General features: G+C 71.4%; 92 protein-coding genes, 2 tRNA genes and 2 pseudogenes (2 of these 96 cut by a window edge). 50 read left to right on the plus strand and 46 right to left on the minus strand.

Annotation, left to right across the window (positions count from 1 at the left end; all coding sequences use genetic code 11):
* The 7 genes in view from AXF14_RS04600 to pknB are tightly spaced (at most 5 nt apart) and all read left to right on the plus strand, a layout consistent with a single transcriptional unit that may run on beyond the window.
* Positions 1–706, plus strand: partial view of an FhaA domain-containing protein gene (locus AXF14_RS04600; protein WP_067941223.1) — the 3' portion only. It extends 2 nt beyond the left edge of the window; only the last 706 of its 708 coding nucleotides appear in the window; only part of the start codon is in view: it crosses the left edge, with 1 base visible at position 1; its stop codon occupies positions 704–706.
* On the plus strand, positions 703–1,179 hold the full coding sequence (locus AXF14_RS04605) for an FHA domain-containing protein FhaB/FipA (protein WP_067941225.1): 477 nt from the start codon (positions 703–705) through the stop codon (positions 1,177–1,179). Before AXF14_RS04600 ends, AXF14_RS04605 begins: the two co-directional genes overlap by 4 nt.
* The gene (locus AXF14_RS04610) at positions 1,176–2,558 is read left to right on the plus strand and encodes a PP2C family protein-serine/threonine phosphatase (RefSeq protein ID WP_067941227.1); all 1,383 of its coding nucleotides are present in this window, start codon (positions 1,176–1,178) and stop codon (positions 2,556–2,558) included. Before AXF14_RS04605 ends, AXF14_RS04610 begins: the two co-directional genes overlap by 4 nt.
* A gap of 5 nt (positions 2,559–2,563) precedes the next feature.
* A complete protein-coding gene (locus tag AXF14_RS04615) occupies positions 2,564–4,123 on the plus strand; it encodes an FtsW/RodA/SpoVE family cell cycle protein (RefSeq protein WP_084355357.1) in 1,560 nt (519 codons plus the stop codon).
* Complete coding sequence (locus AXF14_RS04620; protein ID WP_067941229.1) at positions 4,120–5,613, plus strand: peptidoglycan D,D-transpeptidase FtsI family protein; 1,494 nt, start codon at positions 4,120–4,122, stop codon at positions 5,611–5,613. The genes AXF14_RS04615 and AXF14_RS04620 overlap by 4 nt, the downstream gene beginning before the upstream one ends.
* The gene (locus tag AXF14_RS14390; protein WP_067941231.1) at positions 5,610–7,106 is read left to right on the plus strand and encodes a serine/threonine-protein kinase; all 1,497 of its coding nucleotides are present in this window, start codon (positions 5,610–5,612) and stop codon (positions 7,104–7,106) included. The genes AXF14_RS04620 and AXF14_RS14390 overlap by 4 nt, the downstream gene beginning before the upstream one ends.
* Complete coding sequence (gene pknB, locus AXF14_RS04630; RefSeq protein WP_067941234.1) at positions 7,103–9,115, plus strand: Stk1 family PASTA domain-containing Ser/Thr kinase; 2,013 nt, start codon at positions 7,103–7,105, stop codon at positions 9,113–9,115. Before AXF14_RS14390 ends, pknB begins: the two co-directional genes overlap by 4 nt.
* A gap of 138 nt (positions 9,116–9,253) precedes the next feature.
* On the opposite strand, the gene AXF14_RS13935 is transcribed toward pknB, so the two are convergent.
* Together AXF14_RS13935 and AXF14_RS04635 are read right to left on the minus strand one after the other, a co-directional pair.
* The gene (locus AXF14_RS13935) at positions 9,254–9,409 is read right to left on the minus strand and encodes a hypothetical protein (protein WP_169798251.1); all 156 of its coding nucleotides are present in this window, start codon (positions 9,407–9,409) and stop codon (positions 9,254–9,256) included.
* Position 9,410: 1 nt separating this feature from the next.
* Positions 9,411–10,172 carry a class E sortase gene (locus AXF14_RS04635; RefSeq protein ID WP_067941236.1) on the minus strand — a complete coding sequence of 254 codons (762 nt, stop codon included), beginning with the start codon at positions 10,170–10,172 and terminating at the stop codon, positions 9,411–9,413.
* Between the two features lie 174 nt (positions 10,173–10,346).
* Here AXF14_RS04635 and AXF14_RS04640 point away from each other — a divergent pair, with 174 nt between their 5' ends.
* Positions 10,347–10,721: a cell division protein CrgA gene (locus tag AXF14_RS04640; protein WP_236755985.1), complete on the plus strand. Its 375-nt coding sequence runs from the start codon at positions 10,347–10,349 to the stop codon at positions 10,719–10,721.
* 99 nt (positions 10,722–10,820) lie between these two features.
* On the opposite strand, the gene AXF14_RS04645 is transcribed toward AXF14_RS04640, so the two are convergent.
* On the minus strand, positions 10,821–11,684 hold the full coding sequence (locus AXF14_RS04645; protein WP_067941238.1) for an aldo/keto reductase: 864 nt from the start codon (positions 11,682–11,684) through the stop codon (positions 10,821–10,823).
* A gap of 141 nt (positions 11,685–11,825) precedes the next feature.
* On the minus strand, positions 11,826–12,539 hold the full coding sequence (locus tag AXF14_RS04650; RefSeq protein ID WP_236755986.1) for a YtxH domain-containing protein: 714 nt from the start codon (positions 12,537–12,539) through the stop codon (positions 11,826–11,828).
* Positions 12,540–12,714: 175 nt separating this feature from the next.
* Between AXF14_RS04650 and AXF14_RS04655 the strand changes: the two genes are divergently transcribed.
* Positions 12,715–13,236 (plus strand): peptidylprolyl isomerase, encoded by a 522-nt coding sequence (locus tag AXF14_RS04655; protein ID WP_067941240.1) that lies wholly within the window; start codon positions 12,715–12,717, stop codon positions 13,234–13,236.
* A 120-nt stretch (positions 13,237–13,356) separates the two neighbouring features.
* Positions 13,357–14,202, plus strand: coding sequence for a rhomboid family intramembrane serine protease (locus tag AXF14_RS04660; RefSeq protein ID WP_067941243.1), 846 nt, complete (start codon positions 13,357–13,359; stop codon positions 14,200–14,202).
* A 534-nt stretch (positions 14,203–14,736) separates the two neighbouring features.
* Here AXF14_RS04660 and AXF14_RS04665 read toward each other — a convergent pair.
* The 10 genes from AXF14_RS04665 to dnaA all read right to left on the minus strand — a co-directional run bounded on the left by AXF14_RS04665 (position 14,737) and on the right by dnaA (position 26,228).
* Positions 14,737–14,812 (minus strand) — tRNA-Ala (locus AXF14_RS04665).
* 28 nt (positions 14,813–14,840) lie between these two features.
* Positions 14,841–14,975 (minus strand): hypothetical protein, encoded by a 135-nt coding sequence (locus AXF14_RS14660; protein WP_257721778.1) that lies wholly within the window; start codon positions 14,973–14,975, stop codon positions 14,841–14,843.
* Between the two features lie 31 nt (positions 14,976–15,006).
* Positions 15,007–15,083, minus strand: a tRNA-Ile gene (locus AXF14_RS04670).
* A gap of 50 nt (positions 15,084–15,133) precedes the next feature.
* Positions 15,134–15,658: a DUF3566 domain-containing protein gene (locus tag AXF14_RS04675; RefSeq protein WP_067941245.1), complete on the minus strand. Its 525-nt coding sequence runs from the start codon at positions 15,656–15,658 to the stop codon at positions 15,134–15,136.
* Entirely contained in the window at positions 15,655–18,351 is a 2,697-nt protein-coding gene (gene gyrA, locus AXF14_RS04680) for a DNA gyrase subunit A (RefSeq protein WP_067941247.1), read from the minus strand. The genes AXF14_RS04675 and gyrA overlap by 4 nt, the downstream gene beginning before the upstream one ends.
* A gap of 102 nt (positions 18,352–18,453) precedes the next feature.
* Positions 18,454–20,589: a DNA topoisomerase (ATP-hydrolyzing) subunit B gene (gene gyrB / locus AXF14_RS04685; RefSeq protein WP_084355358.1), complete on the minus strand. Its 2,136-nt coding sequence runs from the start codon at positions 20,587–20,589 to the stop codon at positions 18,454–18,456.
* A 341-nt stretch (positions 20,590–20,930) separates the two neighbouring features.
* Positions 20,931–21,545 carry a DciA family protein gene (locus AXF14_RS04690; RefSeq protein ID WP_236755994.1) on the minus strand — a complete coding sequence of 205 codons (615 nt, stop codon included), beginning with the start codon at positions 21,543–21,545 and terminating at the stop codon, positions 20,931–20,933.
* A complete protein-coding gene (recF, locus tag AXF14_RS04695) occupies positions 21,538–22,755 on the minus strand; it encodes a DNA replication/repair protein RecF (protein WP_067941249.1) in 1,218 nt (405 codons plus the stop codon). The genes AXF14_RS04690 and recF overlap by 8 nt, the downstream gene beginning before the upstream one ends.
* Positions 22,756–22,817: 62 nt before the next feature.
* Positions 22,818–23,954 carry a DNA polymerase III subunit beta gene (dnaN, locus tag AXF14_RS04700; RefSeq protein ID WP_067941251.1) on the minus strand — a complete coding sequence of 379 codons (1,137 nt, stop codon included), beginning with the start codon at positions 23,952–23,954 and terminating at the stop codon, positions 22,818–22,820.
* A gap of 528 nt (positions 23,955–24,482) precedes the next feature.
* Complete coding sequence (gene dnaA / locus AXF14_RS04705) at positions 24,483–26,228, minus strand: chromosomal replication initiator protein DnaA (RefSeq protein WP_067941253.1); 1,746 nt, start codon at positions 26,226–26,228, stop codon at positions 24,483–24,485.
* A gap of 551 nt (positions 26,229–26,779) precedes the next feature.
* On the opposite strand from dnaA, the gene rpmH reads away from it, so the two are divergent.
* The 8 genes from rpmH to AXF14_RS04745 all read left to right on the plus strand — a co-directional run bounded on the left by rpmH (position 26,780) and on the right by AXF14_RS04745 (position 32,650).
* Positions 26,780–26,917 carry a 50S ribosomal protein L34 gene (gene rpmH, locus AXF14_RS04710; RefSeq protein WP_067941256.1) on the plus strand — a complete coding sequence of 46 codons (138 nt, stop codon included), beginning with the start codon at positions 26,780–26,782 and terminating at the stop codon, positions 26,915–26,917.
* Position 26,918: 1 nt separating this feature from the next.
* Positions 26,919–27,287 carry a ribonuclease P protein component gene (gene rnpA, locus AXF14_RS04715; RefSeq protein ID WP_084355359.1) on the plus strand — a complete coding sequence of 123 codons (369 nt, stop codon included), beginning with the start codon at positions 26,919–26,921 and terminating at the stop codon, positions 27,285–27,287.
* A complete protein-coding gene (yidD, locus tag AXF14_RS04720) occupies positions 27,284–27,619 on the plus strand; it encodes a membrane protein insertion efficiency factor YidD (protein ID WP_236756014.1) in 336 nt (111 codons plus the stop codon). The genes rnpA and yidD overlap by 4 nt, the downstream gene beginning before the upstream one ends.
* 75 nt (positions 27,620–27,694) lie before the next feature.
* The gene (yidC, locus tag AXF14_RS04725; protein ID WP_067941258.1) at positions 27,695–28,855 is read left to right on the plus strand and encodes a membrane protein insertase YidC; all 1,161 of its coding nucleotides are present in this window, start codon (positions 27,695–27,697) and stop codon (positions 28,853–28,855) included.
* A 62-nt stretch (positions 28,856–28,917) separates the two neighbouring features.
* Positions 28,918–29,475 (plus strand): Jag family protein, encoded by a 558-nt coding sequence (locus AXF14_RS04730; RefSeq protein ID WP_067941260.1) that lies wholly within the window; start codon positions 28,918–28,920, stop codon positions 29,473–29,475.
* Positions 29,476–29,479: 4 nt separating this feature from the next.
* Positions 29,480–30,145 (plus strand): 16S rRNA (guanine(527)-N(7))-methyltransferase RsmG, encoded by a 666-nt coding sequence (gene rsmG, locus AXF14_RS04735; RefSeq protein WP_067941262.1) that lies wholly within the window; start codon positions 29,480–29,482, stop codon positions 30,143–30,145.
* A gap of 169 nt (positions 30,146–30,314) precedes the next feature.
* Positions 30,315–31,220: a ParA family protein gene (locus tag AXF14_RS04740; RefSeq protein ID WP_067941264.1), complete on the plus strand. Its 906-nt coding sequence runs from the start codon at positions 30,315–30,317 to the stop codon at positions 31,218–31,220.
* Positions 31,221–31,222: 2 nt separating this feature from the next.
* A complete protein-coding gene (locus tag AXF14_RS04745; protein ID WP_067941266.1) occupies positions 31,223–32,650 on the plus strand; it encodes a ParB/RepB/Spo0J family partition protein in 1,428 nt (475 codons plus the stop codon).
* Positions 32,651–33,495: 845 nt separating this feature from the next.
* Here AXF14_RS04745 and AXF14_RS04750 read toward each other — a convergent pair.
* The 3 genes from AXF14_RS04750 to thrC form a co-directional block, all read right to left on the minus strand.
* Positions 33,496–34,467, minus strand: a complete 972-nt coding sequence (locus AXF14_RS04750; protein ID WP_067941269.1) for a D-alanine--D-alanine ligase family protein — start codon at positions 34,465–34,467, stop codon at positions 33,496–33,498.
* A gap of 9 nt (positions 34,468–34,476) precedes the next feature.
* Positions 34,477–35,784, minus strand: a complete 1,308-nt coding sequence (locus tag AXF14_RS04755) for an aminotransferase-like domain-containing protein (protein WP_067941271.1) — start codon at positions 35,782–35,784, stop codon at positions 34,477–34,479.
* Between the two features lie 159 nt (positions 35,785–35,943).
* Positions 35,944–37,374, minus strand: a complete 1,431-nt coding sequence (gene thrC, locus AXF14_RS04760) for a threonine synthase (RefSeq protein ID WP_067944028.1) — start codon at positions 37,372–37,374, stop codon at positions 35,944–35,946.
* Between thrC and AXF14_RS14735 the strand changes: the two genes are divergently transcribed.
* Positions 37,373–38,200: a sugar O-acetyltransferase gene (locus tag AXF14_RS14735; protein WP_335338920.1), complete on the plus strand. Its 828-nt coding sequence runs from the start codon at positions 37,373–37,375 to the stop codon at positions 38,198–38,200. The two genes, thrC and AXF14_RS14735, sit on opposite strands and share 2 nt — an antisense overlap.
* A 214-nt stretch (positions 38,201–38,414) precedes the next feature.
* Here AXF14_RS14735 and trxA read toward each other — a convergent pair whose 3' ends face one another.
* From trxA to AXF14_RS04790, 5 genes are all read right to left on the minus strand, one after another.
* Entirely contained in the window at positions 38,415–38,741 is a 327-nt protein-coding gene (gene trxA, locus AXF14_RS04770; RefSeq protein ID WP_067941275.1) for a thioredoxin, read from the minus strand.
* 40 nt (positions 38,742–38,781) lie between these two features.
* Positions 38,782–39,708: a thioredoxin-disulfide reductase gene (gene trxB / locus AXF14_RS04775; RefSeq protein ID WP_067941277.1), complete on the minus strand. Its 927-nt coding sequence runs from the start codon at positions 39,706–39,708 to the stop codon at positions 38,782–38,784.
* A 109-nt stretch (positions 39,709–39,817) separates the two neighbouring features.
* Positions 39,818–43,705 (minus strand): murein biosynthesis integral membrane protein MurJ, encoded by a 3,888-nt coding sequence (locus AXF14_RS14405; RefSeq protein WP_067941279.1) that lies wholly within the window; start codon positions 43,703–43,705, stop codon positions 39,818–39,820.
* Positions 43,702–46,191: a DUF6049 family protein gene (locus AXF14_RS04785; RefSeq protein ID WP_067941281.1), complete on the minus strand. Its 2,490-nt coding sequence runs from the start codon at positions 46,189–46,191 to the stop codon at positions 43,702–43,704. The genes AXF14_RS14405 and AXF14_RS04785 overlap by 4 nt, the downstream gene beginning before the upstream one ends.
* Positions 46,188–46,697, minus strand: a complete 510-nt coding sequence (locus AXF14_RS04790; RefSeq protein WP_067941283.1) for an NUDIX hydrolase — start codon at positions 46,695–46,697, stop codon at positions 46,188–46,190. The genes AXF14_RS04785 and AXF14_RS04790 overlap by 4 nt, the downstream gene beginning before the upstream one ends.
* A gap of 139 nt (positions 46,698–46,836) precedes the next feature.
* Between AXF14_RS04790 and AXF14_RS04795 the strand changes: the two genes are divergently transcribed.
* The 4 genes from AXF14_RS04795 (at position 46,837) to AXF14_RS04810 (ending at position 52,583) form a co-directional block, all read left to right on the plus strand.
* Positions 46,837–48,402 (plus strand): CCA tRNA nucleotidyltransferase, encoded by a 1,566-nt coding sequence (locus AXF14_RS04795; RefSeq protein ID WP_084355361.1) that lies wholly within the window; start codon positions 46,837–46,839, stop codon positions 48,400–48,402.
* Between the two features lie 380 nt (positions 48,403–48,782).
* Entirely contained in the window at positions 48,783–49,871 is a 1,089-nt protein-coding gene (gene serC / locus AXF14_RS04800) for a 3-phosphoserine/phosphohydroxythreonine transaminase (protein ID WP_067941285.1), read from the plus strand.
* 37 nt (positions 49,872–49,908) lie between these two features.
* Positions 49,909–51,093, plus strand: a complete 1,185-nt coding sequence (locus tag AXF14_RS04805; RefSeq protein WP_067941287.1) for a 3-phosphoglycerate dehydrogenase family protein — start codon at positions 49,909–49,911, stop codon at positions 51,091–51,093.
* Positions 51,094–51,254: 161 nt separating this feature from the next.
* Complete coding sequence (locus tag AXF14_RS04810) at positions 51,255–52,583, plus strand: MFS transporter (RefSeq protein ID WP_067941289.1); 1,329 nt, start codon at positions 51,255–51,257, stop codon at positions 52,581–52,583.
* Between the two features lie 82 nt (positions 52,584–52,665).
* On the opposite strand, the gene AXF14_RS04815 is transcribed toward AXF14_RS04810, so the two are convergent.
* Entirely contained in the window at positions 52,666–53,223 is a 558-nt protein-coding gene (locus AXF14_RS04815) for a GNAT family N-acetyltransferase (protein ID WP_067941292.1), read from the minus strand.
* Between the two features lie 104 nt (positions 53,224–53,327).
* On the opposite strand from AXF14_RS04815, the gene AXF14_RS04820 reads away from it, so the two are divergent.
* A complete protein-coding gene (locus AXF14_RS04820) occupies positions 53,328–54,146 on the plus strand; it encodes a MerR family transcriptional regulator (protein ID WP_067941294.1) in 819 nt (272 codons plus the stop codon).
* A gap of 199 nt (positions 54,147–54,345) precedes the next feature.
* Here the strand turns inward: AXF14_RS04820 and AXF14_RS04825 are convergent, their stop codons facing one another.
* Complete coding sequence (locus tag AXF14_RS04825; RefSeq protein WP_067941296.1) at positions 54,346–57,807, minus strand: PPi-type phosphoenolpyruvate carboxykinase family protein; 3,462 nt, start codon at positions 57,805–57,807, stop codon at positions 54,346–54,348.
* Positions 57,808–58,235: 428 nt separating this feature from the next.
* On the opposite strand from AXF14_RS04825, the gene AXF14_RS04830 reads away from it, so the two are divergent.
* The 5 genes from AXF14_RS04830 to rplI all read left to right on the plus strand — a co-directional run bounded on the left by AXF14_RS04830 (position 58,236) and on the right by rplI (position 62,742).
* Positions 58,236–60,680 carry a transglycosylase domain-containing protein gene (locus AXF14_RS04830; RefSeq protein ID WP_236756016.1) on the plus strand — a complete coding sequence of 815 codons (2,445 nt, stop codon included), beginning with the start codon at positions 58,236–58,238 and terminating at the stop codon, positions 60,678–60,680.
* 326 nt (positions 60,681–61,006) lie between these two features.
* Positions 61,007–61,294, plus strand: a complete 288-nt coding sequence (gene rpsF / locus AXF14_RS04835; RefSeq protein ID WP_067941298.1) for a 30S ribosomal protein S6 — start codon at positions 61,007–61,009, stop codon at positions 61,292–61,294.
* Positions 61,295–61,323: 29 nt separating this feature from the next.
* Positions 61,324–61,893, plus strand: a complete 570-nt coding sequence (locus tag AXF14_RS04840) for a single-stranded DNA-binding protein (protein ID WP_067941300.1) — start codon at positions 61,324–61,326, stop codon at positions 61,891–61,893.
* A gap of 141 nt (positions 61,894–62,034) precedes the next feature.
* On the plus strand, positions 62,035–62,271 hold the full coding sequence (gene rpsR / locus AXF14_RS04845; protein WP_067779689.1) for a 30S ribosomal protein S18: 237 nt from the start codon (positions 62,035–62,037) through the stop codon (positions 62,269–62,271).
* Between the two features lie 15 nt (positions 62,272–62,286).
* A complete protein-coding gene (gene rplI, locus AXF14_RS04850) occupies positions 62,287–62,742 on the plus strand; it encodes a 50S ribosomal protein L9 (protein WP_067941301.1) in 456 nt (151 codons plus the stop codon).
* A 273-nt stretch (positions 62,743–63,015) separates the two neighbouring features.
* Here rplI and AXF14_RS04855 read toward each other — a convergent pair whose 3' ends face one another.
* Complete coding sequence (locus AXF14_RS04855) at positions 63,016–64,569, minus strand: MATE family efflux transporter (protein WP_084355363.1); 1,554 nt, start codon at positions 64,567–64,569, stop codon at positions 63,016–63,018.
* Positions 64,570–64,992: 423 nt separating this feature from the next.
* On the opposite strand from AXF14_RS04855, the gene dnaB reads away from it, so the two are divergent.
* On the plus strand, positions 64,993–66,462 hold the full coding sequence (gene dnaB, locus AXF14_RS04860; protein ID WP_067941303.1) for a replicative DNA helicase: 1,470 nt from the start codon (positions 64,993–64,995) through the stop codon (positions 66,460–66,462).
* A gap of 229 nt (positions 66,463–66,691) precedes the next feature.
* Here dnaB and AXF14_RS04865 read toward each other — a convergent pair whose 3' ends face one another.
* Positions 66,692–67,510: a hydroxymethylpyrimidine/phosphomethylpyrimidine kinase gene (locus AXF14_RS04865; RefSeq protein WP_067941306.1), complete on the minus strand. Its 819-nt coding sequence runs from the start codon at positions 67,508–67,510 to the stop codon at positions 66,692–66,694.
* A gap of 177 nt (positions 67,511–67,687) precedes the next feature.
* Positions 67,688–68,284 carry an NAD(P)-dependent oxidoreductase gene (locus AXF14_RS04870; protein WP_067941308.1) on the minus strand — a complete coding sequence of 199 codons (597 nt, stop codon included), beginning with the start codon at positions 68,282–68,284 and terminating at the stop codon, positions 67,688–67,690.
* 251 nt (positions 68,285–68,535) lie between these two features.
* Between AXF14_RS04870 and AXF14_RS04875 the strand changes: the two genes are divergently transcribed.
* The 4 genes from AXF14_RS04875 (at position 68,536) to AXF14_RS04890 (ending at position 75,580) form a co-directional block, all read left to right on the plus strand.
* The gene (locus AXF14_RS04875) at positions 68,536–70,620 is read left to right on the plus strand and encodes an alpha-amylase family protein (RefSeq protein WP_067941310.1); all 2,085 of its coding nucleotides are present in this window, start codon (positions 68,536–68,538) and stop codon (positions 70,618–70,620) included.
* Positions 70,621–70,843: 223 nt separating this feature from the next.
* Positions 70,844–72,577, plus strand: coding sequence for an L-serine ammonia-lyase (locus AXF14_RS04880; protein ID WP_084355364.1), 1,734 nt, complete (start codon positions 70,844–70,846; stop codon positions 72,575–72,577).
* Between the two features lie 130 nt (positions 72,578–72,707).
* Positions 72,708–74,357 (plus strand): DUF262 domain-containing protein, encoded by a 1,650-nt coding sequence (locus AXF14_RS04885; protein WP_067941312.1) that lies wholly within the window; start codon positions 72,708–72,710, stop codon positions 74,355–74,357.
* A complete protein-coding gene (locus AXF14_RS04890; RefSeq protein WP_067941314.1) occupies positions 74,354–75,580 on the plus strand; it encodes a type II toxin-antitoxin system HipA family toxin in 1,227 nt (408 codons plus the stop codon). The genes AXF14_RS04885 and AXF14_RS04890 overlap by 4 nt, the downstream gene beginning before the upstream one ends.
* Positions 75,581–75,608: 28 nt before the next feature.
* Here the strand turns inward: AXF14_RS04890 and AXF14_RS13585 are convergent, their stop codons facing one another.
* From AXF14_RS13585 to AXF14_RS04910, 3 genes are all read right to left on the minus strand, one after another.
* Complete coding sequence (locus AXF14_RS13585) at positions 75,609–77,822, minus strand: hypothetical protein (RefSeq protein ID WP_150118421.1); 2,214 nt, start codon at positions 77,820–77,822, stop codon at positions 75,609–75,611.
* 651 nt (positions 77,823–78,473) lie between these two features.
* The gene (locus AXF14_RS04905; RefSeq protein ID WP_067941320.1) at positions 78,474–78,734 is read right to left on the minus strand and encodes a Txe/YoeB family addiction module toxin; all 261 of its coding nucleotides are present in this window, start codon (positions 78,732–78,734) and stop codon (positions 78,474–78,476) included.
* 1 nt (position 78,735) lies between these two features.
* On the minus strand, positions 78,736–78,993 hold the full coding sequence (locus tag AXF14_RS04910; RefSeq protein ID WP_067941322.1) for a type II toxin-antitoxin system Phd/YefM family antitoxin: 258 nt from the start codon (positions 78,991–78,993) through the stop codon (positions 78,736–78,738).
* 150 nt (positions 78,994–79,143) lie between these two features.
* Between AXF14_RS04910 and AXF14_RS04915 the strand changes: the two genes are divergently transcribed.
* Complete coding sequence (locus AXF14_RS04915) at positions 79,144–81,048, plus strand: glycoside hydrolase family 13 protein (protein ID WP_150118422.1); 1,905 nt, start codon at positions 79,144–79,146, stop codon at positions 81,046–81,048.
* 141 nt (positions 81,049–81,189) lie between these two features.
* On the opposite strand, the gene AXF14_RS04920 is transcribed toward AXF14_RS04915, so the two are convergent.
* From AXF14_RS04920 to AXF14_RS04935, 4 genes are all read right to left on the minus strand, one after another.
* Positions 81,190–83,022: a carbohydrate-binding domain-containing protein gene (locus AXF14_RS04920; protein ID WP_067941327.1), complete on the minus strand. Its 1,833-nt coding sequence runs from the start codon at positions 83,020–83,022 to the stop codon at positions 81,190–81,192.
* Between the two features lie 199 nt (positions 83,023–83,221).
* Positions 83,222–84,130 (minus strand): polyphosphate polymerase domain-containing protein, encoded by a 909-nt coding sequence (locus AXF14_RS04925; protein ID WP_084355365.1) that lies wholly within the window; start codon positions 84,128–84,130, stop codon positions 83,222–83,224.
* Positions 84,131–84,139: 9 nt separating this feature from the next.
* Positions 84,140–84,856, minus strand: a complete 717-nt coding sequence (locus AXF14_RS04930) for a DUF4956 domain-containing protein (RefSeq protein WP_150118423.1) — start codon at positions 84,854–84,856, stop codon at positions 84,140–84,142.
* 229 nt (positions 84,857–85,085) lie between these two features.
* A complete protein-coding gene (locus tag AXF14_RS04935) occupies positions 85,086–86,231 on the minus strand; it encodes a PTS sugar transporter subunit IIC (RefSeq protein ID WP_084355366.1) in 1,146 nt (381 codons plus the stop codon).
* A 422-nt stretch (positions 86,232–86,653) separates the two neighbouring features.
* Between AXF14_RS04935 and AXF14_RS04940 the strand changes: the two genes are divergently transcribed.
* Positions 86,654–87,910: an IS256 family transposase gene (locus AXF14_RS04940; RefSeq protein ID WP_067941331.1), complete on the plus strand. Its 1,257-nt coding sequence runs from the start codon at positions 86,654–86,656 to the stop codon at positions 87,908–87,910.
* 57 nt (positions 87,911–87,967) lie between these two features.
* Here the strand turns inward: AXF14_RS04940 and AXF14_RS14775 are convergent, their stop codons facing one another.
* The 8 genes from AXF14_RS14775 to AXF14_RS04980 all read right to left on the minus strand — a co-directional run bounded on the left by AXF14_RS14775 (position 87,968) and on the right by AXF14_RS04980 (position 97,316).
* Positions 87,968–89,908: an ABC transporter ATP-binding protein/permease gene (locus AXF14_RS14775; RefSeq protein ID WP_084355367.1), complete on the minus strand. Its 1,941-nt coding sequence runs from the start codon at positions 89,906–89,908 to the stop codon at positions 87,968–87,970.
* The gene (locus AXF14_RS14420; RefSeq protein ID WP_169798252.1) at positions 89,908–90,972 is read right to left on the minus strand and encodes a peptidoglycan-binding domain-containing protein; all 1,065 of its coding nucleotides are present in this window, start codon (positions 90,970–90,972) and stop codon (positions 89,908–89,910) included. Before AXF14_RS14420 ends, AXF14_RS14775 begins: the two co-directional genes overlap by 1 nt.
* 179 nt (positions 90,973–91,151) lie before the next feature.
* A complete protein-coding gene (locus AXF14_RS04955) occupies positions 91,152–91,949 on the minus strand; it encodes a hypothetical protein (RefSeq protein WP_150118424.1) in 798 nt (265 codons plus the stop codon).
* A 206-nt stretch (positions 91,950–92,155) separates the two neighbouring features.
* Positions 92,156–92,584, minus strand: a complete 429-nt coding sequence (locus tag AXF14_RS04960) for a peptidoglycan-binding domain-containing protein (RefSeq protein WP_211260136.1) — start codon at positions 92,582–92,584, stop codon at positions 92,156–92,158.
* A gap of 137 nt (positions 92,585–92,721) precedes the next feature.
* On the minus strand, positions 92,722–93,402 hold the full coding sequence (locus tag AXF14_RS04965) for a response regulator (protein ID WP_084355368.1): 681 nt from the start codon (positions 93,400–93,402) through the stop codon (positions 92,722–92,724).
* Positions 93,399–94,529 carry a sensor histidine kinase gene (locus AXF14_RS04970; RefSeq protein ID WP_067941341.1) on the minus strand — a complete coding sequence of 377 codons (1,131 nt, stop codon included), beginning with the start codon at positions 94,527–94,529 and terminating at the stop codon, positions 93,399–93,401. The genes AXF14_RS04965 and AXF14_RS04970 overlap by 4 nt, the downstream gene beginning before the upstream one ends.
* A gap of 653 nt (positions 94,530–95,182) precedes the next feature.
* Entirely contained in the window at positions 95,183–96,439 is a 1,257-nt protein-coding gene (locus AXF14_RS04975; RefSeq protein ID WP_067941342.1) for an IS256 family transposase, read from the minus strand.
* 367 nt (positions 96,440–96,806) lie between these two features.
* Positions 96,807–97,316: a transcription repressor NadR gene (locus AXF14_RS04980; RefSeq protein ID WP_067941344.1), complete on the minus strand. Its 510-nt coding sequence runs from the start codon at positions 97,314–97,316 to the stop codon at positions 96,807–96,809.
* A 646-nt stretch (positions 97,317–97,962) separates the two neighbouring features.
* Between AXF14_RS04980 and nrdH the strand changes: the two genes are divergently transcribed.
* From nrdH to AXF14_RS05010, 6 genes are all read left to right on the plus strand, one after another.
* Positions 97,963–98,208, plus strand: coding sequence for a glutaredoxin-like protein NrdH (gene nrdH / locus AXF14_RS04985; protein WP_067941348.1), 246 nt, complete (start codon positions 97,963–97,965; stop codon positions 98,206–98,208).
* An 85-nt stretch (positions 98,209–98,293) separates the two neighbouring features.
* Entirely contained in the window at positions 98,294–98,689 is a 396-nt protein-coding gene (nrdI, locus tag AXF14_RS04990; protein WP_067944039.1) for a class Ib ribonucleoside-diphosphate reductase assembly flavoprotein NrdI, read from the plus strand.
* The gene (gene nrdE, locus AXF14_RS04995) at positions 98,674–100,827 is read left to right on the plus strand and encodes a class 1b ribonucleoside-diphosphate reductase subunit alpha (protein WP_067941350.1); all 2,154 of its coding nucleotides are present in this window, start codon (positions 98,674–98,676) and stop codon (positions 100,825–100,827) included. Before nrdI ends, nrdE begins: the two co-directional genes overlap by 16 nt.
* 127 nt (positions 100,828–100,954) lie before the next feature.
* Positions 100,955–101,530 carry a hypothetical protein gene (locus tag AXF14_RS05000; RefSeq protein ID WP_150118425.1) on the plus strand — a complete coding sequence of 192 codons (576 nt, stop codon included), beginning with the start codon at positions 100,955–100,957 and terminating at the stop codon, positions 101,528–101,530.
* 309 nt (positions 101,531–101,839) lie between these two features.
* The gene (locus AXF14_RS05005; RefSeq protein WP_067941355.1) at positions 101,840–102,292 is read left to right on the plus strand and encodes a GNAT family N-acetyltransferase; all 453 of its coding nucleotides are present in this window, start codon (positions 101,840–101,842) and stop codon (positions 102,290–102,292) included.
* Between the two features lie 143 nt (positions 102,293–102,435).
* Positions 102,436–102,897 carry a PaaI family thioesterase gene (locus AXF14_RS05010; protein WP_067941357.1) on the plus strand — a complete coding sequence of 154 codons (462 nt, stop codon included), beginning with the start codon at positions 102,436–102,438 and terminating at the stop codon, positions 102,895–102,897.
* Between the two features lie 63 nt (positions 102,898–102,960).
* Here the strand turns inward: AXF14_RS05010 and budA are convergent, their stop codons facing one another.
* The 3 genes from budA to AXF14_RS05025 form a co-directional block, all read right to left on the minus strand.
* Positions 102,961–103,689 (minus strand): acetolactate decarboxylase, encoded by a 729-nt coding sequence (gene budA / locus AXF14_RS05015; protein ID WP_067941359.1) that lies wholly within the window; start codon positions 103,687–103,689, stop codon positions 102,961–102,963.
* Positions 103,690–103,808: 119 nt separating this feature from the next.
* Positions 103,809–104,492 carry a nucleoside/nucleotide kinase family protein gene (locus AXF14_RS05020; protein WP_067941361.1) on the minus strand — a complete coding sequence of 228 codons (684 nt, stop codon included), beginning with the start codon at positions 104,490–104,492 and terminating at the stop codon, positions 103,809–103,811.
* Between the two features lie 152 nt (positions 104,493–104,644).
* Positions 104,645–105,424: a class I SAM-dependent methyltransferase gene (locus AXF14_RS05025; protein ID WP_067941363.1), complete on the minus strand. Its 780-nt coding sequence runs from the start codon at positions 105,422–105,424 to the stop codon at positions 104,645–104,647.
* A 140-nt stretch (positions 105,425–105,564) separates the two neighbouring features.
* Here AXF14_RS05025 and nrdF point away from each other — a divergent pair, with 140 nt between their 5' ends.
* The 3 genes from nrdF to AXF14_RS05035 all read left to right on the plus strand — a co-directional run bounded on the left by nrdF (position 105,565) and on the right by AXF14_RS05035 (position 108,486).
* Positions 105,565–106,539 carry a class 1b ribonucleoside-diphosphate reductase subunit beta gene (gene nrdF / locus AXF14_RS05030; protein ID WP_067941365.1) on the plus strand — a complete coding sequence of 325 codons (975 nt, stop codon included), beginning with the start codon at positions 105,565–105,567 and terminating at the stop codon, positions 106,537–106,539.
* A 469-nt stretch (positions 106,540–107,008) separates the two neighbouring features.
* Positions 107,009–107,530: a hypothetical protein gene (locus AXF14_RS14780; protein ID WP_335338929.1), complete on the plus strand. Its 522-nt coding sequence runs from the start codon at positions 107,009–107,011 to the stop codon at positions 107,528–107,530.
* Positions 107,440–108,486, plus strand: coding sequence for an LssY C-terminal domain-containing protein (locus AXF14_RS05035; protein WP_335338924.1), 1,047 nt, complete (start codon positions 107,440–107,442; stop codon positions 108,484–108,486). The genes AXF14_RS14780 and AXF14_RS05035 overlap by 91 nt, the downstream gene beginning before the upstream one ends.
* Positions 108,487–108,516: 30 nt before the next feature.
* On the opposite strand, the gene AXF14_RS05040 is transcribed toward AXF14_RS05035, so the two are convergent.
* Complete coding sequence (locus AXF14_RS05040; protein ID WP_169798253.1) at positions 108,517–109,407, minus strand: MurR/RpiR family transcriptional regulator; 891 nt, start codon at positions 109,405–109,407, stop codon at positions 108,517–108,519.
* A 159-nt stretch (positions 109,408–109,566) separates the two neighbouring features.
* Between AXF14_RS05040 and murQ the strand changes: the two genes are divergently transcribed.
* The 5 genes and pseudogenes from murQ to AXF14_RS14880 all read left to right on the plus strand — a co-directional run.
* Positions 109,567–110,562 (plus strand): N-acetylmuramic acid 6-phosphate etherase, encoded by a 996-nt coding sequence (gene murQ, locus AXF14_RS05045; RefSeq protein WP_067941368.1) that lies wholly within the window; start codon positions 109,567–109,569, stop codon positions 110,560–110,562.
* A 57-nt stretch (positions 110,563–110,619) separates the two neighbouring features.
* Positions 110,620–112,188 carry a PTS transporter subunit EIIC gene (locus AXF14_RS05050; RefSeq protein WP_084355371.1) on the plus strand — a complete coding sequence of 523 codons (1,569 nt, stop codon included), beginning with the start codon at positions 110,620–110,622 and terminating at the stop codon, positions 112,186–112,188.
* 154 nt (positions 112,189–112,342) lie between these two features.
* Positions 112,343–113,395 (plus strand): MupG family TIM beta-alpha barrel fold protein, encoded by a 1,053-nt coding sequence (locus tag AXF14_RS05055; RefSeq protein WP_067941370.1) that lies wholly within the window; start codon positions 112,343–112,345, stop codon positions 113,393–113,395.
* Positions 113,396–114,274: 879 nt separating this feature from the next.
* Positions 114,275–115,132 (plus strand): annotated as a pseudogene (locus AXF14_RS14875) (serine hydrolase); the annotation flags it as partial.
* A 76-nt stretch (positions 115,133–115,208) separates the two neighbouring features.
* Positions 115,209–115,343 (plus strand): annotated as a pseudogene (locus AXF14_RS14880) (serine hydrolase) (its annotated part continues 303 nt past the right edge of the window); the annotation flags it as partial.

A 115,343-nucleotide genomic window follows, 5' to 3' on the forward strand; every position in this document is an offset into this window, starting at 1 on the left:
GGGATTCCTGGACAAGTTCGAGAAGGGCGTCGAGAGCGTCGCCAACCGCGCCATGTCGCGCTTCTCCGACGACGTCGAGCCCATCGAGATCGCCTCGAAGCTCCGCGAGACCATGGACAAGCGCGCCGCGTCCTTCGCCCGCGACCGCTCCGTCGTCCCGAACGTCTTCCGCATCCACCTCGCCCCCAGCGACGTCGAGCGCCTGCGCTCCTGGGGCGAGGAGGAGATGGTGACCCAGATGGAGGACGTCGCCACCACCCACGCCGGCGAGCAGGGCTACTCCTTCGTCGGCCCGGTCGAGGTCTCCTTCGTCGAGGACGACGCCCTCACGGCCCCCGCCATCGAGATCGAGTCCTCCACCCGCCGCGGGGCCGCCGCCCCGGCCGCCGCCGCGACCGCCTCGCCGACGCACCCGATCCTCGACATCGACGGCCAGCGCTACCTCCTCACCGGCCCCGTCACGGTCATCGGCCGCGGCTCGGAGGCGGACATCATCGTCGACGACTCCGGCGTCTCGCGCCGCCACCTCGAGATCCGCCTCACCCAGGGCCACGCCATCGCGACGGACCTGGGCTCCACGAACGGCACCTTCGTCGAGGGTCACCGCGTCGACGCCGCCACCCTCCTGGACGGCAACACGCTCACGATCGGCCGCACCCGGATCATGTTCTGGGACGGCAGCCAGGCAGCCGGGGCGAACGGGTGAGCGAGCTCGCCTTCACGCTCGCGCGGCTGGGCTTCCTCGTCCTGCTGTGGGTGTTCGTCGCCCTCGTCGTGCGCGCCCTGCGCCGCGACGCCGTCGACGCCGGCTCGTCCGCGCCCACGGCCCCCCGGCGCCGCTCCGCCCAGGCGGCCGCCTCCGAGGCCCCCGCGAAGGGCCGCCGCAAGGGCGCCTCCCGCCTCGTCATCACCGAGGGCCCCCTCGCCGGCTCCACGGTCCCCCTGTCCCCCACGAGCATCGTCATCGGCCGCTCCCCGGCCTGCACGCTCGTCCTCGACGACTCCTACGCCTCCTCCCGCCACGCCCGCGTCTTCCCCAAGGACGGCGCCTGGTGGCTCGAGGACCTCGGCTCCACCAACGGCACGACGCTGTCCGGCCGGCCCGTCAACGGCGCCGTCGAGCTGCCCGTCGGCGCCCCGGTGCGCATCGGCCAGACCACCCTGGAGCTGCGCCCGTGACCGTCTCGCTGCGCTACGCCGCCCGCTCCGACGTCGGCATGGTCCGCGCCTCCAACCAGGACTCCGCCTACGCCGGCCCGCACCTCGTCGTCCTGTGCGACGGCATGGGCGGCCCCGCCGGCGGCGACATCGCCTCCGCCGTCGCCGTCGAGCACCTCATGCCGCTGGACGCCGACTCCCACCAGGCCGGCGAGCTCCTCGGCCTCCTGCGCGACGCCGTCCAGGACGCGCACGCCGAGCTCATCTCCCGCTCCTCCGAGGACCCGGACCTCGCGGGCCTGGGCACCACGTGCATCGCGATCATGCGCAGCGGGAACAAGCTCGCCATGGTCCACGTCGGCGACTCCCGCGCCTACCTCCTGCGCGACGGCGAGCTCACCCAGGTCACCACCGACCACACCTTCGTCGAGTACCTCGTCGAGACGGGCCGCCTCACCCGCGAGCAGGCCCGCCGCCACCCGCAGCGCTCCGTCCTCCTGCGCGTCCTCGGCGACGCCGAGGGCGACGTCCAGCTCGACGAGTCCATCCGCGAGGCCGTCCCCGGGGACCGCTGGCTCCTGTGCTCCGACGGCCTGTGCGGCCCGGTCTCCGCCGAGACGATCGGCGAGGTCCTCGCCACCGTCGAGGACCCGGGTGAGGCCGCCGACCAGCTCATCGACCTCGCGCTGCGCGCCGGCGGACCCGACAACGTCACCGCCGTCGTCGTCGACGTCGTGGACGACGACCCCCAGCCCCAGACGGACCCGCAGGTGGTCGGCTCCGCGGCCGGCCGCCGCCAGCGCCGCCGCACGGCAGCCTCCGTCGGCTCCCCCGCCGAGCCGGCCCCCGGCTCCACCCCCGCCTCCCGGGCCGCGGCCCTCGTCGCCGGCCTCGACGGCACGCAGACCGACGAGGAGGACGAGGACGACGCCGTGAGCGAGCAGGCGGAGGCCGCGCGGGCGACCCGCCGGCGGCAGCGCCGCCGCGCCGCCCTCGGCACCCTCGTCCTGGCGCTCGCCCTCATCGGCGCCTGCTTCCTCGGCTACCGCTGGACGCAGACCCAGTACTACGTGACGAGCGAGTCCGACCACGTCGTCATCTACAGGGGCATCCCCCAGGAGGTCGGGCCCCTCGCGCTCAGCCACAAGGTTGAGACCGTCACGACGCCGCTGGTCTCGGACCTCGACTCCCGCATGCGCGAGCGCCTGGCCGAGACCGTCTCCCAGCCGTCGTTGGCGGCGGCCCGCGAGTACGTCGAGGTGACGGTCACCGGCCACGTCGCCACGCCGAGCGCCTCGCCCAGCCCCTCGCCGTCGGCCAGCGCCACGGCGACCGCCCGCGCCACCGCCACCGCCACCGCGTCCGCGAGCGCGTCCCCCACCCCGACCCGGGGGAGGTGAGCGCCGTGAGCGCCGTCCCCTCCGCAGGAACGCCCGAGCGGGCCGCCTCCTACCGGCCCTCCTCGCGCCGCACCGGCCGCTGGGCCGAGGCGGTCCTCCTCGTCGTCGGCATCCTCATCGGGCTGTCCGGCTTCGTCCTCACCGCCCTGGACCGCACCGGCTCCTCGCCCGCGCAGATCCTCCAGCTCGGCGGCTCCCTCGTCGTCGTCGCGATCGTCGTGCACCTGTGGGTGCGCCGCACCGCGCCCTGGGCGGACCCCGTGCTCCTGCCGGTGGCCGTCGCCCTCAACGGCATCGGCCTGGCGATGATCCAGCGCCTCGACCTGGCCTACAAGGCCAACGGGCAGACCCAGTACGTCGTCGGCGCCAAGCAGGCCATCTGGACGGGGATCGGCGTCGTCCTGTTCTGCGCGGTCCTCGTGCTGCGCGACTACCGGCTCCTGCGGCGCTGGGACCGCTGGGCGATGTGGGGCGGCCTGGCCTTCCTCGTCCTGCCCTTCGTGCCGGGCCTGGGCCGCAACATCAACGGCGCCCGCATCTGGATCCGGCTCGGGCCGATGTCCTTCCAGCCGGCCGAGATGACGAAGGTGCTCCTCGCGGTCTTCTTCGCCTCCTACCTCGTGGCCAACCGCGACAACCTGGCGCTCGCCGGCCGCCGGGTCCTCGGCATGAACCTGCCACGCGCCCGCCACCTCGTCCCGCTGCTCATCGTGTGGGGCGTGTCCATCCTCGTGCTCGTCGCGCAGAAGGACCTGGGCACCTCAGTGCTGCTCTTCGGCCTGTTCGTCGTCACCCTCTACGTGGCGACGGACCGTCCGAGCTGGCTCCTCATCGGCGCCGCCATGTTCCTGCCCGCCGCCTGGTTCGCCGCGACCCACCTCCACCACGTCGCCCAGCGCATCACCGCGTGGCGCGACGCCATGAGCCCGGACGTCTACAACGCCCCGGGCGGCTCCTGGCAGCTCGTCACGGGCCTGTTCGGCATGGCCTCCGGAGGGCTCTTCGGAAGCGGCTGGGGCAAGGGCTACCCGAGCCTCGTCACCTTCGCGAACTCCGACTTCATCGTCGCCTCGGTGGGCGAGGAGCTGGGACTGACCGGCACGATCGCGATCCTCATGCTGTACCTGGTCCTCGTCCAGCGGGGCCTGCGCACGGCGATGGCGCTGCGCGACGGCTTCGGCAAGCTGCTCGCCACGGGCCTGTCCTTCACCATCGCCCTGCAGGTCTTCGTGGTCGTCGGCGGCGTCTCGCGCCTCATCCCGCTCACGGGCCTGACGGCGCCCTTCCTCGCCTACGGCGGCTCCTCCCTCGTGGCGAACTGGATCATCCTGGCGCTGCTGGTGCGCCTGTCCGACGCCGCCCGGCGCCCCGCGTCGGCGGCACCGCGGATCATCGACACCGCCGAGCTGCCCACCTCGATCCGCAGGCAGGTCCTCAACGCCTCCACGCCCGACGAGGCGGCCGGCGCCCGCCGGGGTCGATCCGCCCGCTCGGCGGGATCACCGGCCGGGGCCGGCTCGGCCGCGTCACCCGCAGCCGCCGACGACGAGGGGAGCCGCTCGTGAACCGGCAGATCCACCAGGTGACCGTCCTCGTCGTCGTCATGTTCCTCGCGCTGGCCGCCTCCCTCACGAGCGTCCAGGGCCTGGCCCGACCGGCCCTGTGGGAGTCCTCCTCCTCGCAGGGCACTCTCGTGACGGACTCGCGCAACGCCCGCACGGTCTACGCCGAGTTCGGCACGGACCGCGGCCCGATCCTCGTCGGCTCGACGGCGATCGCGGACTCCGAGAAGTCGAACGACGCCTACACCTACCTGCGGACCTACTCCAACGGCCCGCTGTACGCACCGGTCACCGGCTACTTCTCCACGGTCTTCGCCTCGATGACCGGACTGGAGCGGGCCTCCAACTCAGTCCTCAACGGCCAGGACCCCTCCCTGTTCTCCTCGCGCCTGCAGGCCCTCGTCACGGGCTCGAGCCAGGAGGGCGGAGGCCTCCAGCTCACCCTCGACCCGGACGTCCAGCAGGCCGCCTACTCGGCGCTCGGCGACCGCAAGGGGGCCGTCGTCGCCCTGGACCCGGCCACCGGCAAGATCCTGGCCCTGGTGACCTCGCCGTCCTACGACCCCAACGAGATCGCCTCCCACGACGCCGCGACCGCGCAGGCCGCCTGGGACGCGCTGACCCAGGACTCGGCCAAGCCGCTCGTCAACCGGGCCATCGCCGGCGACCTCTACCCGCCGGGCTCCACCTTCAAGATCCTCACGATGGCGGCCGCGATCCGCACCGGCACGGCGACGTCGGACACGCAGGTCTCCGCCCCGGACACCCTCACGCTGCCGGGCACGACCCATGCCCTGTCGAACTACGCGGGCGAGTCCTGCGGCAACGGCACCGTCACCCTGCGCCAGGCCTTCGAGGAGTCCTGCAACACGCCCTTCGCCCAGCTCGCGATGGACGTCGGCGAGGACCAGCTCGAGCAGGAGGCCTCCGCCTGGGGCTTCGGCGCCGACCTGTCGATCCCGCTGACGGTGACGCCGTCGATCTTCCCGGCCAACGACTCCCAGGCGCAGACGGCGATGGCCGGCATCGGCCAGGCCTCCGTGCGCGTGACCCCGATGCAGATGGCGATGGTCGCGGAGACGGTCGCCAACGGCGGCACGCAGATGCAGCCGTACCTCATCGACAAGGTCCTCGACCACGACCTGTCCGTCGTCTCGACGACGACGCCGACGGTCGCGCGCACCCCGATCTCCTCCGACGTCGCCTCCGAGCTCTCCAGCCTCATGCAGGACGTCGTCAGCAACGGCACCGGCACGACCGCCAAGGTCGCCGGCGTCCAGGTGGCCGGCAAGACGGGCACCGCGGAGACCGGCTCCGACACGGGCGGCCCGGTGACGTGGTTCGTCGGCTTCGCCGGCACGGACATCTCAAAGCCCTCGATCGCCCTCGCCGTCGTCCTCGACGGCGGCGACCAGACCGCCTCGACGGGCACGGGCGGCTCCGAGGCCGGCCCGATCGCGGCCTCCGTCATCGACGCGGCGGTGGACCAGTGACCCCCGAGGAGGGCCTCGAGCTCGCGGGCCGCTACCGCCTCGACGAGCGCATCGCCCTGGGCGGCATGGGCGAGGTCTGGCGGGCCCGGGACCTCCGCTCCGGCAAGGACGTGGCGGCGAAGATCCTGCGCCCGGAGCTCAACGGGGACGAGATCTTCCTGTCCCGCCTGCGGGCGGAGGCGGCGAACTCCCGCGGCCTGCGCCACCCGAACCTCGCCGTCGTCCTGGACTCCGGGGAGGCGGAGGGCTCCGGCTGGATCATCATGGAGCTCGTCGTGGGCCGGGCCCTGTCCGACCTCCTCGCCGAGCGCGGCACCCTGCCGCCCGCGGAGATCCTGCCGATCGTCGCGCAGGTGGCCCGCGCCCTCCAGGTGGTGCACACGGCCGGCGTCGTCCACAGGGACGTCAAGCCCTCCAACATCCTCATCACCGCCGACGGCGTCGCCAAGCTGACCGACTTCGGGATCTCCACGGGCGCGAACCAGCGGCCCATGACGGCCACCGGCATGGTCATGGGCACGGCCCAGTACCTCGCGCCGGAGCAGGCGATGGGGAACATGGCCACGCCCTCCGGGGACCTGTACGCCCTCGGGGTCATCGCCTACGAGGCGCTCGTCGGCCACCGCCCCTTCACGGGCGCGACGCAGGTCGACATCGCCTTCGCGCACGTCAACGACCCGGTCCCCGAGCTGCCGGACTCCGTGCCGCCGGAGGTCCGCCGCGTCGTCATGGACCTCCTCGCCAAGAAGGCCGTGGACCGTCCCTCCTCCGCCCGCGAGGTCGCCCGGCGGATCGACCGGATCCTCGTCCACCTCGAGCAGGACTCCTGGGACCCGCGCAGCCCCCGGAGCTGGTCGTCCACGGGCCGCACGAGGGCCGCTGCCGGCGCCGACGACGGAAGCGGCTCCCCCGCCTCCTCGGCGGCGGCGCCGGGCGCCCCGTCGCAGTCGTCCCCGGGGACCGGTGCAGGGACCCCGGGCGCCCGAGCCCGACGCACGGTCCACCGTCCCGCGCGGGCGGGACGCGCGGCGCGCCCGGTCGGCCGCACCGCCGACGGCGCCCGCCGCACCGGCTCGGCCGGGACCGTCGGGACGACCCCGGCGCGCTCCTTCCCCGCCCGTCCGCAGGCCGACGCGTCCCCGCGCTCCGCGGGCGCCCCGTCGACGCCGTCGCGCCCCGGCGCCCGTCCGACGTCGTCCGCCCCGCCCACGGCGTCCTCACCGACGCCGGCCCGGCGCAGCACCGCGAGCGCCGGCGCAGCACCGGCGCAGCCCGTCCCCGTGTCCCGGGCGGCCTCGAGCCGCCCCGGCTCGCGCGCCGTCGACGCGCCGCAGCAGGCGGCCGCGCGCCGCCGCAGGAACCTGCTCATCGTCCTCGCGGTCGTCCTGCTCCTCGTCCTCGTCGCCGTGGTGGGTACCCTTGCGTCAGCGCACCCGGCGAGCAGCGACGCCGCTGCCGCCCCGTCCGTCATCCGTTCCGAGGAGGCACTGTGACCGCACACCCCCAGGTCCTCGCAGGTCGTTACGAGATCCGCGAGACCATCGGACGCGGCGGCATGGCTGAGGTGCACCTCGGCAAGGACACCCGCCTGGGCCGCACCATCGCCATCAAGCTCCTGCGCTCCGACATCGCGGACGACCCGACCTTCCAGGCCCGCTTCCGCCGCGAGGCCCAGAGCGCCGCCGCCCTCAACCACCCCGCCATCGTCGCCGTCTACGACTCCGGCGAGGAGGAGATGGTCCAGCCGGACGGCTCGACGAAGACCGTCCCGTACATCGTCATGGAGTACGTCGAGGGCCACACGGTCCGCGAGCTGCTCGGCGAGGGCGAGGCCGTCCCGATCACCGAGGCCATCGAGATCACCACCGGCGTTCTCGACGCCCTGGAGTACTCCCACCGCGCCGGCATCGTCCACCGCGACATCAAGCCGGGCAACATCATGCTCACCTCGACGGGCGCCGTGAAGGTCATGGACTTCGGCATCGCGCGCGCCATCGAGGACTCCTCGGCCACGGTCACCCAGACCCAGGCCGTCGTCGGCACCGCCCAGTACCTCTCCCCCGAGCAGGCCCGCGGCGAGGTCGTCGACGCCCGCTCCGACCTGTACTCCACCGGGTGCCTCCTCTACGAGCTGCTCACCGGTCAGCCGCCCTTCACCGGGGACTCGGCGGTCTCCATCGCCTACCAGCACGTCCGCGAGATCCCGCGACCGCCGTCGGCGCTCGCCCCGGACGTTCCCGAGCCCCTCGACCGCGTCACGCTGAAGTCGCTCGCCAAGCGCCGCGAGGACCGCTACCAGGACGCGGCGCACATGCGCGCCGAGCTCCTGGCCGCGGGACGCGGCGCCGCCGTCGGCGCCCCCGCGACGGACACGTGGAACCAGCCGACCACCGTCATGGCGACGGCCGCGGCCGTCCCGGGGAGCACCTCCCCCGCCCCCGCGCCGCCGTCCGCGGCCTCCGGGGCGGGCACGGAGACGGAGGAGGAGCCGGAGCGCAAGCGCCGCTGGTGGCTGTGGCTCCTCATCCTCCTGCTGCTCATCGCCGTCGGCACGGGCATCGGCCTGGCCGCCTCCGGGAGGATCGGCGGCTCCGGCGGGGCCAGCGCCTCGCCGAGCGCGACCGCCGTCTCGGTCCCCGACGTCGCGGGCATGAGCGAGTCCGAGGCGCGCTCCGCCATCGAGGGCGTCGGCCTGACGTACGTGCGCGGCGACGACGTCGAGTCCGACACCGTCGCCGAGGGCAAGGCCGTCTCCTCCGAGCCCGGCTCCGGCACCGCCGCCCTCCTCGGCACGGAGGTCACCGTCCACTTCTCCGCGGGCTCCTCGACCGTGACCGTCCCCGACGTCTCCGGGAGGTCCCAGGACGACGCGAAGAAGGCCCTCGAGGACGCCGGCCTCACGGTCGGCAACGCGACCACGCAGGACTCGACGACGGTCGCCAAGGACAAGGTCATCTCCACCGACCCGGCCTCCGGCACCTCGGTGTCCCGGGGGACGACCGTCTCCCTCGTCCTCTCGACCGGCCAGACCACTGTTCCCGACGTCACCGGTAAGTCCCAGGCGGACGCCCGCAAGGCCCTCGAGGACGCCGGGCTGTCGGTCGGCAACGTCACCTACGGCGACTCGACCGAGGACAAGGACACGGTCGCCTCGACCGACCCGGCCTCGGGCACGAAGGTCGACCTCGACACGGAGGTCTCCATCGTCCTGTCGAACGGCCCCTCTGTCCCGGACGTCACCGGGATGACGGAGTCGGACGCGAAGCAGACGCTGTCGAGCTCCGGCTACACGAACGTGGAGGTCAAGACGACCTCGGTCTCGAGCGAGTCGCAGAACGGCGTCGTGGTCTCGACGTCCCCGTCGGTCGGGTCCTCCACCTCGACCTCGAAGACGATCACCATCACGATCGGCAGCTACACCGCCACGACCGCCCCGACCTCGGCGGCGACGACGGCCGCCACCGCCAACGGGAACGGCCAGGGCAACGGCGGCAACGGCTGAGCCCGCCCGCCCCGCCCGCAGCCGAGAACGGCTCCGGCCCCGCGAGGGGTCGGAGCCGTTCTCCGTGCAGCGTCCTGAGCGGCCGGGCAGGTGCCGGGCACGGGCGGGGCGGCGCCGGGCCCTTGCGGGAGGGGTCCGTCAGACCGTGGCCTCGCCGGAGAGGTTGAAGGTCTCGTTGGCCCAGGGGAAGACCACCTGGAAGAGCAGCAGGACGACGGCCGCGGTGAGCACGAGGGCCTCGATCACCTTGAACCAGGTGGGGCCGGGCAGGTGGCGCCAGATCCATCCGTACACGTCAGTTCACCCCCGGGTCGCCCAGGACGGACTCCGGGCGCCCCTCGGAGCGGGGCATCCAGTAGGAGAACTTCGCCCAGGTGATCCAGCGGTGGTCGTTGCCCCACTCGCCGGTGGTGAGGGAGTGGCAGGTGGTCAGCGTGAGGTAGCGCTCCGTGGGCGTCTTGCCGGGCTCGTTGGGGACCGGGTCGATGACGTCGACGTCCGTCGGCTCGACGATGTCGTGGCCGGTGACGGTGTAGACGTACCAGGTGTCCTTGGTGGCGACGATGATCTCGTCGCCCTCCTCGAGCAGGTCGATGCGGCGGAAGGAGTTGCCGTTGGTGCGGCGGTGGCCCGCGAGGGCGAAGTTGCCGATCTCGCCGACCTGCTGGGTGTCCTCGTAGTGGCCGGCGGCTGCCTGGTCGAGGACGTCGGAGCTCGTGCCCTCGAGGATCGGCATGTTGTTGTTCGTCTTGCCGTACCACGTGGGGACGATGAGCATCCCGATGGTCTGGCCGTGGCCGACCTTGGCGACCTCCGGCGGGGCGTCGGTGTGCTTGGTGCCGACCTTCTCCGGCGACTCCGTCTGGGTCTGCTCGAAGCTCGTCGTGGCGGCCTCGGCCTTGGATCCGGCGGCGATGCCCGTCCACCACAGCTGCCACACGAGGAAGAGGGCGACGACGAGGCCCGTGGTGATGAGCAGCTCGCCCAGGCCCGACAGGGCGACGTCGAGCGGCCGTCTGCGTCGCGAGCCCGTGCTCGCGCTGCGTCGTGACGCCATGAGTTCTCCTAGGGTCCGGGGTCGGGCGCGCCGCCGGTCAGTGTAGGCGGCGCTCCGGCGGCTTCCCAGGGCGGGGAGCACATCCCGGGTCACGGATCCGTCTCCGCTCATGCCCTAGGCTAGGCGGCAGATCAGTCCCGCGAGCCGTCGCTCGCCCGTCCATGAGGAGCACGTGTGGCCATCTCCCTCCGCCGCTCGTCCAAGGACGACTCCGCCTCCGGCAAGAAGGCCTCCCGCTCAGGCAACCCGGCGAAGGCCGCTGCCGCGGAGCGAGAGAGGCTCGAGGAGTCGCGCGCCCAGGCGAACCGCGTCTCGCGCACCCCTCAGAAGGTCAAGGAGACCGGCAGCCCCCGCTGGTACGCGCCGAGCATGGTGACGCTCATGGTCATCGGCCTGCTGTGGGTCGTCGTCACCTACCTCTTCAAGGGCGAGTACCCGATCCCCTACTTCGTGCAGCACCACGCCTCGGACCTGCTGGTCAACGGCAACCTCTACATCGGCTTCGTCATCATGATGCTCGGCTTCCTGGGCCTGCTGCGCTGGAAGTGAGCCGAGGCCCGCGGTGAGCGGGCCTCCGACGACGCGTCACGGCGCCCGTCCCCGTCCGGGGGCGGGCGCCGCCGTCGTCCGGGCCTCCCGGGGTGCGGCTCAGAGCTGGACGCGGTCGGGGTGGGAGCCGAAGCGCCGACCGCGCTCGAGGCCGTCGAGCCGGGTGAGCTGCTCCTCGGTGAGGCGGACGGACAGGGCCTCGGCGTTCTCGGCGAGGCGGTCGCGGTGCGTGGACTTGGGGATGACGACGAGCCCGTGGGCCAGGTGCCAGGCGATGACCACCTGCGCCGGGGTCGCTCCCGCCTCGGCGGCGACCTCGCCGAGCACGGGGTCGGTGAGGAGGTGACCGCGGCCGAGCGGGGACCAGGACTCGGTGACGATGCCGAGCTCGTCGTGCGCGGCGCGCAGCTCGCGCTGCTGGAGGTAGGGGTGGAGTTCGACCTGGTTGACGGCGGGCACGACGCCGGTCGCGTCGATGATCCGCCGCAGGTGCCCGGCCTGGAAGTTGGAGACGCCGATGGCGCGCACGCGCCCGGTTCCGAGGATCTCGATCATGGTGCGCCACGTGTCGACGAGGTCGATGCCCTCGGACTCGGCGAGCGGCCAGTGGACGAGGAAGAGGTCGAGGACGTCGAGACGCAGGTCGTCCATGGTGCGCTCGAAGCTGGCGAGGGCGTCATCGCGGCGGTGGTTGGGGTTGTTGAGCTTGGAGGTGACCCACAGGTCGGCGCGCTCGACGCCGGACTCGGCGAGCGCGGCACCGACGCCGTGCTCGTTGCCGTACATCTGGGCGGTGTCGACGTGCCGGTAGCCGACGTCGAGCCCCTCGACGACGACGCGGCGGGCCTCAGCGGGGTCGACCTTGTAGGTGCCCAGACCCAGCTGGGGGATCGTCGCACCGTCGGCGCCCCGGCCGGTGCCGTGCTCGAGGGTGATGAGGGGGCTGTCGATCGCGGTGCTCATGCGCCCAGGCTATCGGCGGCGCCCGCCGTGCGAGGGCGATGCAGGAACCGGGGCGAACCGGGCCCGTCGCCGGGCCGTCCCCCGACGCGACGGGGCCCCCGCACCTCACGGTGCGGGGGCCCGGTCAGCGCGTGGGGCTGATCAGATCTCCGGCTCGGCGGGGAAGGGGGCCTCCTCGCCGTCCTTCTTCTCGGCGACCTTGGCCTTGGCCTGGTCCGTGACCTCAGCGGCCTTGTCCTTGGCCTGGCCGGCGACCTCAGCGGCCTTGTCCTTGACCTCGGAGGCCTTGACCTGGGCGAGCTCGGCGGCGTCGGCGGCCTTGGCCTTGAGGTTGTCCACCGCGGAGGGGGTGGAGGAGGCGTCGGCGGTGGAGTCCGCCCAGTACTCCTCGGCCCACGGGTCCTCGACGGGCTGGCTGCGGCGCCACAGGACGTAGGCGCCGCCGGCGGCGGCACCGGCGACGGTGAGCCAGCCGAGGCACTTGAGGAAGCGGTGCTGCTTGCGCGGCGAGGGCAGGTCCACGGCGGCCTTCTTGGCGGCGACGGCGGCGCGCTGGGCGCGCTCGGTCACGGTGCCGGGGGTCTTCGCGGCGGACTGGGCGGCGACGGCGGCGCGCTGGGCGCGGGGGTAGTAGTCCTCCGTGACACGGGCGCGGTACTCCTCGTAGGCGGGCTCGAGGCGGGCCTGGGCGTCCTTGGCGTATCGGGCGGCCTCGTCACGGGCGCGGTCCACGCGGGGCGAGAGCCACTCGGCGGCGCGGCCAGCCTGCTCGGCGACGGTCTCGACGAGGGAGGCGCCCTCCTCGCGGATCTGGTCGGTGTCGATCTTCTTGTCGATGGTCTTGAAGAGGCTCATACGGTCATCTCCCTGGTCAGGACGTGGACGTCTTCAACTGCGTGCTGGGATCATGGTCGCACTGTTGCCCAGGCGACGCCCAATGATGGCATGGTCGTTTTGCCTGGGGTGAACACTGGGCCCCACGCACGAGCGTCCCTGCTGCTCAGAGCCCCGCCGTGCGACGATGACGCCCATGGAAGCGACACTGCACACCAACCTCGGCGACATCCGCCTCGAGCTCTACCCCGAGCAGGCTCCCGAGACCGTCTCCAACTTCGTGGGCCTGGCCAAGGGCGAGAAGACCTGGACCGACCCCCGCACCGGCGAGCAGAACAACGAGCCACTCTACGACAACGTCATCTTCCACCGCGTCATCCCCGGCTTCATGATCCAGGGCGGCGACCCGCTCGGCACCGGCACCGGCGGCCCGGGCTACGTCTTCGACGACGAGATCGACTCCTCCCTCACCTTCACGGCCCCCTACGTGCTCGCCATGGCGAACGCCGGCCGCCGCCTGGGCAAGGGCACGAACGGATCGCAGTTCTTCATCACCACCGCCCCCACCGAGTGGCTGCAGGGCAAGCACACCATCTTCGGCGCCGTCGCCGACGACGAGTCCCGCAAGGTCGTCGACGCGATCTCAGCCGTCGCCACCGACCCGCGCGACCGTCCGCTCCAGGACGTCGTCATCACCTCGGTCGACGTCGCCGAGTGACCCACCGCCGTCGGTGCGGCCGCGGGCCCGGGCCCGCGGCCGCACCGGCACCAGCGCTGACGACGCCGTCGGACCGAACCCGGTCCGGCGGCGTCTTCCGTACCCGCACGAGGAGCCACGATGAGCCAGTCCCCGCAGGTCGCCGACGGCACCGAGCAGCCCCCGGCCTGCCCGCGCCACCCCGACCGCGTCTCCTACGTCCGCTGCCAGCGCTGCGACCGGCCGGTGTGCCCGGAGTGCCAGGTGCCGAGCTCGGTCGGGGTGCACTGCGTCGACTGCGCGCGCGAGTCGGCGGGCCGGCGACGCGGGGCGCGCACGCTCCTGGGCGGGACGGCGGTGGCCGAGGCGACGGTGACGCAGGCGCTCATCGTCGCCTGCGTCGTCGTCTACCTCGCCCAGAGGCTCGTGCCCTCGCTGACCTGGAACCTGGCGATGGTGCCGGCGCTGACCGGCTCCCAGCCCTGGCGCGTCCTGACCACGGCCTTCCTCCACGGCTCCTTCATGCACCTGGCCTTCAACATGTGGGCCCTGTGGGTGTGCGGCACCGTCCTGGAGCCCGTGCTGGGCCGCTGGCGCTACTGCGCGCTGTACCTGCTCTCCGCCCTGGGCGGCTCGACGGCGGTGCTGTGGCTGGCGCACCCCGGCGCCGACTCGTGGTGGACGGCGACGGTGGGCGCCTCCGGGGCGGTCTTCGGCCTCTTCGCGGCGATGTTCGTCATCCAGCACCGCTTCGGCCGGGACAGCTCGGCGATCCTGGGCCTCCTGGCCGTCAACCTCGTCATCTCCTTCCTGGGTTCGGGGATCTCCTGGCAGGGGCACCTGGGCGGCCTCGTCACGGGCGCCGTCGTCGCGGCGCTGTACGCCTGGGCGCCGCGGCAGCGCCGGACCGGGTACGGGGTGTGGGGCTCCGTGGCGATCGGGGTCCTGCTCGTCGCCCTGTGCGTCCTCCGGGTCGCCATCGCCTGAGGCCGTCGACCCGACCGGGGCACCGGCACCCACTGCCGTCCACGCCCCCGCACCCACCAGGGTGCGGGGGCGTCGTCGTACCGCCGACGGGCCGCCGACGCTCGGTCACCCACCCCGGCCGAACGGTTATCCACAGGGTTACGCCACCATGTGGAGACTGGGGAAGAACACCCGTGTCATTGCTCCACACCTGTGCACACAGATGTGGAACAACACCGCTGTCACTCTCCACAGCTGTGCCCACAGATGGGGATAGGCGCTGGTACCGAGCCCGGTCGACTCCCCAGCCCGAAACCACCCGCTGGGGAGCGAGGCCGTCCACCGTTGTGCGCCCGCGGTTGTGCTTCTTGTGGTTCCAGGGCCCTCGACGCCGTCGTCGAGGGCGTCGAATGACAAGGCTGTTAGAACAGCGGCCGGGGACGTCGTGCCGCGTTCCGCCGTCGACCGTGACCGGCGCCCGTCGCGGTCGATGCGCTCCCCGCCCCGAGCACGCGGAAGGAGCCCGGCACGTGCGTGCCGGGCCCCTTCGGGAGCTGGTGGAGCCAACGGGACTCGAACCCGTAACCCCCTGCTTGCAAAGCAGGTGCGCTACCAATTGCGCCATGGCCCCGGATGACCGCCTCGGCGGCGGTAGGGGATCAGTCGACCGGGTCGCTGACCTCGGACCATCCGGCCCGCTCCACGCGGGTCGCCTCGAGCCTGAGCCAGACGGTGTAGCCGATGGCCCCCAGGAACGAGAAAACCGCGGCTGCGACGACGGGACGGTTCCTCATCCGAAACCTCCTCGTGGCAACCGCGGGATGGTGGTGGGCCTAGCTGGACTCGAACCAGCGACCTCATCCTTATCAGGGATGCGCTCTAACCAACTGAGCTATAGGCCCGTGCGACGCGGAAGAGACTAACCCACCGCGTCGTGGTGGACAAAATCAGATCACTCGTCCGCCAGTGTGAGATGGATCCCGCCGACCAGGCGCGCGGTGATGTTGTACAGGAACGCCCCGATCGTCGCGAGGGCGGTCGTGAGGATGATGTTGACGACCGCGATGATCGTCGCCATCGAGATGGCGCGGGAGAACTTCATGTACTCCAGCAGCGCCGTGAAGGCGTTGGACTCCGTGTCCATGACCGTGCTGACGAGGTCCTCGATCGTGGAGAACACGTGCATGGCGTCGAGCATGAACCACACGAAGGCAGCCGCCACGACGACCATGATGCCCATCGCCACGGACAGCAGGAAGGCCACCTTCATGACGGAGAAGGGGTTGACCCGGGTCAGGGCGAGGCGGACGCGGCGAGGACCGGAGACCGTCTTCTTCTTGGCGGGCTTCTTCGCGGCCTGCTTGCCGCCGGCGGCGGAAGCGACCTCGGTCGAGCCCGTGGCGCTGGCGTCCGCGGACGCAGCGCTCGCGTCGGGGCTCGTGGCGCCCTCGGGCGGGAAGGATGCCGGCTGGCTCATGCCTGTGCCTCACTCTCGTCGTCGTCGCTCAACGCTACCGCGTCGGCGGCCTCATCCGCGGAAGGGACCGCGGTGTCACCCGACGCGCCGGAGCCCGTGGGCACCTCGCCCTCGGCCTCGGGGAAGGCGGGGGCGACCGGCGCCGCGCCGGCCTCGCCGTCGGCCTCGTCCACGGCGGGAGCCTCGTCGCCGTCGAGCTCCCGCTCGGCGTTGCGGGCGACGGCGATGATGCGGTCGCCCTTGTCCGGCTTGGCGAAGGTGACGCCCTGGGTGGTGCGGCCGGTGCGGGAGACCTCGTCCACCGCGGAACGGACCACCTTGCCGGAGGCCATGATGCACATGACCTCGTCGCCGGGCTCGGTCACGAGCGCGCCGACCAGGTCGCCGCGCGCCTCGACGAGGTTGGCGACCTTGACGCCGAGGCCGCCGCGTCCCTTGACCGGGTAGTCCTGGACGTTGGTGCGCTTGGCGTAGCCGCCCTCGGTGACGACGAAGAGGTCCGCGTCCTCCCAGGCCGGGTCGACGACGTCCATCGCGAGGAGGGAGTCGTCGCCGCGGAAGCGCATGCCGGTGACGCCGCTCGTGGTGCGACCGGTGGGTCGCAGCACCTCGTCGGAGGCGCGGAAGCGGACCGACTGGCCGCCGCGGGAGACGAGGAGGAGGTCCTGGCCCTCGGACAGGAGGCGGGCGGAGACGAGCTCGTCGGGCACGCCGTCCTCGTCCTCGCGCAGGTTGATGGCGATGACGCCGCCGGAGCGGTTGGAGTCGTACTCGGACAGACGGGTCTTCTTCACCAGGCCGCGGCGGGTCGCCAGGACGAGGTAGTCGGCCTGCTCATAGTCCTTGAGCTCCATGATCTGGGCGATCTCCTCGCCCGGCTGGAAGGCGAGGAGGTTGGCGACGTGCTGGCCCTTGGCGTCGCGCCCGCCCTCGGGCAGCTCGTAGGCCTTGGCGCGGTAGACGCGGCCGAGGTTCGTGAAGAACAGCAGCCAGTGGTGCGTCGTCGTGACGAAGAAGTGGTCGACGACGTCGTCCTCGCGCAGCGCCGCCCCGCGCACGCCCTTGCCGCCGCGGTGCTGCGAGCGGTACTGGTCCGTGCGGGTGCGCTTGGCGTAGCCGGAGTGCGTGATGGTGACGGCGACCTCCTCCTCGGGGATGAGGTCCTCCATGCTCATCTCCCCGTCGAAGGGCACGATGCGGGTGCGGCGGTCGTCGCCGTACTTGTCGACGATCTCACCGAGCTCCTCGGAGACGATGCCGCGCTGCCGCTCCGGGCTGGCGATGATGTCCTTGAGGTCGACGACGCGGGCGTGCAGCTCGTCGGCCTCCTGCTGGATCTTGAGCCGCTCGAGGGCGGCCAGGCGGCGCAGCTGGAGGGACAGGATCGCCTCGGCCTGGGCCTCGTCGACGCCGAGCAGACCCATGAGGCCCGTGCGGGCCTCGTCCGTGGTGGGCGAGCGGCGGATGAGGGCGATGACGGCGTCGAGCGCGTCGATGGCCTTGAGGAGGCCCTCGAGGATGTGGAGGCGCTCCTCGGCCTTGCGCAGGCGGTACTGCGAGCGGCGGATGATGACGTCGATCTGGTGGTTGACCCAGTGGCGCACGAAGCCGTCGAGGCTGAGGGTGCGCGGGACGCCGTCGACGAGGGCCAGCATGTTGGCCGGGAAGTTGTCCTGCAGCTGGGTGCGCTTGTACAGGTTGTTGAGGACGACCTTGGCGACGGCGTCGCGCTTGAGGACGATGACGAGTCGCTGACCGGTGCGGCCGGAGGTCTCGTCGCGGATGTCGGCGATGCCGCCGACCTGCCCGTCGCGGACGAGCTGGGCGATCTTGTCGGCGAGGTTGTCCGGGTTGACCTGGTAGGGCAGCTCGGTGACCACGAGGCACTGGCGGCCCTGGATCTCCTCGACGTTGACGACGGCGCGCTGCGTGATGGAGCCGCGGCCGGTGCGGTAGGCGTCCTCGATGCCGCGGCGGCCGAGGATCGTGGCGCCGGTGGGGAAGTCGGGTCCGGGGATGCGCTCGATGAGGGCCTCGAGGAGCTCCTCGCGGCTGGCCTCGGGATGCTCGAGGAACCACTGGACGCCGTTCGCGACCTCGCGCAGGTTGTGCGGGGGGATGCGCGTGGCCATGCCGACGGCGATGCCCTCGGAGCCGTTGACGAGGAGGTTCGGGAAGCGGGCCGGCAGGATGACCGGCTCCTGGTTCTTCCCGTCGTAGTTGTCCTGGAAGTCGACGCTCTCCTCATCGATGTCCCGGACCATCTCCATGGCCAGCGGGGCCATCTTGCACTCCGTGTACCGGGGTGCGGCGGGGCCGAGGTTTCCGGGGGTGCCGAAGTTGCCCTGGCCGGCGACGAGCGGGTAGCGCAGGGACCACCACTGCACGAGGCGGGCGAGGGCGTCGTAGATCGCCGAGTCGCCGTGCGGGTGGTAGTTGCCCATGACCTCGCCGACGACGCGGGAGGACTTGGAGAAGGAGGCGTTGGGGCGGTAGCCGCCGTCGTACATGGCGTAGAGGACGCGGCGGTGGACGGGCTTGAGGCCGTCGCGCACGTCCGGCAGGGCTCGTCCGACGATGACGCTCATCGCGTAGTCGAGGTAGGAGCGCTGCATCTCCATCTGGAGGTCGACCGGCTGGACGCGGTCGTGCTGGGGCTCCTCGGTGGGGGTCGTGGTGAGGTCGTCGCTCACGGGTGTCCTTTACGTGTCCGGGGGAGGGAGGCAGGATCGGCGGGTGCGCCGGCAAGTAGATGACACGTTGTCATCTAGATGCGGCGGCCCGCCCTTCCCGCGTCAGATGTCGAGGAAGCGCACGTCCGCGGCGTTGCGCTGGATGAAGGAACGACGCTGCTCGACGTCGTCCCCCATGAGGATCGCGAAGGTCTCGTCGGCGTCGGCCGCCTCGTCGAGGGTCACCTTCTTGAGGATACGGGCCGAGGGGTCCATGGTCGTCTCCCACAGCTCGTGGTCGTTCATCTCGCCGAGGCCCTTGTAGCGCTGGATGCCGCCCTCCTTGGGGAGCCGGTGCCCGGCCTCGCGGCCGGCGGCCAGGAACTGGTCGCGCTCGGCGTCGGAGTAGGCGAACTGGTGATCGGAGTTGGACCACTTGAGGCGGTACAGCGGCGGCATCGCGATGTAGGTGTGGCCCTGCTCGATGAGGGGGCGCATGTAGCGGAACAGCAGCGTGAGCAGGAGCGTCGCGATGTGCTGGCCGTCGACGTCGGCGTCCGCCATGATGACGATCTTGCCGTAGCGCAGCTTGGCGATGTCGAAGTCCTCGCCGATGCCCGTGCCGAAGGCGGTGATGAGGGAGCGGATCGTGTCCGAGGACAGGGCCCGGTCCAGGCGCGCCTTCTCGACGTTGAGGATCTTGCCTCGGATCGGCATGATCGCCTGGTGCTCCGGGTCGCGGCCGCCGACGGCCGAGCCGCCCGCGGAGTCGCCCTCGACGATGAAGATCTCGCAGACCTCGGCGTTGCGGCTCGAGCAGTCGCGGAGCTTGCCGGGCATCGAGGCGGACTCGAGGACGCCCTTGCGCCGCGTGGCCTCACGGGCCTTGCGCGCGGCCATGCGGGCCGCGGCGGCCTGGCCGGCCTTCTGGATGATCGACTTGGCGTCGGCCGGGTGGGAGTCGAGCCAGTCACCCAGGCGCTCGTAGACGACCTGCTGGACGAAGGTGCGCGCCTCGGTGTTGCCGAGCTTGGTCTTGGTCTGGCCCTCGAACTGCGGCTCGGAGAGCTTGACGGAGATGACGGCGGTGAGGCCCTCGCGGATGTCGTCGCCCGTGAGGTTGTCGTCCTTGTCCTTGATGAGGCCCTTCTCGCGGCCGTACTTGTTGATGAGGGTCGTCAGGGCCGTGCGGAAGCCCTCCTCGTGGGTGCCGCCCTCGGTCGTGTTGATCGTGTTGGCGTAGGTGTGCACCGACTCGGAGTAGGCGCTCGTCCACTGCATGGCGATCTCGAGGCTGATGCCGCGGGTCTCGTCGAGCATGCGCTCGGCCTCGAAGTCGATGATCTCGGGGTGGATGAGGTCGACCTTCTTGGACTTGTTGAGGAACTCGACGTAGTCGCGCAGGCCGTGCTCGTAGCAGTAGGTGACGGTGCGGTGGGCCGGGACGCCCTCCTGGGTGCCCGCTGCCTCGGCGGCGTCGGTCCCGGTGATCTCGTCGCCCTCCTCTGCGTGGCCCTCGCGCTCGTCGGTGAGCGTGATGCGCAGGCCCTTGTTGAGGAAGGCCATCTGCTGGAAGCGGCGGCGCAGGGTCTCGTAGTCGAAGACGACGGTCTCGAAGATCGCCGGGTCCGGGTAGAAGGTCTGGGTGGTGCCGGTCGCGTCCGTCTCCTCTCCCATGACGAGGGGCGTCTTGGGGTGGCCGCCGTCGCCGAAGCTCATGCGCCACACGTGGCCCTGGCGCCGGATCTCGGTGTCGACTCGGGTCGACAGGGCGTTGACGACGGAGATGCCGACGCCGTGCAGGCCTCCCGAGACGGCGTAGCCGCCGCCGCCGAACTTGCCTCCCGCGTGGAGGATCGTCATGACGACCTCGACGGTGGGCTTGTGCTCGGTGGGGTGCTCGTCGACGGGGATGCCGCGGCCGTTGTCGACGACCCTGATGCCCCCGTCGGCCTGGATGGTGACCTCGATGTGGTCGCAGAAGCCGGCGAGGGACTCGTCCACGGCGTTGTCGACGACCTCGTAGACGAGGTGGTGCAGGCCGCGCTCGCCCGTGGAGCCGATGTACATGCCGGGGCGCTTGCGGACGGCCTCGAGGCCCTCGAGGACGGTGATGTCGCTGGCGCCGTAGTCGCTGGAGCCCTGGCCGACGTGCGACTCGCTCGCGGGCTGCTCGGGCGCCGCCGTCTCCGGGGTCTGGGTGGGGGCGGGGGCCGTGGTGGTCGAGTCGTCGTTCACCGTGGCGTCCTGGTCAGACACGTGTCAGCTGCTCCTCGTTGTGTGCGCGCCGGGGGGCTGGGGTCCCTGGCGGACGGCGTCGGGTGCGTCTCCTGCACCGCGTCATCCGGTCACGAGCGATCGCGGGCCCATGACGGCTGCTCCGGGGCGGGACCAGCGCGGCGGTAGGTGGGTACCTGCGAAAGGCCCGAGGCGCACCATGGGCGGTTTCACGGCATTCTATCGTGTCTGACCTCCTCAACGGACCTTCGGCCCACGCCGTGGCGAGTGTCGGACGTCACCGTCTGAGGGCAGTCCGGGCCGCGTACGAGCGACGGAGAGGCGGTGCGTTCCCGGGCGCCCCGGTGGCCGGGAGCCGGCGCTCAGCCGTAGGTGTCGCGCGGACCGCGCCCTCCCCGCGCGGCGCCGAAGCGGCCGTGCCGCCACGTCGGCCCCGCGGGCCCGAGGACGCGGATCTCGACGGCGGAGCCGCCCAGCTCCTCCGTCACCGAGCGCTCGATGGTCGGCATGAGGAGGCGCAGCTGCTGGGCCCAGGAGGAGGACGAGGCGCGGATCGTCAGGCGCCCCACCTCGAAGGACTCGATGACGGCGTGCTCGGCGATCTGCGGGCCGACGATCTCGCTCCACCGCACGGAGACGGAGGCGATCGCGAGCTTGCCGGCCCAGCCGTGCTCGTCGGCGTAGCGGCGCAGGTCCTTCCCGCCCGGACGCGGGTCGAAGGGGCTCGGGCCGGGGCGGCCGCGTCCCGGCGGGAGCCCCGGGCCGCGCTCCTCGCCCTCGCTGAGCAGCTCGTGCTCGGTGCGGCGCCGGCGCTTCGCGTCCCAGGCGGCCACGCCGTCCTCCCCCGCGGCGGCGCGGCGCAGGGCGCTCATCGTCTTGCCGGCGTCCCAGGCGTGGCCCCGCTCGCGCGCGAGAGCCCGGGAGGCCAGGACGTCGGAGGACGCGGCCGAGAGGTCGTCGCCGGGGCGCTCAGCCACGGGTGACCACCGAGCTCGCGACGTGGAAGCGGGCGCCGTCGAGGGCCGCGGGGACGTCCTCGTCGACGGCGGCCGTGAGCAGCACCTGCTGGGCGTCGGCGACGACGCGCGCCAGGGCGTTGCGGCGCTTGGAGTCGAGGGAGGCGAAGACGTCGTCGAGGATGAGGACGGGCTCGCCGTCGCCCCCGTAGGCGTCGACGTCGTGCCGGAGCATCTCGTAGGAGGCCAGTCGCAGCGCCAGGGCGAGGGACCACTGCTCGCCGTGGGAGGCGAAGCCCTTGGCGGGCAGCCCGCCGAGGAAGAGCAAGAGGTCGTCGCGGTGGGCGCCGACGAGGTTGGCGCCGCGGTCGATCTCCTTGGCGTGGAGGTCCGCCATCGCGGCCTCGAGGCGGGAGGCGGTGGCGGCCGTGTCGACGAGCTCGGCCTCCCTCTCCGCCTGGGCGGCCCAGGCCCCGGCGTCGCGCGGGTCCGGGTCGGGCGCGCCCTCGTGGGACAGGAGGCTGGAGCGGTAGGCGAGGGCGGCGTCGGACTGCCCCTCGGAGACGGCCGCGTAGGAGGACTCGATCCAGGGCCGCAGGCGGGAGACGACGTCGACCCGCGCGGCGATGAGGCGCGCGGCGGCCGCGGCGAGCTGGGCGTCCCAGACCTCGAGGGTGGAGAGCATCGAGGAGGTCGAGGAGTGGTGGGCGCGGGCGGACTTCAGGAGGCTCGCGCGCTGGGCGAGGATCTTGTCGTGCTCGGCGCGCACGCCCGCCAGGCTCGGGCGGAGCGTCACCGCGAGCTCATCGAGGAAGCGACGGCGCACCCCCGGCTCCTCGCGGACGAGGGCGAGGTCCTCCGGGGCGAAGACGACGGTGCGCAGCACCCCGAGGAGGTCGCGGGGGCGGGCCTGCCCGCGGTTGAGGCGGGCGCGGTTGGCCCTGCCGGCGATGATCTCGATCTCGAGGACGCTGGGGCGCTCGCCGTGGACGACCTTGGCGCGCACGACGGCGCCGGCCGGCTGCTCCTCCCCCGGCTCCGCCCGGCGCACGAGGGTGGTGTCCGCCCCGACGCGGTGGCTCGAGAGGGTCGAGAGGTAGCCGATGGCCTCGACGAGGTTCGTCTTGCCCTGACCGTTGGAGCCGACGAGGGCCGTCGGCCCGGGCTCGAGGGCCAGGACGAGCTCGTGGTAGGAGCGGAAGTCGTTGAGCGAGAGGTCCGAGACGTACATGCGCTGCTCGCGCCCGGCCGCTCCGGCTCAGGGCCGGGCGGTCGGGAGGACGGGGCCGGTGCTCAGGCCCCGAAGCGGATCGGCATGATGAGGTAGCGGAAGGACGGGTCCTCCTCGCCGCCGATCGAGTCCATGCCGGTGAGGACGGCGGGCTTCGAGGGGTGCGTGAAGTCGAGGCGCACGTAGGGCTGGTTGAGGGCGCCCAGGCCGTCGACGAGGTAGCCCGGGTTGAAGGCCGTCTGGATGTCCTCGCCGTCGAGGTGGGCGACGAGCTGCTCGGAGGCCTGGGCGTCGTCGGAGGACTGGCCGGCGTCGAGCGCGAGGTTGCCCTCGGTGAAGGACATGTGGATCGGGGTGGAGCGGTCCGCGACGAGGGAGACGCGGCGGACGGCGGCGATGAGCTCCTCGCGGCCGACGGTCGCGTGGATCGTCGTCTGCTCGGGGAAGAGGCGCAGGACCGGCGGGTAGTCGCCGTCGGTGAGGAGGCTGGTGGTGCGGCGGCCTCCGGCCTCGAAGCCGATGAGGCCGGAGGTGGCCGAGCCGGCCTCGGTGAGGGCGACCGTGACGTCGCCGGAGCTCGTGAGGGACTTGGCGACGTCGGAGAGGGTGCGCGCCTTGAGCAGCGCGTGGGTCGACAGGCCCGAGTCCTGCGGGGCCCAGGTCATCTCGCGCACGGCGAGGCGGTAGCGGTCCGTGGCCATGAGGGTGAGGGAGTCGCCCTCGACCTCCATCTGGACGCTGGTCAGCAGCGGGAGGGTCTCGTCGCGGGAGGCGGCGATGGAGACCTGGCTGACGGCCTGGGCGAGGTCGTGGGCGTCGATGGTGCCGGCGACACCGGGCATGACGGGCAGCGCCGGGTAGTCGTCGGCGGCCATGGCGGCCAGGGAGAAGCGCGAGGAGCCGCAGGAGACGGTGACCTTCGTGCCCTCGACCTCGAGCTCGACGGGCTTGGAGGGCAGGGCCTTGGCGATGTCGGCGAGGAGGCGTCCGGAGACGAGGACGACGCCGTCCTCCTCGACGTCCGCGGGGACCTCGCAGTGGGCGGAGACCTCGTAGTCGAAGGAGGACAGGACGAGGGAGGCGTCCTTGGCCTCGAGGCGCACGCCGGCGAGGACGGGCACCGGCGGACGGGCCGGCACCGAGCGGGCGGTCCAGGTGACGGCCTCGGCGAGGACGTCTCGATCAACCCTGAGCTTCACGGTGGGGTGCCTCCTGTGTCGGCGGGCGGCGCGCGCGTGCGCGGCGACTGGCTTGTCTGCGGTCCTGCGCGCCGCCCTCACGACGAGGTGCGACGGGTCAGGACGATCCACGTGGAGTCTAGACGCAAGGCAGGACGCTCATCCACGCGCTGAGTGCCGCTGCGGGCGACCGGAGTCCGGGGACCCGGCCGGCCCTCGTCGCGCTGAGTCGCTCGCGGGTCGGGCCTGGGCCGATCCCGCCCTCGGTGGCAGGTTCGTGGGATCCCGGATGAGTTTGTAGTTAGTAGATGTAGTAGGTGGTGTGGGAACTGGGGATAACCGGGTTCGGCGGCGTCGCCGGGCCGACGACGGCTGTGGAAGCACAGATGAGTGATTCGGTGCGCGAATGACACGATCGGTGGAGACGCGCAGCGCGTCCCGGGCCCAGTCCCCAGGAGGGGCTCCTCGGTGCACAGGGGAGTGACGCCTTCTCCACGTGCTCTCCTCCGGACGGCCCACAGGGCCGACGGCGCTCAGGGGCGACGGCGCTCAGGACTGGGGCGACTGCGCCGCCTGCTTGATGCGGCTCGTCAGCTCGGTGACCTGGTTGAAGGTGGAGCGGCGCTCCGCCATCTGGGTACGGATCTTCTTGTCCGCGCTCATGACGGTGGTGTGGTCGCGGCCGCCGAACTCGCGCCCGATCTTGGGCAGGGACAGGTCGGTGAGCTCGCGGCACAGGTACATGGCGATGTGCCGGGCGTTGACGATGGTGCGGGAGCGGTTCGCGCTGCACAGGTCGTCGATGGTGATCCCGAAGTAGTCGGCCGTCTGCCCCATGATGAGGGAGGTCGTGACCTCCTCGCCGGCGGGGTCGGAGATGATGTCCTTGAGGACCATCTCGGCCAGGGTCTGGTCGATCGGCTGCTTGTTGAGCGAGGCGAAGGCCGTGACGCGGATGAGGGCGCCCTCGAGCTCGCGGATGTTGGTCGTCACACGGCTGGCGATGTACTCGAGCACGTCCATGGGCAGGTCGAGGCCGTCGGCGCGGGCCTTGCGGGACAGGATCGCGATGCGGGTCTCGAGGTCCGGCGGCTGGACGTCGGCGAGCAGGCCCCACTCGAAGCGGGAGCGGAGGCGCTCGTCGAGGCCGTTGAGGGCCTTGGGCGGCTGGTCGGAGGTGATGACGACCTGCTTGCCCGAGGAGTGCAGCGAGTTGAAGGTGTGGAAGAACTCCTCGAGCGTCGACTCCTTGCCGGAGAGGAACTGGATGTCGTCGACGAGGAGGATGTCGACCTCGCGGTAGCGGCGCTTGAAGGCCTCGAGGCGGCCGTCGTCGCGGGCGCCGTCGCGCAGGCAGGCGATGAACTCGGCCGTGAACTCCTCGGAGTTGACGTACTTGACGCGCGTGGAGGGGTTGAGGGTGCGCGCGTAGTGGCCGATGGCGTGCAGGAGGTGGGTCTTGCCCAGCCCTGAGCCGCCGTAGATGAACAGCGGGTTGTAGGCGCGGGCCGGCGCCTCGGCGACGGCGATGGCGGTCGCGTGCGCGAAGCGGTTCGAGGAGCCGGTGACGTAGGTGTCGAAGGTGTAGCGCGGGTTGAGGACGGAGCCGTCGGTGGGGCGCGGGGCGCCGGCGCCCTCGCGGGGGCCGGGGGCCTGGGCGGGGTGCGGGCTCGTCACGTACTGGGCGCGGTTCTCGGTGCGCGCCGGCTCCTCGGAGTAGCGCGGGGTCGCGTAGGCGGTGTCGTAGCCCTGCTCGTAGCCGGACTCGTACCCGTCCTGACCTCGGGCGGCCTCGGCCCCGCGCGGGAAGGACGGGGTCTCGGCGACGCGCTGGTCGTAGGGGCGGCGCTCCTCGTAGCGCTCGGGCGCGGGCTCGTGGCCGGACTCCTGCGGGGCGGGGGCCTCGTAGGAGGGGCGTGCCGGCTGCTCGACGGCGCGGGGGCCCGGGCGTCCGTCGCCGCTGCGCTCCCCCGGGTACTCGGTGGCGTACTCGCCTGCCGGTGCGGCGCCGGTCGGCTGGCCGAAGGAGCCGGCCGAGGCGTCCACCGAGGTGTCCATGGTGACCTCGAAGGGGACCTCGCGGCTCCAGACCTGCGTGAGGGCGCGGCTGATCGGCCCGCGGGAGCGCTCGACGACGTCCTTGACGAAGCCGGAGCCGACGACGAGGACGAGGGTGCCGTCGACGTCGATGACCCGGGTCATCCGCAGCATGGTGACCTTGCCCTGCCCGAGCTCGCCGGAGGAGGAGAGGAGCTCGAGGGTCTGGTGCCACCTCGTGGTCGCTTCGTCGGGCACGCTGTCTCCTGGCTGAGGGTCGTCGGGGCGGGGCCGGTCAGGGCCGGCGCCCCGCGGGCGGGAGGCCCGCGAGGGGACCCATCATGGAGCGGTGTCCACAGAGTTGTCCACACGTGGGGACTGAGGTCCCGGCCGGTCCCGGACACCCCCAGAGTGAGGGAAAACCTGTGGTTTCCCGGGATCGCGCGGCTCGTGGACCCACAGGGGGTGGACGCCGGTCGTGCACATTCCCACAAGCAGGACCGGTCGACCTGTGAATAACATCGGTGACATTCCCGACGGCGTTGCGCCGGCCGCCCCGGCGCCGCTCCTCGGGCAGCCTCATCCGGCTCGGCCGCCGGCCTCCGAGCCGCCGTCCGGCGGCTCCGGGGACGTGTTCGGACTCTCACCGTCCTGGGCCCCGGGAGGTTTGACCCCCCTGAAACCGGAACCGTATTGTGGTGCGGACGTTCGCGTGGACTCACGCCCCGGACCATGGGGCAACCAGCGCGAGCGACAGTGCCGCGATCCCCGCGACGCACTGTTCCGATCGTCCGAGCAGGAGTACACCCGTGAGCAAGCGGACCTTTCAGCCGAACAACCGCCGTCGCGCCAAGGTGCACGGCTTCCGCAAGCGCATGAGCAGCCGCGCCGGCCGCGCCGTCCTCGCCTCGCGCCGCCGCAAGGGCCGCGCGCGTCTCGCCGCCTGAGGTGCTTCCTGCGGCGCACCGGATGCGGCGCTCCGAGGACTTCTCGGAGGCGCTGAGAACCGGTGCGCGCAGCGGTAGCCGCAGGCTGGTCATCCACTACCGCGCCGGCGAGACCGGGGACTCCTCCCCGGCGCTCGTCGGCGTCGTCGTGCCCAAGAAGCAGGTTGCACGAGCCACGCACCGCAACCGGATCAAGCGCCGGGTGCGCGCCCTCATGAGTGAGCGCGTCACCGGACTCGAGCCGGGCGCCCGCGTCGTCGTGCGCGGCCTGGCCGGGGCGGATGGGGCGACGAGCGAGGAGCTCGCCGCCGACGTCGACCGCCTCCTGGCCCGGGACCGCCGCCTGCTCTCGGAGGGACGACGGCGGTGAGCGACGACCGGGGCGCCCTGCGCGACGGACCGCTCGAGCGGCTCGTCCTCGCCCCGGTGCGCCTCTACCAGCGGTGGGTCTCCCCCGCGCTGCCGCGGAGCTGCCGCTACTACCCCACCTGCTCGGCCTACGCGGTCGAGGCGGTCCGGGGCCACGGCGCCGGCAAGGGGATCCTCCTCGCCGCCTGGCGCCTCCTGCGCTGCAACCCGCTCACCCCCGGGGGCGTGGACCACGTCCCCGAGCCCGGCCAGTGGCGCTACCACCACCCCCACGACGTCCCCCGTTTCGAGGTCGAGGACGCGGTCGGCTCGCCGGCCCGCCAGACCGACTGACGGGGCCCTGGCCGGAGGCACCGGCTCGGGGCAACCGCCGCAACGGCCCCGCCCCACCCCACAGCAAGGAGTGCAATGGACACGATCCTCTGGCCCCTCAAGGTCGCCGTCGCCTGGGTGATGGTCTACATCCACAAGTTCCTGGTCCTCATCGGCATGCCCGACGGATCCGGCGTGGCGTGGGTGCTCTCGATCGTCGGACTGACGATCGTCGTGCGGCTGCTCATCATGCCGCTCTTCGTCAAGCAGATCCGGGCGAGCCGCGGCATGCAGCTCATGCAGCCCGAGCTCCAGGCCCTCCAGGCCAAGTACAAGGGCAAGAAGGACCCGGAGTCGCAGCGCCGTCAGCAGGAGGAGATGATGGCGCTCTACCGCAAGCACGGGACGAACCCCATGTCCTCGTGCCTGCCGATCCTCATCCAGATGCCGATCTTCCTCGCGCTCTTCCGCGTGCTCGCCTCGCTGCAGAACGTCGCCAGCGGCACCTACTCGGGACACTCCTCCATCGGCCCGCTCACCGCGCACCTCGCTGAGCAGGTCCAGGCCTCGACGGTCTTCGGGGCCCCGCTGTCCTCGTCCTTCATGAACAGCTCGGACGTCACGACCAAGGTCGTCACCGTCGTCCTCATCGTCGTCATGTCGGTGACGCAGTGGTACACGATGGCGCAGCTGAGCATGAAGAACATGCCGGAGTCCACGAAGAACTCCGACAACCCCATGATGCGCTCGCAGAAGATGATGATGACGGTCATGCCGATCTTCTTCGCCTTCACCGGTGTGCAGTTCCAGATCGGCGTCCTCGTCTACTGGGTGACCACCAACCTGTGGACCATGGGCCAGCAGTTCTTCACCATCCGCAACATGCCCGCTCCCGGCTCCGAGGCGGAGACGAAGTACCGCGCCCGCGTCAACGCCAAGCGTGCCCGCCAGGGCAAGCCCTCCCTCGAGGAGGAGGAGGCCGCGCAGCGCCAGGCCGAGCTCGAGGCCGCCGGCAAGACGGGCGGCCAGCGCGTCCAGCCAGTCCGCAAGGACCGCCAGAAGAAGCAGCGCACCGGCCTGCCCGCCACCGTCGAGGAGCAGTACGCCGAGGAGCGGTCCGAGGAGGAGAAGGCGGTCGAGGAGATCGAGACGACCGCCGGCCTCACCCCCGAGGAGATCGCCCGCCGCCGCTACGAGAAGCGGGCCCGCCAGCGCGCCCAGCGCAAAAACGGCGGCAAGAAGCGCAAGCCGCGCTGACCGAACACTTCCCCGGCGTCCTGCGCAACGGGCCGCCGACCAGCACAGAGAACGGATCCACCATGAGTGAGAACACCGCCCCGTCCAGCACCGTCAAGCGCCTCGAGGAGGAGGGCGAGGTCGGCGCCGACTACCTCGAGGAGCTCCTCGACATCGCCGACCTCGGTGGCGACATCGACATCGACGTCGACCACGGCCGCGCCTCGATCGCCGTCGTCGCCTCCGAGGAGGGAGACGAGCGCGAGCTCGCCGACCTCGTCGGCCGCGACGGCGAGGTCCTCGAGGCCGTCCAGGAGCTGACCCGTCTGGCCGTCCAGGCCAAGACCGGCAACCGCTCGCGCCTCATGCTCGACATCAACGGCTACCGCGCCGCCCGCCGCGCCGAGCTCACCAAGGTCGCCGAGGAGGCCGTCAGGCGCGTCCAGGAGGGCGGCGAGACCGTCGCCCTGGAGCCGATGAACCCCTTCGAGCGCAAGGTCTGCCACGACGTCGTCGCCGCCGCCGGACTCGTCTCCGAGTCCGAGGGCGCCGAGCCGCACCGCCACGTCGTCGTCCTCCCCGCCGAGGACGAGGTCGACGACGCCGAGGACGCCGGCGCCGACTCCGACGAGCAGGACTGAGGCCGTGAGCGAGGCGCCCGGCGAGGGCACGGTCGACGGCGAGGTCGTCGTCGAGGAGCCCGGCGAGGAGGTCCGCGAGCTCTTCGGCGTGGCCTTCTCCGCGGCGGAGCACTTCGCCGACATGCTCGTCGAGGAGGGGGAGCTGCGAGGCCTCGTCGGTCCGCGCGAGCTGCCCCGCCTGTGGAGCCGGCACCTCGTCAACTCCGCGGCCGTCGTCCCCTTCCTCCCGTCGCGCGGCACCGTGGCCGACATCGGTTCGGGGGCGGGCTTCCCGGGGATCGTCGTCGCCCTCCTGCGGCCCGACCTCGAGGTCACCCTCATCGAGACCATGGAGCGGCGCGTCGAGTGGCTCGACGACGTCGTCACCGAGCTCGACCTCGACAACGTCACCATCCGCCGCGCCCGGGCCGAGGAGGTCAAGGACCGCTACGACGCCGTCACCGCGCGCGCCGTCGCGAACCTCTCCAAGCTCGTGCGGCTCACCGCTCCCCTGCTGCGCCAGGGAGGCGCGCTCCTGGCGCTCAAGGGAGCCAAGGCCGAGGCGGAGGTCGAGGACGCCAAGTACGTCATCAAGAAGGCCAAGCTGCTGCCGGCCACTGTGCACGAGGTGGTGACCCCCGGCGAGGAGGTCACCCGCGTCGTCGAGGTGCGCCGACGCGCGGCCCGCTGAGCCCCTCCCGGCCGAGGCGGAGGCCCGCCCCCGGGCACACGGCACCCGGTCGTCGACTCCGTCACGCGCCCGCTCCCCCGCTGGAGCGGGCGCGTGACGCGTCCGGGACCTCACGTAGACTGAGGCGCCCGCGGGTGCGAGCCGCGGGTCGTCGTCGGAGGAGAACAGGTTGTCAGGATCGTCCATCTTCGATCAGCTCCGGGCCGACCAGTCCGCCCTCCATAAGGTCGCCGCCGGCGGCTTCCCCGTCCCCGAGCGCACCCGCGTCATCGCCGTCGCCAACCAGAAGGGCGGTGTCGGGAAGACCTCGACGACCGTCAACGTGGCCGCGGCCCTCGCCGAGGCGGGGCTCAACGTCCTGGTCATCGACGCCGACTCGCAGGGCAACGCCTCGACGGCGCTCGGAGCCCCGCACGGGGAGGACGACGACTCCGTCTACGAGGTGATCGTCGAGGGCCGTCCCATGGCCGAGGTGACCGTCCAGACGGCCTTCGCGCCCTCCCTGTGGTGCGTGCCCGCCACGGTCAACCTCGCCGCGGTCGAGATCGACCTCATCAGTGAGGAGCGCCGCGAGCTGCGCCTGCGCGAGGCGCTGGAGCAGTATGTGGCCGACCGCGGGGCCGCGGGCCTCCCCCGGCTGGACTACGTCCTCATCGACTGCCCGCCCTCGCTCGGCATCATGACGATCAACGCCTTCGTGGCCGCTCGTGAGGTGCTCATCCCCATGCAGGCCGAGTACTACGCGCTCGAGGGCCTCGCGCTCCTGACCCGTTCGGTGGAGCGGATCGCCGAGGCGCACAACCCCGAGCTGCACGTCTCGATGATCGCCCTCACCATGTTCGATAAGCGGACGACTTTGGCTCGGGATGTGGACGAGGAGGTCCGCACCTACTTCCCGCAGGCGACGCTCGGGACCAGGATCCCGCGCTCGGTGCGTATCGCCGAGGCTCCTTCCTTCGGAGCGCCGGTCGTGTTCTGGGACCCGCGATCGACCGGATCGGTCGCTTACAAGCAGCTTGCACAGGAGATCGCGCAGCGCGCGATCCCCTCCCCCGACGACGCGCAGGAGGCGTGACGATGGCTCATAAGAAGCGCGGTCTCGGACGGGGCCTTCAGGCACTCATCCCGGAGGGGCAGAAGGAGACGCCGGCCCACCGGCCGACGGACGTCTTCTTCGCCGACAACTCCGCGGGCGCCGACGAGGACGGGCCGGCTACCGAGGCGGCCCCGGTGCGCCGGGAGGGTGAGCGCTCGGCCACGGACATCGCTGCGACCCTACTGGCTCCCTCGAAGCGCGCCAAGCGGGGCAAGAAGAAGCCCGTCGTGAAGGATGAGCCGGCTGTAGCGGCCGGCAAGGAGCAGGAGCCGGCCGAGGCCGTGACCTCGGTGAGCGAGGCGACTGGGGTCAAGGACTCCCCCGGGCACGGACAGGCCCCGGCGCCCAAGGACGAGTCTCAGGCACCGGCCAAGCGAACGTCCGGCGCTGCTCGCCACGTTTCACGTGATACCAGCGCGGGGCCGGAGTCTCCGTCCTCCTCCGATACCGAGGCCGTCTCCGCTGCCGCCACGACGCTCGCGTCGAGCACGGCCCCCGTCGGCGCTGCCGATGCCGCGTCGACGGAGGCCGTTGAGCCTGTTTCACGTGAAACAGTGGGAGAGGACGAGGGTCTCGTTCCAGTGCCTGGAGCGACCTTCGCAGAGCTCCCCACCGCCATCATCCACGCGAATCCCCGTCAGCCTCGTCAGGTCTTCGACGAGGAGGACATCACGGAGCTCGCGGCCTCCATCAAAGAAGTGGGGCTGCTCCAGCCCATCGTCGTCCGGCGTGTCGATGATCCCGAGACCGGTGAAGCGACGTACGAGCTCATCATGGGCGAGCGCCGCCTGCGCGCGTCTCGCGAGGCCGATCTGGAGACGATCCCTGCCGTCGTCCGGTACACCGAGGATCAGGACCTCCTGCGTGATGCTCTTCTGGAGAACCTGCACCGGGTCCAGCTGAATCCGCTCGAGGAGGCAGCCGCGTACCAGCAGCTCCTTGATGACTTCAACTGCACCCACCAGGAGCTCTCGAAGCGGATCGCGCGGTCGCGCTCCCAGATCTCCAACACGCTCCGGCTCATGAAGCTCCCTCCGCTCGTTCAGCGTCGGCTCGCGGCCGGCGTCCTGTCTGCCGGGCACGCACGTGCTCTGCTGGGGCTGCCCGACGCTGCCGCCATGGAGCGGCTTGCGCAGCGGATCGTCGCCGAGGGGCTGTCCGTGCGCGCGACTGAGGAGATCGTGGCGCTCCACGACGAGCCGACGGAGTCGCGAGCCTCCAAGGTGCTGCGACCCCGCAGCGTTCCGCTTCCTGCGCTGTCGACCCGGCTCTCGGACGCCTTTGATACCCGGGTGAAGGTGACGAGGGGCGCCAAGAAGGGTCGGATCACCATCGAGTTCGCCGGTGACGAGGATCTGGCTCGCATCGTCCAGGCACTGGCGCCAGGAACGTCACTCGCCGAGGACTGAACACCTCGACATTCAGACGCGGCCGCACACCACACGGTGTGCGGCCGTTGTCTCATGTCCCCGTAGTTTCACGTGAAACGGTTGGAGCTGGAGCCCCCGGAACCTCTGGAGCGTCTGCCGGCATCGAGGGGGTTCTCTCTGGGGCCCCGGAGCCCAAGGACACCGGCAGCCGCGATGGCTTCGTGCCGTTGTCACCGAGCTTCTCCGCGTGCCGCCCCTGGCGGTCACGGTGACCGTAGACGTTCCGGTGTGGGCTCCGCAAAGACGATGCAGCCTCAATGTTTCACGTGAAACCGCGCAGCGAGTGGATCGTCATGCTGCGTCCGGTATTAGGTTCGGCGATCCGCGTCCACCGCTCGTCGGAACCGCGCCGGCACTGACACTGACCTGAGACGGACACGAAGGTTGCACCGCCATCGAAGTATCGCGGCACGATCAGACTCGGTGGTGGCGTCGGGTTGCTGCGGAGGCACGGAAGCTCCTCAGGCCTTGAAGGCACGCGCGGAGGACGGATTCCGACATCGCCCCTCCTGGTGGCGCCGGCTCGACGGTCGCGGTGCTCGGCGGTTGCGTTTCACGTGAAACACCTGGCCTGGACACCTCGATAGCTTCGTTCTTGCAGCCCACCCGCGGCTGGCGGAGCATCCCGCCTTGGCTTTCCCGAGCCAATCGCGCTGAAGCACGGAAGTGCCCGAGGCGGGCGATCCATGGGTGTCTCGGTGCGGTTCGGATCTGCAAGGTCTCATCCGCGATCAGCATCAGTCGTGTTGTTTCACGTGAAACACGCGATGTGCCCGCCGCCTACGAGGGGCGACGGGCACATCCCGAACGTGCAGCTGTGCGGATCAGGGTCGGACGGCGGGGTTCCTCACGAGGGCTTCGTATAGGGCTTCCACCGAGCCGTCCGCCTCGGCAGCGAGCGGCAGCAGTGAGGTGGAGGTCATCCCCGGGACGACGTTGACGTCGATGAACCAGGGGGTGCCGTGCCCGTCGAGGATGAGGTCGGTACGGGAGATGTTGCCCAGTCCGAGGGTCCGGTGCACCGTGAGCGCGACCTCGGTGACAGCGGCGGTCTGCGCCTCGTCGAGTCGTGCGGGGATGAAGTACTCGGAACGCCCCGGGTTGTAGCGGGCGTCGAAGTCGTACTCGCCGTCGGTGACGATCTCGACCGGGGGGAGAGCGCGTGGTCCGTCACCCGTGTCCACCACGGAGATGGCGAGCTCTGTTCCCGCGACGTAGCGCTCGATGAGGGCCCGGTCGTCGTAGGCGAAGCAGGCCACCATGGCGTTCCGCAGGGAGTCTGCCGAGTCGGCGTAGGAGACGCCCAGACCGGAACCGCCCTGGTTGGGCTTCACGACGACGGGGTAGCCCAGGTGGTCTGCGACCAGTCCGAGCACCTCCTGGGCGCCGAGCTGCGAGAAGTAGGCCTTCGGCAGGGTCACGGAGTCGGGCGTGAGAACTCCGCCGGTGCGCACGGTGCCCTTGGCCGTAGGCTTGAAGGATGCGCGCTGGCAGCCGTCCGAGTGGGTGCCCACGTAGGGGAGGCCCAGGGCGATGAGGATGTTCTGGAGTCCTCCGTCCTCGCCGGCACCGCCATGGACGAGGGGCCACACGACGTCGGGCCCGAAGGCCCGTAGCTTGGCGACGAGGGTGGCGTCGACGTCGAGGACGATGACGGTGTGCCCGGAGTGCCGCAGGGCCGAGGCGACCCGGTTCCCAGAGCGGATGGAGACGTCGCGCTCATGGCTGAGGCCGCCGGCGATGATCGCGATGCGGAGCTCGTCCTCAGAAATTGACTGATCGGTGGATTCCGTCATGGTGACCCCTCAGATCTGGTCGGGTGCGGGAGCGGAGACGCCCTCGGGGGAGCGGGTGGTGGTCGGCCCGAAGATCTCGTGCAGCTCGAGGTCCCGGTTGACCACCTCGGACAGGCGGCGGACGCCCTCACGGATCTCGACCGGCTCGGGATAGCAGAAGGACAGGCGCATGTGGTCCCGTCCCGCGCGCCCGCCGGCGAAGAAGGCCGTCCCGGACACGTAGGCGACGAGGTTGGTCACGGCGCGGGGCAGCATGTCCTTGGCGTCGAGGCCCTCCGGAAGGCCCACCCAGACGTAGAAGCCGCCGTCGGGGACGTTCCACGTGCACATGGGCATGAACTCGTCGAGAGCGGCCACCATGGCGTCCCGGCGGCCCTTGTACATCCCCCGGAACTCCTCGATCTGACGCTTCCAGTCGAAGTTGTCGAGGTACATCGAGATCGAGAACTGGCCCACCGAGGACGGGCACAGGATGGCCGCCTCGGAGGCGAGCTTCATCTTCTCGCGGATGGCCGGGGGAGCGACCGCCCAGCCGACCCGGTAGCCGGGCGCGAAGATCTTGGAGAAGGAGCCCAGGTAGACGACGTCGTTGGGGGCGAGTGTCTTGAGCGCCGTGTAGGTCTGCCCCTCGAAGCCGAGGAGGCCGTAGGGGTTGTCCTCGACGATGAGGACGTGGTGGCGCCGGCAGATCTCGATGATCCGGGGGCGGCGCTCCTCGGAGAGGGTGACGCCCGCCGGGTTGTGGAAGTTCGGCAGGCAGTAGAAGAACTTGATGGTGCGTCCCTCGCGCTCGAGGCGCTGGATCGTCACCTCGAGCGCCTCGGGGACGACGCCGTCGGCGTCGATCTCGACCTGCTGAACGTCCGCCTGGTACGTCGCGAAGATCGACAGCGAGCCCACGTAGGTGGGGGCCTCGGCGAGGATGACGTCACCCGGGTCGATGAAGAGCTCGGTGATGATGTCGACGGCTTGCTGGGAGCCCGTCGTCACGATGACGTCCTCCGGGTCCGCGGGGATGCCCTCGAGGGCCATGATCTCGGGGATCTGCTCGCGCAGGCGGGGCAGGCCCTGGCCGTTGCCGTACTGGAGCGCCGTGCCGCCGTCCTTGCGGATCATCTGGGCGGTGGCGTCGGCCAGCTGATCGAGGGGGAGGTCCTTGAGGTTCGGCATGCCGCCGGCCAGGGAGACGACCTCGGGGCGCGAGGCGACGGCGAACAGGGAACGGGTCTCCGAGGCCCGCAGGCCGTGAGCTCGTGCGGCGTAGCTGTCCAGCCACGGGTCGAGTCGGTTCCCCTTCACCTGGTTCTCGTCGCTCACTGCACGGTCCTTTCCGGGTGGTCGGTCCCACCGCGTGCCCACAGTGTGCCACGGACGACACCCGCCCCCCGGGGGCCGTGCCCGAGGGATGGGTCGGGCGGTGCCGGAAGAGGAGCCTCGGCGCGCGGACGCCGGGGGCGGCCGCGCGCGGATCGGGGCTCAGGCCCGCAGGGCGTGCTCCTCGATGAGGGAGCGCAGGGCGTCCAGGTCGTTGTCCAGCTCCGTCACGTGCTGTGGGGCGTCCAGGAGGGCCTGGACGGCCTCGTCGACGGCCTGCTCGCCCCCGAGGGCCTCGGCGACCGTCGCGCCGAACTTGGCGGCCTTGGCGGTCTCGAGGACGAGGGTGGGGAAGCCGGGCTCCATGAGCGCGAGGGCCACGGTGACGCCGTCGGCGGTGTGCGGGTCGATGAGCCGGCCGGTGAGCGTGTGGACGAGGCGGATCGCGGTGAGGCGCTCCTCGTGGGTGGAGGAGGCCGAGACGAAGCCGAACTCGGACTCGAATCGGGCCTGCTGGTCGGACAGGTCGAGGCTGCCCCTGGCCTCCAGCTCGGGCCAGCGGCGCGAGAACTCCTTGGCGCCGAGCAGCTCGAAGACGAAGCGCTCGAGGTTCGAGGCCTTAGAGATGTCCATGGAGGGGCTCGAGGTGGCCAGGGTGTCCTCGCGCGAGCGCGGGGTGTAGACGCCGGTGCGGAAGAACTCGTCGAGCACGTTGTTCTCGTTGGTCGCCAGGATGAGGCGCCGGATCGGCACGCCCATCTCCCGGGCCAGGTGGCCGGCGTAGATATTGCCGAAGTTGCCCGAGGGGACGGCGACGTCGACCTGCGCGCCCGAGCGCTCGGCGTCGTCCAGCTCGTCCGTGGCACGCAGCCACGCCCACACGTAGTAGACGCACTGGGCGGCGATGCGGCCGACGTTGATCGAGTTGACGGCGCCGACGGAGTTGCGGGCCTTGAACTCCGGGTCCGCGTTGACGGCCTTGACGAGGTTCTGGCAGTCGTCGAAGACGCCGTGGACGGCGACGTTGACGATGTTGGGGTCGTCCAGGGAGTACATCTGCGCGCGCTGGACGTCGCTCATGCGTCCGTGCGGGGACAGCATGACGACGGAGACGTTGTCCTTCCCGCGGAAGGCGTGCTCGGCAGCGGAGCCGGTGTCGCCGCTCGTGGCGCCGAGGATGTTGAGGACGCGGCCCTCCTTGGCGAGGACGTAGGGGATCGCCTGGCCGAGGAACTGCATCGCCAGGTCCTTGAAGGCCATCGTGGGCCCCTCGGAGAGCCCGACGAGCTCGAGGCCATCCGCCACCCGGGTGAGCGGCCTCAGTGGGACGATAGGGGCCGGGAAGCGGTCGGGGGAGTAGGCGGCCGCGGTGAGGCGGGCCAGGTCCTCGCGGGGGACGTCCGTGGCGAACAGGCCGATGACCTCCGTGGCGAGCTCTGCGTAGCCCAGGCGGCGCCAGGACTCGAGGGTCTCCCGGGTGAGGGAGGGCAGGGCGTCGGGGACCGTGAGGCCGCCGTCGGGGGCCAGTCCGGACAGGAGGACCTCGGTGAAGCCCGCCGGGGTCATGCCGCCGCGGGTGGAGATGAACTGCATGCGCTGCCTTCCCTCGTGGCCGGGGAGCACCCGGATCCGATCGCCGCCATCCTATGCGGGGCGCCGGAGGCGCGGCCGGGTGGCCCGGAGGGCGGAAGGGGCGGGCCAGGCGCGCGCCGACGTCCGGGAGCGGCGCTCGGGCCCTCCGGCGGGCTGCGCCCGGCCCGCGCGTGCGCGACGATGGGAGGGGCCGGCGACCGCCGGGCCCCGTCGACGACGAGGAGGACGCACGAGCGAGCGGGAGCGCAGCGAGCTGGAGAAGCTCGAGGCGGGGGAGCCGTCCATGTTGCTCGACGAGGAGGTCGCCGCCCGCAAGGAGGGCGCCGTCGTCCTCACGCGCGCCTTCAACGACGCCGACCCCACCGACCACGCCGCCCAGGACCGGATCATTCGGGAGTTGCTCGGATCGACGGGCGACTTCATCTCGGTGCAGCAGCCCTTCCACTGCGACTGCGGCCCCAACATCCACGTCGGCGACGGCTTCCTCACCAACGACGACGTCACCATCCTCGACATCGCGCCGGTGCGCATCGGCGAGCACGTGATGATCGGGCCGAACACCCTCATCTCCACGGTGGGGCACCCGCTGTCCCGCCGCGGTCGGCGCGAGTGGGGCGCCTTCGCGAAGCCCGTCACCATCGGCGACGACGTCTGGATCGGCGGCAACGTCACCATCCTCCCGGGGGTCACGATCGGCTCCCACGTCGTCGTGGCGGCGGGTGCCGTCGTCTCCAAGGACGTTCCCGACGACGTCGTCGTCGGCGGCGTGCCGGCGCGGGTCCTGCGCGAGCTGGATGATGAGGAGGACGTCTCCGAGCCCGAGTGAGGGGCGACTTCTCCGCGGAACGGCGGGGATCGCCATGTAAATGACACGCTGTCATGATGACTCGTCCGACCCGGTTCGGGCCCCGCGGGCACGACGAAGGGCGACACCCGGGTGGGTGCCGCCCTTCGGTCTCCTCCCCTCGCAGCGCGAGCGGGGATGTCCCGATCTCGAGGTCAGGACGTCCCGATCTCGCGGGGTGCGGTGGGGAGGGGCGTCAGCTGAGGACCTTCTCGACCTCGGACTTGAAGGAGGCCTTCGGGCGGGAGCCGGCGAACTGGTGGAAGACCTCGCCGTCGCGGATGACGGCGAAGGTCGGGATGGAGCGGATGCCGTAGGAGCGGGCGGTGGCCGGGTTGGCGTCGACGTCGACCTTCACGAACTTGACGCGGTCCCCGAGCTCGGAGGCGACCTCGTCGACCACCGGGGCCATCTGGCGGCACGGGCCGCACCACTCGGCCCAGAAGTCGACGACGACGGGCGTGTCGGACTTGAGGACCTCGGACTCGAAGGTGGCGTCGGTGACGGCCTTGGCGTTGGACATGGGGTTCTCCTTCGTTGGGGGTGTTGCGGAGGGGCGCCGGTCAGGCGTCCAGGGCGGCGAGGTAGTGCTCGGCGTCGAGGGCCGCGCGGCAGCCGGAGCCGGCGGCGGTGATGGCCTGCTGGTACTCGGGGTCGGCGACGTCGCCGCAGGCGAAGACGCCGGGGATCCGGGTGCGCTGGCTGGGGGCCTCGACCTTGATGTAGCCCTTGCCGTCGAGCTCGAGGACGTCCTTGACGAGCTCGGAGCGCGGCACCTGGCCGATGGCGACGAAGAGGCCCGAGGCGGGCAGGTCGCGGCGCTCGCCCGTGACCGTGTCCTCGAGGGTGACCGACTCGACGGCGTCGGCCCCGTTGATGGCGACGACCTTCGAGTTCCACGCGAAGTCGATCTTCGGGTCGTCCTGGGCGCGCTTGGCCATGACGGCGCTGGCGCGCAGCTCGTCGCGACGGTGCACGATCGTCACGGAGGAGCCGAAGCGGGAGAGGAAGGTGGCCTCCTCCATGGCGGAGTCGCCGCCGCCGACGACGACGATCGGCTGGTCCTTGAAGAAGAAGCCGTCGCAGGTGGCGCAGTAGGAGACGCCGTGGCCGGAGAGGCGGTCCTCGCCGTCGAGGCCGAGGTGGCGGTACTCGGAGCCCGTCGAGATGATGACGGTGCGGGCCTCGTAGACCTCGTCGTCGGTGGTGATGCGCTTGACGTCGCCCTCGAGCTCGAGCTCGGTGACGTCCTCGAAGCGGACGTCGGCGCCGAAGCGCTCCGCCTGCTCCTGCATCTGGGTCATGAGCTCGGGGCCCATGATGCCCTCGACGAAGCCGGGGTAGTTCTCGACCTCGGTGGTGTTCATGAGGGCGCCGCCGGCGGTGACGGAGCCGGCGAGTACGACGGGCTTGAGCTGCGCGCGGGCGGCGTAGGTCGCGGCGGTGTATCCGGCGGGGCCGGAGCCGACGATGACGACGTCGTGGATCATGACTCTCCTGGTTCATCGGGTCCCCGCGAGCCGGCGCGCGCGGGTCTGCTGGAAGCAGTATCGCCCCATGGAACCGCTGATGGGAGTGCTTTCTTCCCCCAGGAGGGTCCTATCGAAGAGTGATCTCCGAGATAGTCGCCTTGTTGAGCCCGTCCGAGGAGGTCGGCAGGTCGGTGATCCACACGACGATGGTCGTCGCGTTGGTCGCCGGGAAGCTGAAGGTGGTGGTGCCGTCCGTGAAGGCGCCCTCGGCGAGGAGGGTTCCTCCCTGGGGGTCGTCGGCGCTCGTGGCGCGGATCTGGACGTTGCCTCCCGTGCCGGTGCCCTGCATCTCGATGGAGGAGACCTCAGCCGCCTGCTGGAGGGTCACGGCCACGCCGATGCCCTGCTTGAAGGCCAGCGACGGCGAGGCGTAGTAGCGCGAGTACCAGCCGCCGTCGGTGCTGCCGTCGATGAGGGTCGCGGCGAGCTCGGGGTGCTCGGAGTCGTCGCCGTAGGGGTCGAGGGACTCGGCGCTCGCGAGCGCGATCGGCGCGGCCTGGGTCGGCGACGCGGAGGCCGACGGCGTCGCCGCGGCGGTGCCGTCGCCCGCGTCCGCAGCCTGGGAGGTGACGGTCGGGACCGTCTTGGCGGCGGGGACCTCGTCGTCGGTGACGCGGACGCCGAAGAGCTGGAGGAGGTTCGACACGGCGAAGAACACGCCGATGAGGACGGCCAGGAGCATCGCGACGAGGACGACGAAGGTCGTCCGGCTCACCGAGCGCGAGACCTCGTCCTCCTCCTCGTCCGGTTCGTCCTCGTCGTCCTCGATGAGGGTGGCGTCGTCGGCGCTCACCGAGGACGGCACCGGGGCCGGGGCCTGCGGGGCGGGTGCCGGGGCGGCCTGCGCCTCCTCGGGCGGGACGACGACGAAGGCGGGGCGCTCCTCAGCGGCCGTGGCGTCCTGGCCCTCGGCGGCGACGTCGGCGGTCTGGGAGCGGGAGCCGCGCGGGGCGGCGTGGGCGGAGGAGCGGCCGCGCAGGCGTCCGAGGACGCCCAGCGGGCCGGAGGCGATGCCGGCCGAGCGGGCCGCGGCGGCCTCGCCCGACTCCTCGGTGGCGGGCAGCACCGAGGCGTCCCAGGGGGACAGGGTCCGGGCCACCTCGGCCGCGGAGATCGGCGGGCGGCCGCCCCAGGTGCGCTCCACGAGGGCGTCGACGCGGTCGATGTCGGGCACCGCCGAGCCCTCGGGCAGGAGGGTCGAGGGCGCCGCGGGGGCGTCGCCGTGGAAGGGGGCCGAGGGGATGCCGGAGCGCTTGCCCGGCCAGCGGCGGGTGAGGCCGTAGTAGAGGAGCTCGACGAGGGAGCGGGCGTCGGTCCGGTCGAAGGCGAGGGGGTCGTCCTCGTCCTCGACGTCCAGACCGAGGACGGCGGCCTCGATGCCGATGCCGGTCACCTGGACGGAGCCGTCCGGGCGCAGGCGCACCGAGTCCGGGGAGAGATGGAGGTGGTTGAGACCGCGGCGCGAGGCGATGTCGAGCGCCTGGGCGGTCTCGCCGACGACGGCGCGCACCTGCTCGGGGCTCAGCCCCTCCTCGACGAGGGAGGTGAGGGTGCGGGAGGCCGCCGGCTCCATGACGATGAAGGAGCCGTCGCCCTGCTCGACGTCGTAGACGCGCTGGACGCGGGGGTCCTCGATGAGGACGGCGCGCGAGGCGGCCCGCAGGACGTCCTCGCGGTGCTCGGTCGCGTTGCCCAGGGTGAGGACGGTGACCTCGCGGTCGAGGATCGTGTCCCGGCCCAGGTGCCGCACCACGCGGGGGAGGGTGGTCGGGAGGGTGGAGACCAGCTCGTAGCGGCCGGTGCCGATGGGCGTGCTCTCGCTCATCGTTCTCGCTCCTCCTCGGGACGTCTGGGGCTTCGGGTGCGTGCCGAGTGTACGGTTCGCGCCGCCCTCGGACCGCTCCAGCGCGCCGCCCGGGCGCGCTCCCGGCCAGTGGTACGGGGCCCCTGGGGCGGGTGCGGCTGCTGCGTCGGATGAGGTCCCGGGGCCGGAGGGGCCGCGGGACGGACCCGAGGAGGGACCGCCGTCGGGACCGCCGGGCAGGTCGTCGGCGGAGCCCGCGTCGTCGTCGGGCTCGTCGTCGGACCCGGTGCCGGGGTGCTCCTCGGCCAGGGCGGCCACGGCCTGCTCGGTGGGCGCCGCGGCGCCGTCGACGGCGGGGATCGCCTCGGACTCCCCGGCGCGCGCGGTCACGGCGACCGGGGCCGGCGCCAGGCGCTCGGCCAGGCGGCCCGTCGCGCGACCGGCTCCGCCGGGCAGGATCCGCCCGATCCTCGCGACGACGCGCGACAGGCGGGAGAAGAGGATGGAGAGCTCGGAGATCCGCAGGAGACGCGCCACGACGAGGTAGACGAGCGTCATGACGAGGGCGCCGAGGACGACGATGACGACGGCGTCCGTCGCGCGCGTGCCCGTCATCGTGCCGTCGGCCGGGCCGAGGACCCGGCGAAGGGCGTAGCCGACGGCGGCGGCCGGCAGGACCGCGACCACGAGGCGCGCGTAGGTCGTCATGATGCGGCGGCCGTCGAGGTGGGGCACGTGGCGCCGCAGGAGCGGGATGGTGATCGCGGTGCCGATCGTGTGACCGGCGACGATGCCCGCGCAGGCCCACGCCATCCACTGGGTCGCGGGGGCGAGCAGGTACGCGCCGAGGCAGAAGACGACCATGGTGAGGCCGACGGCGGCGTCGGCGCGCAGGAGGCGCTTGGTGTCCGCGTAGGCGAGCATGACGCGCTGGACGGTGAACCACAGGCCCTGGGTGATGACCCCGATGCCGAGGATCGTCATCATCGGCGCGGCGGCCTGTGCGGCGTCCAGCGACAGGGAGGGGACGAAGGCCTGGAGCGCGGGCTCGCCCAAGACCGAGATGCCGAAGCCGCACAGGACCGTGAAGACACCGACGCTGCGCAGGCCGAGGGAGAAGTCGTCGCGGACGCCGTCGGAGTCCCCGGCCGCCGCCTTCTCGCTCATGCGCGTGAACAGCGCCGTGATGATCGAGGTGGTGATGAGCGACTGCGGCAGCATGAAGATGAGCTGCGTGTTGGCGTAGAGGGTCGTCGACGGGACGACGACGTGCGCGTAGGCGGCCGACTCGCCGGCCGTGAGGGCGCGGGAGGACAGGTTCGTCGTCGCCCAGTCGCCGACGCTCGCCAGGAGCACGCCGAGGAGGGCCCACAGCGCGACCTTCGACGTCTCGCCCAGGCCCATGCCCCGCACGCCCCAGATGAACCGCGGCTTGAAGCCGATCCTCCGCAGCGGGACGTAGAGGACGACCGCCTGCAGCACGATGCCGAGCGTCGTCGTCGCACCGATGAGGGCGATGCGGTCGAAGGTCCAGATCGAGGGGTCCTGACCGCCGGCGTACCCGCCGTAGATCTTGAGGTAGGCGACGAGCGAGGCGATCGAGATGAGGTTGTTGAGAACCGGGGACCACATGTAGGGCCCGAAGCTCGACCGCGCGTTGAGGACCTGCCCCCACAGGGCGTAGAGGCCGTAGAAGAACACCTGCGGCATGCACCAGAAGGCGAAGGCGAAGGCCAGCGGCTGCCAGCGCCCCAGGCCGGAGGCGTAGATCATGATGACCAGCGGGGAGGCCGCCGTGAGGATCCCGGCCACGACGAGCAGCAGCATGGAGGCGGCCGTGAGGAGCCGGTTCACGAGCTCGTCGCCGTTGGGCTTGCGCAGCGCCCGGACGATCTGCGGGACGAGGATCGCGTTGAGGATGCCGCCGATGAGCAGGTTGTAGAGCTGCGTCGACAGCGAGTTGGAGATGTTGAAGGCGTCCGCGGCGCCGGAGCCCGTGGCGCCGAGGGCGGCGACGAGGAGGGCGTTGCGGACGAAGCCGAGCAGTCGCGAGGCGAGCGTGCCCGCCGCCATGATGGCGCTCGAGCGCGCGACCGAGCCGCCGCCCTCGGCGGCCTTGCTCGCGCTGGATCCCGCGGGGGACGTGCTCATGCCTTCTCCTGGGGTGTGACGGTGCGTCGGCCTCGGCGCACGGTACGCGTGATGCCGGCCGCGAGCATGATGACGAGGCCGACCCCGATGACGCGTGTGCCGAGGTTCTCCCAGTCGGCGCGCACGCGCATGTGGACGGTGGTGGGCGTCCCGACTCTCGTGCCGTCGGCGGCGAGCACCTCGATGGTGAGCTCGACGTCGCCGGAGCCCACGGCGGTCACGGGCACCTTCGAGGTGACCTCGCCCCGGGCGGGGACCGTCACGGTGGTGTCGGCGTCGGCCTGGAGCCGCTGGGTGCTCGGGACGAGGTGGACGCGGACGGTGACGTCCTGGTCGAGTGAGGAGGTGATCCGCACCGGCAGGTCGGCGTTGGAGCTGATGAGGTTGATCGTCGAGGAGGGCACGGCCGTGAGCCCGGCGGCGACGGCGTCGCCCGCCTCGCGCGCGGCCGCGATGTTCGAGTCGCGGCCGGCGGTGTCCGTGCGCCACGAGGCCGAGGCGGTCGTGGCGACGACGTCGCCCTGCCGGCCGAGCACCGCGGAGGGGTCCTCGAGGACGCTCGCGACCGAGCTGAGGTAGGAGGCCGCCTGGGTGGCGCGCGTGAGGTCCGCGGCGGAGACCTCGCTGGCGGCCCGCTGCTCCGAGGGGAGGTCCTGCCGGGCGGCGTCGCGGCCCTCCCGGGAGGACTGGTCGGCGTCGGCAAGCAGGTCGTCGAGGCCCTGGGCGCCCGTCCACCCGGAGTCGGAGAGGGCGGCGATCCTCGTGCGCAGGACCTCGGGGTCGGTGCGGGCGGCCTGGGTTCGCGAGAGCGTGACGACGACGTCGCGGGAGACGGAGGGCGCCTGGCGGGTGAGGATCGCGGCGTCGGCGCGCAGGACCTGGCGGGCGTCGAGGTCCGACAGGTTGGTCTCCCCGGCGTCCGTGGTGAGGCGGCCCCCGAGCGCCGAGGACAGGTCGGTGTCGGGCACGAGGACGGTGCGCCCGTCGACGACGGTCGTGCCGGAGGGCGTGTAGGTGAGGTCCTCGGCGACGGGGAGGTCCCCGGGCGAGGCGATGACGGTGGTCGTCGTGCCGCCCAGCGCGCTCAGGGTGCTCGTGTCGAGGGTGTCGGCGACCCAGGCGACGCCCGTGGAGGCGCCGTCCTCGACGGTTCCCGATACGGCGGAGCGCGAGGTCGCGGAGGTGATGAGGTCGCCGCGGCCGAGGTGGGCGAGGGCGGCGACGTCGGCGTCCGACCAGGGCAGGGCGACGACGTCGCCCTCGGCGGCGGCCCCCTTGAGGGCGTCGACGAGCTCGGTGTCCGTCGTGGCGCTCGCCTCCGTGCTCGAGTCGGCGGCGGCGCCGGTGGGCTCGGTGGGGGCGACGGTGGGCTCGGTGGAGGCCTGCTCGCTCGCGGTCGCGGTGGGCGCGGCGCTCGCGGTCGGTGTCGCGGAGGCGCTGCCGGTCGCCTGCGCCGACGCGGTGGAGGAGGCCGTGGGGGAGGCGGTGGCACCCGCCGAGGCCGCGGCGTCGGAGGGGACCCCGAGGGCCTCCATGAGGGCGGGGTCGACGGCGAGGACGACGCCGTCGCCGGCCAGGGACAGCAGGCCGAGGACGCGCTCGCGGACCGCCGCGACCTGCTCGGCCGTCGAGTCCTCCTCCGCCGTGCCGGCCTGCGTCGCGGAGGCGGTCGCCTCCTCGGTGGGCTCGGCGCTCGCGCTCACCGAGGCGGCCACGGCCGCCTCGCCGCCGGGGGAGGTGAGGAGGGCGAGCTCCGCGGGTGAGGCCGTGACGGGGACGACGGTGGTGACGCGGGTCGGGGAGACGGCGACGTCGTCGTCCCAGACGACGATCGTGCGGTCGCCGGCGAGCTCCGTGCCCGAGGCCAGGGCCGTCACCTGCACGCCGCGCGGACCCCACTGGTCGGAGGAGAACAGGGGCAGGCTGTCGTGCGGGACCTTGAGACTGAAGGCGCGGGACGCCCCGGCCTCGACCGCCTCGTCGAGGTCCTGGGTGAGGACGGTGGTGAGGCCGCCCGTCTGGTCCTCGTCGAGCCATGCGGCGAGCTCGGCGCTGCTCAGCGCGGTGCGGTTCTGGACGTCCACCCGCAGCGAGAGGGAGGAGACGGCGGCGTCGGTGCCGTTGGCGATGGTGCCGGTGACGGTGAGGTCCTCGTCGCCCCTGAGGACCTCGTGGTCGAGGGCGTCGATGGTGACGGTGACCTTGCCGTCGACGACCTTGTCGGCCGCCCGTGAGACCGCAGGGGTGACGGCGCCGATCGCAGCGGTGGCCGACGTCGTCGTCATCGAGGAGGTCGAGGCGGCGCTCGCCGGGGCCGTGGGGGAGGCGCCGAGGACGAGGACGAGGGCGGACAGGGCCGTGCCCAGGACGGTCAGGGCCGACGCGAGACGGCCCCGGAGCGGCTGCTCGGACCGGCGGGCCGGGGCGGGCCGGGGGCCTGCGGGCGCGGTGGCGCGGCCGGCAGGGTGCTGACCGGTCGACCTCAACCGTCCCCCACGAGGATCTCGCGGGCGGCGGCGACGATGCGCCGCTCGTTGGGGTAGGCGAGGCGTCGGGCGACGTCGTCGAGGGCGACCCACTCGACGTCCTCGGCCTCGTGGTCCGGGTCGTTCTCGGTGGTGAGGTCCCCGCCGAGGGCCTCGAGGAGGAAGTGGTGGACCACCTTGTGGACGCGGTGGTCGTCCCCGGCGAACCAGTAGTCGATGGTGGCGAGGTGTCGCAGGACGCGGCCGTTGATGCCGGTCTCCTCCGCGATCTCGCGGACGGCGGCCTGCTCGGCCGTCTCCTCGCCCTCGAGGTGGCCCTTCGGCAGGCACCACTCGAGGCGCCCGCCCCGGTTCCGGCGCGCGATGACGGCCGTGTACGCCTGGCCGTGCTGGACGTCGACGACGAGGCCGCCGGCGCTCGTCTCGTCCACGACGGGCAGGGAGCGCGCACTCGTCCGACGCGGCTGCGAGCCGGTGCGGGGTCGTCGAGTGCGGTGGGTGGGCATGGGGACACTGTAGGCGGTTCCACGGGGAGCCCGTGCCCACCGGGAGGTGGCGCGTGCCCCTGAGGGTGGCGTCGACGGCGGTCGGACCGGGGCGCTCGCGGGCGGGACTCCGCTCCGCTTCGTGGCAGGCTTGGCCGCGATGACGAACGCCCCCACGCCCACCGAGAAAACCGCCGACGCCGTCGGAGAGCAGGCCGCCACGAGCCCCGCGGATCCCGCCGGCGCCGCGACCCCGGCCCCGGACCTCGCCGCGCTCGCGGACGAGCCCGTCGACGACTCCGGCCTCACCGCGACCGCTCGGCGCGCCCTCGAGGTGCTGCCCCCCTCGCTCGCGGCCCTCGGGCACCTCTTCGCGCGCGCCGGCCACGAGCTCTCCCTCGTCGGCGGGCCGGTCCGCGACGCCTTCCTCGGCGTCACCCCGCACGACCTGGACTGCACGACCTCCGCCCGGCCGGAGGAGACCGAGCGGATCCTCACCGCCTGGGGAGACGCCTGCTGGGACGTCGGCAAGGAGTTCGGCACCGTCGGGGCGCGCAAGGGCGACGCCGTCGTCGAGGTGACGACCTACCGCACCGAGGAGTACGAGATCGGCTCCCGCAAGCCGCACGTCGCCTACGGGGACAGCCTCACCGGCGACCTCACCCGGCGAGACTTCACCGTCAACGCCATGGCGCTGCGGCTGCCTGACCTCCAGCTCGTCGACCCCTGCGGCGGCTTCGAGGACCTGTGCGCCGGGGTGCTCCGCACCCCCGTGAGCGCCGTCCAGTCCTTCGACGACGACCCGCTGCGCATCATGCGCGCCGCGCGCTTCGCCGCCCAGCTCGGCTTCGACGTCGAGCCCGACGTCATGGCCGCCATGGAGGAGGTGGCCCCGCGCCTCGGGATCGTCTCCGCCGAGCGCGTCCGCGCCGAGCTCGAGCGACTCCTCATCAGCCGCTGGCCGCGCCGGGGGCTCGAGCTCATGGTGCACACCGGCGTCGCCGACGTCGTCCTGCCCGAGCTCTCCGCCCTCGTGGAGACGGTCGACGAGCACAAGCGCCACAAGGACGTCTACCAGCACACCCTCACCGTCCTCGACCAGGCGATGGCGCTCGAGACCGGCCCTGACGGCCCCGTCCCCGCCCCCGACCTCGAGCTGCGGCTCGCCGCGATCATGCACGACGTCGGCAAGCCGGCCACGCGCCGCTTCCTGCCCGACGGCACCGTCACCTTCCACGGGCACGACCACGTCGGCGCCCGCATGACGAAGAAGCGGCTCACGGCCCTCAAGTTCGACAAGCAGACCATCAAGGACGTCTCGCGCCTCGTGGAGCTGCACCTGCGCTTCCACGGCTACGCCGACGCCGGCTGGTCCGACTCCGCGGTTCGCCGCTACGTCACCGACGCCGGGCCGCTGCTCGAGCGCCTCCACCGGCTCACGCGCGCCGACGTCACGACGCGGAACAGGCGCAAGGCGCGGATGCTCGACGCCGCCTACGACGACCTCGAGGCGCGGATCGCCGAGCTCGCCGAGCAGGAGGAGCTCGCCGCGATCCGCCCTGACCTCGACGGCCAGCAGATCATGGCCGAGCTGGGGATCGAGCCGGGACCCGTCGTGGGGGAGGCGTACCGCTTCCTCATGAACCTGCGCATGGAGAAGGGCCCGATCGGTGAGGAGCTCGCCCGCGAGGCCCTGCACGCCTGGTGGGCCGCGCGCGGGGAGTGAGAATCGCGCCGGTCGTTCTCACGGGCCGAGGAGGGCGGTGGGCGCCCCTACTCGCAGACGTCGCCGTCGCCGGCCCTCGTCGGTCTGCTCCTCGCCGGTACCGCAGTCCGCCGTCGTGGCCGCCGCACGGCCTGAGCCGCAGCTGCAGCACGTACAGGCAGACATCCTCGGCACAGGCCGACGCCGACGGCGTCGCACTTTGCCGAGGATGTCTGCCGCTGTGCGGGCGTGGGGTGGACGGCGCCGTCAGCGCGCCCAGCCCGACGCACAGTTCGCGGGGAGAACGCGCGGCTCCCGCCCCGAATACCCTGTGAGGTGCCCATCACCTCAATAGGTAAGACGCCATTGCCTGCCAGACGAGGTCCACGGGACCATGAGGCATGCGCGTGCATAACTTCTCAGCCGGTCCCGCCCAGCTTCCCCTGCCCGTCCTCGAGCAGGCCGCGTCCGAGTTCACTGACTGGCGATCCTCCGGCATGAGCGTGCTCGAGGTCTCCCACCGCGGGAAGGACTTCGTCGAGTGCGCCGCGGACGCCGAGGCCACCCTCCGCCGCCTCGCCGGCGTCCCGGACTCCTACAAGGTCCTCTTCCTCCAGGGCGGTGCGACGGGCCAGTTCGCCGCCATCCCCCAGAACCTCACGCAGCGCGGCGACTCCTTCGCCGCCATCCTCACCGGCCAGTGGTCCAAGAAGGCCGTCAAGGAGTCCGAGCGCCAGGGCGTCACCGGCACGATCGTGTCGGACCAGGCCGAGTCGGGCTACGCCACCACCCCCGCCGAGGGCTCCTTCGAGGTCCCGGCCGACGCGAAGTACCTCTACTACTGCGCCAACGAGACCATCGGCGGCGTCGCGATGCCCTTCGTGCCCACCGCCGAGGCCGGCGACGTCCCGATCGTCGCGGACGTCTCCTCCATGTACCTGTCCCGCCCGATCGACGTCGAGAAGTTCGGCGTCGTCTACGGCGGCGCCCAGAAGAACCTCGGCCCCGCCGGCCTCGACGTCACCATCGTCCGCGAGGACCTCCTCGGCTCCGCCCGCCCCGACACCCCGTCCATCTGGGACTGGAAGGTCATGGCGGACAAGGACTCGATGCTCAACACCCCGCCGACCTTCTCGATCTACCTCTTCGGCCTCATCCTCCATTGGATCGAGGACCAGGGCGGCCTCGAGGCCATGGGGAGGCGCAACGACGCCAAGGCCGCGCGCCTCTACGACGCCGTCGACGCCTCGAGCTTCTACACCAACCCCGTCGAGAAGCGCTCGCGCTCCGCGATGAACGTCCCCTTCACCCTCGCGGACCCCGAGCTGGACAAGGACTTCCTCGCCGGCGCCGAGGCCGCGGGACTCAAGAACCTCAAGGGCCACCGCTCTGTGGGCGGCATGCGCGCCTCGATCTACAACGCCATGACCGACGATGGCATCACCGCCCTCATCGAGTACATGGCCGAGTTCGAGCGCACCCGCGCCTGACCCGCCGCGCGAAGCCCTCTGCACCAGGAGACACCCGATGACTGACAAGACCTTCAAGGTCCAGACCCTTAACGCGATCGACGGCGCGGGCCTGTCCCGCTTCCCCGACGCCCTCTACGAGGTCGGCTCCGGCGTCCAGGAGCCCTCCGCCCTCCTCGTCCGCTCCGCCAAGCTGCACGACATGGAGGTTCCCTCCTCCCTGCTCGCGATCGGCCGCGCCGGCGCCGGCACGAACAACATCCCGGTCGCCAGGATGACCGAGCTCGGCATCCCGGTCTTCAACACGCCCGGCGCCAACGCGAACGCTGTCAAGGAGCTCGTCCTCGCGGGCGTCTTCATCGCCTCCCGCAACCTCATCCCCGCGGCCCGCTACGCCCACGAGCTCGACGACTCCGACGCCGACGCCATGGCCAAGGCCGTCGAGGCCGGCAAGAAGCAGTTCAAGGGCTTCGAGCTGCCCGGCCGCACCCTCGGCGTCATCGGCCTGGGCGCCATCGGCGTCAAGGTCGCCAACGCGGCCCTCGGCCTCGGCCTCGACGTCATCGGCTTCGACCCGGCCATGACGGTCGAGAACGCCTGGCAGCTGTCCGCCGACGTCGAGCGCGCCGCCAACATGGACGAGGTCTTCAAGAAGGCCGACATCCTCACCGTCCACGTGCCGCTCATCGACGCGACCCACGGCATGGTCTCCATGCAGAAACTCTCGCTCATGAAGCCGAGCGCCGTCCTGCTCAACTTCGCCCGCGCCGAGATCGTCGACGAGGCCGCCGTCGTCCAGGCCCTCGACGAGGACCGCCTGCGCGGCTACGTCTGCGACTTCCCGAGCGCCGCGGTGCACAAGCACTCCAAGTGCATCTCGCTGCCGCACCTGGGCGCCTCGACCACCGAGGCCGAGCGCAACTGCGCCATCATGGCGGTCGACGAGCTCCGCGCCTTCCTCGAGGAGGGCCAGGTCCACAACTCGGTCAACTTCCCCGAGGCCGTCATGCCGCGCGAGGAGGGCACGCACCGCCTCGTCATCGTCAACCGCAACGTCCCCACCATGGTCGGCCAGGTCTCGACGATCGTCGCCGAGACGGGCCGGAACATCGCGAACCTGCTCAACCGCTCGCGCGGCGGCCTCGCGGTCACCCTGGTCGACGTCGAGGGCGATGTCGATGAGGCCGGCGTCGCCCGCCTGCGCGCGATCGACGGCGTCCTGTCCGCCCGCATCATCCTCTGACGCGCAGCACCCGATGACGTCGGCCCCGGTCCCGCACGGACCGGGGCCGACGTCGTCCTGCGGGTCCGAGGCCGGACGGCCCCCCGGCGGGTGGGGGACACCTCGCCGACCGGCGTCCCGGACTCATCCGCTCACCATCGGCGGGAGGGCACGATGAGGGCATGCGCCTGACCGACGACCTCCGCGACCTCGCGACCGTGCGGGCCTTCCGCACCCTCCTCGGCGTCCGGCTCGTCTCCCAGACCGGCGACGGCATGGTCCAGGCCGGCCTCGCCACCCTCTTCTTCTTCCAGCCGCAGAACATGACGAGCGCCTCCGGCGTCGCCGCCGCCCTCGTCGTCATGCTCCTGCCCTTCAGCGTCGTCGGCCCCTTCACCGGGCCCTTCATCGACCGGTGGCGACGGCGCCAGACCCTGTGGTGGGGCAACCTCCTGCGCGCCGGGCTCATCGCGCTCACCGCGCTCGTCCTCTCCGTCGCGGGCATCGGGCTGCCGGTCTACGTCCTCGTCCTGGTCGCGCTCGGCGTCAACCGCTTCCTCCTGTCGGTCCTCTCCGCCGGGCTCCCGCAGGTCATCGACCACGAGCGCCTCCTCGTCGCCAACTCCATCGTCCCCACCCTCGGCGGGGCGGCGACGGCGGTGGGCGCGGTCATCGGCTTCGTCCTGCGGCTCGTCCTCCCCGCCGGTCACGCCCAGGACGTCGCGAGCCTCCTCGCGGCCGCCGTCCTCTACGCGCTCGCGGCCCTCGTCGTCACGCGCCTGCGCCCGGACGAGCTCGGCCCCGAGCACCCCGACCTCTCCACCGGCCTCGGCGCCGCACTCGCTCGCACCGCCGGGGACCTGATCGACGCCGTCCGCTACCTGCGCCGCCGCGGCACCCCGGGGCTCGCTCTGTCGACCATGGCGCTGCACCGCTTCGTGTACGGCATGGAGCTCATCACCATGATCCTCACCGCGAGGAACCTCCTTACCTCCCCGGAGAACGCGACGACGGGGCTGGCGATCTTCGGCAGCCTCATGGGCGCCATGGTCGTGGGCCACGGCGTCGCCGTCGTCCTCACCCCCTTGGCCCACGAGCGGGTCGCGCCCTCGACCTGGGTCGTCATGTGCCTGCTCGGCGGAACCCTCGGGCAGCTCGTCGTCGTGGCCACGCACGCCCAGGCGGCGATGACGGCCGGCTTCCTCGTCTTCGGCATCGGGGTGCAGGGGGCGAAGATCGCCGTCGACACGATCGTCCAGTCGGACACCGCCGACGCCTACCGGGGTCGCGCCTTCTCCATCTACGACGTCCTGTTCAACACGGCCGAGTGCGTGGCCGCCGGCGTGGCGGTCCTGGTCCTGCCCGACGTCGGGTGGTCGCGGCCCGTCCAGGCCTGCCTCGTCCTCTTCGTCTGGTGCGTGGCCGGGTGGTACGCGACCGGGGTGCGTCGCCTCGGCGACCGACCCCGGGAGGTCGAGGCCGTGCCCGGCGGCGGGACGACCGCCCCCTGAGGCCGCCGCATCGGGGGCTTGAGCCTTGCGCGCCGAGGAAGATGACATCCTGTCGTGACGAACGGCGTGGGCGCCGAGCGCCTCAGCCCTCCGCGACCCTCGCCATGACCTCGGCGTCGACCCACTCGCCGTCGTAGAGCAGCGCGTCCCGCAGCCGCCCCTCGGCGACGAAGCCGGCCTTCTCGTAGGCCCGCCGCGCCGCCGGGTTGAAGGCGTAGACCTCGAGCGAGATGCGGTGCAGCCCCACGGACAGGCCGTAGTCCGTGATGAGCCGGGTCGCCTCCGTGCCCAGCCCGCGACCGCGCCCCGCCCGGCACATGAGGATCCGGAAGTTGCAGGACCGGTTGCCCTCGTCCCAGTCGTTGAGGACGGCCTCGCCGACCAGGGCTCCGCTCGCACGGTCCACGATCCCCAGGACGAGCCGCTCCTCGCTCACCGCCCACTGGCCGTAGACCTCCCGCATCCGCTCGATCGGGACGTCCTGGCTCGGCTCCTCCGGCGAGTGGACCGAGCCCATGAGGAGCGCGATCTCGGGCTCCTCGCGCAGCCACGCGTCGACGACCCCGGCGTCCGCGGCTGTGATGGGGCGCAGGGTCACCAGCTCGCCGTACAGGGTGGGCTTCTCGGTCCAGATCGTCACGAGCGGACCGTAGCGGAGCAGCGCTTGACCCTCACGCGGCGTGAGGCACCAGCCTCGAGGGCGTGAGAGATGCCAGGGGAGCCCACGAGGGGGATGCTGAGCCCATGAGACCCGGAGTGGCGACGACGACACCGGAGGACGGCGAGCTGACGGTCGGAGCGACCGCACGGCTCGTCGGCGTCTCCGTGCGCACGCTCCACCACTGGGACGAGATCGGGCTCGTCACCCCGTCGGCGCGCTCGTGGGCCGGCTACCGGCTCTACGACGCCGACGACGTCGCCCGGATCCACCGCGTCCTCGTGTACCGGGAGACCGGGATGCCGCTGGCGCAGGTCGCCCGCGTCATCGACGAGCCCGGTGCCGGCGCCGCCGAGCACCTGGCGCGTCAGCGCGAGCTCCTCCAGGAGCGCATCGCTCACCTGCAGCGGATGGTCCGCGCGGTCGACACCATGATGGAGAGCACGATGAACAGGAAGAACCTCACCCCCGCCGAGCAGGCCAAGGTCTGGGGCACCGGCTGGAACGCCGAGTACCAGGAGGAGGCCGAGCAGCGCTGGGGCGGCACCGACGAGTGGGCCGAGTCCGAGCGCCGGAAGAGCGCCATGACCGAGGAGGACTTCGCGCGCGCTCGCGAGGAGACGGCCGCCCTCGAGGCCCGCCTCGCCGCAGCCAGGCGCGAGGGCGTCGAGCCGGGCTCCGAGCGGGCGAACGAGCTCGCCGAGGCGCACCGGGCTGACCTGTCCCGCTGGTTCGAGGTGACCGTCTCCAAGCACGTCCTCATCGCTCGCGGCTACGTCGCCGACCCCCGCTGGACCGCCCACTACGACGCCCTCGAGCCGGGCCTGGCCGCCTGGCTCAAGGAGGTCATCGACGCCAACGCCTCCGCGCACGGCGTCGACCACGCCACCGCAGATTGGGAGTGACGGCGCGCCGGGAACCGGGTCGCGCGTCCAGCAGGCACGGGCGCGCGGCCCGCGTGCCCGCGCCCGGCCCGGGGCCGCGCTGACGCCGGAGCCGCACCCGGTGGTCCGGCAGCACGACGGAGCCCGTCGCCTCCGCTGGGAGGCGACGGGCTCCGTCGTCGTGCGGGCCCGGTGAGCCGGTCTCAGCCGACCCGTCGGCTCACTTGCCGTCCACCGGGTCGCCCTCGGCGAGCACCGGCTGGAGGCCGAGCGTGCCGACGAGCTTGTCGCGGAAGGCCGGCGTCGTGACCTCCTCGAGGCGGGCGCGAGCCGCCTCGAGACGGCCCTCGATGTCGAGGCGGGCGGCGACCCGGTCGTTGCCCTCGGTCTCGATGAAGCGGGTGAGGGCCCTGATGGAGGCCTCGGCAAGCTTGCGGTCGTGCTCGACCTTGGCGTCGACACGGGCGGCGTACCAGTCGGAGGCGAGGATGTTCTCGCGCTCGAACAGGGCGCGGAACTCCGGGCTGGAGAGGGTCCAGCCCTCGGCCGACGCACCGGAGTACATGATCTCCAGGAGCGCCTTGATCGGCGGGACCGCCCACTCGATGGAGCCGTCGTCGACGTAGTGCTTGGCGACGACCTGGTGGGTCTTGACGATGACGTCGACGGAGTCGGCGAAGATCGCCGGGTCCTGGAGCTCCGGCTTGAGCATCTCCTCGGTGAAGACGACGTCCGGGTGCAGGAAGATCCGCCCGAAGAACGCGTTCGCGAAGGCTCCGTTCATGCGGTAGCCCAGGCGCGAGGCCTCGACCGTGCGGCCCTCGTACTCGAAGTCCTCGATCTTCTCGAGGTAGCGGCCCTCGATGAGGTTGTGCGCGTCGCGCTCCTCCTCGCTCATGCGGGAGAAGATCTCCGGGATGAGCAGGGAGATGTCGTGCGCGACCTTGACCTTCGGGCCGATGTAGCCGGCCGAGGACAGCCAGCCGTCGTAACCGCCCAGCGCGTAGGAGAGCAGCGAGGCGTTGAGGTCGTAGACCGGGGGCAGCGCGTTGAAGGGCGACTTCGTGAGCGCGCCCTCGCTGCCGGCGCCCGTCGTCGACGGGGACTTGCCGGTCATCGAGGAGATGAACTCCATGAAGAGCTCCGGGAGCTCCATGTAGTGCAGCGGGTTGTAGGCGCACAGGGCCGGCACGCCCGGCTCCGGCGGGTTGTTGCGACGGCCGGCGGCGACGACGTCGACGCTGTGGCGGACCGGCTCGGTGAGCGGCACGTCGCGGAAGAGGTGGCTCGACAGGTCCGCCAGGGCCGAGGGGCGCTTGTCGGCGATGTCCGGGCGCAGCTGGAGGTAGCGCGGGTTCTTCGTCGGGACGCCGTTCACGAGGCGCGGGTTCGCGGTGGAGACCCAGTAGTACTCCTGCGACGGGTCCTCGGCGTCCTCGACGGCGGCGGCGCGGCGCACGGCCTCCTGCATGGGGGCGGTGAAGCGCGACAGGCCGCGGGCGTCGGCGACCATGGCGCGGGCGTCGGCCGGGGTGAGCGGCTGGAAGTTCGAGATGAACAGGCCGGTGCCGGACATGTCCTTCTCGGTCTGCTTGTCGTAGCCGCGCACGATCGCGTCGTCGGGGCGCTGGAAGAGCAGCGACTCGCAGTTGGACACGAACTTGCGGGAGACGCTCGAGCCCTTCGTCGACTGGAAGCCGGCCGGGACGACGATCGAGGCCGAGATGTCGTCCTCGGTCTGGACCTTCGCGGCCGGGGAGAAGTCGGGGCGCAGCGACAGCAGGCGCCAGGCGCCGTCGTCCTCGAAGCCCACGCGGAGCATGTTGACCTTGACGATCTCCCCGTCCAGGCGCAGCGAGTTGCCCTGGCGGCCGTTGATGCCGGCGACCGAGAAGTGGCTGCGCCAGTCCTCGCCCCACGAGGGCTCGGAGTAGCGCTTGACCGTGTAGAGGAGCTCCTTGACGTGCGCCGGGATCGACTCGATGAGCGCGTTGTGCTCGTCGTTGAACTTCTCGGAGCGGGTGAAGAGCTTGATGACGGAGCCGAGCGAGCGGTCCGCCGCGAGGATCCCGCGGTGGTCCTTGCCGTTGCGGGCCGGGTCCTTGTAGCGGTCGGAGTAGTCGCGCCCCAGGAGGGCCTCAACGGCGTCGAGGTCGGCGTCGACGTCGCCCACGTAGGCCTCGCCGTAGACGAAGGCGTCGAGGAGCGACTTCGAGATCTCGGACTTGCCGCCGCCGGAGACGGTGGCGGGCTTGTGCGCCTGCGTGGCCCACGGGGCGGTGCCCACGAGGTGCCACTGACTGCCGTCCTCCTCGCGGTGCTTGGCGTGGACGCGGTAGCCGTTGGGCAGGACGTAGATCTTGTCCGACAGGAGCGGGACGCTCGACTCGGCGGTGCCGTCCGTGCGGGCCCAGGTCACGGTCTGGGTGCGCATGGAGAAGCGGGCGCCGCCCGGGACGAGGACGATCGAGGGATCGTCGAGCTTGAGCGCGGAGCCGTCGGCCTGGAGCTCGAAGACGCCGGGGTTGCGCCGCAGGACGTGCTCGATGGTGAGGCCCTCGGGGGTGCGCCCGTCGGTGTACTCCTGGCCGAGGTTGTAGCGCGGGTAGGCGAGCGCGCCGCCGGCGTGCTCCTCCTCGACGCAGCCGAAGAGGTTGGCCGAGTACCCGATCTGGGTCTTGACCTCCTTCTTGCCGTAGCCGAAGTAGTTGTCCGCGATGATCGTGACGATGACGCCGCGCTCGTCGCGGGCGACGAGCTTGAAGGCCTTGCCCTCGTTGTAGAGCTCGGACTCGTCCTTCCAGCACATGCCGTCGCGGCGCTGGCGCTCGGTGGCGTCCTCCCAGCGGGGCAGGCCGAGGGAGGCCTTGGTGACGTGGTCGAGGTGCGGGGCGAGGACGACGCAGCCCGTGGTGCCGGTCCAGGTCTCCGGGTTGAGGGAGGCGTCGTTCTCGGGCAGGTACGGGTCCCCGCCGTTGCCGAAGATGCCCTCGACGAAGTCCAGGTTGGAGACGAGGCCGCCGGGGGTGATGAAGCGTAGCTCCATGCGGCGCTCCGGCGTGTAGCCGGGGACCGCGGGGACGACGATCGGGCGCAGCTGCAGGGAGACGAAGCAGCGGGCCGGCTCCTCCTGGTTCGCGGACCAGGGGAGGGTCATGAGGTCGTCGGGGGCCTGGAAGGCGAGGTCGAGGAGCTTGGCGAAGACGGAGCGCGGGACGGCCTTCTTGTCGTCCGGGATGGGCAGGCCGCCCTCGGCGACGTGGAAGACGCCGGCGGTGGTGCGGCGGTCGTTGCGCGGGTTGTGGAGGACGCCCTGGGCGATCTTGTAGCTCTCCACGTAGGGGGACTTGAAGCTGGTGGCGTCCATCGGGATGGACAGCGCGCGGGACAGACCGGGCTGGTCGAGCACGAAGGTCTCGCCGGGCAGGCGGGGGTGGACCTCCTCCTCGGCGAGGTAGGAGTCGAGGAAGGCCTGGATGCGGCGGTCGGCCGCGCAGGGGCGGTTCGCCAGGCGGCGGCCCATCTCGCGCTGGCGGGCGATGATGGGGGAGACGAGCTTCTCGGTGACGGGGTCGCCCGCGTCCGCGGGCGCGTCCACGCCGAGGAGCTGGAGACGGAGGGCGATCGCGGAGTTGAGCGCGTCGGTCTCGGGGGTCGTAGCAGCAACGTCAGTTGAGTCCATGGCACGAGCGTAGCGGTCGCGTGTGACGCGCAACCGACCGGTTCGTCCTACGTCGCGGGTCACACCGGAGGCCCTCGAGCTGCACCGCTCGCCCGCCGCGCTCGGGCCCGCCGACGGCGTCGCCGACGGGGCTGCGCACGGCGCCGATCACGAGCCCGACGGCTCCTCGCCCTCACAGACGACGTCCGGTCCTCCTCCCGACGCCTCCGAGCACCCTCCCCGGGGGCTCGCGGATCCCGGTCGTGAGCCTCGCGCCGCACCCACCCGGAACGCACCCGTTGGGGGAGACCATGCCCTCAGTTCCGCGCCACGGTGCGCCTCCTAGTGGTGGGGCCGGGTCTCGCCCGCCATACTTGGCCGCAGTCATGGATGGTGCGACCATCCGCCCCGTGGCCGACCCAGGCCCACTGAGGAGAATCGAGGATCGCGTGGCAGACTCCGCGAACCAGGGCGGCCCCCGCAAGGGCAGGAAGCTCTCCGACGCCGCCAAGGCCGGACGCTCGTCGTCGCACCCCAGGCGGGGCGCCGGCTCCGGCGCCTCCGAGGACCTCCCGGCCTCGATCCCGCCCGCGGGCGCGAAGGGCTCAGGGGCGTCCTCGTCCGGGAAGGGCGCCTCCAAGGCGGCCGCGAAGTCGGCGTCGAAGGGCAAGTCCTCCAAGGGCGGCGCCAAGGCCGCCGCCGCGGGCACCGCCGTCGCCGCCAAGCCCACGGGCTGGCGCCGTCACCTCAACTACCCGCGCCGCGGCAAGGGCCCCATCCACCGCTGGGTGCCGTCGTGGCGCTTCGTGCTCGGCTGCTTCCTCGGCCTCATCGCGCTCATGGTCCTCGGCTTCGCCGTCGCCTACGCCGTCATCAAGGTCCCCCAGCCCAGCCAGTTCGCCCAGGCGCAGACCACCACCGTCTACTACGCCGACGGCAAGACGGAGATGGGCACCTTCGCCGAGGTCGACCGCACCATCATCGACACCTCGAAGCTCCCCGACTACGTCGGCAACGCCGTCGTCGCCTCCGAGGACCGCACCTTCTACTCGAACAACGGCGTCGACCCCAAGGGCATCATCCGCGCCTTCGTCAACAACATGCGCGGCGGCGCCACCCAGGGCGCCTCGACGCTGACGCAGCAGTACATCAAGAACTACTACGTCGACACGACCTCCTCGTACTCCGGCAAGTTCAAGCAGGCCATCATGGCCATCAAGATCGACCGCGAGATGAGCAAGGAGGAGATCCTCGACTCCTACCTCAACACGGTCTACTTCGGTCGCGGCGCCTACGGCATCCAGGCCGCGTCCAAGGCCTTCTTCAACAAGGACGCCACCGACCTCACCGTCTCCGAGTCCGCGCTCCTGGCCGGCATCCTGCCCGCCCCGAGCGCCTGGGACCCCGCCATCGACGCCACCGCCGCCAAGCAGCGCTGGGAGCGCGTCATGACGTACGAGCTCGAGGACGGGTACATCACCCAGGACGAGTACGACCAGGCCGCCTTCCCCGAGACCACCACCGAGGCCCAGCAGGAGACCTACGCCGGCACCAACGGCTACCTCCTGCAGATGGTCCGCGACGAGCTCAAGTCCGCCGGCATCTCCAACGAGAAGGTCGACACGGGCGGCTACAAGATCACCACGACGATCAACAAGACCGACCAGGACGCGGCCGTCGCCGCGGTCAACGACCTCCCCGAGGGGGCCTCCTCGAGCCTGCGGAAGTCCCTCGTCTCCGTCGACGTCTCCACCGGCGGGATCCTCGCCCTCTACGGCGGCGAGGACTACCTCAAGAACCAGGTCAACACCGCCACCGACGCGGTCGCGCAGGCCGGCTCGACCTTCAAGCCCTTCGCGCTCGTGGCCGCTCTCGAGAACGGCGACACCCTCGCCAACGGCTACTACGGGACCTCCCCGATGACGATCGAGGGCACGTCCTTCCACAACTACGAGAACGTCTCCTACGGCTGGTGCAACCTCATCAAGGCGACCACCTACTCGATCAACACGGTCTACCTGCAGCTCAACAAGGACCTCGGCCCGAAGGTGACCAACGAGGTGGCCGTGCGCGCCGGGTACCCGGAGGGCACCGCGGGCCTCGACGAGTACACGCAGAACGTCCTCGGCTCGGCCTCGCCGCACACCATCGACATCGCCACGGCCTACACGACCTTCGCCGGCCAGGGCACGCGCCGCACCCTCCACATCGTCTCCCAGGTGACGACCGCCGACGGCGCCGTCGCCTACACGGGCGACACCTCCGGCGACAAGGTCTTCGACGACGGCGTCATGGCGGACGCCACCTACGCCATGCAGCAGGTCGTCAACTCGGGCTCCGGCACCAAGGCGCTCGCCCTGGGGCGCCCGGTCGCCGCGAAGACCGGGTCGTCCTCTGACAACAAGTCGGCGCAGTTCGCCGGCTACACGCCGCAGATCGCCACGGCGGTCTCCCTGTTCCAGACCGGCGCGGACGGCTCCGAGGAGTCGATCACCCCGTGGGGCTACTACAGCGAGATCACCGGCTCGACGTACCCCGCCGAGATCTTCACGGAGTACATGCAGACGGCGCTGGCCGACCTGCCCGTCGAGTACTTCCCGGAGCGCACGGACGGCTCCTGGACGCCCGGCGGCCTCTACGGCAAGACCCAGGCCGTCGAGGAGGAGACGACCCTGCCGACGCAGGACGCCGTCGAGACCCCGGAGGCCACGACCGAGCCCACCGAGGAGCCGACCCAGGAGCCCACGCAGGAGGAGCAGGCGACTCAGGACGCCGCCGACCCGCGGGCCACCGCCGGCGACGGCGGCTCCATCGACAACCCGAACTCCGGGCAGGCGACGGCGGGTACGGGCATGCAACCCGCCGCGCCGACGACGAGGGGCGCCGGAGGCTGATCGACGGCGCCACCACGGCTCGCCGCCGTTGCGCCCACGGGCGGGCCCGGGACCAGGAGGCCCCGGGCCCGCCCGTCGTCGTCGACGGGAGGCGCACCGAGTCCTGAGCACGTGCGGACCAGCGGACCGGGCACCGCGGGAGCGGGCACGTGTCGCACCGCACGCGGTGCCGGAGGCCCCGGCCTTCCGGGGGCCCGCCGCTCTCCGGTAGGGTCGTGACCTGGCTGCGCCGTCGGGCACCCGCCCGCGCCGACGCGCCGAACGCATCACCCTCCTGTCACGGAGAGACCGTGACCGCCATAGTCCAGAGGAGGTGGGTACCAAGCATGCGTCACTACGAGATCATGATCATCCTCGAGCCCGAGACCGACGAGCGCACCGTCGCTGCGTCCCTCGAGAAGCTGCTGCAGGTCGTCCCCAGCAACGGGGGCACCGTCGACAAGGTCGACGTCTGGGGCAAGCGCCGTCTTGCGTACGACATCAAGAAGAAGCCCGAGGGCTTCTACATCGTCGTCGACATGACCACCACGCCTGAGATCGCCCAGGAGCTCGACCGCCAGCTCGGCCTCAACGAGACCGTCCTGCGCACCAAGCTGCTGCGCCCCGAGGCCTGAGCCTCACTCACCAGGGAACGGAGAGAAGCATGGCCGGAGACACCGTCATCACGATCATCGGGAACCTCACCGCTGACCCGGAGATGCGCTTCACGCCCTCCGGTGCGGCCGTCGCCTCCTTCACGATCGCCTCGACCCCCCGCACGTTCAACCGCCAGACCAACGAGTGGCAGGACGCGGAGACGCTGTTCATGCGCTGCTCGATCTGGCGCGACGCGGCGGAGAACGTGGCCGAGTCCCTCACGAAGGGCATGCGCGTCATCGCGCAGGGTCGTCTCCAGCAGCGGTCCTACCAGACCCGCGAGGGCGAGAACCGCACGGTCGTCGAGATGCAGGTCGACGAGATCGGCCCGTCCCTCCGCCGCGCCAAGGCGCAGGTCACCCGCACCTCGGGTGGCGGCCAGGGCGGCTTCGGCGGCGGCAACGGCGGTGGCTTCTCCGGCAACGGAGGCGGCTACAACGGCGGCAACGGAGGCGGTTACCCCGGTAACAACGGCGGAGGCCAGCAGGGCAGCTACAACGCCCCGCAGGGCGGCGCTGCTGACGACCCGTGGGCCACTGGCGGCTCGACGTCCTTCGGCGACGAGCCCCCGTTCTGATCCTCCGGTCCGACGTCGTCGGCCGGCACACCCACGGCAGGACCCGTTCCCACAGCGCAGCACCCGGCGCGAGCCGGTGCGCGGCGCACCCCCACCAATCTCGTATGAGCGTCCGGGGCGCTCGAAGCAAGGAGTACCACCATGGCGAAGCCTCAGCTTCGTAAGCCGAAGAAGAAGGTCGGCCCGGTCAAGGCCATCAAGGTCGGCACCATCGACTACAAGGACACCGCCACGCTGCGGAAGTTCATCTCCGACCGCGGCAAGATCCGCGCCCGCCGCGTCACCGGCGTCTCCGTCCAGGAGCAGCGCAAGATCGCCAAGGCCGTGAAGAACGCCCGCGAGATGGCTCTGCTGCCCTACTCGAGCTCTGCTCGCTGATCGGAGGCCCGAGACATGACCACCAAGCTCATCCTCACGCACGACGTCTCCAACCTCGGCACCACCGGCGAGGTCATCGAGGTCAAGGACGGCTATGCCCGTAACTACCTCGTGCCCCGCGGCCTGGCCACCCCGTGGACCAAGGGCGCCCAGAAGCAGATCGACCAGATGGCCGAGGCTCGTCGCAAGCGCTCCATCGCCTCCCTCGAGCAGGCCCAGACGGGTCGCGCCTGGCTGCAGGAGAACGTCGTCACGGTCACCGCGACCGCCGGCGCCAACGGCCGGCTCTTCGGCGCCGTCACCACCGCGGACCTCGCCGAGGCCGTCAAGGCCGCCGGCGGCCCCGCTATCGACCGCCGCAAGATCGAGGTCGTCCCCCCGATCAAGTCGACCGGCCGCCACAGCGCCTCCGTGCGTCTGCACGAGGACGTCGTCGCGCCCCTCGAGGTCAACGTCGTCGCCGCTCGCTGACGAGCTCAGCGTCTGACGCCTTCGGGCGTCAGCTGACGCCGGAGCCCCGGTCCCCGTCATGGGGGCCGGGGCTCCGGCGTGCCCGCGCGGGAGCGCTGTCCCGGGCCGGACCCTCGGTTGCGCGTGCTCGGCCGCTGCGCCGAGCTCGTACCTTGCGCTCCGAGACCAACACCCTTGCTGGTGGTCTCGGAGCGCAAGGTACGAGCTCGACGGGGCCGGGGTCCCTGGCGCCTGGGCGGTGACTGGTCCGACCGCCGCGGCCGGGGTGCCGGCTCAGTGGCGCCAGGCGTCGCTGCGGGCGCGCAGGCCGGTCGTGAGGCAGCGCGCCCCCATGAACACCCACGCGAAGGCGCCCCACAGCCACAGCAGCCCGTGCGGCCCGTCGACCGGCCAGCCGTGCCCGACGGCCACCGCGAGCGGCACGTAGGGCACGAGGTTCGCCAGACCGGCCCAGGCGAGGTAGCGGCCGTCGCCCGCCCCCATGAGCACGCCGTCGAAGAGGTAGACCGCGCCCGCCAGCGGCATGGCCGTGGCCACGACGACGAGGGCCGGCGTCGCGAGCGAGGTCACCGCCGGGTCGGAGGAGAAGACCCGCGGCAGCCACGGGCTGAGGACGGCGAGGAGGACCCCGATCGCCGCCCCGGTGCCGACGCCCCAGGTGAGGCAGCGGCGCAGGACGACGTCGATGGGCAGGGGCGCCTCGACGGAGCCGGGTGTCGTCGGAGCGCGGGGGACGTCGGTCGTCCCGACGGTGGTCGCAGTGGCCCCGGTGGCCCCGGTGCCCTCGCCACCGGACCGCGCGACCGCGCCTGGCCCCGCGGCGTCGTCGGCGGCGTGAGCGTTGTCGGCCGCGTGGGCGGCGTCGGCCTGACCGAGCGCCGTCCCGATGAGCGCCTGCGCCGCGATCGCCAGGGCGTCCAGCGCGAAGGCCGCGAAGCTCCACAGGGAGTTGACCACCTGGTGCGCGGCGAGCGGCACCGCGCCGAGCGCCGTCGCCGCCCACACGGTCGTGAGGATCGCGACGCGCAGCGAGAGCGTACGGACCAGTAACGGGGTGCCCGCCCCCAGCGAGGCTGACAGCCCGTCGCGGTGCGGCGCGAGGCCGACGCCCTCGGCGCGGGCCGCGCGGACCACGGGCGCCGTGAGGGCCACCGCCATGGCGGTCTGGGTGATCGCCGTGCCCAGGCCGGACCCGGCGACCCCCATCCCGACGCCGTAGAGCAGGACCGCGTTGACGACGACGTTGAGGAGCGCGCCGCCCGTCGCGACGACGAAGGGCGTGCGGGTGTCGAGCAGCCCCCGCAGCGTCCCGGTGGTCGCGTAGACGATGAGCATCCCCGGCAGTCCCGGCGCGGAGGCCCGCAGGTAGGCGACGGACGCGGAGGCGACGTCGCCGCGCGCGCCGAGGACGTGGACGAGCCAGGGCGCCAGGACGAGGAGGAGGCACCCGGCGACGAGGCCGATGAGCGCGGCGAGCCAGGCGCCGTCGACGCCGGCCCTCAGGCCCCCACGGCGGTCCCCGGCGCCGAAGAGCCGGGCGGTGCTCGCCGTCGTCGCGTAGGCCAGGAAGACGAAGAGGCCGACGGCGGTGGTGAGCACGGTCGAGGCCAGGGACAGGCCGGCGAGGCTGACCGCGCCGAGGTGCCCGACCATGGCGGAGTCGATGAGGACGAAGAGCGGCTCGGCGACGAGCGCTCCGAGGGCCGGCAGCGCGAGGGAGAGGATGCGCCGGTCGAGGTCCGCGGGTGCTCCGGGGCACCGGGGTGCGGAGGGTCGGGGGCGGGCGGGGCGTCGCCGCGGGTGGCGTCGGGGTGAGGTCTCGGGCACGTCTTCCTCATGGGATCGGGGGCCTGCAGTGTCTCACGCGCGCCTGGGGATAACTCGCCCCACGAGCACCGCGAGCCCCCGCAGCCACGACCGCAAGCGCTGAGTCACACGAGCGTCATCCACAGAGAATCCCACTTATCCACAGATTCGCCACGAATCTCGGGGTTGCGGGGCTGTGGGTCGGGGTGGTCCACGAAACTGGCGGGATGACGAGGATCGAGGAACCGGTTCCGCGTGCGGCGGACGGCCCTGCACACCCCGCTCCACACCGGAGACGGCGCGTCGCCCCCAGGATCGACCCCGTAATCCACGCCTGACACCCACTTGTCCACAGCGGTGCCGTCGGCACCGTTTGTCAGGCCCCTGCCGCGGCGTTAGGGTCACGCGCGCGGACCGCCCGGGAGCCGCGCTGAGGAGGCAGGCATGACGGACATCGGTCAGGCGAGCGGACCCCGCTTCGAGCCCCGCCGCGGCGCGAACGACGGCGGCCCCGCCGAGTCCGGCGGCGCCCGCTTCGACGGCGTCTTCGACCGCGTCCCGCCCCAGGACCTCGACGCCGAGATGGCCACCCTCGGCGGCATGCTGCTGAGCAAGGAGGCCGTCACCGACGTCATCGAGGTGCTGCGCGGCCCCGAGTTCTACAAGCCCGCGCACGAGGAGATCTTCGACGCCATCGTCGAGGTCTACAACCGCTCCGAGCCCGCCGACGCCCTCATCGTCGGCGACGAGCTAGCCAAGCGCGGCCAGCTCGAGCGCGTCGGCGGCGCCCCCTACCTCGCCAGCCTCATGGCCGCCGTCCCCACCGCCGCCAACGCCGCCTACTACGCGCGCATCGTCCGCGAGAAGGCCCTCATGCGCGGCCTCGTCCAGGCAGGTACGCGCATCACCCAGCTCGGCTACTCCACCGACGCCGGCGACATCGCCGAGCTCGTCACCCTCGCCGAGGCGGAGGTCTACTCCGTCGCCCACACCGAGGGCGAGAAGGAGGACTACATCGCCGTCGGGGAGCTGCTCAACGAGGCGAACCTCGAGATCGAGGCCGGCCAGTCCCGCGAGAACGGCGCCATGACGGGCGTGCCCACGGGCTTCGTCGAGCTCGACGAGCTGACCGGCGGTCTGCACCCGGGTCAGATGATCATCGTCGCGGCCCGCCCCGCCATGGGAAAGTCGACGCTCGCCGTGGACTTCTGCCGCTCCGCGTCCATCCACTCGCGCGACGAGAACGGCGACCTCATCCCCTCGTGCTACTTCTCCCTGGAGATGGGGCGCATGGAGCTCATGATGCGCATCCTCGCCGCGGAGTCCGGCGTCTCCATGAACAAGCTGCGCGGCGGCTCGCCCATGGACGAGCGCGACTGGGAGGACGTGGCCCGCGCCTACAACCCCGTGAGCGAGGCGCCCCTCTACATCGACGACTCCCCGAACCTCACGATGCCCGAGATCCGCTCGAAGGCGCTGCGCCTCAAGCAGCAGAACAACCTGGGCCTCATGGTCATCGACTACCTGCAGCTCATGAGCTCGGGCAAGCGCGTCGAGTCGCGTCAGCAGGAGGTCTCGGAGTTCTCCCGGTCCCTCAAGCTGCTGGCCAAGGAGCTCGAGATCCCCGTCATCGCCGTGGCCCAGCTGAACCGAGGCCCCGAGCAGCGCACCGGCAACAAGCCTCAGATGTCCGACCTGCGCGAGTCCGGCTCGCTGGAGCAGGACGCCGACATCATCATGCTGCTGCACCGCCCGGAGTACTACCAGGAGGAGGAGCGCCCCGGCGAGGCCGACATCATCGTCGCGAAGCACCGCAACGGCCAGACGCGCACCATCCCCGTCGCCTTCCAGGGGCACCTGTCGCGCTTCGCCAACATGGCGCGCGACGTCACCCCCGAGCCCGACTACGAGTGAACGTGGTCGGCTGAGCCTCGCGGAGGAGGGCGCGCTCCGTCGTCGACGCCGACCTCGTACCTTTCGCGCTCAGACCCACGCCCCTGCTGGTGGTCTCGGGACGCAAGGTACGAGTTCGGCGGTGGGCGTCGGCCGATGGTGCCGCTGAGCCGAGACCGGAGGACGCACGGGCGGCCCGCACCGGATCCACCGGTGCGGGCCGCCCGTCGTCGGCGGGGGAGCCGGGGCCTCAGCCCTCGTACCAGCCCTGCCAGACGTAGGTGAAGGGGATGTTCCCGCGCATGCCGATGGAGGCGTTGACGACGTTCTTCGCCGTGACGGCCGCCTCGAGCGGGGTGGCGCCCTTGGCGAGCTCGGCGGTGACCGCCGCGGCCAGGGTGCAGCCGGCGCCGTGAACGCGCACGTCGCCGACGGTCTCGGTCTCGAGGACCTCGAGCGTCGTGCCGTCGTAGAAGACGTCGAGCGCGGTGCCGGTGCCGAGCGTCGGACCGGCCTTGGCGAGCACGTTCGGGACGCCCTGGTCGTGGATGCGCTTGGCGGCGTCCTTGAGCTGCTCGACGGTCGTGATCTCGTCCATGCCGGCGAGGGTCGCGGACTCGAAGAGGTTCGGGGTCGTCATCGTGGCGCGGGGCAGGATCTTGGCGCGCAGGGCGTCGTCGACCGCCTTGGCCTCGGCGAACTCCTGGCCCTTGCAGATGAGGACCGGGTCGAGGACGATGTTCTTGAAGGAGTAGGTCGTGAGGGCCTCGTCGACGGCGTCGATCGTGGGGGCCGAGCCGAGCATGCCGATCTTGACGGCGTCGATGCGCGGGTTGACGCCGACGCAGGCCTCGATCTGGTCGAGGATGACCTGAGGCTCGATGCCGACGACGCGGTGGTCGAAGTCCTTCTTCGGGTCCATGGACACGATGCAGGTCAGCGCCACGCAGCCGTAGACGCCCAGCTGCTGGAAGGTCTTGAGGTCGGTCTGGGCCCCGGCGCCGCCGGAGGCCTCCGATCCCGCGATGGCCAGTGCGATGGGCGGGGTGGTCTTGACAGGGTCGCTCATGGGGGAAGCGTGCCCCCGCTCGCGCCCGGGGACAAGCCCGCGGCGGCGCGTCTTGGCTGAAGACCGCGAACGGTTCCGTTCCGCGGTCTTCCACGGACCCGTCAGGGAGAACGACGGCGGGGCCGGGACCCGCTCGTGAGCGGGAGCCCGGCCCCGCCGTCGGCGGTGCGCCGCCCGTCAGGCGCTGGCGACCGTGAAGCGCTCGGTGCGGTGGTCGTCGTTCTCGGCCTCGTCGACGAGGGCGAGGGCCATGTCCTCGGCGGCGAGGCGCTCACCGGCGGGGGAGTCCTTGCCGACGACGTAGGCGCCGGAGGCGCGGCCCTCCGGGTACAGCGGGGCGGGGGAGACGAAGCTCCAGCGAACGGCCGTGCCGGCGGCGCGCAGGTCCTCGAGGACCTCGGCGTAGGCGAGGGCCTCGGGCTTCCAGTCCTCCGGGAAGTCCCCGTCGACGAGGCGCTTGCCCTCGGCGTCGAGCAGCGAGCCGGCGCCGCCGACGACGATGAAGCGGCCCTTGGGGGAGGCGGCGATGAGGTTGCGGTAGATCTCCGGGGCCTTCTCCGCGAGGCCGCCGATGGCGAGGATCGTGACGTCGTTGCCGTTGATGAGGTCGACGAGGTCGGAGGTCTTGGCGACGTCGAGCTCGACGTTCTTGTCGGCGGCCTCGTGCTCGCTGCCGGAGCGGGTCGCGTTGGTGACGGTGTGGTCGCGGCGCTTGGCCTCGGCGATGACGGCCTTGCCGGTGCGGCCGGTGCCTCCGATGACGGCGATGTTCATGGGCTTCTCCTTCGAGGGGACGGGTCAGGGGGCGGCGCCGGTGGCGCCGTCGTCGGCCCGGTCGGGTGCGCCGTTGAAGACGCAACTTCGTCACCGGGGACGCTACCCGCGGCACGTCGCCCCCGCACCCCCGGTGCGCCGCCGGTGAACGACGGCGCGCCGAGGCCCGTAGCGCCCCGCGCGGGACGGCCGGGCGGTCGCAGGTCGGGCAAGCGCTCCCCGAAGCGCCACGAATCGTGGACGATGGGGCCATGAGCGCGAAGAAGCAGCCCGCACCCTCCCCGGCCTCCGTCCCCTCGTCACTCCAGGCCTCCACCGAGGCCTTCGCCGCCGGCTCGCACGTCCCCGCCGCCGTGCGCGACGCCGTCGACGCCGTCCTCGACGCCGCCGGCACCGCGGGCTCGGACCGCGCCATCCTCACCACCCGCATCGAGCAGTGGTACCCCGACGTCGCCGACGGCCTCGCCACCCTCTACGGGGAGCCCGCCGCCACGGACTCCGCCGTCGCCCTCCTCTCCGCCGCCGCCAGGGCCTACACCGAACGCTCCGCCGCCCTGCGGCGCCTCGACCTGGCCCGCACCCTCAACCCCACCTGGGCCCAGGACCCCAGCCGCATCGGGTACGCCGGCTACACCGAGCGCTTCGCCGGGGACCTGCGCGGCGTCGAGAAGCGCATCCCCTACCTGCGCGAGCTCGGCGTCTCCTACCTCCACCTCATGCCGCTGCTCACCCCGCGCCCCGGGGACTCCGACGGCGGCTACGCCGTCGCCGACTACCGCCAGGTCCGCCCAGACCTCGGCTCCATGGACGACCTCGAGCACCTCACGGGCGAGCTCCGCAAGGAGGGCATGAGCCTCGTCGTCGACCTCGTCCTCAACCACGTCGCCAAGGAGCACGAGTGGGCCCAGCGCGCCCGCAAGGGCGAGCAGAGGTACCGCGACTACTTCTTCATCTACCCCGACCGCACCGAGCCCGACGAGTACGAGAAGACCCTGCCCGAGATCTTCCCCGACTTCGCCCCCGGCAACTTCACCTGGGACGACGCCGCCGGCGGCTGGGTGTGGACCACCTTCAACTCCTTCCAGTGGGACCTCAACTGGCGCAACCCCGCCGTCATGAGCGAGTTCGTCGACATCATCCTGGGGCTCGCCAACCGCGGCGTGGAGGTCCTGCGCCTCGACGCCATCGCCTTCACCATCAAGCGCAAGGGCACCGACTGCCAGGGGCAGCCCGAGGTCCACGCCATCACCGAGGTGCTGCGCGCGATCACCCGCATCGCGTGCCCCGCCATCGACCTCAAGGCCGAGGCCATCGTCGCGCCCTCCGAGCTCCTCCAGTACCTCGGTCAGGGCAAGTACACGGGCAAGGTCTCCGACCTCGCCTACCACAACTCCCTCATGGTCCAGGTCTGGTCCATGCTCGCCGCCCGCAACGTCACCCTCGGCGCCCACGCCCTGCGCTCCCTGCCGGTCGAGCCCTCCACGGCCACGTGGATCACCTACATCCGCTGCCACGACGACATCGGCTGGGCGATCTCCGACGACGACGCCGCCGCCGTCGGCCTGGAGGGTTACTGGCACCGTGTCTTCCTCTCCGACTGGTACGCGGGCCTCTACCCGGGCTCCGACGCCCGCGGCCTCGTCTTCCAGTACAACCCGGTCACCAACGACCGCCGCATCTCCGGCACCGCCGCCTCCCTCATCGGGATCGAGGCCGCCGCCGAGGCTGTCGAGGGCGTCGACGACGACACGCCCGCCTGGAAGGAGGAGGAGACCCGCACCTGGCTCGAGGAGCGGCTCAACGCCCTGCGCATGGCCAACGCCATCATCTACGGCTGGGGCGGCATCCCCGTCATCTGGTCCGGTGACGAGCTCGCCCAGCTCAACGACCCCAACTGGGACACCGAGGAGGGTCACGAGGCCGACTCCCGCTGGGCCGGCCGCCCGCGCCTGGACGAGTCGCGCGTCGCGAACCGCCACGACCGCTCCACCATCGAGGGCCGTGTCTTCTCCGACCTCGCGCACCTCGGCGAGGTCCGCGCGAGCCTGCCGCAGCTGAGCGCCGACGTGCGCACGCAGGTCGCCCCGGTCGACGACGAGGGCGTCCTCGTCACCTTCCGCGACCACCCGCGCGGCTCCTTCGTGGGCGTCTACAACGTGACCCCCGACTGGCGGCACGTGCCCGCGTGGCGCCTCGCCGAGTACGGCGTGCTGGGCGCCGAGGACGCGCTCACCGGCACGGTGCCCTCCGGCTCGACGACGCTCGAGGGCGCCGGCGACGGCATGGTCCCCGTGCCGCCCTACGCCGCCTGGTGGCTCGTCCGCCCGACCGACTGAGCTGAGGACCGGGCGCGGAGCCCCCACCCACCCACCACAGCCGCAGAGGCAGACATCCTCGGCAGACTGCGACGCCGTCGGCGCCACGGTTTGCCGAGGATGTCTGCCTCTGCGTGGAGCGCGGGCGGGAGCGAGCGCCCGTCGGCCCACCCGGGTGGAACGCCGGGTGGAACGCGCGCGCCCACCCTCCCGGAGGGGCGGGCCCACCATGCATGATGGGCCCATGACCACCCGTGACCTCGCGGGAGCCCGGCCCCAGGACGCCACAAGCGACCTCGCCGCCTCCCACAGCGCCGTCAGCGTCGACGCCACCGCCGACGCCGCCACCACGACCGCCGACGGACTGACCGCCCACGCCCTGTCCACCTCGACGCCCGCCGCCCTCATGGCCGGGGAGATCACCGCGGAGGAGGCCACCCGGCCCCTGTCCGTCTTCGACCTCCTGCGCATCGGCATCGGCCCGTCCTCGTCCCACACCGTCGGCCCCATGCGCGCCGGTCGCGCCTTCGCCCTCGCCCTGGCCGACGTCGTCGCCGCGGACGACGCCGCCCGCGTCAGCCTCGACGGGGCCACCGGCGTCGGAGGCCCCGACGGGCCACGTGCTGCTGATCCGGCCGCGTCGGCTCCGCTGCGCTCCGCCGCCCGCACCACTGAGCCGATCACCCGCGTCACCGTCGAGCTCTACGGGTCCCTCGGCGCCACCGGCCGGGGACACGCCACCGACCGCGCCGTCGTCATGGGCCTGGCCGGCTACGAGCCGCAGTCCGTGCCCTCGGCCGTGTGCGAGCACCTCATGGAGGAGGTGGAGGAGGCCCATGAGGTCGCCGTCCCCGGCGTCGGCGCCATCCCCTTCACCCCGAGCCAGGACATCCACTTCCTGCCCGGCCGGATCCTCCCGTACCACGTCAACGGCCTCACCATCACCGCGTACTGCGCGGCCGGCGGCGAGGTCCTGCGCCGCACCTACTACTCGGTGGGCGGCGGCTTCGTCATGGAGGACGTCGGCACCCCCGGCGCCCCCTCCATCCAGGCGCTCGCGACGGCGACGGCGGCCGCGGCCCACGCCACCCCCGCGCCCTACCCCTTCTCCTCCTCGGCCGAGCTCCTCGAGATCTGCGAGCGCGAGGGACTGAGCGTCTCCGAGGTCGTCATGGCCAACGAGGTCTCCGCGCGCGACGAGGACGAGGTCGAGGCCTACCTCACCGAGCTGCACGACACGATGACCGCGTGCGTCGACGCCGGCATGGACGCCGAGGGGACCCTTCCCGGCGGGCTGAACGTGCGCCGCCGCGCCAAGGCCCTCCACGAGCACCTCCTCGCCCAGCGCACCGGCCCCGCCCGCAGCTTCACCATGGCCGACCCTATGCGCGGCATGGACTGGGTGGACCTGTACGCGCTCGCGGTCAACGAGGAGAACGCGGCCGGGCGGCGCGTCGTCACCGCCCCGACGAACGGCGCCGCCGGCATCGTCCCGGCCGTCATGCGCTACTACGAGGACTTCATCCCGGGCGCCGACGCCGCAGGAGTGCGCCGCTACCTGCTGGCCGCCACGGCCGTGGGAAGCCTCATCAAGACGAACGCCTCGATCGCGGGCGCCGAGGTCGGCTGCCAGGGCGAGGTCGGCTCGGCGTCGTCGATGGCGGCCGCCGGGCTCGCCGAGGCACTCGGCGCGACCCCCGCGCAGGTGGAGAACGCCGCGGAGATCGCCATGGAGCACAACCTCGGCCTCACCTGCGACCCTGTGGGCGGGCTCGTCCAGATCCCCTGCATCGAGCGCAACGCCGTCGCCGCGGTCAAGGCGATCAACGCCGCGCGCATGGCGATGTGGGGCGAGGGCCGCCACGAGGTCAGCCTCGACACCGTCATCGAGACGATGCGCCAGACCGGCGAGGACATGCTCTCCAAGTACAAGGAGACCTCGACGGGCGGGCTCGCCGTCAACGTCGTGGAGTGCTGACGGAGGTCGGCTGAGCCGGCAGGGGTGGTGTGACGCCGTCGCAGATGTCATCACCGGCGTTGGACCGACGACGCTTCGGTCTCCGAACGGAGGTCGGATTGGTGTCGGAGGCACGTGGCATCATCGGGACATGGCAGAGTCCCAGGCCGAGTCGACGAGCACCGCGTACACCATCACGCAATTGCGTGAACTGGTGTCGAGCGGAGGGCTGCGCGTCCCCCAGTTCCAGCGCTCCTTCCGCTGGGACGCCAAGGACGTGAGCAGCCTTTTCGACTCCATCGTCAAGGGATACCCCTTCGGCAGCCTCCTCCTGTGGCAGCGGGAGGCGCCGGAGGATCAGATCACGGTCGGCGCGCTGCGGATCCCGGCGCCGCAGCGCCATGACGCCCTGTGGGTGGTCGACGGCCAGCAGCGCGTGACCAGCCTCGTCAACGCCGTCGATCCGGTCGGGGCCCGGGACCCGCGCTTCGCCTTGGGCTACTCCCTGCGGCACGACGAGATCGTGCGCGGATCGGCCCTCAACGACCCCCTCGCCATCCCGCTGCCGGACCTCTACGACTTCTCCCGGGCGTTGGCCTGGCTCAGTGAGAACCCCGAGGCAGCGGACAGAGCTGCACAGGTGCAGGAGCTTGCCGGCCGCCTCAACAGGATCACGGTCCCGGCCACGGTGATGAAGAACGCCGACGAGGGCACGCTCCGTGAGGTCTTCGACCGCATCAACTCTCGCGGCCGGCGCCTCACGGAGGCGGAGATCTTCGACGCCATCCACGGCGGTCCCGGAGCGGGCACGACGGTGGACGGGATCGCCGAGCGGGTGCAGGCGCAGACCCTCTTCGGTCACGTCGAGGCCAAGACCGTCGTGCAGGCGCTCCTGGTGCGTCGCCACACCGACATCTCCCGGGACGTCCACGGCGAGTTCAGTGAGAGCCGACGGCGTGCGAGCGACTTCCCCGAGGAGACGGAGGCGGAGGCCTTCGACGCCACGGAACGGGCCCTCGTCGCGGCGGTGCGCTTCCTCCAGGACGTCTGCGGGATCCCGCACATGACCCTCGTGCCCTTCCGCTTCCAGCTCCTCGTGCTCGTCCGCGTCTTCGCCTTCTTCCCGGCTCCGCACGACCGCAACGTCGAGCTGCTCAGTCGGTGGGTGTGGCGCACTAGCGCCGGGGCTGGGCGGCTGGGCCTCGCTGGGTCGCAGACGGACCTGCGTCGACTGGCCGGCTACGTCGTCCCGGACGACGAGTCCGGTTCCGTCCAGCGGCTCGTCCGGGACGCTGCGCTCGACGACGGGCCGGACGTCCCGGATCTCCGCGTCTTCCGGGCGACGCGTTCCGACTCCAAGATGATCCTCGCCGCCCTGTGGAACCGGGCGCCCGTCGATGCCGTCACCAGCGAGCCGATCAGCCGGGAGGTGCTCGCGGAGGCTCTGACCGGGGCGTCGACCCCGGCGCCGGTCGTCGCCGATCTCGTCCCTGCGGGTGGCCTGCCGGACGACGCCCCGATCGCGGCGGCCAAGATGATCTCGATCCGCGAGGGGCGCGATCTCCTCGACGCAATCGACGAGGGCACTGATCTAGCTTCCCTGCTCCTCGATGAGGTCATGGTGGAGCGCCTGAGGGCTCGCGACGTGTCGGGCTTCCTCGCGCGGAGGGCGAAAGCGCTCACGGTCTACCTCACGGACTTCCTCGATGCACGGACCGCCTGGGCGCAGGATGACACGCCCCCGCTGGCTGACCTCGTCTTCGACGACGATGACGAGGAGGACGGGCAGGTGGCGCTGTGACCGAGGCTGTCTACGCGGTGCGTCTCCACGGCGAGCACGTCGGCGCCATCCAGCAGCGGGACCGCTTCACCGTCTTCGCTTTCGACCCCGACTACTGGGAGCGTCCGGACCGGTGCGTCCTGGGGCTCTGGTTCGAGGACCACCCCCGGGAGCGCCCGAAGGCCACGAACGCTGTACCCGCCTGGTTCTCGGGCTTGCTCCCTGAGGGCCCCCTCCGTGAGCTGATCGCCCGTGAGCAGGGGGTGAGCACCTATCGGGAGATGGAGCTCCTGGCCCGGATCGGCGCGGACCTGCCGGGCGCCGTCACCGTGGTGCCCGATCCTGAGGCCGGCATCGACGCCGACTTCACGCGGGTGCGCGAGGAGCGCCGGGGTCGGCGGCCCCTCCCGGCCCCCCTGCTGCACCGCGCCTCGCTGGCCGGCATGGTGATGAAGTACTCCATGAGTATGCGCGGTGGACGCATGGCGGCCCCGGCGCATGACGAGGACGGCGACTGGATCCTCAAGACGCCGGACCCCACCTTCCCGGCGCTCCCCGAGAACGAGTACACCGTCATGAGCCTCGCGAGGTGGGTCGGTATCGAGGTGCCGGAGACCGTCCTGTGGGAGCGGGACAGCATTGACGACCTCGGGGACGGTGCGTGGCGCTCGGCGGAGACGACGGCCTACGCGATCCGTCGCTTCGACCGGTCCCCGGCAGGCAGGATCCACATCGAGGACTTCGCTCAGGTCCGGGGGACGTCGGGCACGGGCGATGCGAAGTACCGCTCCACGGTGGAGACGGTCGCAGGTATCGCCTACCGCGGCCAGGACAGTGACTCACTGCGGGAGATGGTGCGCCGGAGCGTCTTCAACCTGCTCGTGGGCAACGGGGACGCGCACCTCAAGAACTGGTCGCTCATCTACGACGACGGGCGTCGAGCGAGGCTCTCACCCGCCTATGACCTCGTGTGCACCGGGGCGTACGAGGGGCACGTGGAGCTCGCTCTGCCCTTCGGGGGAGCGACGCGCCTCGCCGACGTCACACGTGAGTCCTTCGCGAGGCTCGCGGGGCTCCTCCACGTGGGTGAGGCGGAGGTCCTCGACGTCGTCGACGAGACCGTGGAGCGATTCCGCGAGGCGTGGGCTGAGGGTGCTGTCGGCGATCTTGCCCCCGCTCCGGTCCGCGCATGGATTGATGAGCATCTGGAGGCAACCTCGCTGTGCCTGGCGCGGCGCTCCTGAGTCGTCGAGGCGCGCCGACGTGCGGTGATCACCTTCCAGTGTCGTCCTCATCGTACGGCTCGGGGAGCTCGTCCCGGAGCCACGATGCAATGCCCATCAGGTTGTCGATGTGCGTCTCATCTAGGATCTGGACGGCTCGACCCACAGCGTCGATGAGCCTCCGCTGCCCCCGCGAGTCGAGAGTGTCAGGCATGGCGAGGCCGATCCGTCGGGCGCGCTCTCCAGGATTGACGATCGCCCACCACAGGCACAGGTTCGTCACCGAGAGGTCGAGGCCGGCCGCCCGGTGATGGTCAAGCTCGGTGAACGTGTTGCAGGTGAGGGGCTCCTTGACCACGTCGTAGAGCCAGGCGACGTCGTCAGGGGCCACGATGTGGCTCACGTGGGAGACCCGGAGAACGTCCGATGTGTGCTCGACCGCGTCAGCGGGGAAAGAGTCACGAAATCGGAGCTCACGATGGATCTGCTTGTAGAAGGGAGCGAGATCTTCTCCCCGCACGGCCCGCCCGCTCCGTCCGTAGTACAGGAGCATGTGCAGAAGCGCCGTGAGGCTCACTGTGGCAGATGAGGAGTAGCCAAGCAGCTCGGCATGCTCGGCTGGGGTCAGGATCGGGGTCAGTTGCAGCCTGTGCTGGGCACGCATGCGCACCTCGGCCCTCAGGGAGGGCGTGTCCTGCTGCTCCGCTTCGTCGAGGAGATCATGGTCGACGCCCCTCTCCCAACCCATAAGATCGCGCACCGTGCTGAGCGGCAGGGTCTCATCCCCGGCGCGGTTGGTGATGGTCGCGCTCAACAGGGCTTCGATGATGATCGAGCGAGCGGTCGCAGCGGTGCGGTCGTGCAGCATGCCCCAGGGAGAGTCGCCGTGAGGGAATGTCTCACTGATGAAGCGAGAATTGAGAATCGCCTTGACCTGGGCCGAAGTGAGGCGGCACGGGTGTCCGGTGATCTGCTTGGCGAGCTCGCGGTATGCGGCGAGGGGAACGCGTTCGAGATACCTGCTCTCGTCCGCCTCCGCTCGACGTGTGAGGCTGCGGGATGAAGACCACGGGTCGTCGTCCTTCAGGGTGAGAAGGCCTGAGAATTCATCCGCGCGGACACGTGGAGCCTTGTCGGACGTGGTGGTCCGTCCCATCATCGGTTCAGTGAGTGCGGCGTCCGCCTCGAGCAGGTCTCGTATGAGGGCGTCGGCGTCCTGGACGTCTTGAAGGACCCGGTGGAGAAGGGAGGACCTTGTTGGTCCGGGCAGATCGGCGTCGGTTGCTGCGCGGATCAGCGTGTCGCGTCGACCGTCAAGAATGCCGTTCAGTACAGCGGGGCTGGGTAGCCGAAGGGAGCGGATGAACCGACTCCGGGGGTGCCGGGAGGTCTTGACAACTCGGTCACACGCATCATGAAAGTCCAACCACCGGAATTGTGAATTGATGGTGATCGCGAGGAGCTTGCGTTGCTCGTCCTGGTCTTCTGCTCGCCTAATCAGTTCAACGATCTGGACGGTTTGGTGGCCGGACGCTTCAGAAGCGTCGTGATGGTTTCTGCGCCGCAGGAGCTCCGCATGCCCGGCCCGATAGGATCTTTGCCTATCCCAAGCGATGTCTGCTCTCGGATAACTGCTCGAACGCACTCGTCTGGCGGATAGATAAAGGATGGTGAGGACATTGAGGGTGAGGGTGGCGGCGACTACGGCAAAGGAGGCCGACCATCTGGCGACGATGAGTCTTACGGCAAACTTGTTGACCTCTCGGTGCGACATGTATTGGCTGGCAAAGGGTGCGACGACGACCCATGCAACGGCGAGTTGGAAGATCCATGTGGACAGAATTGCCGCTGCCATCGTCCAGGAATACGAGGCGGTGTGGATGTTCTTCCCCATGTAAATGGGACCCGAATGCTGGTCGCGAGCGATGGCGGACATTGCGGTCGCCGAGAACGTGAGGAGGGTGACTAGGCCGACCGCGCCCTTGAGCATCATGCTGACTGGGGGGTTCGCGAGCGCATTGCCGCTAGTCACTATCGACCACGGCCAGAGTTGATCTCTGCTCATGGGGACCGCGGTGAGGCATGCCGTGATGGCGAGTACTAGGAACGTTGGGTATGAGGTCAATGATCTCTGGATGTGGTAGCTTCTTCGATCCCAGCGGTCGCGTAGTTCTCGGTACTGGACGTACAGCCAGTTGCCTTGCGACATACTGATCATCAAGATTACGAGAAGTGCGACGATGGGCCAGGGAATGCCGCTCATGACTCCAAGCCTATGGCGTCGGCAGAGGGGGGCGGCCCGATGGTTGGCTGGAGGTGATCCACTGCATTCGGTCGCCTTTCGAGGTGGCCGTCAACTTGCTCCGGATCGCCGGGGTGTGCACCGGGTGTATTCGTTCTCTGAACTGGAGGGCGCCCATCTCGCCGCCGTCGGCAGTCGAGGCGAGCACAGTCCCTAGACCACCCGTGCGTCGAGGTCATGATTGGTTCCCTACCCACCTGCTCTCCGGCCATCATGTGTGACGGTGACGCCCTGGTCGCCGGTGGCGGCTCATGGGGCTGGGGAGGCGTGCGCGGCAGCGCCATGAGCGTGCAGGTGGAGTAGGACCTTCTCGACGCAGCTGGTCGCCAGGTGCCACAATTCCACCGCCTCCAGCGCTCGGAGCTCCTCCGATCAAAGTCTCCTGGGCTGCCAGTCTGCTTGCATGGCGACGGGCGTGAGGAGTCTGTGTGCTCACGGCACGGCTCTCGACGAGTGCGCCGCAGTGGCACTCGATGCGGTGCCGCTCCTCGTCGCTCGGTGCGACTGGCGTCGTCACCGGCGGTGCGGTCGGAGGGGCCGCGCCGCCCGTCGTCGTCGGCCCAGCGCTGGGGCGCCGCCTTCGTCGTGGTGCCCGTCCGCCGCTGCAGAGCGTCACTCGTAGTGGTACCGGCACGAGGCAATGAGGACGTCGCCGTTGTCAGCGATGCGGTAGACGAGGCGGTGCTCGTCGGTGATGCGCCGTGACCAGTACCCGGAGAGCTGGAAGCGCAGCGGCTCGGGCGTGCCGATACCCTCGTGGCCGCCGCGCTGGACGTCGCGCAGGAGGCGGTTGATCCGCTTGACGACGCTGCGGTCCGAGGACTGCCACCACAGGTAGTCCTCCCAGGCGTCGTCGTCCCAGACGAGCGACATCTCAGTCGGCGTCGTCGAGCTCGTGGACGGTGCCGCGGCCGTTCTCGAGGCGCTCCATGGCGTCGAGGAGGCGCCGCGCGTTGGCGGGGCTGCGCAGGAGGTAGTCCGTCTCCTTGAGGGACTGGTACTCGGCGAGGGAGACGATGACGGCGGGCTCGTGGCCGGCGCGGGTGATGACGACTTCCTCGCGGTCGTCGACGACGGAGTCGAGCACCTCGGCGTAGCGGGCGCGTGACTCGGTGTAGGTCATCGTCTTCATGCGGACCCCTCTCCAGGACGATAGGACTTGGTAAGGACAGGATACTGTACAGGTGTCACGTGAGCAGGCCCCGGTTCCACGTGAAACAGTCCTTGCGCGACGGGCCGAGCGGCTCGCGCTCGGAACCGACCGCGTGGGAGGATCCGCCCCGTGACTGAGCAGACCCGCCTCGAGACGGCCCACCCCGAAGCCGATCCCCAGCAGACACCCGAGCAGGCCCCCGCCGCCGCCCGCGACGAGCGCGCGTGGTGGAAGGACGCCGTCGTCTACCAGGTCTACCCGCGCTCCTTCGCGGACTCCGACGGCAACGGCGTCGGCGACCTCAAGGGCGTCACCTCCCGCGTCCCCTACCTCAAGGCCCTCGGCGTCGACGCCGTCTGGCTCTCGCCCTTCTACCCCTCCGCGCTCGCGGACGGCGGCTACGACGTCGATGACTACCGCGACGTCGCCCCCGAGATCGGCACCCTCGAGGACTTCGACAAGATGTCCGCCGCCCTCCACGACGCCGGTATCCGCCTCATGGTGGACCTCGTCCCCAACCACTCCTCCAACCGCCACCGCTGGTTCCGCGCCGCCATGGCCGGCGGCCCCGACGCCCCCGAGCGCGCGCTCTACCACGTGCGCGAGGGCCGCGGCGAGCACGGCGAGGAGCCGCCCAGCGACTGGCGCTCCATGTTCGGCGGCTCCATCTGGGAGCGCATCGACGACGTCGACGACGCCGGCCGCCCCCTCACGGGCCCCGGCACCGGCCGTCCCTACCAGTGGTACCTCCACGTCTTCGCCCCCGAGCAGCCGGACCTGAACTGGGACAACCCGGCGGTGCGCGAGGACTTCAAGGAGACACTGCGCTTCTGGTGCGACCGTGGCGTGGACGGCTTCCGCGTCGACGTCGCCCCCGGCATGGCCAAGGACATCTCCGACCTCGACCGCCCCTGGTCCGAGATCCCGTGGTGGCCGCTGCCCGAGGACGGCTCCCACCCCATGTTCGACCGCAACGAGGTCCACGACATCTACCGCGAGTGGCGCGAGGTCCTCGACTCCTACGACCCGCCCCGCTTCGCCGTCGCCGAGGCCGGGGTCCCCGCCGCCCGCCGCCCCCTCTACGCGGCCAGCGCCGGCCAGGCCTTCAACTTCCAGATGCAGGACGCCGACTTCACCGCCGCCTCCTTCGCCTGGGCGATCGACGCCGGGCTCGCCGACGAGGCTGCGTCCGGCTCGACCACCTGGGTCCTGGGCTGCCACGACGTCTTCCGCGTCGCCTCCCGCTACGCCTTCGACATGGACACGGCCCTCGCCGAGGCCGCCGCCGAGCACGAGCGCGAGCGCCGCGCCCGTGACGGCGGCGAGGAGCTCGACCAGGCGCACGACGCCGTCGCCGAGGACGACGCCTACCCCGCCGGCCACCAGCTCCTCACCACCCGCCGCTGGGTGCTGGCCGACGGAGCCGAGCCGACGCCCGACCCGGTCGCCGGCGAGCGCCGCGCCCGTGCGGGGGCGCTCGTCATCATGGCCCTGCCGGGCGCCATGTACGTCTTCCAGGGCGACGAGCTCGGTCTGCCGGAGGTGCCCGACACCCCCGAGGACCGGCTCCAGGACCCCATCGCCTTCCGTAACCGCGCCGTCGAGAAGGGCCGCGACGGCTGCCGCGTCCCGCTTCCCTGGACCGAGTCCGGCTCCAGCCACGGCTTCGGGCCCGACGGCGGCGCCGAGCCCCACCTGCCCCAGCCTGCCGGCTGGGGATCGCACGCCGTCGACGTCGAGGCCGCCGACCCGGAGTCGACCCTCTCGCTCTACAGGGAGGGCCTGCGCCTGCGCCGCGAGCTGTGGGGAGCCTCGAACCGAGGTGAGCTCACCTGGCTGCAGCGCGACGAGCAGGTCCTCGCCTTCGAGCGCGGCGGCCTCCAGTGCTGGACCGCCTTCGGTGCCGACGTCGAGCTGCCCGCCGGTGAGGTGCTGCTCTCCAGCGCCCCGGTCGGCGCGATCGAGGCCGACGACGGCACCGCCGTGAGCGTCCTTCCCGCCGACGCGACCGCCTGGCTCCGCCCCGCCCGCTGAGCCCCCGCTGCCCCGCCGAGATCGGGACATCCTGACCCTGAGATCGGGACATCCCGACATCGAGATCGGGCCGGTATCCCCAGCATGGGGATACCGGCCCGATCTCGCGGTTCATATGTCCCGATCTCGCGGGACGGGAGGTCAGCTGTTGGTGTCGGAGGTCGACGAGCTGCTGGACGAGTCGGCGCCGTCGGTGCCGGACTGGCCGGACTGGTACTGCTGGCCCGGGCCTCCCTGGCCGCCTCCCATGCCGCCGCCGCTCACCGTGACCTCCGCGGCGGTCACCGAGGTCGAGCCGCCCGACGTCGTGCTCACCGTGTAGGTGGTGTCGCTGGTCAGGCCCAGGATCGTGAAGGAGCTGCCCGAGATCGCCGAGGTCAGGTCCCAGGAGCTGCCGTCGGAGCTCGACACCGAGATGGTGTCGCCCTCGGCCACGGTGCCGGTGATGTTGGTGCCCGCGGCGGACAGGTCGCCGTTGACGTCGACGGAGCCGTCGGGCGAGCCGTAGGTGCCGATGATCGCGATCTCGCCGCCGGAGATCTTCGCCGAGCCGTTGGAGTCGATGCCGTCGGAGGAGGCGTTGTCGATCTGGACCTCGCCGCCCGTGATGGTGACGTAGGCGCCGTCGTCGTCCTCGGAGCCGGCGTTGTCGTAGCCCTCGATCGTGTAGTCGGAGTTGGTGGCGTTGATGCCGTCGTCGCCGGAGGCGATGTCGAGCGTGCCGCCACCCACGTTGATGAAGGCGGACTGGATGCCCTCGTCGGCGGCGTCGAGGGTGACGGTGCCGGAGTCCTGCGTGTAGGAGACGCCTGCGTCGATGCCCTTGGGCTTGGAGGTGTCGTCGCTGCTCGAGGAGTCGGTGCTGCTCGACGACGAGTCGTTCTGGCCGCCTCCCATGCCGCCGGGGCCCTGCTCGGTGGTCGAGGCGTTCTCCTGACCGCCGCCGGCGGTGACGTCGAGGGTGGTGCCGTCGACGGTGACGTCGGTGGTGGCCTGGACGCCGTCGTCGCCGGCGGTGATGGTGATGGTGGCCTCGCCGAGCTGGACGAAGCCCTTGGTCTCGTCGTCGTCCTCGGAGGACTTGAGGCCGTCGCCCTGCGCGTCCGCGGTGATGGTGCCGCCGGAGACGAGGAGGTAGTCCTTGCCGACGATGCCGTCGTCCGCCGCGGTCACGGTGATCGTGGTGTCGCCCTGGATGACGAGGCCGTTCTTCGAGGAGATGCCGTCGTTGGAGCTGCCGGTCACGGTGAGCTCGCCCGTCCCCGTGATGGTGAGGTCGTCGGAGGAGGAGAGGGCGGCGGTCGGGGCGTCGTCGGAGGCGTCGGAGTAGGTCTCCCCGTCGGCGAGGGTGTTCTCGGTGCCGTCCGCGAGGACGACGACGGCGGTGCCGGCGTCCTGGACGTCGATCGCGGCGCCGTCGGCGTTGGTGATGGAGGCGCCGTCGGCGTTGGTGATGGAGGCGCCGTTGAGGACGACGTGGACGTCGGCGTCGGAGGCGTTGACGACGAGCTCGCCGTCGTCGAGGGTGCCGGAGACGACGAAGGTGCCGCCGCCGGTGATGGTGACGGTCGTGCCGTCCACGGTCACGGAGTCCGCGTCGGAGCCGGAGACCTCGACGGAGTCCCCGTCGAGCGTGATCGTCGTAGCGCTCGAGGTGTCCCAGGAGCCGGAGTTCTCCTCGTCGGTGGAGGCGCCGGTGGCGTCGGAGGTGTCCGCGTTGGCGGAGGTGATGTCTGAGACCGTGGCGCCGGTGGAGGCCGAGGCGACCTCGCTCGTGATGGTCGTCCAGGCGTCCGAGGAGCTGGAGGACGTGGCGCTCGAGGAGGCGCTGCTGGCGGAGCCGGAGGCCGACGCGGTGCCGCAGCCGGCGACCAGGGCGATGGCGGCGAGGGTCGCGACGGCGCCGCCGGCGCGCTTGCGGGTACCCGGTGCGGTGCGCCCGGAGCGGCTGAGGTGCTTGAGGGGGTTCTTCATCTGGGTCTCCTGGTGGCGCCGGGTGGCCCGGCGGGGGATCGGCTGATCGCTTCGTACGGTGCTCATGCTTCCGAGGCGCCTTGTGACGTTCCTGTGAGGCGCGAGTGAGCGGGCTTCGGGTTCCCGGACGGTGGGGCGGGCGCGTCGCGGCAGCCGGAGCGGTGGCTGCCGGGGCCGGCGCGACGACGGCGGGCGGCGGTCAGGCCGCGAGATCGTGGCTCATGACCCGGTGCCACTTGTTGGCGGGCAGCTCGGGGTGGAGGAGCGCCATGCCGGTGGCGTACTTGGACACACGCGCGGGGCGGTGCCCGACCGACCACAGGAGCCTGTCCGTGGGGGAGGGGGTCGCCGGGTTCTTCGTCTCGACGACGGCGAGCGCGCCGGCCCGCCGGGACCCGCCGCAGCGACGGCCCTCCGTGTCCAGGGGAGTCCAGACGAGGTCGGTGTCGATGGTGGCGCGGGCCTCGTCGTCGGGCAGGTGGAGGGTGGTGCGCTCGTAGGTGGTGCCCATGACGGGGACGAGGGCGTCCGCGAGGCGCCGGGCGGCGTCGCCGGTGGCGGTGCCGGACTCAATGAGGCAGGCGGTGACGAAGTCGCGGCCGGTCGGGGTGAGGCGGTCGGCGTCGTCGGGGGAGTAGGGGACGCGCTTCTTGACGGTGGCGCCGCGCGGCCCGCGGGTCTTGACCTCGAGGAAGGTGAGCCCGGAGTCGAGGTAGGAGCGGGTGCGGACCTTGAAGCGACGACGGCGCTTGCGCGCGGACAGGAGGTAGGAGTCGAGCGCGGGCGTGTCGAAGTAGGTGGAGGAGTAGGGGAAGCCGCGGCGGCCGTCGATCTCGAGGACGCGGGAGCGGTCCGCGACGGCGTCGACGACCCGCTGCGTGTCGTCCAGGGGGACGAGGTACTTGCGGTCGACGCGGGTGAGGAGGCCGGCGGCGGCGTTGAGCTCGTCGAGGCTCGTGGGCCCGACGCCGTCGGTGGTCAGGGCCGGGGCGGGCACGGAGCCGGATGCTGCCGGGGCGGGCGCGGCGCCGGATGCTGCCGGGGCGGGCACGGCGCCGGATGCTGCCGGGGCGGTGGCGGGGCGGGCGGGTGCTGCGTGGCGGTGCATGCCGGCTCCTCAGTGCCCGGCGAGGACGGCGTCGCGGTCGGCGGCGCGGGCGTCCTGGGGCGCCGACCACGCCTCGGCGGGCGAGACGGGGTGGAGCCGAGGCGACTGGGCCGGGAGCGCGACGGGTGCGGCGCCGGGGCGGGCCTCGCGGGCGTCGTCGGCGGGGGCCTGACCGGGCAGGGCGTGGAGCTGGTAGCGGACGTCGACGAGGGTGGTGTCGTTGACGAGGTCGAGCCGCTGGACCTCGAGGGACTGGACGCGGGCGCCGAGGAGGGTCTCGAGGTGGGCGGTGAGGGCGGCCTCGTCGGCGATGGCGCGGTCGAGCATGATGACCTGGTGGCGGTTGAGGCGCAGGATGCGCGGGTGGTCGCCGATCCAGAGGGCCACAAGGAGCAGGCCCATGAGGACGGCGGTCGGGGCGGTTCCGGCCTCGAGGCCCCCGAGGAGCCCGAGGGCGAGGGCGGCGAAGAAGTAGGCGACCTCGTGCTGGGCCAGCTCGGTGGAGCGCAGGCGGATGATCGACAGGACGCCGAAGAGGCCGAGGCCCAGTCCCGCGCCCACGGAGGCGGTGGCGAGGAGGAGGGTGACGGCGAGGACGCCGACGTTGACGCCGATGTAGGCCGCCATGAGGTCGCGACGCGAGTGCCGCGGCACGTAGAGGGCGCCGATGAGGATGGCGAGGGCGACCAGGTCGAGCCCGACGTGGGCGAGGGCGGTGAGCGTCATGTGGAGTCCTTAGGTCGGCGTCAGGGCCGGTCCGACGGCGCTGGGCGCGGTCGTCGACCCGGTGACACCGAGTCAAGGGGGCGAGTCCATGAGCAGCCTGTGAGCGGGGTTGGGCTGCGGGATGTCGTCACCTCCCGTTCACCTCGTGAAGGGGTGCGCCCCGCGCGTCGGCACGGCCGTCGCACGCGGGCGGTCGTCGCACGCGGGGCGCGGGTGGAGGGGGCTGCGCTCAGGCTCGCGCCAGGGCCATGTCCCCGGGGCGGATCCAGCCGCGTGCGCGCATGAGCTCACTGATCGCGAGGGTGAGCGCGGCGGGGGCGACCACGTGGAACAGGACGATGGTGGCCAGGAGGCGTCCGGCCGGGACGGTTCCGCTCATGACCTGCCAGGTCATGATCTGGCCGACGAGTCCGGCCGAGCCCATCCCCGACCCCACCGCGTTGGACTCCATGTGGAGCACGAGGGTGGCGACGGGGCCGAGGATCGCGGAGGCGAGGGTGGGCGGGACCCAGATGAGCGGGTGGCGCACGATGTTGGGGACCTGGAGCATGGAGGTGCCGAGTCCCTGCGCGAGCAGCCCGGCCCAGCGGTTCTCCCGGAAGGAGGCGACGGCGAAGCCGACCATCTGGGTGGTGCAGCCGATGGTGGCGGCCCCGGCCGCGATCCCGGACAGCCCGAGGATGACCCCGAGGGCGGCGGACGAGATCGGCAGGGTGAGGACGACGCCCATGACGACGGCGACGACGATCCCCATGAGGAGCGGCTGTCGCTCGGTGCCCCAGTTGACCACCTCGCCCAGGGCGGTCATGGCCCGGGAGATCGGTGGGCCGACGAGGAGCCCGACCGCGCCGCCCACGCCGATGGTGGCGAGCGGGGTGAGGAGGATGTCGACGGGCGTGCGTCCGGAGACGAGGCGGCCGACCTCGATCGCGGCGTAGGCGGCGATGAAGGCGCCGAGCGGCTCGCCGGGGCCGGTGAGGTGGAGGGCGGTGACGCCGTCGGCGGTCACGAGCACGGTGCCGGACAGGAGGCCGGAGGCGAGCGCACCGACCTGGCCGGCGACGGCGGCCGAGATGAGGACGAAGGTGTCGGCGCGGAGACGGTGAGCGGTGCCCAGGCCGATGCCGGCGCCCGTGACGGCGGAGGCGACCTTGCCCAGGATGAGGGCGACGTGGCCGGGGGCGCCGGGGAGGAAGGCGCCGACCTGGGTGAGGATCGTGCCGATGATGAGGGTGGCGAACAGGCCGTGCGCCATGCCGGTGAGCCCCTCGATGAGGACGCGGTGGGCGCAGGCGCGGGCGCGGGGTTGGGAACGGGTGGTCGGGGGAGCGGGGGAGGGCGCGGGTTTCTCCTCGGGGTCGAGCGGGCGGCCCATGTGTAGGTTCTCGCGACATGTGTCACACGTTCAAGGCTGTGACCTGCATGTTCTCCCACCCGTCGACGACCTGCTTCTCGCTCAACTTGGCACAAAGTTCGCAGTTTGTGTGCACGGCGTGTGTCGACGGTTCCCGCTGGTGCCTTCCCTTGGGTACAGCGGAACCATGACACCGCCTGAACGGGTTGCAGTCAACGATCCCCTTTCCGGCGCAGGGCACTGGCTGGGCTCACGTAGACAGCTGTGGGCCCAGAACCGCTGCGGGGATACACGGGACCGGCTGGATTGGATTGAGCAGAGGCGGATTGGCAGTAGGGGTGTGTCCCTTAGCGTGGTGGCAATTCCCGCGGGGGCCGCTGGTCGAGGTGGCTGGGGGTCATCGCGGGTGTGATTCCGCCAAGAACCATCTGAAGGGACCCGCGATGACCCACCATCAGTCTGCCTTGTCCGCCTTGATCGGGGAACTCCTGGCCGACCCTGAGGCCTCACGCGACGAGATGTTCCGCCGTCTGCTGGCCGCCGGACTGCAGGACCTCATCGACGCCGAAGCCGAAGCGGTGATCGGCGCCTCCCGCTACGAGCGCACCCCGGATCGCATCACGCGCCGCAATGGGACGCGCTCCAAGACGGTGGCGACCACTGCCGGGGAGGTCGACCTGGCCATCCCCAAGCTGCGCCGGGGTTCCTTCTTCCCGTCCCTGCTGTCCCCGCGCAGGAGGGTCGACAAGGCCCTGTACGCGGTGATCGCCACCGCCTGGGTCGAGGGGGTCTCCACCCGCAAGGTCGATGACCTGGTCAAGGCCCTGGGCTGCGAGTCCGGCATCTCCAAGTCCCAGGTCTCACGGATCTGCGCCGACATCGACCAGACGGTCGGTGCCTTCCTGAACCGGCCTCTGGACCACACCTGGTTCCCCTACCTCTACCTGGACGCCACCTACCTCGACGTGCGCGTCGGACACCGCGTCGTCTCCCAGGCCACCGTCGTCGCGGTAGGGGTCTCCGCCGCCGGGCGCCGCGAGATCCTGGGCATGGCCGTGGGCGACAGCGAGTCCACCGACTTCTGGACCAGCTTCCTGCGCTCCCTGCGCGAGCGGGGCCTGGCCGTGTGCGGGCCCTCCCGGCCCGAGGGTGTCGCCTTGGTCGTGTCCGACTCCCACGCCGGCCTGAAGGCCGCCGTCAAGGCGATCCTGCCCGGCGCGGCCTGGCAGCGCTGCCGCGTGCACTTCGCCCGCAACATCACCTCCCGCCTGGGATCAGCACGCTCCAAGCCCGTCAACGCCCTCATCTCCACGGTGTTCGCCCAGACCAGCCCCCAGGCCGTGCGCGCCACCTACCACCAGGTCACCGACTCCCTGAGAGGCACCTTCCCGGACATCGCCGACATGCTCGAGGCCGCCGAGGCTGACCTGACCGCGTTCGCCGCCTTCCCCACCGAGCACTGGAAGAAGATCTGGTCCAACAACCCCATCGAACGCGTCAACGCCGAGATCAAGCGCCGCGCCGACGTCGTCCAGGTCTTCCCCAACCCAGACTCCGTGACCCGCCTCATCGGCGCCGTCCTGCTCGAGCAGCACGAGCAGTGGCAGTACGGCGAACGCCGCTACCTGTCCCAGACCTCCATGCAACGACTCACCCACACCCTCACCAACGACACCCAACCCCTGCCCCTGACCGCCTGAAAGAACACCACAACAAGGGACTTGACCGGCAGTAGAACGATTCGCCTGGCGGCGCTCTCATGCACGCAGCGCGTCTGAGGGCTCGATGCGGGAGGCTCGCCAGGTGGCCAGGGCTCCGCCGAGCATCCCGACGAGGATGCCTCCGGCTAGGCCTAGGGGTAGGAGTCTGGGGTCGAGGACTGGTTGCCAGCCGCGTGCGAGGGTGACGGCAAGGATGGCGAGGACGGAGGTGTAGGCGCCGAGGATTCCGCCGACGAGTCCGACGATGAGGCTCTCGACCAGGACAAGGGCCGTGACGTGCACGCGGCGACCTCCGATCGCGCGGCGCAGGCCGAACTCTCCGGCGCGCTCGTACACGGCGGTCGTCATGGCGTTGGTCAGGGACAGGACAGCCGCGAGCAGGGTGACGCCGGTCAGGGTCATGAGCATGGTGGCGACGTTGGTCTCGATGGTGTCGCGCAGTCCGCGGGGGTCCGGTGGTGCGTCGACGGCGACCTGGCCGGGTTGGGAGGGGATCCATGCGACGGGTGCCTGGCCGGCGACCTGGGCGGCGGCACCGGGCTGGACGCGCAGGTCGGCGGTGGCCCACTGGATGGGTGCCAGGGCGGCGGCGTCCTTCTCGGAGACGACCAGGGAGCTGAGGAGCCCGACCTGCAGGCCGGCCTCGGTGATGATCCCGACGACCCGGTGGGGCTCGCCGTCGATCCAGATGACCGGCTCGGCCTGGAGAGGGCCGAGGTTGAGGTCGGCGGCGGTCTGGGAGCCGACGAGGACGTCACGGTCGCCCAGGGCGGTCAGTGAGGCTCCTTGGGTGTCGACGGTGAGCAGGCCGGCTGGGACGCGGCCGGCGACCAGACCGAGCAGGTCGTGGGGTGTGGCTCCCTGGGAGCGGGCGAGCTCGAGGGAGGTGGGGGTGGTGGAGGCGACGACCTGTCCGTGGTTGGCGGCGACGAGGGCTCCTTGGACACCTGCGATGTCGTCGAGCCTGGTCAGGGAGTCCTCGGAGACGGCCTGGGTGACTGCGACGTTGTTGGCGTCCTCGGTCAGGGCGGGGCTGGTCAGGGCGACGCGTTGGTTGCGTTGTGCGTCGAAGAGCCCGGAGACCTGCGCCTGGGCTGTCGTGGACAGGCCGGCGGTGGTCAGGGCCAGGCCCACGCCCAGCGTGACCGAGGCGATGAGGGCTGCGGCCCGGGATCGTTTGGACCACAGGCCCCGCCATGCGTCGATGAGCCCGTCAGGCGGGCGTAGGCGCGAGGGGCGCCCCTCGGGTGCGGGCGGCTCGGTGGCCAGGACCGCGGTGTCGGCGCTCGGGGTGGGGCTGGTGGGCTGGGTGGTCTCGGTGACGTGTCCGTCCAGGACGTGGAGGCGGCGGTGGGCGCGGGTGGCGACGTCGGGGTCGTGGGTGACGACGATGAGGGTGGTGCCGCGTTTGTTGAGGCGCTCGAGGGTGTCCATGACCTGGGTGCCGGTGGCGCGGTCGAGGTTGCCGGTGGGCTCGTCGGCGAGGACGACGGGGGCGCCCGAGGCGATGGCGCGGGCGATGGCGATGCGTTGGCGCTCACCTCCGGACAGGCGTGAGGCGCGCTGCCACTCCTTGTGGGCCAGCCCGACGAACTCGAGGGCCTCGTGGGCGAGCTCGCGGCGCCGTCGCTGAGGCAGGCCCCGGTAGAGGGTCCCCAGGGCGACGTTGTCGAGGACGGTGCGGGAGTCGAGCAGGTGGAAGGACTGGAAGATGAAGGCGATCGTCTGTGAGCGCAGTCGGGCCCGCGCCGCGTCCGACAGGTCGGTGGTGTCTTGCCCGTCGATCGTGTACTGGCCGGTGGTGGGGGTGTCCAGGAGGCCGATCTGGTTGAGCAGGGTGGACTTGCCCGACCCGGAGGGGCCCTCGATGGCCAGGTACTCGCCCTGGGTGACGTGCAGGCTCACGCCGGCCAGTGCCAGAACGGGCACCTCTCCGGGGTAGGTGCGTCCGACGTCGTCGAGACAGAGGGTCGTCATCAGCGGTCCACCCGCACCTGGGTCCCCTCGGCGACGCCCGTGTCGGCCTTCGGGTCGGCGATCGCGCAGGTCCCCGACACGCAGGCGAGCTGGGTGACCTTGACCTGGTGGGTGGTGCCGTCGGCGTCGATGGCGAGCACGGAGGAGCTTCCGTCCGCTGCGGTGGCGATCGCTCGTTGGGGGACGGTCAGGACGTCCGTGAGCGGGTCGGTCAGGTCCAGGGTGACCAGGACGTCGCTGCGCCCCGCCCAGTCGGCCGGCACGTCCCCGCTGCTGGGGGCCAGCGTCACGTTCACACCCGAGCCGGCGCTGTCCGCCGCGGTGTCCGTGCCGTCGGTGGAGGTGGTGGCATGGGCTGCCGCGTCGGCCTGCGCAGCCTGGGCGACGTCGGTGACCGTGACGTCCAGGGAGGTGGAACCGACCTGGGCGGTGCCGGTCATGCCGTTCTTGACGCGAAGTGCCACGGGGCCCGTGACGGAGGCCTTCAGGCTCACGCCGCCCTGGGAGGTCGTCAGGCTCGCGTTGTCCGCGCTCAGGACGGTTCCCACTCCGGGCACGCCGGTGACGGTCACCGGGGTGGAGAACAGCACCAGGACCTCGCTGAGCGGCAGGTAGACCTCGCTGCTCGGGGCAGCCGGGGTCGCGGCGGCCGCTGTCGCTACGGTGGAGGCGGCGTCGGTGGGCTGCGCCAGGGCCACGGTGTCTGCACTCGGGTCCTGGACGGCGCGTGTGGGGGCGCTGGCGCCGACAGCCTTGTACAGGGCCGTCAGGCACCGCGCCGTGGTAGGGCCGAACGTGCCGTCGGGGGTGATGCGGTATCCCAGGTCCGCCAGCGCCTGCTGCACCAAGGTGACGTCACTGCCACTGTCGCCCGGACCCAGATCCCGGTACAAGGGGAAGGAGCCCCGAAGCGTGATGACGGGGCGGTCGTTGACCCACGCCGCCACCTGGCCACTGTCCAGGGAGGAACCGGTCTCCACACCGGCTCGGGTGAGGACCGCCCGCCCCTCGGGAAGGGGCAGGGCGATCTTCTGGGTCTGCGCGGCCGCCGCCGTCGCGTTCAAGGTGGTGCGCTCAGTCAGGTCACCGCGTGCGACGGCAACCAGAACCGGACGAGCCGTTGGCGCCTGCGCGGAGGCCTCACGCTGCGCCGGGGACTGGAAGTGGCTCGCCAGCACCCAGGTCCCCGCCACCAGAGCGACCGCGAGGACGACCGCCAGGGCAACGAGCCCCGCACGGCGCCTCACGAGTCGCCCTTCGCCAGGATCTTCTCAGCGCGAGCCCGCTTGGCCTCCATGTCCAGCCGGATCGGCTCCAAGTCACCCAGGTGCTGGGACACGAAGGCCTCCCGCTGGGACCACCCGGCGTCGTAGTACCGGTCGAACCACCCCGAGGAGCGCCGGCAGGCAGCGTCCGCGGTCGCGACCCGGATCTCGTCCGCGCTCGCCTGCCCCGTGGACTGCCACCCCCACTCATCCACCAGGGAGTCCGGCGGACGCCCGTTGGGGTCCCATGGCGTCTGCGGCAGGTCCGAGATCCCCAGAGGAGCCATGCACGTACGCCACGCCTTCGCCGCCGAGGACAGCTCGCTGGATGCGGTGTCCACGTGCAGCTGGTTGAGCTGGTCCGTGATGCTCCCCGAGGCGGCGTCCGCCGCCGAGTACGTCGGCTCGACCCCGCCGTTGAGCTCCGTATCCGCCTCCGTCGCGCACTCACCCAGGTCCGACTGGAAGTCCGCGGACTCGTTGGCGTACAGGCTCCCGCCACTGGCCGCGACCTCGTCAGCCAGCAGGTCACGGGCGTCGGGTGCCTGCCGGTAGCCGTACTTCGCGGCCACCTGCTCGTTGAACACCTGCGAGAAGCCATCCGCGGCCAGGGTCTGCGGGGCCGGCGCCGACGCATCGAAACGCACCTTGAAAGAGGAGTGCCCCCGCTCGTGCATGCAACTGGCCTGCACCTGACTCCACGCCTGATCAACCGTCGCCGAGGAGCTCATGTACGGGTCCGTCGGCAAGGTCCACCGCGCCTCGTCCTTCGTCACCTGCACAGCCACCCCGCCACCAGCAGAACCATCTGTCGCCGCAGCAGCGCCGCCATCATCGGAGCCCGAGCCCGAGCACGCACCCAGGGTGAGGGCCACGGCGGCCGCAAGTGCTGCCGCCGCGCCCCTCACCCAACTGTGCTGTTCGGCTCGGGGACACGTCATGCTCCGCATCGCAATCCCCATGTCGAACGATGCTCAGCGGCTCAGCGCCACTTGCCGGTGGTTCCGTTGGCACCGCGCCAGCGCATGGCCTGGCCGGTGTTGGGGCCGTACTCGCCGTCACGAGTCAGGCCATAACGTGACTGGACGTTGAGAACGGCTTGCTTCGTTCCAGCGCCGTAGTAGCCGTCGACGCCGATGTTCTGCCCCTCGGCGGCGCGCAGAGACTCCTGCAGCCGGTAGGTGGCGGGGTTGTAGCCCGACGTGTCTAGCTGGAGGTAGCAGCGCCACGACCCTCGGGTTGTCGCTGCCGGCACCCACGCTGTTGAGCCGGTGGTGATGGTGCGCGGGGTCGTTGCTGCGCATCGTGGGATGGTCGCTGCCTCAGCCGGCGCCGCGGCACCGACGCTCGCGACGCTGGGGAGAAGCATCAGCGCCAGCAGACCCGAGGCAAGCTTGAGTGAAGGTTTCATTGCACTCCTCCTCTAGGGATGGGAACCCACTTCATTGCGGGTGCTCATACGATCGCTCGTTGCGTTCCTGGGTGGAATCGAGGATTGTTAACGCCTACACCAACGCTGTGCTCAAGCTCAGATGCCGCAGGATCTGTTCACGAAACCGGCCATGAATCATCTGTCCGCATGGCCAGCTTGAGAGCGAGTTCGGTGCGTGATCGGCATCCAGTCGTGCGCAGGATCTCGCTCATGTACGTGCGCACGGAACCTTCCGTGTAGCTCAGAGCGGCCGCGATCTCCCGATTCGACTTGCCCTCAGCAATGAGGGGCAGGAGCCTCTGGTACCGGTCCGGCAACGACGCAAGCGTGCGGGTGAGTTCGTGGGTCTCATGGTCGCCGCCTCGCCTGGCGTGCCGCTGCGCGATGACGCGTGCAGCTGGCCTAGGCCCGAGCACGACCGCGCCCGCTGCCGCCTGTTGGACGCCCATGACGATCTGGTCGAAGTCCATGTCCTTGGTCAGATAGCCCTGGACTCCCTCGTCGAGTGCCTGGCCGATCCGTCTGGGCGACTCGAACGCGGTCATCATGACCACGCGGGTATTCGGTGAACTCTTGATGATCTCGTGGGCCAGTCGGATGCCGTCGGTTCCTGGCATCTCGACATCCACCAGCGCGACGTCCACGAACCTCGTCGACAGGATCTTGAGCGCGGCGCCGGCCGAGCCCACGGCGGCTACGACCTCGATCTCGGTCCGGGTGTCGAGGAGCGTCACGTAGGACCGCAGGATGACCTCGTCGTCGTCGACGAGCAGGAGACGAACGGGTCCTTCCATCATGTCGTGCTCCCGTGCGAATCAGTGCGCCTGGGCACGGTGAGCGCGACGAGCCATCGCCCGTTGAGGTCGCCGGCGACGAGCTCCCCGCCCAGAGCCGAGGCTCGCGTGGCCAGGCCATTCAGGCCCTGGCCGCCACTCAGTGCGCCCCCTTGGTCAGGTTGCTCGTCGGCCGTCCGCGACACGAGCTCGACGACGAGAGAGTCCTGATCAAGACTGAGCTCGAGCGAAGCCTCGGACCCGGCCTTCGCGTACTTCACGATGTTCACGAGGGACTCCTGGACCGCGATAGCCGCGAGCTCCCACTCGCTGTCGCCGACGGCGAGACGAGCCTCCTGCCAGGTGATACCGCGCGTCGACAGGCCGATCCCACGGGTCGCCAGCACCCGGACCCACCGCTCCGTCGGAGGGACCAGGTCCGCGGCGCCGGCCGACGTGGCGTCGCTCGAGGAGCTCGGCGTCTGACGCAGGCTGCCGACGAGAGCGCGGAGACTGTTCATCGAATCGGTCGCGGACTCCTCGATCCCCTGGGCCAACGCGACCTGCGCACTCTCGTGCAGCTGGGGGCGCAGGACGCGGGCGAGGGTCAGGACACGGGTCAGGTCCGTGGCGACCGAGTCGTGGAGCATGAGGGCGATCTCTGCGCGAACCTCAGCAGCCTGTGCTCGCCCCTCAGCCTGCGCGGCCTCGACCCTCAAGCGGGCCTCCTCCTGCGCACGGACGCCGCCCCGCATCGCCAGACCCAGCGAGATCGCGAGCAGGGAGATCAGCGTCAGTGCCGCGGGCTCGAGATCTGGTCGCGACGTCCCGATCAGGTTGGTGATCCAGTAGGCGATGAACCCGCCTGCTGCTCCCTTCCACCAGTCGCGTGAGATCCACTCCGCGAGCGGAATCACCACCAGGAAGGTAGCTGACGCGCTCGCGTTGGCGGCCAAGGAACCCCACAGCACGAAGGCCAGCGAGGCCGCGCCGGCGGCTCGGGGAAAGCGATGCACAAGGGGGACTGCGGCCACCACGCCGAGCGCCATGACCATCTTCCAGGGCTGAGGATCAGACTTGGTCGTCAGCCAGTATCCGACATCGAGGGCGCAGCAGACGGTCGCGGCTAGGAGGTAGCCGAGACTGCGCACGCTCAGACCGAGGGAGGCCTGCCCGTTTCGTCGCACCCGCACATTCAAACAGTTCGGCACTGCGGCAGAGACGGGAACCAGCGACACGCGCCGTCGGCGCCATCAACCTCCTGCCCCGCTTCATCCGCGCGCACCCAGTGACTCGCGGACTCCGTCCAATGACTCATCGGGCACTCGAGAGACGCGCCGGGCATCACAACGAGGCTTGCGGCAACGAGGAGCGAGCAGAGTGGACGGCGCACCAGGAGGGATGCGACCACGAGTCGCAGCAAGTTGAGCACCCACCGCACGATCCTCGACAGCAGACGCCAGCGCTATTGCCATGAGTCAACAACATGCGTTTCCCGGTGACGGCCGTCTACGGGACGCGGTATCGGGCAGCAAGGTGGGCCCGATGACGCCTTTCCGTCTGCGCCCAACGTCCCCGACCAGTACACCTGTACTGGTCGGGGACGTTCGTCAATCGTGACAAGGGCAGCTGGCCGGCTCGGGTCGTGTGTGGCACATGCGGATGGAGTACGGGGATCTGGTCGTGTGCGGCGGAGTCGCCGCATGGCTTTCGAGGATTCTCACTAGCTGGTGTGAGCGTCCGATACCGACCGTTTTTGAACACCCAGCGACGCGCCGGTCAAGTCCCTTGTTGTGGTGTTCTTTCAGGCGGTCAGGGGCAGGGGTTGGGTGTCGTTGGTGAGGGTGTGGGTGAGTCGTTGCATGGAGGTCTGGGACAGGTAGCGGCGTTCGCCGTACTGCCACTGCTCGTGCTGCTCGAGCAGGACGGCGCCGATGAGGCGGGTCACGGAGTCTGGGTTGGGGAAGACCTGGACGACGTCGGCGCGGCGCTTGATCTCGGCGTTGACGCGTTCGATGGGGTTGTTGGACCAGATCTTCTTCCAGTGCTCGGTGGGGAAGGCGGCGAACGCGGTCAGGTCAGCCTCGGCGGCCTCGAGCATGTCGGCGATGTCCGGGAAGGTGCCTCTCAGGGAGTCGGTGACCTGGTGGTAGGTGGCGCGCACGGCCTGGGGGCTGGTCTGGGCGAACACCGTGGAGATGAGGGCGTTGACGGGCTTGGAGCGTGCTGATCCCAGGCGGGAGGTGATGTTGCGGGCGAAGTGCACGCGGCAGCGCTGCCAGGCCGCGCCGGGCAGGATCGCCTTGACGGCGGCCTTCAGGCCGGCGTGGGAGTCGGACACGACCAAGGCGACACCCTCGGGCCGGGAGGGCCCGCACACGGCCAGGCCCCGCTCGCGCAGGGAGCGCAGGAAGCTGGTCCAGAAGTCGGTGGACTCGCTGTCGCCCACGGCCATGCCCAGGATCTCGCGGCGCCCGGCGGCGGAGACCCCTACCGCGACGACGGTGGCCTGGGAGACGACGCGGTGTCCGACGCGCACGTCGAGGTAGGTGGCGTCCAGGTAGAGGTAGGGGAACCAGGTGTGGTCCAGAGGCCGGTTCAGGAAGGCACCGACCGTCTGGTCGATGTCGGCGCAGATCCGTGAGATCTGGGACTTGGAGATGCCGGACTCGCAGCCCAGGGCCTTGACCAGGTCATCGACCTTGCGGGTGGAGACCCCCTCGACCCAGGCGGTGGCGATCACCGCGTACAGGGCCTTGTCGACCCTCCTGCGCGGGGACAGCAGGGACGGGAAGAAGGAACCCCGGCGCAGCTTGGGGATGGCCAGGTCGACCTCCCCGGCAGTGGTCGCCACCGTCTTGGAGCGCGTCCCATTGCGGCGCGTGATGCGATCCGGGGTGCGCTCGTAGCGGGAGGCGCCGATCACCGCTTCGGCTTCGGCGTCGATGAGGTCCTGCAGTCCGGCGGCCAGCAGACGGCGGAACATCTCGTCGCGTGAGGCCTCAGGGTCGGCCAGGAGTTCCCCGATCAAGGCGGACAAGGCAGACTGATGGTGGGTCATCGCGGGTCCCTTCAGATGGTTCTTGGCGGAATCACACCCGCGATGACCCCCAGCCACCTCGACCAGCGGCCCCCGCGGGAATTGCCACCACGCTAAGGGACACACCCGACGCGCCGAGACATCACATGGACGAATCTGGATTTTGGACAACTTAAGTTGGATTCCGCACCACGGGTGTCTTGACACCCGCAGGGTAGGGGGTTGCGACCTGTGAGTGTCATGACACCTGGAGGTGGTGGGCCCGGGCCACGTCGCTGCGGCGCGCTGTGTCGGAGAGTGCTCCGCGCACGGTGTCGTGCCGAGGGGGCCGGGATCGCGGGGCGGGCGGCTCCGGTCGCGCGGGACCGTCGGGACGGGCGTCCCGGACTCACTCCCCGTGCTGGAGGAACCCGAGCGCGTCGAGCGCCCGCTCGACCTCGTCGAGCGCCTCCTCGCTGTCCGCCTCGATGGTGTGGGTGTGCCAGCCGTTGGTGAGCTCGGCGAGGGCCGTGGAGTCCTCGGCGCGCTCGAGGAAGAGCTCGAGGTCGGCCCGGTCGTGGATGAGGAGGTCGACGGTGAGCTGCCCGTAGAGGCGGTGCTCGACGGAGGTGTCGAGGATGGAGCCCCCGGCGTCGAGGATGGCGGTGAGCTCGGCGCGCATGTCGTCGCGGCCGTGACGGACATGGACCGCGCGGCGCGGCCGCTCGGCCGACCGGGCCAGCACGTAGCCCCTGTTGGTGGCGTGGACGCCGTGCCCCGAGGCCCGCAGGAGCGCGACGTCGCCGACGATGATCTGGCGCGAGACGCCGAGGCGCTCGCCGAGCGCCGCGGCGGGCACGGGGGCGTCGGCGTGCTCGAGCTGGGCGAGGATCTCCTCGCGGCGCGCTGCGGCGTTCATCGGCCCTCCCCGGTCTGGTCCCGACGGCGTCCGCCGTCCTCGCGAACGTAGCACGACGGCGCGGGTGCGGGGTGGCCGGGGCGTCGGCGGCGAGTGGCCGGGGGCGGCGGGCCCGCCGCGGGCGGAGGGGGGCGTCGGACCGGGCGCCGTCGGCTCGGCCGGGGCCGACGAGGTCGGGCCGGCGCGTGCGACACGCCCGTGCCCGCGCACCGGGCGGGTGAGTTTTGGGTCTCTGTCCCCAGGGTGGGGAGCCTTGCGGTCCGGACCGTCGGGAGCCCCTGTGGGTGAGGGCCCCGGATTCGTGTCGTACCCCCGGAGCACGATGGTTCCGCCGATGGAGAGCGGTCCCCCGCGGGTCCCGCAGGGGCTCTGCAAGGCGGCTCTCCACCCGGCGTCCACAAACCCGCGGGCGCTCTCCACAGGAAGGAGGCCCACTATGCACAGCACCACGTCCACCACACCATCTAGGGGTGGTCACAGCCCCGGACCCCTAGGGGTAGTGTCTTGCTCCGCGAGGGACACCTGCCCTCCCGCGAACGACAACCGTGTAGTTGCACCGTCGTCAGCCTCCCCGGAGGTCGATGAGCGGGCGCGGCTCCCGGACCCGCCCCACGACCCCGATCACGACTGCCAGGAAGTGACTGATATGGCGATCACCGTCTACTCCAAGCCCAACTGCGTCCAGTGCAACGCGACCTACCGCGCCCTGGACAAGGCCGGCGTGTCCTACGCGACGGTGGACGTCACCGCGGACGCCGAGGCGCTCGCCCAGGTCAAGTCGCTCGGCTACGCCCAGGCGCCCGTCGTCGTCGCCGGCGAGGACCACTGGTCCGGCTTCCGCCCGGACAAGATCAAGGCCCTCCAGGCCGCCGTCGAGGCCGTCGCCATCTGAGGGGCCGTCGGCTCACGTGACCCAGACAGCGCTCCCTGGGACGACCCCTGCGCCGTCCGCCGGGGCGGAGGGGAAGGACGAGCCCCTGCTTGTCTACTTCTCCTCCACCTCGGAGAACACGCACCGCTTCGCGACCAGGCTCGGCTACCCTACGGCGCGCATCCCGCTGCGCCCCAAGGACGAGCCCCTCACCGTGGACCGGGAGTACGTCCTCCTCGTCCCTACCTACGGCGGCGGCAACCTCAAGGGCGCCGTCCCCAAGCAGGTCATCAAGTTCCTCAACGACCCCCACAACCGGTCGCTGTGCCGCGGCGTCATCGCGTCGGGCAACACCAACTTCGGCGAGGCCTACTGCGTCGCCGGTGACATCATCGCCGCCAAGCTCAAGGTGCCCTTCCTGTACCGCTACGAGCTCCTCGGCACCCCCACCGACGTCGCACGCGTCAAAGAAGGATTGGACACGTTTTGGCAGACACGCTGACGGACACCGGCTCGGAGTCCTTCGCCCCGGCCCTCGACTACCACGCCCTCAACGCCAAGCTGAACCTGTACGACGCGAACGGGAAGATCCAGTTCGACGCGGACCACGAGGCCGCGCGCCAGTACTTCCTCCAGCACGTCAACCAGAACACCGTCTTCTTCCACGACATCGAGGAGAAGCTCGAGTACCTCGTCGAGGAGGGCTACTACGAGAAGTCGGTCCTGGACAAGTACTCCCCGGAGTTCGTGAAGTCGGCCTTCAAGGCCGCCTACGCCCACAAGTTCCGCTTCCAGACCTTCCTGGGCGCCTTCAAGTACTACACGTCGTACACGCTCAAGACCTTCGACGGGAAGCGCTACCTGGAGCGCTTCGAGGACCGCGTCACGATGGTCGCCCTCGCGCTCGCGGACGGCGACGAGCAGCTCGCCCTCAACCTCGTCGACGAGATGATGTCCGGCCGCTTCCAGCCGGCCACCCCGACCTTCCTCAACGAGGGCAAGGCCCAGCGCGGCGAGCCCGTCTCCTGCTTCCTCGTGCGCATCGAGGACAACATGGAGTCGATCGCCCGCGGCATCAACTCCGCCCTCCAGCTGTCCAAGCGCGGTGGCGGCGTCGCCCTCCTGCTCACCAACCTGCGTGAGATGGGCGCCCCCATCAAGCGCATCGAGAACCAGTCCAGCGGCGTCATCCCCGTCATGAAGCTGCTCGAGGACTCCTTCTCCTACGCGAACCAGCTCGGTGCGCGCCAGGGCGCCGGCGCCGTGTACCTCCACGCGCACCACCCGGACATCATGCGGTTCCTCGACACCAAGCGAGAGAACGCGGACGAGAAGATCCGCATCAAGACGCTCTCGCTCGGCGTCGTCATCCCGGACATCACCTTCGAGCTCGCCCGCAACAAGGAGCCGATGTACCTCTTCAGCCCCTACGACGTGGAGCGCGTCTACGGGGTCCCCTTCTCCGACATCAACGTCACTGAGAAGTACCGCGAGATGGTCGACGACCCTCGCATCCACAAGACGCGGATCGACGCCCGCCAGTTCTTCCAGACCCTCGCCGAGATCCAGTTCGAGTCCGGGTACCCGTACGTCATGTTCGAGGACACGGTCAACAAGGCCAACCCGATCAAGGGCAAGGTCATCATGTCGAACCTGTGCTCCGAGATCCTCCAGGTCTCCGAGCCCAGCGTCCTCAACGAGGACCTCACCTTCGAGCACGTCGGCAAGGACATCTCCTGCAACCTGGGATCCCTCAACATCGCCAAGACGATGGACTCCCCGGACTTCGCGAGGACGATCGCCACCGCCGTGCACGGCCTCACCGCCGTCTCGGACCAGACGATCCTCCCCTCGGTGCCCTCCATCGACCGCGGCAACCACGAGTCGCACGCCATCGGTCTGGGGCAGATGAACCTCCACGGCTTCCTCGCCCGCGAGCGGATCCACTACGGGTCCGAGGAGGGCCTGGACTTCACCAACGTCTACTTCGCCTCCGTGCTCTTCGCGGCCCTGTCCGCCTCGCACGACATCGCGGTGGAGCGCGGCGAGAAGTTCGTCGGCTTCGAGGACTCCAAGTACGCGACCGGAGAGTTCTTCGAGAAGTACACGACCCAGGACTTCGTCCCGACGACGCCGCGCGTCGCCGAGCTCTTCGAGAAGTCCTCCGTCCACGTCCCCACCCGCCAGGACTGGGCCGAGCTCGCCGAGAAGATCAAGAAGGACGGCATCTACAACCGCAACCTCCAGGCGGTGCCGCCGACCGGCTCGATCTCCTACATCAACAACTCGACGTCCTCGATCCACCCGATCGTCGCCAAGGTGGAGATCCGCAAGGAGGGCAAGATCGGGCGCGTCTACTACCCGGCGCCCTACATGACGAACGACAACCTCGAGTACTACGAGGACGCCTACGAGATCGGCCCCGAGAAGATCATCGACACCTACGCGGTGGCCACGCAGCACGTGGACCAGGGCCTGTCCCTGACGCTGTTCTTCCCGGACACCGCGACCACCCGCGACGTCAACCGCGCGCAGATCTACGCGTGGCGCAAGGGCATCAAGACGCTGTACTACATCCGGCTCCGCCAGGCGGCGCTGGAGGGCACGGAGGTCCAGGGCTGCGTGTCCTGCATGCTCTGAGTCGGCCTGCTGCGAGCTGACAGCCGACGACGGCGCAGGGCGAGACCCCGATGACGAGGACACCCGATACGGAGACGTGGGACACCACGCGCCCGTACCGGGTGTTCGTCGTGTGGGGGCGGTGAGCATGTCCGTCATCGCGTACGGCGACGAGAGCGTCCGCCGGACCGGGCTCCGGGAGGGTGTGTACCTGCTCGGTGCGTACGTCCTCGGGGACGAGGACGCCGGTCTCATTGAGGCGCTTGGTCGATTCGCCCGGTTTCAGGGCAAGCTTCACTGGAAGGACCACGTCGACGTCGTCAAACGGCAGGTGTGTTCTGAGATCAGTCGGCATGCCGGGGCGGGGCTGATCGTCGCCGCCACGCCGTTACCGTCGCGCGGGGGTGAGGAGCGTGCGCGGCAGCAGGCACTCGTGACACTCGCGCTCGCCCTTGAAGAGGGCCACGGCGTTCGCGAGCTCGTGCTGGAGAGACGTGAGCGGACGCAGGACGCCAATGATGTGCGAACGATCGATCTCGCCCGGCGATCAGGCGTGCTGCCCGAGGACTTCACCATTCGCCATGAGTTCGGGGCGAGTGAGGAGCGGCTGTGGATTCCAGACCAGATCGTGGGAGCCTGTGGCGACCACATCATCGGGTGGAGCACTGGTTGGGCAGATCTCGCCTCGGTGGTCGAGATCCTCTACGTGGATCCTCGTAGATAGCGCGAGCGCCGGGCCCACATGACAACACGGGTACCCGGCGCTAACTTCCACTCCGCAACGTATCGCGGCGGCGGCACCAGTATGCCTCTGCTTCGCACTCGGTCTCAAGGGCTGTCCACGACGGACATCCGCAGGGCTGACGACGCGAAACCCGGCCCGCCCACCGTCCGGAAGGCTGCCGGGTCCACTTCGCAGGGCTGCTGCCCCTTCCGGCTACAGGTGAGATCCCGTGTCAACCCGTGCCGGTGCCACCTCGGAACCGTCTCTGCCGCCTGGTCGTACGGGTGCATTGTCTGAGAGAGTCCGGGCATGACAGTACCGACCCTCACACTGGTCGAGCTGGACCTGCGAGAGAACGGCACCGACGCCGAGGCGCTTGCCGCCTTCCTCACCGGCAATGAGTTCCCCTTCCACCTCGGTCGGGCGTTCACGTCCGACGAGGCCCGTGCGTCCGTGGTCTCGGGTCGGTGGGCCTCACTGGGGACCGAGACCTACTGGGTGGAGGCCGATGGAGTACGGATTGGGACCGTCACGCTCGAGGACCTGGACGATCCGACCGTGATGCTGGACCTGCGCTTGGCCGAGGTGTACCGGGGACGTGGGTTCGGCACCCTTTCCTTGCGCGCGGCGGCTGACCAGGTCTTCTCGGCCCGCTCCGAGACGCGTCGCATCGAGGGCCAGACCCGCGATGACAACCTCGCGATGCGCGCCACCTTCAACCGCGCCGGATGGGTCAAGGAGGCCTGCTTCCGTGAGGGTTGAGAACCCGGGCACGACGCCATCGGGTACGCCATACTCCGCGCCGACTGGGAGAACGGCACGAGGACGCCTGTCGACTGGAGCGAACCCGAGGCGATTCGCCCGCGCTGAGCCTCCACAACCACCCGTCTGCGAGGATCGGAGCCATGGACCAGACCGTTCCCATGGATCCGACGCCGGAGTCCGTCACCGCCTACACCGACACCTCCCCGGTCCACCGGCGGATCGGGCTGCGCGCCCTGCGGGTGGACTACGACGGCATCCTCCTCTCCGTCACCCTCGGCGAGGACTGGATGAACACGCACGGCACCGGGCACGGCGGCGCCATCGCCACGGCCCTCGACGCCGGCTGCTGCTACGCCTTCGCCGGCCGCTCCGGCGCCACGTGGCCCACCGTCTCCCTCACCCTCAACTACCTCGCGCCCGTGCCCGAGGGGGATCACCTCGTCCTGGGGCGCGTCATCCGCGCCGGTCGAAAGGTCGGCGTCGCCGAGGCCGAGCTCTGGCCGGGCGGCACCGACGTCGACGCGCTCCTCGCCGGGGACCTCGGCGACGCCCAGCCCATGGCGATCGCCCGCGGCACCTTCCATCCCGTCTGGCTGCGCTGAGACGACCCGTGGGCACAGCGTCGTCGTTGGCCGGGCCCCGGCCGGTCCGAGCGGTCGGCGGCCTCAGTGGTGCTCGACCTGCTTGATCTCCTCGGACATGTCCTCGCTGAGGTCCGCCGCCCCGAAGGCCTCGGTGAGGGGCAGCCGCAGTCGGAAGTCCGTCCCCAGGCACAGCTCGACCGTCCCCTCCTCGAGGACGAAGTCGACGAGGTGCCCGCCCCAGCCGCGCTCGTCGTCGATGACGTGCGCGTGGCAGCCCGCCACCGAGATCCCCGACTCGTACAGCGGCGTGCGGAAGCCGGCGATCGTCCCGGTGAAGTCCTCGCGGCGGACGACCGCCTCGCCGTCGGTGGCCTCGACCATCGGCTTGTAGGGCCGCTCCTGCCGCTCCACCGTGCGGGCGCTCGCCCACGCGAAGCGTCCCGTCACCCGCAGCGCGTACATGTAGTTCGAGCTCGGCACGAGGCCGTCGACGAAGGCGGAGAACTCCTGGCGCGTCACGGGACCCGCCACCGGGCGGCTGATCGTCGGCACGAAGTTCGTGACGACGGCGTAGGGCGTGCGCTCGCTCAGGTCGGGGACGCTCACCGACCCGTCCGAGCGCAGCCGGTAGCAGGTCCCGCCGAGGATGACCATCTCGCCGTCGAGCTCGTTGAAGGTGCCGATCCCGAAGGAGCCGTGGCCGAGGAGCTCGGCGAGGGTCATCTCGTCCTCGTAGACGCCCTGCGCGAGGGCGGTGATGAGGCTCGTCTGGAAGATCTCGTGGCGGGTGACGGCGGCTGAGGCGCTCATGGCTCCCAGGCTAGGAGCGCTCGCGGCCGGCGTCGACGCCGTCCCGCGGGGTGACGACGGGCGGGTCGGGGCGGACGCCGTTATGTCATCAGGTGCAGCAGTTATCTCAATCCATGTGCTCACCGCTCGTGCGGCGCGGGTTCCTCGCCGTCCAGCTCCCACACCTCGTCGCAGCGCTCGGCGGTCGCCGCGACCAGTCGCGCGTTCGGGACGTCCACGCTGCGCACCCAGTGCGCGGCGTCCGCGGGGGACCTGCCGAAGTCCTTGTGCCGCGCGATGAGTCGGCGGATGAGGACCTCCTCGGGGACGTCGAGCATGACGAGCAGGTCGATCCTCTCGCGCGCCCCCTCCCAGCCGTGCGTCTCCAGCGCGAGGTAGTTGCCCTCGGTGACGACGACGCCGCGGCCCGTCACGCGCGCCCCCGCGGCCACCGGCTCGTGCAGGTCGCGCCGGTAGACGGGCGCGAGGACCTCGGCGGGCTCGCCGTCAGGGCCCGTGGCGCGGACGCGGTCGAGGACGGCGAGGTAGCCGGCGACGTCGAAGGTGTCCGGGGCGCCCTTGCGGCCGTGCCTGCCGAGCTCGTCCAGCACCGCGTTGGACATGTGGAAGCCGTCCATGGGGACGGTCCCGGCGAGCAGGCCCTTCTCGCGCAGCGCCTCCGTCAGGCCCTCGGCGAGCGTCGACTTCCCGGAGCCGGGTGCGCCCGTGATCCCGACGACGAGGCGCGCCGGCGCGTCCGGCGCGGCGAGCCGGGCCTCGAGGCGGTCGACGAGGTCGGTGCAGGCGTTGTCGAAGGCGGTCATGGCGCCAGTATCGCGACCCCGTGACCGCGAGATGGCGCTCTCAGCGGATCAGAGGCACGAGGCGCGATCAGGAGCCGCGGAATCCTGCGGGCGGCGGGTCTCCGAGAAGGCTCTGACCCGCTCAGGGCGCCATTCCCGGCGCGGCCGCCCCCTCACTCCGGCGCCGGTGCCCGCCTCGCGGTGATGAGCCCGTAGCCGGTGCTCTCCCGGATCGTCCCGTCGGCCCCGGCGCGCTCCTCGAGGTGACCGCGCAGGGCGTCAAGCAGGGCGGGGCGGCGCTCGCCCGCGTGGGCGAGGGTCCAGGCGTGCGTCGGGCTGCCGCTGCGGTAGTACTCCATGCCCTCCTCGACGGTCGCGAAGCGCCACTCGAGCTGGTGGTGCTTGACCCGCACGTCCTCGAGGCCGGCTCCCAGCCGCCCGGCGGCCACCCCGGGGCGGCACCAGGTCATGTGCGGCGGTGCCGAGTCCTCGCCGGGCGCCAGGACCGCCGTCATCCGCGCCGTCATCTCCGCAAGGAACCCGTCCTCGGACCAGGCGGTCATGACGAGGAGCCCGCCGGGGCGCAGGATCCTCGCCCACTCGGCCGGATCGTGGGACGGGTCGCAGAACATGGAGCCGGAGGAGCTGGCGACGGCGTCGGCGCTCCCGTCCGGCAGACCGGTGGCCTCGCCGGTCGCTGCGAGCCAGGTGGCGCCGTGCACGAGGGCGGCGCCGGTCTCGCGCATCCGCCGCGCGGGCTCGACGGCGGTCACCTCGAGGCCGGCTGCGAGGAGCGCGCGGGTGGTGTCGCCGTGCCCGGCCCCGATCTCGACGACGCGCGCCCCGGGGCCGACGGCGTCCAGGACCCGTCGGGCGGTGAGGCCCGAGGCGGGGCGCAGGCGCCGTGCCGTCGGGGCGTAGGGGCTCGCGGACCAGACCTCGTCGACGCTCATGGCGACACCGTATCTGAGAACGGTTCGCGATAGTAGGTCGTGGTGCCCGCCTCCCGTCCTGGTCCGAGCGCCGCGCCGACGCCGTCGGAGCCCGTCGGTACCATGGAGGCACCGAAGCCAGACCCCCAGGAGGGAACCGCATGCCCGAGCCGCTCAAGCTCATCGACCGCGTCCAGGCGATCAACTGGAACCGTCTCGTCGACGACAAGGACCTCGAGGTCTGGGACCGTCTCACCGGTAACTTCTGGCTCCCCGAGAAGGTGCCGCTGTCCAACGACGTCCAGTCCTGGGCCACCCTCAACGAGGCCGAGAAGACCATGACGACCCGCGTCTTCACGGGCCTCACCCTCCTCGACACCATCCAGGGCACCGTCGGCGCCGTCAGCCTCATCCCGGACGCCCGCACCCCTCACGAGGAGGCCGTGTACACCAACATCGCCTTCATGGAGTCGGTGCACGCCCGCTCCTACTCCTCGATCTTCTCCACGCTCATCTCGACGGCGGAGATCGACGAGGCCTTCCGCTGGTCCGAGGAGAACCAGAACCTCCAGAAGAAGGCCCAGATCGTCCTGGACTACTACCGCGGCGACGACCCGGAAAAGCGCAAGGTCGCCTCGACGATGCTGGAGTCCTTCCTCTTCTACTCCGGCTTCTACGCCCCGATGTACTGGTCGAGCCACGCCAAGCTGACCAACACCGCGGACCTCATCCGCCTCATCATCCGCGACGAGGCCGTCCACGGCTACTACATCGGCTACAAGTACCAGCTGGCCGTGCGCGAGTCCTCCGAGAAGCGCCAGCAGGAGCTCAAGGACTACACCTTCGACCTCCTCATGGAGCTCTACGACAACGAGGAGCAGTACACCGAGGACCTCTACGACGAGCTCGGCCTGACCGAGGACGTCAAGAAGTTCCTGCGCTACAACGCCAACAAGGCCCTCATGAACCTGGGCTACGAGGCGCTCTTCCCGGCCGACGCCGTCGACGTCAACCCGGCCATCCTCGCCTCGCTCTCCCCGAACGCGGACGAGAACCACGACTTCTTCTCCGGCTCCGGCTCGTCCTACGTCATGGGCACGGCCGAGGCCACCGAGGACGAGGACTGGGACTTCTGATCAGCTTGTTGGACAGCTCGCCTGTCCACAGATGAGGCGCTGACGCGCCGTCCGGTACGGATGGCGTCAGCGCCTCATGTGACGATGGACTTGCCTCCACGGCGCAACCCCCGCTCAACAGTCAGCTCTGCCGGGGAGCGCACCGAAAGGGGGTGGCTCTGGGTATGTCATCAACGAGCGGACGGCGTGACGCGCCGCGTGCGAAGGAGATGATGGGTAAGCAGAAGGCCCAGATCTGGCGGACTGCCTTGCAATGCGTTCCGCCGACGATCTGGGCCCTTGCTGCTCTGCTCAACGTCCTCGTCGGACACTGATCAACACCCGGAAGTCCGGGGAGTTGGGCGGTAGCCGCCGCTCGACTCCCCCTCATCGTCCCACATCCCGCGCTACCGGCCAAGGATGGAGCGGGCATGGTGCGGGGCGCCGGTCGGCCCGCACCGACGAGATGCGCGACGAGGTAGGAGAGCACGTGGGAGCCCAGGAGGCGCGTCGAACGGCGGACGCCGTCGCGGAGGTCGACTCCGTCGTGGACGCCGTCGCGCCGCTCGCCCCGGAGCTCCCCGACCCGCGACCCGCCGGCACCGCCGCCGACTCCGCCCTCGACGTCCCCGACCAGCGCACCCGCCCGCGTCCCGACGCCCGCCTGGAGTACCGCGACCCGACCACCAAGATGGTCGCCCCCGGCGCTCGCGCCTGGGACCTCGACGACGTCCTCGACGCCCTCTTCTTCGCCGTCGCCGCCGCGGCGACCTGCTGGTTCGCCGTCCTGCTCGTCGCCGGCGGCCTCCACCGCGACTGGGGCACCGGCCTCCGCCTCCTCCTCTTCTGGGCGGTCCTCGCCTACCTCGCCCTGCCGCGCCTCCACAGGTCCTCACCTGGCTCTACGTCCCCGACTACTTCATCGGCCGCACCCACACCGGCGACGGGCTCCTCGGCGACCCCGTCAACCTCGTCGCCTGGGGGAGCGAGGAGGCCCTCCACACCGCCATGACGAGCGCCGGCTGGGTCCGCTCCGACCCCGTCACCCTGCGCAGCAGCCTGCGGCTGGTCCGCGCCTGGGCGCGGCGCCGCCCCTACCCGTCGGCTCCCGTCTCCACGCTCACGCTCTTCGGCCGCCGCCAGGACGTCGCCTACGTCAAGGAGGTCGACGGCAATCCCTCGCAGCGCCACCACGTGCGCTTCTGGCGGGTCCCGGAGGGCTGGCTCCTGCCCGGGGGCGCGAGCGTCGACTGGCTCGCCGCCGGCAGCTACGACCGCGCCGTCGGCCTGTCGTCGCTGACCTTCCAGGTCACCCACAAGATCGACACGGACATCGACCTCGAGCGCAACTACATCGTCGACGACGTCCGCTGGGCCGTCCCCGAGGCTGACCTGGAGGTCTGGCCGCGCTTCTTCACGAGCTACCACTCCACCAACGGCGGCGGGGACAAGGTCTCCACCGACGGGGCCCTGTGCGTCCTCGACCTGCGGGACGTCGACCCCGGCGACGGCGAGGACGCCCGCGCCGCCCGCGGCCGCGACGACGCCGCGCGCCACCACACGCGCCCCGGCGACCTCATCAAGACGATGCTCCTGCTCGTGGCCCTTGTCGTCATCGACGCCGTGAGGTGGACCGCCGTCGATCTCCCCGAGCTCCTCGCCGGTGAGCCGGGATCGGTCCGCGCCGCCGTCGCGGGGCTGTCCGTCCTGCTCGTCCTCGCCGTCGCCCTGCTCGCCGCGGCGGCCTGGCGAGGGCACCCGCGCAGCCGCGTCGTCCTCATGGGCGTCCTCGCGATCGGTGCACTCGCGGACCTCGCCCAGGTGACCGCCGTCGGTGTGGACTCCGCGGGCGGGCTGCTCCTCACGACGGCGCTGCAGGTCCTCGCGCTCCTGGCCCTCACCTCGCGCGACGTCCACCAGTGGGAGCGCGCCCGCAAGGGGAGCAGGGTCCGGCCGCGGCGCGGCTGAGCCGGGGGCGCCGGGGCGCCCTGGGGCGGGTCAGTCGCCGACCCGTTGCCCGGACACGGCCGCACGGGTGCGCTCGAGCGCCGCCCCGAGGTCGTCGTGACGCAGCTGGGCGGTGCGGGCGAAGAGGACGTCGACGACGGCGAGCTGGGCCATGCGGCTCGCGAGCGCTGCGGCCCGCAGCTCCGTCTCGCGCGCCCGCGTCTCGAGGACGACGTCGGCGGCCCGCGCCACCGGCGAGCCGGGGTCCCCGACCACCGCGACGGTGAGGGCGCCGCGCCCGCGGGCCAGGTCCATGGCGCGCAGGACCTCCGTGGTGCGCCCGGAGAAGGAGAAGCCGATCGCCGTGTCGCCCTCGCCGAGGAGGGCGGCGTGGACCAGCTGGACGTGCGTGTCCGCGCTGAACTGGCAGGGAACCCCGATCCGCTGCAGCTTCTGGGAGAGGTCCTGGGCCACGAGCCCCGAGGCCCCCACCCCGAGGGTCGTGACGGGGGACCGGCCGGCCACGCGCGCGGCCAGCCGGTCGAGCGCCTCGAGGTCGAGGCCGGCCACCGTCTGCTCGATGGAGCGCGCCTCGTGGAAGGCGATCTTCGCGGCGAGGTCCTCGAGGGAGTCCCCGGCGTCGATCTGGCCCTGGGCGACGCCGGCTCGCTCGTGCTCGAGGCTGGAGCGGGACAGGTCGCGGGCCAGGGCGAGCCGCAGGTCCGGCAGGCCCCGGTAGCCCAGGGATCGGGCGAAGCGGACGACGCTGGCCTGGGAGACGCCGGCCTGCCGCGCGAGGGAGGCGGCGGTGGCGGACAGGACCCCCTCGGGCTGCTCGAGGAGGGTCGCGGCGAGGGCGTCCTCGGTGGAGGACATGCCGGGACGTGCGCGGCGGATGCGCTCGATGACGCCGGCGGACTCGGCTCCGGGACCGGTGCTCACGGGTCCTCCCTTCTCGTCCCTGACGCGGGGCGGGACCAGGATGCGCGTCGTCACGCGGGGGTGACTCGCGGGACGCGCCGATGAAACAACGTTCCACATACTAGTGAACAGATGTAGTCTTGCGTCACCCCAAGGGCAACGACGCCGAGAGGAAACAGGATGGCCGATCCCACCAGCGATCCCGCAGCCGCACCGGCCGGCGACTCCGACTCCGTCGCCCGGCTCCACCTGAGCACCACCGAGCAGCGCAACCCCGCCTCCGCCGACCTCGACCGCATGAGCGCCCTCGAGATCGTGCAGGTCATGAACGCCGAGGACCACAAGGTCGCCGACGCCGTCGAGCGCGCCCTCCCGCAGATCGCGCGGGCCGTCGACGCCGTCGTCGCCGGGATCCGGGCCGGGGGCCGCCTCATCTACATGGGGGCCGGCACCTCCGGACGGCTCGGCGTCCTCGACGCCGCCGAGTGCCCGCCCACCTTCCGCACCGACCCGGACCTCGTCGTCGGTCTCATCGCCGGCGGCGAGGGCGCCATGTTCCGGGCGGTCGAGGGCGCTGAGGACTTCGCCGAGCTCGGCGCGAGCGACCTCGACGAGCTCGGACTCACCGACCGCGACACCGTCGTCGGCATCGCCGCGTCCGGCCGCACCCCCTACGTCATCGGCGGCCTCGACCGCGCCCGTGAGCTCGGAGCCGCCACCGTGTCGGTCGCCTGCAACACCGGGGCGGCCGTCTCCCAGCACGCGCAGATCGCCATCGAGGTCGACAACGGGCCCGAGGTCGTCACCGGCTCGAGCCGCCTCAAGTCCGGGACCAGCCAGAAGCTGATCCTCAACATGATCTCGACCGCCGCGATGGTCCGGCTCGGCAAGGTCTACGGCAACCTCATGGTCGACGTCGCCCCCACCAACACCAAGCTCGTCGACCGCGCCGAGCGCATCGTCGTCGCCGCCACCGGCTGCTCCCGCGAGCAGGCCCGCGAGGCGCTCGCGGCCGCCGACGGCCACGCCAAGACCGCCATCGTCATGGTGGTCCGCGGGCTCGACGCCGACGCCGCCCGCGCCGCCCTCGACGAGGCCGAGGGCTTCGTCCGCACCGCCGTCGAGGCCGGCGGCACCTCGGACGGCGGCCCCGACGTGCCCGATGACGCGGCCTGACCAACACCCGCACACCACCGACTCGTCCCACCCCCACCCGCAAGGAGAAGCGCTCCGATGAACTACGACTCCCTCAGCCGCGAGATCCAGCGGCTCGCCGGCGGCCCTGGAAACGTCGCCTCCCACACGAACTGCATGACCCGCCTGCGCCTCAACGTCGTCGACCAGGCCAAGGTCGACGTCGACGCCATCAGGTCCCTCGACGGCGTGCTCGGCGTCGTCGGCGGGGACCAGGTCCAGGTCGTCGTCGGCCCCGGCCACGCCGAGCGCCTCCGACAGGCCTACGACGCCGTCGCCGGCGATGCCGGCTCAGCCGCCCTCGACGTCAACGAGGACCCTGAGCTCTCCGGCACCGCCGCCGACGGCACGACCCGTGGCGGCTCCGCCGGGGACGAGGACCTCGCCGCCAGCACCCACGCCAGGGTCAAGGCCCGCCAGACCAGCGCCGTGCAGCGCATGTTCCGCCACGTCGGCAACATCTTCATCCCGATCATCCCCGGCTTCATCGCCTGCGGCCTCGTCACCGCCATCGCGAACGTCTGGAAGATGATCGACCCGGGCATCGCCGCCAACGCCTGGTTCCTCGCCTTCGCTGGCATCGGATCCATCCTCGTGGGCGCCCTCTACTTCATCGTCGGCCACAACACCGCCAAGGAGTTCGGCGGCACCCCCACCATGGGCTTCATCGCCGGCGGCGTGCCCTACATGACCGCCCTCGCCGGCATCGCCGAGGTCACCGGCCCGGACGGCAAGGTGACCACCCCCGCCGTCCCGCTCACCATCCCCGTCTTCGGCCAGCTGGCGCCGGGCCTCGGCGGCATCATCGGCGTCATCATCACGGCCTGGGTGTTCACCCTCATCGAGAAGCAGGTGCGCAAGGTCGTCCCGGCCGCGCTCGACCTCTTCCTCGTGCCCGTCGTCACCCTCCTCATCGGCGCGGCCCTGTGCATCTTCATCATCATGCCGATCTCCGCCCTCCTCATGAAGGCCCTGACCTGGCTGCTCGTCGACTTCGCCCTCAAGCAGGGCGGCATCATCGGCGGCTTCATCATGTCGACCTTCTTCCTGCCGATGGTCATGCTCGGCATCCACCAGGGCCTCACCCCCATCCACGCCGAGCTCATCGCCGACCACGGCTTCACCGAGCTGCTCCCGATCCTCGCCATGGGCGGCGCCGGCCAGGTCGGCATGGCGTGCGCCCTGTGGGCCCGCACCAGGAACGACAAGCTCCGCGGAGTCATCAAGTCCGCCCTCCCGATCGGCGTCCTCGGCATCGGCGAGCCCCTCATCTACGGCGTCTCCCTGCCGCTGGTCCGGCCCTTCCTCACCGCCTGCCTCGGCGCGGGCTTCGGAGGCGCCTTCATCGCCTTCGGCATGCAGCAGGGCTCCTTCGGCGCCGGCGCGCTCGGCCTGTCGGGCCTCCTCATGATCCCCGTCATCACGGCCGGCAAGTGGTTCTGGTACGTCGGCGGCTGGGTGATCGCCGTCGTCATGGGCGCCGTCCTCACCTACGCCTTCGGGTACCGCGAGGCCGACGCCGAGCGCGTCTTCGGCGCCGGGACCGCCTCGGACATCCTCGAGGCCGAGGGCGTGCACCGCGAGGTCATCCCCGGCACCGAGCGCTGAGGGCTCCCGGCCGCGGGTGCCGTCCCCGGGAGCGGCCCGCGGACGGCACCCGCGCCCCGGTCCTCCGGCCCACGACGTCGCCGTCGGCCCGAGCGGACCGACGGCGACGGCGCACCCCCGGAACGACGCACCCAGCCCACCACGAGGAGGACCCGTGCTCCTGTCCGTCTACGCCACCGACGACACCGCCGTCCGCGACGCCGTCCTCGACCAGGCCGCCGCCCAGGCCGAGCGCACCCTCTTCACCTCCCTCCACATGCCCGAGGCCACCGACCTCGCCGGCTGGGTGGGGTGGCTGGAGAACGCCCACTGCGAGCGCGGCGTCTCCTTCTGGGCCGACGTCGCACCGGCCGCCTTCGACCTGCTCGGCTACGGGCCCGACGACGCGGGCCGGCTGGCCGGGGCCGGCGTCGTCGGACTGCGCCTCGACTACGGCTACGGACCCGAGGAGATCGGCCGCATCGCCTCCGCCACGGGGCTGCCCGTCGCCGTCAACGCCTCTACCGCCGCCGCCGCGGAGGTCGACGCGCTCCAGGCCGTTCTCGGGGACGCCCCCGACGCCCTGGTCGGCTGGCACAACTTCTACCCGCGGCCGGGGACGGGCCTGACCGCTGAGGACCTCGTGCGGCGCTCGCGGCTCTTCACCGACCGGGGCCTGCGCGTCCTCGCCTTCGTCGCGGGGGACGTCACGCACCGCGCGCCCCTCCACCTCGGCCTGCCGACCCTCGAGGCGCACCGGCACCGCAACGCCTACGTCTGCGCCCTCGAGCTCGACGCCCTCGTGCCCGGCGTCAGCGTCGTGGGCGCCGAGGGCGTCGTCGCCGAGCAGCACCTGCGCTGGATCGCCGACGCCCTGCCCGACGGGGACGACGAGCCCGTGCTCACCCTGCCGGTCACCGACCTGCAGCCCGGCTGCGACTGGCTCCTCGACGAGTGGGACCTGCGCCCCGAGGCCGGCCCCGCCTCACGCCGCCTCACCGGCACCCGCGGCCGCGACCTGCCCGCCGGCACCGTCCCCGCCGACGCGCTCGAGGCCGGTTCCCTCCAGATGGACACTCTCGGCCGCTACTCCGGCGAGGTCCACCTCATGACCGCCACCGCACCGCTGGACGGGCAGCACCTCCGCCTCGCCGACGTCGCCGCCCCCTACCGCAGCCTGCTGGCGCACCTGGACCGCTTCGATCGCGTCCGCCTCGTGCGCGCCTGAGCCCCGCCGGCGCCCCGAGCACCTGGCACCCGCCCCGACCTCGCCCACCGCGAAGGAGCAGCCATGACCCCGCACACCGCCCGCTCGACCGCTCTCCCCGCCATCCGGCTCTCACGGCGCACCGCCATCGCGGGGGCCGCCGCCGCGGCCGCCGCCCTCACCCTGGCGCCCACGGCCGTCCCGGCGCCCTCGCCCACGAAGCGGCCCGACCGCGCCACCGGCCTCGGCAAGACCCTCCACGTCCCCGCCCGCGCCGGGCACCGCATCAAGGTCGCCCACCTGGGCGGCGGGAGGATCAAGGCCGATGTCACGAGCGACGCCTTCGGCGACGTCGTCTCCCTGCCGACGACCGGCACCGTCAGCCTCACGCTGCCCGCCCTCGACGGCCGCGGCGAGGAGGTCATCGACGTCGACGTCGAGACCGGCTCCTCCTGGTGGGTCCACGCCGGCGACCAGGGCGTCTACGGGGCCCCCGCCGCCGTGTCGGCCGACGGCTGGACCACGGACGGCGCCACCACCTGGGTGCACCAGGACGCCCTCGTCGAGGTCCTCGGCCTCTCCTTCGCCGAGCCCGCTCCGAGCGCCGCCGCCTTCGACGGGCACGCGGCCAGCGCCATCACGACCGTCGTCGTCACTCGCGGCGACGACGTCATCGAGATCGACCCCGCCGGGGGCCGCATCGGTGTCAACGTCACCGAGGACATGCGCACCACCTATGCGGACCTCTCCTACCGCGACCTCGAGGTCTGCGGCGCCGCCGACGACCTCTCCCTGTCCACCCGTACCCTGCGCGACCTCCTCGACGTGCGCGCCGACGTCGTCGACGGCGTCCTCCACCTCTCCGAGCAGGTCCGCGTCGCCCGGGACACCGTCACGGGCATGCGCAAGACCTCCGTCGCGGCGCTCGGCCTGTCCGAGGACGGGCTGGCCGATCTCAACGCCTACCTCGACGCCCAGGTCGCCGAGGGCTTCCCCTCCGCCGCCGCCGTCGTCACCCGCCACGGCAAGCGCGTCCACGAGTACGCCACCGGCTGGGCCAGGAAGTACTCGACGACGACGCTGCCCGACGGCACCATCGAGCCCGCCGAGCTGCTCCCGGCCGCGCAGTGGCAGCCGACGAGCACCGGCACCCTGTACGACCTCGCGTCCAACTCCAAGATGTACGCGACCAACTACGCCGTCATGATGCTCGTCAGCCAGGGGCTGCTCGACCTCGACCGCACTATCCGGTCGTTCCCCGGGTGGGAGGCCTTCTCCGACGCCTCCACCGTCTACACCGGCAAGTGGACCGTCGGCGACGGCATCGACGCCGAGCACACGGGCAAGGACACGCTCACCGTGCGCGACGTCCTCCACCACGAGGGCGGCATGCTCCCCGACCCGATGTACCACTCGGCGAAGGTCGCCGGCGAGCTCTACTACCAGAACACCTCCGACCCCTCCGACCGCGCCGGCATCATCGACACCATCTGCCGCACCCCGCTGGCTCAGGCCCCGCGGACCGGCTACATCTACTCCGACGTCGACTTCATGATCCTCGGCCTCCTCGTCGAGCAGGTCACCGGGCAGCGCCTGGACGACTACCTCGAGAACGGCCTCTACGCGGCCATGGGCCTCGAGGCGACCGTGTACAACCCGCTGAGCAAGGGCTTCGCCGCGACCGACTGCGCCGCCACCGAGCTCAACGGGAACACCCGCGACGGCGGCGTCGACCTCGGCACCGCCCCCGACGGCGAGCCCGCCTACATCCGCCGCTGCACCCTCCAGGGCGAGGTCCACGACGAGAAGGCGTACTACACGCTCGCGGGCGTCGCGGGGCACGCCGGCCTCTTCTCGACCCTCTCCGACATGTCCGCGCTCAACCAGGTCATGGTCAACGAGGGCGTCTACGCCGGGCAGCGGTGGATGGACCGCGACGTCGTCGCCGAGTTCGTCGCCACCTACGGGG

Origin of the sequence: Actinomyces radicidentis (assembly GCF_001553565.1) — a bacterium.
In the GTDB taxonomy this organism is placed as follows: Bacteria; Actinomycetota; Actinomycetes; order Actinomycetales; family Actinomycetaceae; genus Actinomyces; species Actinomyces radicidentis.

Bases quoted from the DNA above. Each gene is read 5' to 3' on its own strand.
- AXF14_RS04975 (WP_067941342.1), bottom strand. From the start codon at position 96,439: ATGACCCACCATCAGTCTGCCTTGTCCGCCTTGATCGGGGAACTCCTG.
- AXF14_RS05010 (WP_067941357.1), top strand. From the start codon at position 102,436: ATGGACCAGACCGTTCCCATGGATCCGACGCCGGAGTCCGTCACCGCC.
- AXF14_RS04870 (WP_067941308.1), bottom strand. From the start codon at position 68,284: ATGAACATCGCCGTCATCGGAGGCACCGGCCGCACCGGCAAGGCCGTC.
- AXF14_RS04925 (WP_084355365.1), bottom strand. From the start codon at position 84,130: ATGCACCGCCACGCAGCACCCGCCCGCCCCGCCACCGCCCCGGCAGCA.
- AXF14_RS04675 (WP_067941245.1), bottom strand. From the start codon at position 15,658: ATGAGCCAGCCGGCATCCTTCCCGCCCGAGGGCGCCACGAGCCCCGAC.
- AXF14_RS14405 (WP_067941279.1), bottom strand. From the start codon at position 43,705: ATGAGCACGTCCCCCGCGGGATCCAGCGCGAGCAAGGCCGCCGAGGGC.
- AXF14_RS04635 (WP_067941236.1), bottom strand. From the start codon at position 10,172: ATGGCGTCACGACGCAGCGCGAGCACGGGCTCGCGACGCAGACGGCCG.
- AXF14_RS04885 (WP_067941312.1), top strand. From the start codon at position 72,708: ATGGCAGAGTCCCAGGCCGAGTCGACGAGCACCGCGTACACCATCACG.
- budA (WP_067941359.1), bottom strand. From the start codon at position 103,689: ATGAGCGCCTCAGCCGCCGTCACCCGCCACGAGATCTTCCAGACGAGC.
- AXF14_RS04650 (WP_236755986.1), bottom strand. From the start codon at position 12,539: ATGAGCCTCTTCAAGACCATCGACAAGAAGATCGACACCGACCAGATC.
- AXF14_RS04960 (WP_211260136.1), bottom strand. From the start codon at position 92,584: ATGAAACCTTCACTCAAGCTTGCCTCGGGTCTGCTGGCGCTGATGCTT.
- AXF14_RS04875 (WP_067941310.1), top strand. From the start codon at position 68,536: ATGAGCGCGAAGAAGCAGCCCGCACCCTCCCCGGCCTCCGTCCCCTCG.
- AXF14_RS05050 (WP_084355371.1), top strand. From the start codon at position 110,620: ATGAACTACGACTCCCTCAGCCGCGAGATCCAGCGGCTCGCCGGCGGC.
- dnaB (WP_067941303.1), top strand. From the start codon at position 64,993: ATGACGGACATCGGTCAGGCGAGCGGACCCCGCTTCGAGCCCCGCCGC.
- AXF14_RS04645 (WP_067941238.1), bottom strand. From the start codon at position 11,684: ATGAGCACCGCGATCGACAGCCCCCTCATCACCCTCGAGCACGGCACC.
- AXF14_RS04880 (WP_084355364.1), top strand. From the start codon at position 70,844: ATGACCACCCGTGACCTCGCGGGAGCCCGGCCCCAGGACGCCACAAGC.
- AXF14_RS04655 (WP_067941240.1), top strand. From the start codon at position 12,715: ATGGAAGCGACACTGCACACCAACCTCGGCGACATCCGCCTCGAGCTC.
- murQ (WP_067941368.1), top strand. From the start codon at position 109,567: ATGGCCGATCCCACCAGCGATCCCGCAGCCGCACCGGCCGGCGACTCC.
- AXF14_RS05000 (WP_150118425.1), top strand. From the start codon at position 100,955: ATGTCCGTCATCGCGTACGGCGACGAGAGCGTCCGCCGGACCGGGCTC.
- AXF14_RS04805 (WP_067941287.1), top strand. From the start codon at position 49,909: ATGACTGACAAGACCTTCAAGGTCCAGACCCTTAACGCGATCGACGGC.
- AXF14_RS14735 (WP_335338920.1), top strand. From the start codon at position 37,373: ATGCGCTGCCTTCCCTCGTGGCCGGGGAGCACCCGGATCCGATCGCCG.
- AXF14_RS13585 (WP_150118421.1), bottom strand. From the start codon at position 77,822: ATGAGCGGCATTCCCTGGCCCATCGTCGCACTTCTCGTAATCTTGATG.
- trxB (WP_067941277.1), bottom strand. From the start codon at position 39,708: ATGATCCACGACGTCGTCATCGTCGGCTCCGGCCCCGCCGGATACACC.
- AXF14_RS04840 (WP_067941300.1), top strand. From the start codon at position 61,324: ATGGCCGGAGACACCGTCATCACGATCATCGGGAACCTCACCGCTGAC.
- AXF14_RS04750 (WP_067941269.1), bottom strand. From the start codon at position 34,467: ATGACGGAATCCACCGATCAGTCAATTTCTGAGGACGAGCTCCGCATC.
- AXF14_RS04660 (WP_067941243.1), top strand. From the start codon at position 13,357: ATGAGCCAGTCCCCGCAGGTCGCCGACGGCACCGAGCAGCCCCCGGCC.
- AXF14_RS04810 (WP_067941289.1), top strand. From the start codon at position 51,255: ATGCGCCTGACCGACGACCTCCGCGACCTCGCGACCGTGCGGGCCTTC.
- AXF14_RS04825 (WP_067941296.1), bottom strand. From the start codon at position 57,807: ATGGACTCAACTGACGTTGCTGCTACGACCCCCGAGACCGACGCGCTC.
- AXF14_RS05020 (WP_067941361.1), bottom strand. From the start codon at position 104,492: ATGACCGCCTTCGACAACGCCTGCACCGACCTCGTCGACCGCCTCGAG.
- AXF14_RS04865 (WP_067941306.1), bottom strand. From the start codon at position 67,510: ATGAGCGACCCTGTCAAGACCACCCCGCCCATCGCACTGGCCATCGCG.
- recF (WP_067941249.1), bottom strand. From the start codon at position 22,755: ATGTACGTCTCGGACCTCTCGCTCAACGACTTCCGCTCCTACCACGAG.
- AXF14_RS05025 (WP_067941363.1), bottom strand. From the start codon at position 105,424: ATGAGCGTCGACGAGGTCTGGTCCGCGAGCCCCTACGCCCCGACGGCA.
- AXF14_RS04820 (WP_067941294.1), top strand. From the start codon at position 53,328: ATGAGACCCGGAGTGGCGACGACGACACCGGAGGACGGCGAGCTGACG.
- AXF14_RS04730 (WP_067941260.1), top strand. From the start codon at position 28,918: ATGAGTGAGAACACCGCCCCGTCCAGCACCGTCAAGCGCCTCGAGGAG.
- AXF14_RS04905 (WP_067941320.1), bottom strand. From the start codon at position 78,734: ATGTCGCTCGTCTGGGACGACGACGCCTGGGAGGACTACCTGTGGTGG.
- thrC (WP_067944028.1), bottom strand. From the start codon at position 37,374: ATGCAGTTCATCTCCACCCGCGGCGGCATGACCCCGGCGGGCTTCACC.
- AXF14_RS04980 (WP_067941344.1), bottom strand. From the start codon at position 97,316: ATGAACGCCGCAGCGCGCCGCGAGGAGATCCTCGCCCAGCTCGAGCAC.
- AXF14_RS04965 (WP_084355368.1), bottom strand. From the start codon at position 93,402: ATGATGGAAGGACCCGTTCGTCTCCTGCTCGTCGACGACGACGAGGTC.
- yidC (WP_067941258.1), top strand. From the start codon at position 27,695: ATGGACACGATCCTCTGGCCCCTCAAGGTCGCCGTCGCCTGGGTGATG.
- nrdH (WP_067941348.1), top strand. From the start codon at position 97,963: ATGGCGATCACCGTCTACTCCAAGCCCAACTGCGTCCAGTGCAACGCG.
- AXF14_RS04940 (WP_067941331.1), top strand. From the start codon at position 86,654: ATGACCCACCATCAGTCTGCCTTGTCCGCCTTGATCGGGGAACTCCTG.
- AXF14_RS04930 (WP_150118423.1), bottom strand. From the start codon at position 84,856: ATGACGCTCACCGCCCTCGCCCACGTCGGGCTCGACCTGGTCGCCCTC.
- AXF14_RS04745 (WP_067941266.1), top strand. From the start codon at position 31,223: ATGGCTCATAAGAAGCGCGGTCTCGGACGGGGCCTTCAGGCACTCATC.
- serC (WP_067941285.1), top strand. From the start codon at position 48,783: ATGCGCGTGCATAACTTCTCAGCCGGTCCCGCCCAGCTTCCCCTGCCC.
- nrdF (WP_067941365.1), top strand. From the start codon at position 105,565: ATGCCCGAGCCGCTCAAGCTCATCGACCGCGTCCAGGCGATCAACTGG.
- AXF14_RS14775 (WP_084355367.1), bottom strand. From the start codon at position 89,908: ATGACGACCCTCTGTCTCGACGACGTCGGACGCACCTACCCCGGAGAG.
- trxA (WP_067941275.1), bottom strand. From the start codon at position 38,741: ATGTCCAACGCCAAGGCCGTCACCGACGCCACCTTCGAGTCCGAGGTC.
- AXF14_RS04935 (WP_084355366.1), bottom strand. From the start codon at position 86,231: ATGGGCCGCCCGCTCGACCCCGAGGAGAAACCCGCGCCCTCCCCCGCT.
- rpsR (WP_067779689.1), top strand. From the start codon at position 62,035: ATGGCGAAGCCTCAGCTTCGTAAGCCGAAGAAGAAGGTCGGCCCGGTC.
- AXF14_RS04910 (WP_067941322.1), bottom strand. From the start codon at position 78,993: ATGAAGACGATGACCTACACCGAGTCACGCGCCCGCTACGCCGAGGTG.
- AXF14_RS05005 (WP_067941355.1), top strand. From the start codon at position 101,840: ATGACAGTACCGACCCTCACACTGGTCGAGCTGGACCTGCGAGAGAAC.
- AXF14_RS04795 (WP_084355361.1), top strand. From the start codon at position 46,837: ATGACGAACGCCCCCACGCCCACCGAGAAAACCGCCGACGCCGTCGGA.
- AXF14_RS14660 (WP_257721778.1), bottom strand. From the start codon at position 14,975: ATGAGGAACCGTCCCGTCGTCGCAGCCGCGGTTTTCTCGTTCCTGGGG.
- AXF14_RS04920 (WP_067941327.1), bottom strand. From the start codon at position 83,022: ATGAAGAACCCCCTCAAGCACCTCAGCCGCTCCGGGCGCACCGCACCG.
- rplI (WP_067941301.1), top strand. From the start codon at position 62,287: ATGACCACCAAGCTCATCCTCACGCACGACGTCTCCAACCTCGGCACC.
- AXF14_RS04790 (WP_067941283.1), bottom strand. From the start codon at position 46,697: ATGCCCACCCACCGCACTCGACGACCCCGCACCGGCTCGCAGCCGCGT.
- rpsF (WP_067941298.1), top strand. From the start codon at position 61,007: ATGCGTCACTACGAGATCATGATCATCCTCGAGCCCGAGACCGACGAG.